The sequence below is a fragment of the Bacteroides faecis genome, from assembly GCF_020091505.1.
In the GTDB taxonomy this organism is placed as follows: Bacteria; Bacteroidota; Bacteroidia; order Bacteroidales; family Bacteroidaceae; genus Bacteroides; species Bacteroides faecis.
In genome coordinates this window covers 4,210,021-4,324,269 of sequence record NZ_CP081916.1, presented here as the reverse complement: position 1 = coordinate 4,324,269, position 114,249 = coordinate 4,210,021, and the positions used below count along the sequence as shown (strand labels likewise).

127 protein-coding genes and 3 tRNA genes (2 of these 130 cut by a window edge) are annotated in these 114,249 nt (G+C 40.1%); 67 read left to right on the top strand and 63 right to left on the bottom strand.

What is annotated here, in order from left to right:
• The 8 genes from K6V30_RS17100 to K6V30_RS17065 all read right to left on the bottom strand — a co-directional run.
• On the bottom strand, positions 1-180 hold the 5' end (the start) of the coding sequence (locus K6V30_RS17100) for an IS1182 family transposase (protein WP_224207173.1). The gene continues 1,482 nt to the left of window position 1, outside the view; only the first 180 of its 1,662 coding nucleotides appear in the window; the start codon lies at positions 178-180; its stop codon lies beyond the left edge, outside the window.
• A gap of 122 nt (positions 181-302) precedes the next feature.
• Positions 303-779: a PepSY-like domain-containing protein gene (locus K6V30_RS17095; protein ID WP_022301497.1), complete on the bottom strand. Its 477-nt coding sequence runs from the start codon at positions 777-779 to the stop codon at positions 303-305.
• A 149-nt stretch (positions 780-928) separates the two neighbouring features.
• Positions 929-2,626 carry an alpha-amylase family protein gene (locus tag K6V30_RS17090; RefSeq protein ID WP_010538119.1) on the bottom strand — a complete coding sequence of 566 codons (1,698 nt, stop codon included), beginning with the start codon at positions 2,624-2,626 and terminating at the stop codon, positions 929-931.
• 49 nt (positions 2,627-2,675) lie between these two features.
• Positions 2,676-3,482 carry a patatin-like phospholipase family protein gene (locus tag K6V30_RS17085; protein WP_010538118.1) on the bottom strand — a complete coding sequence of 269 codons (807 nt, stop codon included), beginning with the start codon at positions 3,480-3,482 and terminating at the stop codon, positions 2,676-2,678.
• 91 nt (positions 3,483-3,573) lie between these two features.
• A complete protein-coding gene (locus K6V30_RS17080; protein ID WP_055268753.1) occupies positions 3,574-5,142 on the bottom strand; it encodes a 4Fe-4S binding protein in 1,569 nt (522 codons plus the stop codon).
• A gap of 6 nt (positions 5,143-5,148) precedes the next feature.
• On the bottom strand, positions 5,149-6,084 hold the full coding sequence (locus tag K6V30_RS17075) for a DUF362 domain-containing protein (protein ID WP_010538116.1): 936 nt from the start codon (positions 6,082-6,084) through the stop codon (positions 5,149-5,151).
• Between the two features lie 14 nt (positions 6,085-6,098).
• The gene (locus tag K6V30_RS17070; RefSeq protein WP_055268903.1) at positions 6,099-6,614 is read right to left on the bottom strand and encodes a hypothetical protein; all 516 of its coding nucleotides are present in this window, start codon (positions 6,612-6,614) and stop codon (positions 6,099-6,101) included.
• 576 nt (positions 6,615-7,190) lie between these two features.
• A complete protein-coding gene (locus tag K6V30_RS17065; protein WP_055268754.1) occupies positions 7,191-8,078 on the bottom strand; it encodes a polyphosphate kinase 2 family protein in 888 nt (295 codons plus the stop codon).
• Positions 8,079-8,341: 263 nt separating this feature from the next.
• Here K6V30_RS17065 and K6V30_RS17060 point away from each other — a divergent pair, with 263 nt between their 5' ends.
• Positions 8,342-8,656: a hypothetical protein gene (locus K6V30_RS17060; RefSeq protein ID WP_010538113.1), complete on the top strand. Its 315-nt coding sequence runs from the start codon at positions 8,342-8,344 to the stop codon at positions 8,654-8,656.
• A gap of 182 nt (positions 8,657-8,838) precedes the next feature.
• Positions 8,839-9,009 (top strand): D-alanyl-alanine synthetase A, encoded by a 171-nt coding sequence (locus K6V30_RS17055; RefSeq protein ID WP_010538112.1) that lies wholly within the window; start codon positions 8,839-8,841, stop codon positions 9,007-9,009.
• Positions 9,010-9,260: 251 nt separating this feature from the next.
• Here K6V30_RS17055 and K6V30_RS17050 read toward each other — a convergent pair whose 3' ends face one another.
• Positions 9,261-9,767, bottom strand: coding sequence for a GNAT family N-acetyltransferase (locus K6V30_RS17050; protein WP_010538111.1), 507 nt, complete (start codon positions 9,765-9,767; stop codon positions 9,261-9,263).
• A 4-nt stretch (positions 9,768-9,771) separates the two neighbouring features.
• A complete protein-coding gene (locus K6V30_RS17045) occupies positions 9,772-10,494 on the bottom strand; it encodes a DUF169 domain-containing protein (protein ID WP_010538110.1) in 723 nt (240 codons plus the stop codon).
• Positions 10,495-10,693: 199 nt separating this feature from the next.
• On the opposite strand from K6V30_RS17045, the gene K6V30_RS17040 reads away from it, so the two are divergent.
• The 6 genes from K6V30_RS17040 to K6V30_RS17015 all read left to right on the top strand — a co-directional run bounded on the left by K6V30_RS17040 (position 10,694) and on the right by K6V30_RS17015 (position 16,704).
• A complete protein-coding gene (locus tag K6V30_RS17040) occupies positions 10,694-11,590 on the top strand; it encodes a DUF6268 family outer membrane beta-barrel protein (protein WP_055268755.1) in 897 nt (298 codons plus the stop codon).
• Between the two features lie 23 nt (positions 11,591-11,613).
• Positions 11,614-12,660 (top strand): sensor histidine kinase, encoded by a 1,047-nt coding sequence (locus tag K6V30_RS17035; RefSeq protein ID WP_029425556.1) that lies wholly within the window; start codon positions 11,614-11,616, stop codon positions 12,658-12,660.
• Positions 12,660-13,715 (top strand): sensor histidine kinase, encoded by a 1,056-nt coding sequence (locus K6V30_RS17030; protein WP_010538107.1) that lies wholly within the window; start codon positions 12,660-12,662, stop codon positions 13,713-13,715. Before K6V30_RS17035 ends, K6V30_RS17030 begins: the two co-directional genes overlap by 1 nt.
• Positions 13,712-14,431, top strand: coding sequence for a LytR/AlgR family response regulator transcription factor (locus tag K6V30_RS17025; RefSeq protein ID WP_010538106.1), 720 nt, complete (start codon positions 13,712-13,714; stop codon positions 14,429-14,431). The genes K6V30_RS17030 and K6V30_RS17025 overlap by 4 nt, the downstream gene beginning before the upstream one ends.
• Positions 14,432-14,707: 276 nt before the next feature.
• Entirely contained in the window at positions 14,708-14,953 is a 246-nt protein-coding gene (locus tag K6V30_RS17020) for an RNA recognition motif domain-containing protein (RefSeq protein WP_010538105.1), read from the top strand.
• Between the two features lie 248 nt (positions 14,954-15,201).
• The gene (locus tag K6V30_RS17015; RefSeq protein WP_055268757.1) at positions 15,202-16,704 is read left to right on the top strand and encodes a glutamine synthetase family protein; all 1,503 of its coding nucleotides are present in this window, start codon (positions 15,202-15,204) and stop codon (positions 16,702-16,704) included.
• A gap of 63 nt (positions 16,705-16,767) precedes the next feature.
• Here K6V30_RS17015 and K6V30_RS17010 read toward each other — a convergent pair whose 3' ends face one another.
• On the bottom strand, positions 16,768-16,941 hold the full coding sequence (locus K6V30_RS17010; protein ID WP_010538103.1) for a hypothetical protein: 174 nt from the start codon (positions 16,939-16,941) through the stop codon (positions 16,768-16,770).
• 137 nt (positions 16,942-17,078) lie between these two features.
• Here K6V30_RS17010 and K6V30_RS17005 point away from each other — a divergent pair, with 137 nt between their 5' ends.
• Positions 17,079-17,771, top strand: a complete 693-nt coding sequence (locus tag K6V30_RS17005; protein WP_022301486.1) for a DUF4396 domain-containing protein — start codon at positions 17,079-17,081, stop codon at positions 17,769-17,771.
• 165 nt (positions 17,772-17,936) lie between these two features.
• Here the strand turns inward: K6V30_RS17005 and sucD are convergent, their stop codons facing one another.
• The 4 genes from sucD to thiD all read right to left on the bottom strand — a co-directional run bounded on the left by sucD (position 17,937) and on the right by thiD (position 21,933).
• Positions 17,937-18,797 carry a succinate--CoA ligase subunit alpha gene (gene sucD / locus K6V30_RS17000; protein ID WP_055268758.1) on the bottom strand — a complete coding sequence of 287 codons (861 nt, stop codon included), beginning with the start codon at positions 18,795-18,797 and terminating at the stop codon, positions 17,937-17,939.
• Positions 18,798-18,827: 30 nt separating this feature from the next.
• The gene (gene sucC / locus K6V30_RS16995; RefSeq protein WP_055268759.1) at positions 18,828-19,958 is read right to left on the bottom strand and encodes an ADP-forming succinate--CoA ligase subunit beta; all 1,131 of its coding nucleotides are present in this window, start codon (positions 19,956-19,958) and stop codon (positions 18,828-18,830) included.
• Positions 19,959-20,157: 199 nt separating this feature from the next.
• Positions 20,158-21,045: an ACP S-malonyltransferase gene (gene fabD / locus K6V30_RS16990; protein WP_010538100.1), complete on the bottom strand. Its 888-nt coding sequence runs from the start codon at positions 21,043-21,045 to the stop codon at positions 20,158-20,160.
• Between the two features lie 51 nt (positions 21,046-21,096).
• A complete protein-coding gene (thiD, locus tag K6V30_RS16985) occupies positions 21,097-21,933 on the bottom strand; it encodes a bifunctional hydroxymethylpyrimidine kinase/phosphomethylpyrimidine kinase (protein ID WP_010538099.1) in 837 nt (278 codons plus the stop codon).
• Between the two features lie 340 nt (positions 21,934-22,273).
• Between thiD and K6V30_RS16980 the strand changes: the two genes are divergently transcribed.
• The 4 genes from K6V30_RS16980 (at position 22,274) to xylE (ending at position 27,484) form a co-directional block, all read left to right on the top strand.
• Positions 22,274-23,005, top strand: a complete 732-nt coding sequence (locus tag K6V30_RS16980; protein WP_055268904.1) for an NUDIX hydrolase — start codon at positions 22,274-22,276, stop codon at positions 23,003-23,005.
• Positions 23,006-23,052: 47 nt separating this feature from the next.
• A complete protein-coding gene (locus K6V30_RS16975) occupies positions 23,053-24,549 on the top strand; it encodes a xylulokinase (protein ID WP_055268760.1) in 1,497 nt (498 codons plus the stop codon).
• 61 nt (positions 24,550-24,610) lie between these two features.
• Positions 24,611-25,927: a xylose isomerase gene (gene xylA, locus K6V30_RS16970; RefSeq protein WP_010538096.1), complete on the top strand. Its 1,317-nt coding sequence runs from the start codon at positions 24,611-24,613 to the stop codon at positions 25,925-25,927.
• Positions 25,928-26,029: 102 nt separating this feature from the next.
• Entirely contained in the window at positions 26,030-27,484 is a 1,455-nt protein-coding gene (gene xylE, locus K6V30_RS16965; RefSeq protein ID WP_010538095.1) for a D-xylose transporter XylE, read from the top strand.
• 141 nt (positions 27,485-27,625) lie between these two features.
• On the opposite strand, the gene K6V30_RS16960 is transcribed toward xylE, so the two are convergent.
• Positions 27,626-28,246: an HU family DNA-binding protein gene (locus K6V30_RS16960; RefSeq protein ID WP_055268761.1), complete on the bottom strand. Its 621-nt coding sequence runs from the start codon at positions 28,244-28,246 to the stop codon at positions 27,626-27,628.
• Between the two features lie 337 nt (positions 28,247-28,583).
• Between K6V30_RS16960 and K6V30_RS16955 the strand changes: the two genes are divergently transcribed.
• The 10 genes from K6V30_RS16955 (at position 28,584) to K6V30_RS16910 (ending at position 37,148) form a co-directional block, all read left to right on the top strand.
• Positions 28,584-29,918: a DUF3874 domain-containing protein gene (locus tag K6V30_RS16955; RefSeq protein ID WP_029425555.1), complete on the top strand. Its 1,335-nt coding sequence runs from the start codon at positions 28,584-28,586 to the stop codon at positions 29,916-29,918.
• Positions 29,919-30,066: 148 nt separating this feature from the next.
• Positions 30,067-30,393, top strand: coding sequence for an ArsR/SmtB family transcription factor (locus K6V30_RS16950; RefSeq protein ID WP_010538092.1), 327 nt, complete (start codon positions 30,067-30,069; stop codon positions 30,391-30,393).
• Between the two features lie 77 nt (positions 30,394-30,470).
• Positions 30,471-30,704, top strand: coding sequence for a thioredoxin family protein (locus tag K6V30_RS16945; protein WP_010538091.1), 234 nt, complete (start codon positions 30,471-30,473; stop codon positions 30,702-30,704).
• 10 nt (positions 30,705-30,714) lie between these two features.
• Entirely contained in the window at positions 30,715-31,158 is a 444-nt protein-coding gene (locus K6V30_RS16940; protein WP_010538090.1) for a nitrophenyl compound nitroreductase subunit ArsF family protein, read from the top strand.
• A 1-nt stretch (position 31,159) separates the two neighbouring features.
• On the top strand, positions 31,160-31,867 hold the full coding sequence (locus tag K6V30_RS16935) for an aromatic aminobenezylarsenical efflux permease ArsG family transporter (RefSeq protein WP_010538089.1): 708 nt from the start codon (positions 31,160-31,162) through the stop codon (positions 31,865-31,867).
• A gap of 26 nt (positions 31,868-31,893) precedes the next feature.
• Positions 31,894-32,220 (top strand): arsenite efflux transporter metallochaperone ArsD, encoded by a 327-nt coding sequence (gene arsD, locus K6V30_RS16930; protein WP_010538088.1) that lies wholly within the window; start codon positions 31,894-31,896, stop codon positions 32,218-32,220.
• A 29-nt stretch (positions 32,221-32,249) separates the two neighbouring features.
• Entirely contained in the window at positions 32,250-33,962 is a 1,713-nt protein-coding gene (gene arsA / locus K6V30_RS16925) for an arsenical pump-driving ATPase (protein ID WP_010538087.1), read from the top strand.
• Positions 33,963-33,966: 4 nt separating this feature from the next.
• Positions 33,967-34,395 (top strand): arsenate reductase ArsC, encoded by a 429-nt coding sequence (locus K6V30_RS16920; RefSeq protein WP_010538086.1) that lies wholly within the window; start codon positions 33,967-33,969, stop codon positions 34,393-34,395.
• Between the two features lie 12 nt (positions 34,396-34,407).
• Complete coding sequence (arsB, locus tag K6V30_RS16915) at positions 34,408-35,466, top strand: ACR3 family arsenite efflux transporter (RefSeq protein ID WP_010538085.1); 1,059 nt, start codon at positions 34,408-34,410, stop codon at positions 35,464-35,466.
• Positions 35,467-35,609: 143 nt separating this feature from the next.
• Positions 35,610-37,148 (top strand): carbon-nitrogen hydrolase family protein, encoded by a 1,539-nt coding sequence (locus K6V30_RS16910; RefSeq protein WP_010538084.1) that lies wholly within the window; start codon positions 35,610-35,612, stop codon positions 37,146-37,148.
• A 111-nt stretch (positions 37,149-37,259) separates the two neighbouring features.
• On the opposite strand, the gene K6V30_RS16905 is transcribed toward K6V30_RS16910, so the two are convergent.
• Entirely contained in the window at positions 37,260-38,312 is a 1,053-nt protein-coding gene (locus K6V30_RS16905) for a DUF2776 domain-containing protein (RefSeq protein ID WP_010538083.1), read from the bottom strand.
• A 211-nt stretch (positions 38,313-38,523) separates the two neighbouring features.
• On the opposite strand from K6V30_RS16905, the gene ileS reads away from it, so the two are divergent.
• From ileS to K6V30_RS16880, 5 genes are all read left to right on the top strand, one after another.
• The gene (ileS, locus tag K6V30_RS16900; protein ID WP_055268762.1) at positions 38,524-42,012 is read left to right on the top strand and encodes an isoleucine--tRNA ligase; all 3,489 of its coding nucleotides are present in this window, start codon (positions 38,524-38,526) and stop codon (positions 42,010-42,012) included.
• A 36-nt stretch (positions 42,013-42,048) separates the two neighbouring features.
• Entirely contained in the window at positions 42,049-42,429 is a 381-nt protein-coding gene (locus K6V30_RS16895) for a TraR/DksA family transcriptional regulator (RefSeq protein WP_010538081.1), read from the top strand.
• A gap of 97 nt (positions 42,430-42,526) precedes the next feature.
• Complete coding sequence (locus K6V30_RS16890) at positions 42,527-43,183, top strand: lipoprotein signal peptidase (protein WP_022300772.1); 657 nt, start codon at positions 42,527-42,529, stop codon at positions 43,181-43,183.
• Positions 43,173-44,252: a DUF4296 domain-containing protein gene (locus K6V30_RS16885; RefSeq protein WP_022300773.1), complete on the top strand. Its 1,080-nt coding sequence runs from the start codon at positions 43,173-43,175 to the stop codon at positions 44,250-44,252. The genes K6V30_RS16890 and K6V30_RS16885 overlap by 11 nt, the downstream gene beginning before the upstream one ends.
• 4 nt (positions 44,253-44,256) lie before the next feature.
• Complete coding sequence (locus tag K6V30_RS16880; protein ID WP_022300774.1) at positions 44,257-44,634, top strand: hypothetical protein; 378 nt, start codon at positions 44,257-44,259, stop codon at positions 44,632-44,634.
• Here the strand turns inward: K6V30_RS16880 and K6V30_RS16875 are convergent.
• Positions 44,585-45,343 carry a TrmH family RNA methyltransferase gene (locus tag K6V30_RS16875; protein ID WP_055268763.1) on the bottom strand — a complete coding sequence of 253 codons (759 nt, stop codon included), beginning with the start codon at positions 45,341-45,343 and terminating at the stop codon, positions 44,585-44,587. The two genes, K6V30_RS16880 and K6V30_RS16875, sit on opposite strands and share 50 nt — an antisense overlap.
• Before the next feature lie 191 nt (positions 45,344-45,534).
• Between K6V30_RS16875 and K6V30_RS16870 the strand changes: the two genes are divergently transcribed.
• From K6V30_RS16870 to tamL, 4 genes are all read left to right on the top strand, one after another.
• On the top strand, positions 45,535-45,897 hold the full coding sequence (locus K6V30_RS16870) for a BlaI/MecI/CopY family transcriptional regulator (RefSeq protein WP_010538077.1): 363 nt from the start codon (positions 45,535-45,537) through the stop codon (positions 45,895-45,897).
• A 12-nt stretch (positions 45,898-45,909) separates the two neighbouring features.
• Positions 45,910-46,701, top strand: coding sequence for a M56 family metallopeptidase (locus K6V30_RS16865; RefSeq protein ID WP_010538076.1), 792 nt, complete (start codon positions 45,910-45,912; stop codon positions 46,699-46,701).
• Between the two features lie 2 nt (positions 46,702-46,703).
• Positions 46,704-47,234 carry an energy transducer TonB gene (locus K6V30_RS16860; RefSeq protein WP_070101293.1) on the top strand — a complete coding sequence of 177 codons (531 nt, stop codon included), beginning with the start codon at positions 46,704-46,706 and terminating at the stop codon, positions 47,232-47,234.
• 213 nt (positions 47,235-47,447) lie between these two features.
• Entirely contained in the window at positions 47,448-49,766 is a 2,319-nt protein-coding gene (gene tamL / locus K6V30_RS16855) for a translocation and assembly module lipoprotein TamL (protein WP_022300776.1), read from the top strand.
• Positions 49,767-49,847: 81 nt separating this feature from the next.
• On the opposite strand, the gene K6V30_RS16850 is transcribed toward tamL, so the two are convergent.
• The 3 genes from K6V30_RS16850 to K6V30_RS16840 all read right to left on the bottom strand — a co-directional run bounded on the left by K6V30_RS16850 (position 49,848) and on the right by K6V30_RS16840 (position 51,544).
• On the bottom strand, positions 49,848-50,399 hold the full coding sequence (locus K6V30_RS16850; RefSeq protein ID WP_010538073.1) for a DUF3332 domain-containing protein: 552 nt from the start codon (positions 50,397-50,399) through the stop codon (positions 49,848-49,850).
• A 106-nt stretch (positions 50,400-50,505) separates the two neighbouring features.
• The gene (locus K6V30_RS16845) at positions 50,506-50,943 is read right to left on the bottom strand and encodes a DoxX family protein (protein ID WP_010538072.1); all 438 of its coding nucleotides are present in this window, start codon (positions 50,941-50,943) and stop codon (positions 50,506-50,508) included.
• A gap of 166 nt (positions 50,944-51,109) precedes the next feature.
• A complete protein-coding gene (locus tag K6V30_RS16840; RefSeq protein ID WP_010538071.1) occupies positions 51,110-51,544 on the bottom strand; it encodes a copper resistance protein NlpE in 435 nt (144 codons plus the stop codon).
• Between the two features lie 239 nt (positions 51,545-51,783).
• Here K6V30_RS16840 and K6V30_RS16835 point away from each other — a divergent pair, with 239 nt between their 5' ends.
• Positions 51,784-52,032: a DUF6965 family protein gene (locus K6V30_RS16835; RefSeq protein ID WP_010538070.1), complete on the top strand. Its 249-nt coding sequence runs from the start codon at positions 51,784-51,786 to the stop codon at positions 52,030-52,032.
• A 114-nt stretch (positions 52,033-52,146) separates the two neighbouring features.
• On the opposite strand, the gene K6V30_RS16830 is transcribed toward K6V30_RS16835, so the two are convergent.
• Entirely contained in the window at positions 52,147-52,566 is a 420-nt protein-coding gene (locus K6V30_RS16830; protein ID WP_010538069.1) for a BT0820 family HAD-type phosphatase, read from the bottom strand.
• Positions 52,567-52,670: 104 nt separating this feature from the next.
• Between K6V30_RS16830 and K6V30_RS16825 the strand changes: the two genes are divergently transcribed.
• The 4 genes from K6V30_RS16825 to K6V30_RS16810 all read left to right on the top strand — a co-directional run bounded on the left by K6V30_RS16825 (position 52,671) and on the right by K6V30_RS16810 (position 55,212).
• The gene (locus K6V30_RS16825) at positions 52,671-54,059 is read left to right on the top strand and encodes a peptide MFS transporter (RefSeq protein WP_055268764.1); all 1,389 of its coding nucleotides are present in this window, start codon (positions 52,671-52,673) and stop codon (positions 54,057-54,059) included.
• A gap of 83 nt (positions 54,060-54,142) precedes the next feature.
• A complete protein-coding gene (locus K6V30_RS16820; protein WP_010538067.1) occupies positions 54,143-54,946 on the top strand; it encodes an MBL fold metallo-hydrolase in 804 nt (267 codons plus the stop codon).
• 89 nt (positions 54,947-55,035) lie between these two features.
• A tRNA-Lys gene (locus K6V30_RS16815) sits at positions 55,036-55,108 on the top strand.
• A gap of 31 nt (positions 55,109-55,139) precedes the next feature.
• Positions 55,140-55,212, top strand: a tRNA-Lys gene (locus K6V30_RS16810).
• Between the two features lie 1,030 nt (positions 55,213-56,242).
• Here K6V30_RS16810 and uxaC read toward each other — a convergent pair.
• Entirely contained in the window at positions 56,243-57,649 is a 1,407-nt protein-coding gene (gene uxaC / locus K6V30_RS16805; protein WP_010538066.1) for a glucuronate isomerase, read from the bottom strand.
• A 199-nt stretch (positions 57,650-57,848) separates the two neighbouring features.
• Here uxaC and K6V30_RS16800 point away from each other — a divergent pair, with 199 nt between their 5' ends.
• Both K6V30_RS16800 and K6V30_RS16795 read left to right on the top strand, forming a co-directional pair.
• A complete protein-coding gene (locus K6V30_RS16800; RefSeq protein ID WP_055268822.1) occupies positions 57,849-58,916 on the top strand; it encodes a LacI family DNA-binding transcriptional regulator in 1,068 nt (355 codons plus the stop codon).
• A gap of 26 nt (positions 58,917-58,942) precedes the next feature.
• A complete protein-coding gene (locus K6V30_RS16795) occupies positions 58,943-60,382 on the top strand; it encodes a tagaturonate reductase (RefSeq protein ID WP_055268823.1) in 1,440 nt (479 codons plus the stop codon).
• 80 nt (positions 60,383-60,462) lie between these two features.
• Here the strand turns inward: K6V30_RS16795 and K6V30_RS16790 are convergent, their stop codons facing one another.
• On the bottom strand, positions 60,463-60,996 hold the full coding sequence (locus K6V30_RS16790; RefSeq protein ID WP_008765683.1) for an FHA domain-containing protein: 534 nt from the start codon (positions 60,994-60,996) through the stop codon (positions 60,463-60,465).
• Positions 60,997-61,011: 15 nt separating this feature from the next.
• Positions 61,012-62,088 carry an HU domain-containing protein gene (locus K6V30_RS16785; protein ID WP_010538063.1) on the bottom strand — a complete coding sequence of 359 codons (1,077 nt, stop codon included), beginning with the start codon at positions 62,086-62,088 and terminating at the stop codon, positions 61,012-61,014.
• A gap of 89 nt (positions 62,089-62,177) precedes the next feature.
• On the opposite strand from K6V30_RS16785, the gene rfbC reads away from it, so the two are divergent.
• From rfbC to K6V30_RS16770, 3 genes are read left to right on the top strand one after another with little or no spacing between them, the layout of a single operon-like run.
• Positions 62,178-62,726, top strand: coding sequence for a dTDP-4-dehydrorhamnose 3,5-epimerase (rfbC, locus tag K6V30_RS16780; RefSeq protein WP_010538062.1), 549 nt, complete (start codon positions 62,178-62,180; stop codon positions 62,724-62,726).
• Positions 62,727-62,745: 19 nt separating this feature from the next.
• Positions 62,746-64,059, top strand: a complete 1,314-nt coding sequence (locus K6V30_RS16775; protein ID WP_010538061.1) for a UDP-glucose dehydrogenase family protein — start codon at positions 62,746-62,748, stop codon at positions 64,057-64,059.
• Positions 64,060-64,096: 37 nt separating this feature from the next.
• On the top strand, positions 64,097-64,894 hold the full coding sequence (locus tag K6V30_RS16770) for a DUF4738 domain-containing protein (protein ID WP_022300906.1): 798 nt from the start codon (positions 64,097-64,099) through the stop codon (positions 64,892-64,894).
• Positions 64,895-64,906: 12 nt separating this feature from the next.
• On the opposite strand, the gene K6V30_RS16765 is transcribed toward K6V30_RS16770, so the two are convergent.
• A complete protein-coding gene (locus K6V30_RS16765) occupies positions 64,907-66,175 on the bottom strand; it encodes a DEAD/DEAH box helicase (protein WP_010538059.1) in 1,269 nt (422 codons plus the stop codon).
• Between the two features lie 47 nt (positions 66,176-66,222).
• Complete coding sequence (gene serB, locus K6V30_RS16760) at positions 66,223-67,452, bottom strand: phosphoserine phosphatase SerB (RefSeq protein ID WP_010538058.1); 1,230 nt, start codon at positions 67,450-67,452, stop codon at positions 66,223-66,225.
• Positions 67,453-67,720: 268 nt separating this feature from the next.
• Here serB and K6V30_RS16755 point away from each other — a divergent pair, with 268 nt between their 5' ends.
• Positions 67,721-68,227 carry a redoxin domain-containing protein gene (locus K6V30_RS16755; protein WP_055268824.1) on the top strand — a complete coding sequence of 169 codons (507 nt, stop codon included), beginning with the start codon at positions 67,721-67,723 and terminating at the stop codon, positions 68,225-68,227.
• Positions 68,228-68,407: 180 nt separating this feature from the next.
• Here the strand turns inward: K6V30_RS16755 and K6V30_RS16750 are convergent, their stop codons facing one another.
• From K6V30_RS16750 to lon, 3 genes are read right to left on the bottom strand one after another with little or no spacing between them, the layout of a single operon-like run.
• Complete coding sequence (locus tag K6V30_RS16750) at positions 68,408-69,505, bottom strand: LptF/LptG family permease (RefSeq protein WP_010538056.1); 1,098 nt, start codon at positions 69,503-69,505, stop codon at positions 68,408-68,410.
• A 3-nt stretch (positions 69,506-69,508) separates the two neighbouring features.
• A complete protein-coding gene (gene tgt, locus K6V30_RS16745; RefSeq protein ID WP_022300734.1) occupies positions 69,509-70,639 on the bottom strand; it encodes a tRNA guanosine(34) transglycosylase Tgt in 1,131 nt (376 codons plus the stop codon).
• Complete coding sequence (lon, locus tag K6V30_RS16740) at positions 70,636-73,101, bottom strand: endopeptidase La (protein WP_010538054.1); 2,466 nt, start codon at positions 73,099-73,101, stop codon at positions 70,636-70,638. The genes tgt and lon overlap by 4 nt, the downstream gene beginning before the upstream one ends.
• A 214-nt stretch (positions 73,102-73,315) precedes the next feature.
• On the opposite strand from lon, the gene K6V30_RS16735 reads away from it, so the two are divergent.
• Entirely contained in the window at positions 73,316-74,029 is a 714-nt protein-coding gene (locus tag K6V30_RS16735) for a tRNA1(Val) (adenine(37)-N6)-methyltransferase (RefSeq protein WP_055268907.1), read from the top strand.
• 41 nt (positions 74,030-74,070) lie between these two features.
• Here K6V30_RS16735 and K6V30_RS16730 read toward each other — a convergent pair whose 3' ends face one another.
• From K6V30_RS16730 to K6V30_RS16715, 4 genes are all read right to left on the bottom strand, one after another.
• Positions 74,071-74,823, bottom strand: a complete 753-nt coding sequence (locus K6V30_RS16730; RefSeq protein ID WP_055268825.1) for a class I SAM-dependent methyltransferase — start codon at positions 74,821-74,823, stop codon at positions 74,071-74,073.
• Positions 74,824-74,832: 9 nt separating this feature from the next.
• A complete protein-coding gene (locus K6V30_RS16725) occupies positions 74,833-75,030 on the bottom strand; it encodes a hypothetical protein (protein WP_231946717.1) in 198 nt (65 codons plus the stop codon).
• Positions 75,031-75,498: 468 nt separating this feature from the next.
• Positions 75,499-75,636: a hypothetical protein gene (locus tag K6V30_RS16720; RefSeq protein WP_004303143.1), complete on the bottom strand. Its 138-nt coding sequence runs from the start codon at positions 75,634-75,636 to the stop codon at positions 75,499-75,501.
• A gap of 9 nt (positions 75,637-75,645) precedes the next feature.
• On the bottom strand, positions 75,646-76,167 hold the full coding sequence (locus tag K6V30_RS16715; protein ID WP_055268827.1) for a hypothetical protein: 522 nt from the start codon (positions 76,165-76,167) through the stop codon (positions 75,646-75,648).
• A 32-nt stretch (positions 76,168-76,199) separates the two neighbouring features.
• Here K6V30_RS16715 and K6V30_RS16710 point away from each other — a divergent pair, with 32 nt between their 5' ends.
• On the top strand, positions 76,200-76,532 hold the full coding sequence (locus tag K6V30_RS16710; protein WP_055268828.1) for a hypothetical protein: 333 nt from the start codon (positions 76,200-76,202) through the stop codon (positions 76,530-76,532).
• On the opposite strand, the gene K6V30_RS16705 is transcribed toward K6V30_RS16710, so the two are convergent.
• The 4 genes from K6V30_RS16705 to K6V30_RS16690 form a co-directional block, all read right to left on the bottom strand.
• A complete protein-coding gene (locus K6V30_RS16705) occupies positions 76,525-76,782 on the bottom strand; it encodes a hypothetical protein (RefSeq protein WP_055268829.1) in 258 nt (85 codons plus the stop codon). The genes K6V30_RS16710 and K6V30_RS16705 overlap by 8 nt on opposite strands.
• 44 nt (positions 76,783-76,826) lie before the next feature.
• The gene (locus tag K6V30_RS16700; RefSeq protein WP_224207172.1) at positions 76,827-77,336 is read right to left on the bottom strand and encodes a hypothetical protein; all 510 of its coding nucleotides are present in this window, start codon (positions 77,334-77,336) and stop codon (positions 76,827-76,829) included.
• 47 nt (positions 77,337-77,383) lie between these two features.
• Positions 77,384-77,743, bottom strand: a complete 360-nt coding sequence (locus K6V30_RS16695; RefSeq protein ID WP_055268830.1) for a DUF5640 domain-containing protein — start codon at positions 77,741-77,743, stop codon at positions 77,384-77,386.
• Positions 77,744-77,837: 94 nt separating this feature from the next.
• Complete coding sequence (locus tag K6V30_RS16690) at positions 77,838-78,251, bottom strand: helix-turn-helix domain-containing protein (protein ID WP_055268831.1); 414 nt, start codon at positions 78,249-78,251, stop codon at positions 77,838-77,840.
• A gap of 113 nt (positions 78,252-78,364) precedes the next feature.
• Here K6V30_RS16690 and K6V30_RS16685 point away from each other — a divergent pair, with 113 nt between their 5' ends.
• Positions 78,365-78,685 (top strand): hypothetical protein, encoded by a 321-nt coding sequence (locus K6V30_RS16685; protein WP_055268832.1) that lies wholly within the window; start codon positions 78,365-78,367, stop codon positions 78,683-78,685.
• Here the strand turns inward: K6V30_RS16685 and K6V30_RS16680 are convergent.
• Entirely contained in the window at positions 78,682-78,900 is a 219-nt protein-coding gene (locus K6V30_RS16680) for a hypothetical protein (protein ID WP_011107487.1), read from the bottom strand. The two genes, K6V30_RS16685 and K6V30_RS16680, sit on opposite strands and share 4 nt — an antisense overlap.
• Before the next feature lie 116 nt (positions 78,901-79,016).
• Here K6V30_RS16680 and K6V30_RS16675 point away from each other — a divergent pair, with 116 nt between their 5' ends.
• From K6V30_RS16675 to K6V30_RS16615, 13 genes are all read left to right on the top strand, one after another.
• On the top strand, positions 79,017-79,307 hold the full coding sequence (locus K6V30_RS16675; RefSeq protein WP_011107488.1) for a hypothetical protein: 291 nt from the start codon (positions 79,017-79,019) through the stop codon (positions 79,305-79,307).
• Positions 79,308-79,309: 2 nt separating this feature from the next.
• Positions 79,310-79,858, top strand: coding sequence for a helix-turn-helix domain-containing protein (locus K6V30_RS16670; protein ID WP_055228938.1), 549 nt, complete (start codon positions 79,310-79,312; stop codon positions 79,856-79,858).
• Between the two features lie 119 nt (positions 79,859-79,977).
• On the top strand, positions 79,978-80,280 hold the full coding sequence (locus K6V30_RS16665; RefSeq protein ID WP_055228767.1) for a hypothetical protein: 303 nt from the start codon (positions 79,978-79,980) through the stop codon (positions 80,278-80,280).
• On the top strand, positions 80,277-80,492 hold the full coding sequence (locus K6V30_RS16660; RefSeq protein ID WP_055268833.1) for a hypothetical protein: 216 nt from the start codon (positions 80,277-80,279) through the stop codon (positions 80,490-80,492). Before K6V30_RS16665 ends, K6V30_RS16660 begins: the two co-directional genes overlap by 4 nt.
• 24 nt (positions 80,493-80,516) lie before the next feature.
• Positions 80,517-81,449, top strand: coding sequence for a recombinase RecT (locus K6V30_RS16655; RefSeq protein ID WP_055268834.1), 933 nt, complete (start codon positions 80,517-80,519; stop codon positions 81,447-81,449).
• 30 nt (positions 81,450-81,479) lie between these two features.
• Positions 81,480-82,679: a hypothetical protein gene (locus tag K6V30_RS16650; RefSeq protein ID WP_055268835.1), complete on the top strand. Its 1,200-nt coding sequence runs from the start codon at positions 81,480-81,482 to the stop codon at positions 82,677-82,679.
• A gap of 2 nt (positions 82,680-82,681) precedes the next feature.
• Positions 82,682-83,341 carry a hypothetical protein gene (locus K6V30_RS16645; RefSeq protein ID WP_055268836.1) on the top strand — a complete coding sequence of 220 codons (660 nt, stop codon included), beginning with the start codon at positions 82,682-82,684 and terminating at the stop codon, positions 83,339-83,341.
• A 23-nt stretch (positions 83,342-83,364) separates the two neighbouring features.
• Positions 83,365-83,790, top strand: coding sequence for a hypothetical protein (locus K6V30_RS16640; RefSeq protein ID WP_055268837.1), 426 nt, complete (start codon positions 83,365-83,367; stop codon positions 83,788-83,790).
• Complete coding sequence (locus K6V30_RS16635) at positions 83,787-83,972, top strand: hypothetical protein (RefSeq protein ID WP_055228773.1); 186 nt, start codon at positions 83,787-83,789, stop codon at positions 83,970-83,972. The genes K6V30_RS16640 and K6V30_RS16635 overlap by 4 nt, the downstream gene beginning before the upstream one ends.
• Positions 83,953-84,555 carry a hypothetical protein gene (locus K6V30_RS16630; protein WP_055268838.1) on the top strand — a complete coding sequence of 201 codons (603 nt, stop codon included), beginning with the start codon at positions 83,953-83,955 and terminating at the stop codon, positions 84,553-84,555. The genes K6V30_RS16635 and K6V30_RS16630 overlap by 20 nt, the downstream gene beginning before the upstream one ends.
• 47 nt (positions 84,556-84,602) lie before the next feature.
• Positions 84,603-86,276, top strand: coding sequence for a DEAD/DEAH box helicase (locus K6V30_RS16625; protein ID WP_055268839.1), 1,674 nt, complete (start codon positions 84,603-84,605; stop codon positions 86,274-86,276).
• Positions 86,277-86,432: 156 nt separating this feature from the next.
• Positions 86,433-87,080 (top strand): DUF3560 domain-containing protein, encoded by a 648-nt coding sequence (locus K6V30_RS16620; RefSeq protein WP_008998693.1) that lies wholly within the window; start codon positions 86,433-86,435, stop codon positions 87,078-87,080.
• Between the two features lie 42 nt (positions 87,081-87,122).
• Positions 87,123-87,440: a DUF551 domain-containing protein gene (locus K6V30_RS16615; protein WP_070101295.1), complete on the top strand. Its 318-nt coding sequence runs from the start codon at positions 87,123-87,125 to the stop codon at positions 87,438-87,440.
• Positions 87,441-87,528: 88 nt separating this feature from the next.
• On the opposite strand, the gene K6V30_RS16610 is transcribed toward K6V30_RS16615, so the two are convergent.
• Entirely contained in the window at positions 87,529-87,744 is a 216-nt protein-coding gene (locus tag K6V30_RS16610) for a hypothetical protein (protein WP_155520372.1), read from the bottom strand.
• 58 nt (positions 87,745-87,802) lie between these two features.
• Between K6V30_RS16610 and K6V30_RS16605 the strand changes: the two genes are divergently transcribed.
• From K6V30_RS16605 to K6V30_RS16580, 6 genes are all read left to right on the top strand, one after another.
• A complete protein-coding gene (locus tag K6V30_RS16605; RefSeq protein WP_055268841.1) occupies positions 87,803-88,594 on the top strand; it encodes a hypothetical protein in 792 nt (263 codons plus the stop codon).
• A 22-nt stretch (positions 88,595-88,616) separates the two neighbouring features.
• Positions 88,617-88,982, top strand: a complete 366-nt coding sequence (locus tag K6V30_RS16600) for a hypothetical protein (protein WP_055268842.1) — start codon at positions 88,617-88,619, stop codon at positions 88,980-88,982.
• An 18-nt stretch (positions 88,983-89,000) separates the two neighbouring features.
• Positions 89,001-89,288 carry a hypothetical protein gene (locus K6V30_RS16595; RefSeq protein WP_055268843.1) on the top strand — a complete coding sequence of 96 codons (288 nt, stop codon included), beginning with the start codon at positions 89,001-89,003 and terminating at the stop codon, positions 89,286-89,288.
• A 10-nt stretch (positions 89,289-89,298) separates the two neighbouring features.
• Positions 89,299-89,580, top strand: a complete 282-nt coding sequence (locus tag K6V30_RS16590; protein ID WP_055268844.1) for a hypothetical protein — start codon at positions 89,299-89,301, stop codon at positions 89,578-89,580.
• 329 nt (positions 89,581-89,909) lie between these two features.
• A complete protein-coding gene (locus tag K6V30_RS16585; protein WP_055268908.1) occupies positions 89,910-90,314 on the top strand; it encodes a VRR-NUC domain-containing protein in 405 nt (134 codons plus the stop codon).
• Between the two features lie 104 nt (positions 90,315-90,418).
• Positions 90,419-90,712, top strand: a complete 294-nt coding sequence (locus tag K6V30_RS16580) for a hypothetical protein (protein ID WP_055268845.1) — start codon at positions 90,419-90,421, stop codon at positions 90,710-90,712.
• Positions 90,713-90,760: 48 nt separating this feature from the next.
• Here the strand turns inward: K6V30_RS16580 and K6V30_RS16575 are convergent, their stop codons facing one another.
• From K6V30_RS16575 to K6V30_RS16525, 11 genes are all read right to left on the bottom strand, one after another.
• Positions 90,761-91,138, bottom strand: a complete 378-nt coding sequence (locus K6V30_RS16575; protein ID WP_055268846.1) for a hypothetical protein — start codon at positions 91,136-91,138, stop codon at positions 90,761-90,763.
• 375 nt (positions 91,139-91,513) lie between these two features.
• On the bottom strand, positions 91,514-91,777 hold the full coding sequence (locus K6V30_RS16570; protein ID WP_055268847.1) for a hypothetical protein: 264 nt from the start codon (positions 91,775-91,777) through the stop codon (positions 91,514-91,516).
• Between the two features lie 29 nt (positions 91,778-91,806).
• On the bottom strand, positions 91,807-92,868 hold the full coding sequence (locus tag K6V30_RS16565; protein ID WP_055268848.1) for a helix-turn-helix domain-containing protein: 1,062 nt from the start codon (positions 92,866-92,868) through the stop codon (positions 91,807-91,809).
• Positions 92,869-92,922: 54 nt separating this feature from the next.
• Positions 92,923-93,537 (bottom strand): hypothetical protein, encoded by a 615-nt coding sequence (locus K6V30_RS16560; protein ID WP_055268849.1) that lies wholly within the window; start codon positions 93,535-93,537, stop codon positions 92,923-92,925.
• Positions 93,538-93,694: 157 nt separating this feature from the next.
• Positions 93,695-94,201: a hypothetical protein gene (locus K6V30_RS16555; protein ID WP_055268850.1), complete on the bottom strand. Its 507-nt coding sequence runs from the start codon at positions 94,199-94,201 to the stop codon at positions 93,695-93,697.
• Positions 94,198-94,692: an N-acetylmuramoyl-L-alanine amidase gene (locus tag K6V30_RS16550; RefSeq protein ID WP_055268851.1), complete on the bottom strand. Its 495-nt coding sequence runs from the start codon at positions 94,690-94,692 to the stop codon at positions 94,198-94,200. The genes K6V30_RS16555 and K6V30_RS16550 overlap by 4 nt, the downstream gene beginning before the upstream one ends.
• A 127-nt stretch (positions 94,693-94,819) precedes the next feature.
• Positions 94,820-95,284, bottom strand: coding sequence for a phage holin family protein (locus K6V30_RS16545; protein WP_070101296.1), 465 nt, complete (start codon positions 95,282-95,284; stop codon positions 94,820-94,822).
• 20 nt (positions 95,285-95,304) lie between these two features.
• Positions 95,305-95,571, bottom strand: coding sequence for a hypothetical protein (locus tag K6V30_RS16540; RefSeq protein ID WP_055268852.1), 267 nt, complete (start codon positions 95,569-95,571; stop codon positions 95,305-95,307).
• Positions 95,568-95,891 carry a hypothetical protein gene (locus K6V30_RS16535; RefSeq protein ID WP_055268853.1) on the bottom strand — a complete coding sequence of 108 codons (324 nt, stop codon included), beginning with the start codon at positions 95,889-95,891 and terminating at the stop codon, positions 95,568-95,570. The genes K6V30_RS16540 and K6V30_RS16535 overlap by 4 nt, the downstream gene beginning before the upstream one ends.
• A gap of 16 nt (positions 95,892-95,907) precedes the next feature.
• Positions 95,908-100,335, bottom strand: coding sequence for a hypothetical protein (locus K6V30_RS16530; protein WP_224207171.1), 4,428 nt, complete (start codon positions 100,333-100,335; stop codon positions 95,908-95,910).
• A 59-nt stretch (positions 100,336-100,394) separates the two neighbouring features.
• Complete coding sequence (locus K6V30_RS16525; RefSeq protein WP_055268854.1) at positions 100,395-100,922, bottom strand: DUF4376 domain-containing protein; 528 nt, start codon at positions 100,920-100,922, stop codon at positions 100,395-100,397.
• 5 nt (positions 100,923-100,927) lie between these two features.
• On the opposite strand from K6V30_RS16525, the gene K6V30_RS25395 reads away from it, so the two are divergent.
• Positions 100,928-101,308 carry a gp53-like domain-containing protein gene (locus K6V30_RS25395; RefSeq protein WP_420869452.1) on the top strand — a complete coding sequence of 127 codons (381 nt, stop codon included), beginning with the start codon at positions 100,928-100,930 and terminating at the stop codon, positions 101,306-101,308.
• A 2-nt stretch (positions 101,309-101,310) separates the two neighbouring features.
• Here K6V30_RS25395 and K6V30_RS16515 read toward each other — a convergent pair whose 3' ends face one another.
• The 3 genes from K6V30_RS16515 to K6V30_RS16505 are packed head-to-tail and all read right to left on the bottom strand — an operon-like array spanning position 101,311 to position 109,848.
• Entirely contained in the window at positions 101,311-104,133 is a 2,823-nt protein-coding gene (locus tag K6V30_RS16515; protein WP_055268856.1) for a gp53-like domain-containing protein, read from the bottom strand.
• Positions 104,123-105,094, bottom strand: coding sequence for a hypothetical protein (locus K6V30_RS16510; RefSeq protein WP_055268857.1), 972 nt, complete (start codon positions 105,092-105,094; stop codon positions 104,123-104,125). Before K6V30_RS16510 ends, K6V30_RS16515 begins: the two co-directional genes overlap by 11 nt.
• The gene (locus K6V30_RS16505) at positions 105,091-109,848 is read right to left on the bottom strand and encodes a phage tail tape measure protein (RefSeq protein ID WP_224207170.1); all 4,758 of its coding nucleotides are present in this window, start codon (positions 109,846-109,848) and stop codon (positions 105,091-105,093) included. The genes K6V30_RS16510 and K6V30_RS16505 overlap by 4 nt, the downstream gene beginning before the upstream one ends.
• A gap of 179 nt (positions 109,849-110,027) precedes the next feature.
• Between K6V30_RS16505 and K6V30_RS16500 the strand changes: the two genes are divergently transcribed.
• Positions 110,028-110,249: a hypothetical protein gene (locus tag K6V30_RS16500; protein WP_055268858.1), complete on the top strand. Its 222-nt coding sequence runs from the start codon at positions 110,028-110,030 to the stop codon at positions 110,247-110,249.
• 101 nt (positions 110,250-110,350) lie between these two features.
• On the opposite strand, the gene K6V30_RS16495 is transcribed toward K6V30_RS16500, so the two are convergent.
• The 9 genes from K6V30_RS16495 to K6V30_RS16455 all read right to left on the bottom strand — a co-directional run.
• Complete coding sequence (locus K6V30_RS16495; RefSeq protein ID WP_224207169.1) at positions 110,351-110,593, bottom strand: hypothetical protein; 243 nt, start codon at positions 110,591-110,593, stop codon at positions 110,351-110,353.
• Positions 110,593-111,120: a hypothetical protein gene (locus K6V30_RS16490; protein ID WP_055228795.1), complete on the bottom strand. Its 528-nt coding sequence runs from the start codon at positions 111,118-111,120 to the stop codon at positions 110,593-110,595. The genes K6V30_RS16495 and K6V30_RS16490 overlap by 1 nt, the downstream gene beginning before the upstream one ends.
• Positions 111,121-111,219: 99 nt before the next feature.
• Positions 111,220-111,293, bottom strand: a tRNA-Ile gene (locus K6V30_RS16485).
• Positions 111,294-111,300: 7 nt separating this feature from the next.
• On the bottom strand, positions 111,301-111,915 hold the full coding sequence (locus tag K6V30_RS16480) for a hypothetical protein (RefSeq protein WP_055268859.1): 615 nt from the start codon (positions 111,913-111,915) through the stop codon (positions 111,301-111,303).
• 2 nt (positions 111,916-111,917) lie between these two features.
• Positions 111,918-112,301, bottom strand: coding sequence for a hypothetical protein (locus K6V30_RS16475; RefSeq protein WP_055268860.1), 384 nt, complete (start codon positions 112,299-112,301; stop codon positions 111,918-111,920).
• 2 nt (positions 112,302-112,303) lie between these two features.
• A complete protein-coding gene (locus tag K6V30_RS16470; RefSeq protein ID WP_022302157.1) occupies positions 112,304-112,759 on the bottom strand; it encodes an HK97 gp10 family phage protein in 456 nt (151 codons plus the stop codon).
• Complete coding sequence (locus K6V30_RS16465) at positions 112,756-113,067, bottom strand: hypothetical protein (RefSeq protein ID WP_055228798.1); 312 nt, start codon at positions 113,065-113,067, stop codon at positions 112,756-112,758. Before K6V30_RS16465 ends, K6V30_RS16470 begins: the two co-directional genes overlap by 4 nt.
• Entirely contained in the window at positions 113,061-113,393 is a 333-nt protein-coding gene (locus tag K6V30_RS16460) for a hypothetical protein (RefSeq protein ID WP_022302155.1), read from the bottom strand. The genes K6V30_RS16465 and K6V30_RS16460 overlap by 7 nt, the downstream gene beginning before the upstream one ends.
• Before the next feature lie 6 nt (positions 113,394-113,399).
• Positions 113,400-114,249, bottom strand: the 3' portion of a protein-coding gene (locus K6V30_RS16455; protein ID WP_022302154.1) for a major capsid protein. Its footprint extends 326 nt past the window's final position; the window shows 850 of its 1,176 coding nt (coding positions 327-1,176); the start codon falls outside the window, past its right edge; it ends in the stop codon at positions 113,400-113,402.

Sequence of the window (114,249 nt, the reverse complement as noted above, 5' to 3'; positions counted from 1 at the left end):
AGGATGATAGGCTGAGCGCCCAGTTTCTTTATAAAGCTTCTTGAAATTATCAAGATTGAGATTATCAACAACTGCATTGACGATGCGGACAGGGTCGTTCGCAGCTATGTTTTCATCAATTCTTTGTGGAAAAAGAACGGTTTGGTTGGGAATGTAAGGACGAAAATGTAACTTTGCCATAACGAAAATGTAATGCCTAAAGTTACAAAAAAATTAGGTAATAACAAAGCCCGGGCTTGGGAAAGTCTGGGCTTTGCGCATAAAAAAAAGTTGTGCCAGCATTTTGACACAACCTCTTTACTTTATAAAAATGTTCCCGGTCCGAGAATGTCGTACATGTAACTGACATTGCGGGTTTTCAGCAACCTTCCTTGTGGAGAATAGAAAAGCTGATATTTGATATCTACGTTATCTTGTCCTACTTTGATGACAATGATTGCCTGCCATTTAGGAAACTCCACCATGGTTACATCATCTACTACCCAACTGGCGTAAGGACCGGATACAAATGCATTGTATACAGTAGGTGTCACCCGGTCGAGACTGACAAGGTCGGTCTGTGTCATTTGCCATTGGGCTTGAGCATTGAACCAGACGCTTTTAGTAAATCCATTCATTACGAAGTTTGCACAATAGTATCCATCGTCTTGCGACCAGGCTACACCGTTGGCTTTGGGGTACATCTTTTTGAAGTTAGTCTGTACATTGCCGGGTGGTAAGATTGCGAAGGCAGATACGGATAATAACCATATGACTGCCAAAAAACTAATTCTTTTCATAAGGAGCTGTTGAGGTAATTATTTATCTAACTAAACAGCCTTCGAGAATTTTTGTTTTCAGCGGGGAAATATAAAATGAAGAATGATGAATGAAGAATTACTTTGCAGTGTGATAGCGCAGCCAATTCTTCATTCATCATTCTTCATTATCAGAAAGTAATTTTTAGAATCTTTCCATTATAAGCGCCTACAGAAATTTCAGTGGCTTTATAAGGTAATAAACAGATTTCCTCTTTGGCACCGGTCAATAAGTCTGTGGCCTGATACTTCTCCATTTGTGGTATCTGAAGGAAATCAAACGCATGAGAAGGTATATTGATTGCGATATCAACCAGTTGGCTGTCGAAATTGACAATAATGAACAATAACTCATTCTTATACTTTCGCATAAAAGTATATTGCTTATGTTCATCAAAACGCCATCCGTTTTTATTGGCGTACATCAGGTCGAAGAATACTCCTTTTGCGATAGCTGTCTCTTCATTGCACAGAGTCAGCACTTTCTGATAAATGCTGTGCAAACGTTTATGCTCTTCGGTCAGCATTTTACCATCAAACTTACCGCCATTGCGCCAGCGACGGATCGTATCCACACTCCAGTAATCAAATATCGTAGTTCGTCCGTCTCTTCCGCTGAAACCTTCGCTATCCATTCCCAGTTCTCCGAACTCCTGACCGAAATAGATCATCATAGGATTGGTATTCATGCAGGCGGAAACTATCAGAGCAGGGATTCCTTTACGCGGATCTCCGGCGAAGAAATCAGAAGCGATACGTTGCTCGTCATGATTTTCCAGAAAGTTCAGCATTTGCTTTTCTATTCCGTTCAGACTTTGCCAACAGTGAGTGATAGAAGCTGCAGATTCATAACCGCAAGCTACATTACGAAGTGTGTCATATAGGCCGACCTTATCATATAGATAATCAAATTTTCCACGAAACAGATAATTACGGTATTCGTTGGGATTGTAAACCTCTGCGATAAAAATAATTTCCGGATATGCTTCTTTCACTTGTGGAATAGCCCATTCCCAAAATTCTACAGGAACCATTTCCGCCATATCACAACGGAAACCGTCAATACCTTTTGAGGCCCAGAATAAGAGAATGTCCAGCATCTTTATCCACGTATCCGGAGTTGGCGAGAAGTGGCATGTACCACCATTCAGATAATCCACCCCATAGTTCAGCTTGATGGTTTCGTACCAGTCGTTAATATTCGGAGTAGCGTCAAAACGATTGTTTCCTGTTGCTTTGGCCGGATATTCGTGGTAGGGTTCTGCTGCACCCTCTTTCATGTCAAACTGGGCACGCAATTCGGCCTGCGGTATGTAGTAGAAATTATTGTATGGGCTGAAGGAGTAATTTGGATCATCGTTTGCTCCCAGTTCGGTAGTGCCGTCCGGTTGTGCATCCGAGTGATATTGGCGTGCTACATGGTTGGGCACAAAATCTATAATGACTTTCAGTCCTGAACGGTGTGTCCGATGTACCAGATTCTCAAATTCCTTCATTCGCCCTGGAACATCGTTTGCTAAATCCGGATCTACGTCATAATAATCTTTGATAGCGTAGGGAGACCCCGCTTTACCTTTTACAATAGCAGGGTGGTCGGGACTTATGTTGTAGCGGCGGTAGTCTGTTTGTGTAGCATGTTCGATAATGCCTGTATACCAAATATGGGTAGCACCCAACTTTTTGATTTCTCCAAGTGCTTTGAGCGTGAAATCAGCCATTTTGCCACATCCGTTGGCGGTAATGTCTCCATTGTAGACACAATGATTGTTATTGTTTCCAAACAGGCGTGTAAACACCTGATAGATAATCATTTTGTTTTCGTTGTTCATATAGAGTAGATTTTATTTCATATCATAAATGTTTTCTAGAAAAAGGTAGTTATTTCCATATCTTCCCTTTTTCCGCCAGCGTCTGGTCGATCAGATCATTGGCTATTTTGTACCCTTGCTCAAAGATTTCCTCGGCTTTTTCCAACTCTGTATTGCTATATCCATAGAGATTGTAGGGTTCGATCAGCAAGTCACATTTTTCTCTTTCGGGGAAAGTATTGGCACGAAACATGAAATGGAATGAACGCATGGCAATGCTTACAATATTCATTTTATAGTCTTGTGCCATGATGGGACTTACATTGACAGCTACAACCTTGTCGCATATTCTGCGAAGGGTGGAAACCGGAAGATTCATCATTAATCCGCCATCTACGTAATTTGTCCCGTCGATGTTGACGGGAGCAAACATGACAGGCATACAGCAGGAGGCGGCAACACGTTCGGCTATAGAGCCACGGTGAAAATGAACCATACGTCCGTGGTCAAGATCGGTAGCCGTGATTATCATAGGAAGTTGTAACTCTTCCAGATTCTTGGCTTTCAGGTTAGTATGGAGGAAATCAATAAATTCACAGAGATCGAATAATCCCTTCTTGGGAATGACTAGCTTTGTCAAGTCCTGAAACTTATGACCGGAGAAGTAATCAAGCACTTTGTGAGGTTCATTTCCGTCGGCATAAAAAACTCCGGCAAGTGCACCGGCACTTACACCGGAGATAATATCCGGTTTGATGTCATGCTCCAGCAGAGCCTGCATCACCCCCAAATGTGCAAATCCTTTAATAAATCCTCCGCTTAAAGCATAGCCTATCTGATATTTATGACTATTCCAGTTATTAGTGAATACCTCCATGAATTACTTTCTTTTTTTAGTTCGCCACGAATTTAGTGAATTTATTGAAAGTAGGAGGAATATAATGGATAGTTTTTTGGGTAAGACACGGCTAGAATCCGAAATCGTCAATCTCGACTTTATGTTCTTCTGATTCTTTGAAAGGTTTTGCTTCTTTCTGTACAGGATTGCCTTCAATGTATACAGCGCGGAACGGACGGGCAGGACAGACGTATTCGCAGCCACCGCATCCGACACAGATCTCTGTATTGATATGAGGGATGGTCAATCCGTCTTTGTATGGTACCATAGCAATGGCTTGCGTAGGACAATGCTCGGAACATGCTCCACAACTGGTTCCGTCTGTAAGGACAATGCAATTTTCTTCTATAAAGACAACGTATCCCATCTGAGTGAGATGTTTTTGCTCTACCGTTAATGGAGGAATAGCACCGTTAGGACAAACATCACCACATACGGTACAGTCGAAGTTACAGAATCCTTTTTCGAAACTGACAGTCGGTTGCATTATGCCTCCTAGTCCGTATTCCATGAAAGCGGGCTTCAATACATGCGACGGGCATTTGCTGACACAAAGATGGCAGGATGTACAATGTTGCTGAAAACGTTTCTGGCTGACAGATCCCGGAGGCGTAATCGGATTTTCTTTTTTGTATGCTGTTTTGCCTTCCATAGTCGCAATGGATTCCTGTACTTTCGAAAGAAGCTTGGGAGCTGCTCCGGCAGTGGCTAATCCGGCAAGCAGGAAACGGCGTTTGGAAGAGTCTGCTGTAGCTGAAGATTGCTCTGCTGTTGTCGAAGTTGGATTTTCTACAGCAGATGATAACTGTTGTTTCTTTAAAGCAGGGGCATAAACCAACGCTTTCTGTTTACAAGCTTCGAGGCAGTCGAAACAATCTACGCAACGGCTGTAGTCAATCGTATGCTCTTTATTATGAATACAGGCTGCCTTGCATTTGGTAGCACAGAGCCCGCAACCATTACATTTCGCAGTATCAATGCGGACTTTAAACAAAGAATAACGGCTCAGCAGTCCCAATACTGTACCTACCGGACAGATGGTGTTGCACCACGTACGTCCGTGTTTCCATGCCAATATCATAATGACTGCAAAGGTCATTATCGCTATGAGAAGGGAAGAAAGACTTACTATCGAGGTATCTACCTGATAAAATGTGTAATTATCGAATCTGGAAAATATAGACTCCAGCAGATTGTTTCCCAGCATGTATACGGGTTTAAAGATATGTACAATGATACGTCCATAAGCACTATACGGGTCCAGTAGTCCCAATACTGCTACAAATCCGCATACGGAAGCAATAACTGTCACTCCGAGTACTGTCCATCTCAGTATATTTTTTGCAGGACTGTATTTATATCTTTTTTTCTTTTTTCCTGTAGACTTTGAAATACGTGCTATGACATCCTGCAATATTCCCATCGGACAGATGGTGGAACAATAGATACGTCCGAATAACAGGGTTAACGCAATCAGTACAATCAGTATGCCTATGCTGAGAGATAGCACGGCAGGGACAAACTGTATATGTGCCAACCGATGAAAGCTATTCGGCAAAATGTCCGCAAAATCGAGAAAATAAAAAGTAATCAGTGCAAAAAGGACCACTGACATTCCGATACGTATCTTTCTTAACATGGTGGCTTACATCTTAATTCGCTTGACATTCAATTGGTCGATGTTCATTGTTCCTATTTTCAGTGCTTCTCCTTTGGCGAGGTGTCCTACGGTATCCAGCGGCATTTCGCGTACTTGGTTAAAGAATTTGGCTGCGGCTGTATCTACGGCAACAATATCGGGTGAGATAAACAGTCCTTTCGCCAACACCACGTCCGATTCTGAACGTCCCCGTGGCCCATTTGTTTTCATGATGCGGTAGGCGTCTACGACATTAAGTACAGCTTTCTTTTCCAGTGTACAGATATCTGCGATACATTGCTGCAAGTCGTTTTGATGGAAAAATCCCCGGTCCCAGACGATACCCATGTGATTTTTCATGGAGATAGTCAGGTTGGCACCTCCATGATTTTTCAGGATGGGGACATTAATCCACACATCACAATTCAAGATGGCTTCATGTACCTTCGCTTTCTTCATTTTTTGTCCTTTTGGCAAATCAATAGGTTTGTAGTAAGATTCCAGATGAGCCGGCATCACTTTGGCTCCGGCTTCTTTTGCCGCAGCTTCGATACCACTGTTTTTATAGCATTTTTGCCAGTCGTCGCAGGTATGGTCGAATACGGTGACCTCTTTGGCTCCGGCAGCAAAGCATTGCTTGATGATTTCCGTGATTAGTTTAGGATTGGTGTTTCCCGCCAGTTCGGGCACTTTATCCCATCCGATATTAGGCTTCACTACTACTTTCTGCCCAGGCTTGATGAATTGTTTCATGCCACCCAGTTCGCTGATGGCACGACGGAACATAACTTCCGGTTCACCGCCCATAACGGCTACCAGATCCGGCTTGTCACCATTGGCTTTATTAATTGTCTGAGTCAGTATTTCCATCGCCTCTGAACGCTGTATAGTCATGGCGGCACCAGTAATAGCTACTGTTTTAAAAAAATCCCTTCTGTCCATCTTTCTTTTTTAGTTTAGAGTTTTGCAATTGCTTTTAGCAGGGCGTAGCCGCCAAACCATTGAATAAGTATGCCCGGAATGCCGATACGAAAGTCTTGTACTGCGATATGGAAATCTCCTTCAATCATCCACTCAAAGGCTGTTCCGATCAGTTGATAAGAAAGCACTACTCCAAGAATAGCTAATAAAGATACAGATTTTACACGGTGTGCTGCAAGGGCGGAGGCACCGGCAAGTAAAGTTGATTTTATCAGTATAATTGGGAGAACGGCTTCGGATGGCATGTCAAACAATAAATGATTAATGACGGGCGAAAGGATGGCTGTCAGTAAGCCTACCCGAAAGCCATATTTATAAGCGGCGATTAGGGTAAAGAAGTAAATCGGTAATAAAGTCGGTCCACCATAAGGTACGAGGTGGCACAGTTGTGGAAGTGCGATGTTGCCTGCTACAAATAACAGGGTGAACAGATAAGTTTTCACATTGCTGTAATTCAGCGAATAGAGTTTGGCTTTGGCAGATGTTTCCATTTTCATTGATGACTTTAATGTTTAGATGATAATATCTTAAAGATTAGACTATTCTATTTCGGAAAAGTTTAATCTGCATTAGATGATTTTGTAATTCATAGTCCCACCGGGAGTTTTGATGTTTACAAAAATAATGTTATTTTTTGATGATACGTACAATTTTATTATTTTTTGTTTTTTATGTTTGGAAAAATGGATGAGAACATAGTAAACTTCTTTCTGGCTTTATGAAAAAAATGTATGTTTTATGAATAAACGATGATTGCGTTTATAATAAATTCCGTGATAGTTTATTATAAACGGTATCCAAGTTTATTATAAACTCTATTTTCCTGTTTTTGGCTATTTAAACGACTTTTTTACAACAAAAAAGGCTGCAACTTCACATGGAAGCTGTAGCCTTTATTTTATAGGTTGATAGTATTTAGCTCGATTTATATCCGCAAATGGAGCTGTTTTGTTGTCATATTATACTTGTTTTGGTTAAGAGTTCATTGCTTCTGCTTACAAATATACAACATTAAAAGGCGTTTGTCAAGTCCCGGAAAAACTGGAAAAGACAGTGCATGATGCGATCTAGAAATTAATATCGGATACACTCTTTTTGCATTCTTCAAGTTTTTCTAATTCTTCTTTAGATAACTGCGGATAATGTAAATCGAGTGCTTCCATACGTGTACAGATAATGCGCCCGACTGCATATCGCATGAACCACTTATTATCGGCAGGGATTACATACCATGGAGCGATTTCTGTAGATGTTTCCGTTAGTACATCCGAATAAGCTTTCATATAGTGATTCCAGTATTGTCGTTCTTTGATATCGGCAGAGGAAAACTTCCAGTTTTTCGATTCATCGTTCAGTCTTTCCAGAAATCTTTTTTTCTGTTCTTCTTTTGAAACGTTGAGGAAGAATTTGATAATGACTGTTCCGTTTTCTGTCAGATAGCGTTCGAAATTATTAATTTGTCGGTAACGGTGTTGCCAGAAGTCAGAATCAATGTCTTCTGTTTTTGTGATATTAGGCAGCTTATTGGATAATACGATTTCGGGATGTACTTTGGCTATTAGTACATCTTCATAATGCGAACGATTAAAAATTCCGATTCGTCCCCGTTCGGGTAATGAACGGTTGATTCTCCAAAGATAATCGTGGTCCAGTTCCTCGGCAGAAGGTTGTTTGAAGGAATATACCTGGCATCCCTGTGGATTAATCCCGGACATTACATGTTTAATTGTACCATCTTTGCCGGCAGCATCCATCGCCTGAAAAATGACCAAAATAGAGTAGCAGTCTTGCGCATATAGCATACTCTGCAATTCAGATAGTCTTTCGATATCTTTGCCCAATTGCTCTTTGGCATCTTGTTTAGACATATCAGTTGTAAAGGAGGGATTGAAATCAGAGACGTGATGCTCTTTGCCCGGCTTAGCTATAAGCTCTTTTAAAATTTCCTTTTTCATTGTTATAAAATTAGGTATTTATTTATATAACACTGTGATAAGGAAATCAGTTCTTGTAAAATTGTGGTTATTGATTCACTTTTCCACAATATGTATCATCAAATTCTACATAATTCCACACTATTGTTGATGATAAAGATTTCTATATGCCTGAATATCAGTTGTATATCATTTTGTGCATTTCTGGCATCCGCTTTGCAACTTATTGAGTATAAGAGAGAATAAAACAATAACTCAATTATTCACACTAAAAAATTACGATTATGAAAAAGGTATTAGTAGCAGTAGCATTGGTAATGGGATTAGGTAGCTCTGTAGCATTTGCACAGGAAGTAAGTAACACTCCGGTTGTGGAGAATCAGACTCAGGCTCCACAAGATGAATACACAAAAGTTGAAGTGAAAGACTTGCCGGAAGCAGTGGCGCAAGCAATAGCTAAGAGCTATGAAGGTGCTACCATCAAGGAAGCGTATGTTGCCGAAAAAGAGACTGGCAAGGTTTATAAAGTAATTCTTACTACAAAAGACGCCCAGGAAGTAACCGTACTTCTGAATGAAAAAGGCGAAGAAGTGAAGTAATTAAGTAAGACTTCGAAAGTAATAACTCATGGAGATATCCCGGTTCGTGATGAATCGGGATATCTCGTTTATGTAAGATGTATAAACATAAGTATGCACAAAAAAGAGAGAAAACAACGAGTATTGAGAGGAGTCAATCCTTTTTGTTTTACCTTTGCTGTCCATCATTAAACACATAATTTATGAAACTAAAAGTTGCCGTTATATTTGGAGGAAAATCCGCTGAACATGAAGTCTCGTTGAGGTCAGCTACTAACATCTTTAATGCTGTCGACAGAGCCAGACTTATTCCTTTACTCATTGGAGTCGATAAAAATGGTGTCTGGCATTATATCCGAAGCTTTGGGAAGTAAGTGGAATTTCCTATAAAGACCTGATCACAGAACTTATTACTTTGTCTTTACTGAGAGATAATCGGGATTCGGAACTATTGACCGAAGGTTAATAGGAAAATGAAACAGGTAATGCAAGGCTGATCGAAAGGTCCGGGGAGTCATTCTTCTCTTTGTCACATCGTTGTCAGAAGGAGAATAACCGGAAAGGCACTTTTTGATCAGCCTTGACTTATTTATATGTGGTTAGTGGCCGATAACAAGACAAAGGGTTACGATTTGTTTTTCAGTAGTTCATAATAATGTGCATTAATGAACTGCCCATTTTTGAAACATGCCTTACGATGTACTCCTGTTTTCTGAAATCCGGCTTTCTCCAGCACGCGCATTGATGCGGTGTTGTATTCGTACACCGTAGCATAGATACGTATTACATCTGTATACCGGAAATAATGCTCTATTGCTTCTTTCAAAGCAGCTGTCATAATGCCTTTGTTCCAGTATGTTTCTGAAATCCAGTAGCCGGCTTCTGCATTGAAGCGTTCGACGTCAGTCCCACGAACAAATCCGATATTACCGACCGCCTCATGATTTACTTCGATACAAAATTCATTTTGTTCCACTTGTTCCGAAGCATATTTAATGAAAGCGTCAGCAGCTGTTTCTGTATATGGAAAAGGTAATCCGTCCCTACAGTTATCCCATATCTTTTTATTATTCAGATGTATCGTCAGATCTTTGGCGTCAGATTCTAGCCAAGGCCGAAGTATAAAATCCATCTTTTTATTCTTTGTGGTTATTATTGTTTCTTTCCCGGATTTTTCCCCATGCATGAGTATCAAACAGACAACTGCTGCGCATTGTCTCATACATCACTTTAAATCTCGACATTGGAATGGTATAGCTCAGTATATCAGCTTCAAAATAGGGGCGTACAGAAGGATCAAAAAAACCGATAAATGTTCTGTAGCCCCCTTTACGATTCTCTAAAATTGTCTGTGTGACCACCGAACTGCAACCGGACCCGAAGGTGGAAATGACTGTATCTTCCTTATTATTGTCGAAGAAAGCCCAGGTAGTCAGCCCGGACAATATATCCGGATTTGCCAGAAAAAGGATTCCTTCTGCTTTATCGAAGTTTTCAACTTTATCGATACGGGCAAAGTGCAGATATTGTTTTTCTGCCCGTGGCACTCCCAGTTGTTCAATAAAGCTCTTCACCATTTCCGGTGTCTGCTTATATCTCTCTTTCAGAGATACAAATGTCGGGACACGTTCGGGCATGTCAGTGAATCCGGTATAAAACTTACCGCCACCGCAACCAATTGTTTCCGCATTCAGGCTGATGGTATTACCTTCCCTGACTTTATCCATGCTTTTAAAGAAGCATCCGTTCACTTTCTCCGTTTCATTTTCAAGAATGTCCGAGTACCAGAACAGGATAGGCAATTCAGCATATTCGCCAAAGGCTTCCCGATAGTTTTCGATAAATTTTTTTATTTCCATAATTAGTCATTTATTAAATTTCAAATTCAGCCTGCATCTCAAGGGATGTACGGACAAAGTTAAAATAAAAAAGCAAAGAATGAAGAATAAAGTCAGAAAATACGTGTTTTGTATACGGGATGATAAAGTTGGTCTACTATTTCTTATGTTCGTGATATAAAGATCTATTTTTGTTTCATTCAAATTAAAATGAGAAAGAATGAAGTATGTTATAGTAAGTATGTTTACTTTACTCATGTGGATGCCGGAAGCTATGAGGGCACAAGTGATTGTCAAAACCGGATATATCTCATCTTCTTCTTACAAGGATGAGAACGGACAGGAGACAGGAGGAAAGGGAGATCTGAAATTTGTAGAAGGGAGTGTGAATGTTCCTGTATCACAGAAACTGAATGAAAGGAAGCAGCCTACTGTCTGGATAGTCTCGGCCGGAGGAGGTTATACTTCCATGAATAACAAGAATCTGCAATCTTATATAGACATCGATCAGACTATAAATTTACAATTGGGAGTAACCAACATCCGTCCGGTCAGTAAGAAATGGATGTTGCTGACTACAGTTGGTGTAGGCGTTTATACAGCTTCCGATATAAGAATGAAGAATGTTTTGGGACAGGGAGGAGCTGTCTTTATCCGGCAGTTGAAACCGAATCTGTCTCTTGGGGCCGGACTGGCGATCAATAATACGTTTGGCTATCCCATGATTTTTCCGGCCATATACTTTGATTGGAGTACGGAAGGGCGTTATGAGATCAAAGTTTCCATGATGAATGCAATGGAAGTATCGGCAGGGATGCACCTAAATAAATATCTGAAAGTTAGTTTGATGGCAGAGATGAACGGCGCGTTGGCATTAGTAGAAAGAGAAGGAAAAGATGTTATGTTCTCCCAGCAATACATCATTGTAGGATTACAGCCGGAACTGAATTTGGGGTCTTCTCTTGCTATAACTGCTACCGGTGGATTATCGTGCAGCCGGATTGCTTATTATACAACACGTACATTAAAAGCTTTTTTCAAGGATATGTCCAAAGATATCGATCCTTATTTTAAGCCGGCTATGTATGTTTCGATGGGAATGAAGTATAAGTTCTGAAAAAGTAGTAACTTTATCGCCTTATGTCAGTGAAACGAATATTATATTCAGCATTAAAAGTCATAGGGGTATTTTTAATCATATCCTTTATGGTGTTCAGGGGAAATCTCGTCAGGGAGGTTGGCTTCGGATTTAATTTGTCGACAGGCATAAATTTACTGATGATCCTGACGTTTTCGGGATTAATCTATTTGAATACTAATGTGTTGATTCCTAGATATCTGTTTAAGGGACGATACAAGGCTTATGCCGGCTATATGGGGTATCTTATTGTATTTATGGCACTGTTTATGATGGGCGGTCTATATATTCTGAAGCAGTATTATAAGATTCCTGATCAGATCGTAACGATCAATCCTATTTTTTTTCTTTTCCTTTTGATTAATGTGATAGCATTTGTTTTGTATTTCCTGACTTTCTCTTTTACTCTATTTTTCCGTCGCTGGGTGAACGATCAACAATTGCTGAATAAATTGGAGAACGATAATCTTCAGACTGAATTGACTCGTCTGAAAGAACAGATTCAGCCGGACTTTCTTTCGAAAATGTTAAATGAGGCGCAACTGCTGGCAAAGAAAGATGCGGATAAAGCTTCGGCACTCATTTTTAAGCTGGGCAGCCTGCTCCGATATCAGCTTTATGAAAGTGTACACGAAAAAGTATTTTTAAGTGATGAAATCCATTTTGTTACAGATTATCTGGAATTAGAGAAAATGTACAATGAACGGCTTGAATATAAGATTCAAGTGGAGAATGAAGTACGATATATTCAAATTCCTCCTTTATTGTTTATGCCTCTTATAGAATATGCTGTCCGGGAAAGTGCGGATAATGAAGATGGAGCGGAGAATCAGATAGCAATTGGCTTTCAGGCAAAAGAAGAAGGATTGCTTTTTACTTGCACATATCATTGTTCGGATATGAATACATTGCAGCATATGCCTCAGGCTTCGTTACCAGCATTCGGGCAACTTCAGAAGCGACTGGATTTATTATATCCCGGACATTATTTATTGGAGAATCAATATGATCATCAGTCGTCATGTACCACCAATCTAAAATTGATGTAATGAAAGATACGGAAAATATATATTATTTGGGAAGGGTTTTGGTCGACCGTCCATACAGGATGATTCGTCATTTATTACTGATGTCGCTGATTTGTTTTCTGGCTTTTCAGAACGTGTATGGCAGTTTTAATAAAGAAGGTTTCCTGTATGCATATCTGGTGAGTGTGTTTATCTTTTCTTTCCCCATCTATATGAATATTTATCAGTTGCTCCCTCGTTTTTTGGGCAAACGCCAATTCATTTTTTATTGGGCATCCTTTCTGGGGGTTATTGTTTTTAGTGCATTATTGGGGCTGGTTTGTTTTTATCCACTTCACCGGCAATACGGTATCAGTGAATTCAGTTTGCAGGACGGGCAGTCTTTTTCATTCTGGAGTATCATTCACTCCATACTTGTACTAACTTTGATAGCAGGGAGCAGTACCAGCTTTGAGATGTTCCGGCGTTGGATTATTTCCGGCAGAAAAATATCGGAACTGGAGAATACGACGATGCAGACGGAGCTTCAGCAATTAAAGAATCAGATAAATCCGCACTTCCTTTTCAATATGTTGAACAATGCCAATATATTAGTAAAAGAAGACCCTGATGAAGCCTCTCAGATATTGGGGAAATTGAATGATCTGCTTCGTTACCAATTTAATGACAGTACCCGTAAGGAGGTTTCACTGAATGCGGATATTCAGTTTCTGACCAGCTTCCTTGAATTGGAAAAGGTACGTCGGGATCATTTTGAGTATTTGGTGTCGAAAGAGGGAGATATGAATCATGTTTGTGTACCGCCGTTGCTGTTTATTCCTTTTGTGGAAAATGCGGTAAAACATAATCCGGATAGTGATAACTTGTCTTATGTACATATCTATTTTACGTTGCATGATCATGAACTGTCATTCCGTTGTGAAAACTCAAAACCTTCTGTTCCGGTGAAACGGGAAGGAGGGATCGGATTGGCAAACGTGCGGCGAAGACTGGAGTTGTTATATGGCTCAGGATATACGTTAGAGATAAAAGATTTAGCAACAACCTATAGTGTCAATTTACGTTTAAGCTTATGAACTGTATTATTGTAGATGATGAACCCGTAGCCCGGAAAGGCATGAAATCTCTGATAGAGCAGGTTCCCCAATTAGAGTTGGCGGGTAGCTTTAATAACGCTGTGGCTGCATCCGCCTTTATGAGTGGGCACACAGTCGATTTGATTTTCCTTGATATTCAGATGCCCGGTATCACCGGTATGGAGTTTGCTCAAAGTATTCCGGAGAATACACTGGTCATCTTCACCACTGCATACGCTGAATATGCCCTTGATAGCTATGAAGTGAATGCTGTAGATTATTTGATAAAGCCGATTGAACTGAGTCGTTTTCTGAAGGCAGTCAATAAAGCGGTCGCTTATCATAAGTTATTGGTGTCGGCAGAACCAGAAAAGGTAGAAAATATTCGGGAAGACTATCTTTTTATTAAGTCGGAACGGCGGTATTTCAAAATTAACTTCAGTAGTATCCTTTTTATTGAAGGGCTAAAGGATTATTCTATTCTTCAGCTGGAAGATCAGCGTATTATAACTAAAATGAACCTGAAAAATATCCACGAACAATTGCCGGATAAATTGTTCCTTCGGGTGAATAAATCTTATATCGTCAATACTTCACACATTGACTCGTTCGATACGAATGACGTATATATAAAGACTTATGAGATAGCACTTGGCGGGAGCTATAAACGTTCGTTCTTTGAAGAATTTATGCCTAAGTATCAGCAAAAGGAGTAAATGCAACCTCTGACTTGTTTACAGAGCATAACTGAAACATCATGCGTTAAGTTTTGGCCTTATTTCATAAAAAAGGATATTTTACTAAAGAAAAAAGGGTAAACATAGTGTGTTATTCCCACGAAATGCCGTTATTTGTACTCATTAAACAATAAAAGGTATTTTGATTTGATTATTTCACATGAATCTTCTCATTTATTGAGCATATCCATCTCTGATTAAGAACTTCCAAAGAACTTTGTTATTGAAATTATTAATTTTTTATATTTGTATTTTATGAATTTGTACATTGGAAATCTTAACTATAATGTTAAGGAATCAGACTTGAGAAACGTAATGGAAGAGTATGGAGCAGTTGCTTCAGTTAAATTAATCACAGATCGTGAAACAAGAAGATCAAAGGGCTTTGCTTTTATTGAAATGCCGGATGATGCAGAAGCTGCTAATGCTATTAAAGAATTGAACGGTGCTGAATATGTAGGCCGTCCGATGGTAGTTAAAGAAGCTTTGCCGAAGAACTAATTGACTGAATAACAATCAGTATATAAAAAGAAGGTGTATTGGGATGACCAATGCACCTTCTTTCGTTTTTATAAAATCCGGTCGGCTTATTTTTTTAGTCAGAAGAATTTATTTCTGTTTTTATTGTCAGCGGTAGTTTTTTTCTTACCTTTGGTTCACTATCTGTTTGCGTGGATGGTGTAATTGAAAAACTAATGATATGAAATAAACATCTTAAATTTACCATATTAACAACAAACCGATAAAAGATGAATCAAGAACTTTTAATGAATCCCAACTGCTTGGTGGCTGCTTTGGAAAAGCCTGCTGCCGAGTTTACTAAAGCGGATATTATTTCTTTTATTCAGAAGAATAATATCCGTATGGTTAATTTTATGTATCCTGCTGCTGACGGGCGACTGAAAACGTTGAATTTTGTGATTAATAATGCAGCTTATCTGGATGCTATTCTTACTTGTGGAGAGCGCGTAGATGGTTCCAGTCTGTTTCCTTTCATAGAGGCGGGGAGTAGCGACCTGTATGTAGTGCCTCGTTTCCGCACTGCTTTTGTTGATCCTTTTGCTGAAATACCGACACTCTCGATGCTCTGTTCTTTCTTCAATAAAGACGGTGAACCATTGGAAAGTTCGCCGGAACATACTTTGCATAAGGCATGTAAGGCATTTACTGATGTCACAGGTATGGAGTTTCAGGCAATGGGAGAACTGGAATATTATGTTATTTCACCGGATACAGGAATGTTTCAGGCTACGGATCAGCGTGGTTATCATGAATCTGCTCCGTATGCTAAGTTTAATGATTTCCGTACGCAGTGTATGTCATATATAGCTCAGACCGGTGGACAAATAAAATATGGTCATTCCGAGGTGGGCAATTTTACATTGGATGGCATGATTTATGAACAGAACGAAATTGAGTTCCTGCCAGTTCGTGCCGAAGATGCGGCAGACCAATTAATGATTGCCAAATGGGTAATTCGTAGTCTGGGATACAGATATGGGTACAATGTGACATTTGCGCCTAAGATTACGGCAGGAAAAGCCGGTTCTGGTCTGCATGTTCACATGCGTATTGTAAAAGACGGACAAAATCAGATGCTGAAAGATGGAGTATTGTCGGAAACAGCTCGTAAAGCAATTGCCGGAATGATGGAACTTGCTCCTTCCATTACAGCTTTCGGAAATACGAATCCTACTTCTTATTTCCGTTTAGTTCCTCATCAGGAAGCACCTACGAATGTTTGCTGGGGAGATCGTAATCGTTCTGTATTGGTACGTGTACCTTTGGGGTGGGCCGCCAAAACTGATATGTGTACTTTGGCAAACCCATTGGAAAACGAAAGCCATTTTGATACCAGTCAGAAGCAAACGGTGGAAATGCGCTCTCCGGATGGCTCGGCAGATTTGTATCAACTGCTTGCAGGATTGGCTGTTGCCTGTCGTCATGGTTTTGAGATAGAGAATGCGTTGGATATTGCAAAGAGAACGTATGTAAATGTGAACATCCATCAGAAAGAGAATGAAGATAAACTGAAAGCTTTAGCTCAATTACCGGATAGTTGCGCAGCCTCTGCCGAATGCTTGCAAAAGCAACGTGCCGTCTTTGAACAATATCATGTATTTAGTCCGGCTATGATTGACGGTATTATATGTAAGCTTCGTAGCTATGAGGATAAAACATTGCGTGCTGACTTGGATGGCAAACCGGAAGAAATGCTGGAATTGGTACATAAGTATTTTCACTGTGGATAAAAAAGTCACGGTATTTTGCTAATGCTATAACTAAAAGAGGGTGTTATGAACGCCCTCTTTTAATTAATCCTCATTATTATCTTCTTCATCATCTACCAGATTATTGAGTTCAAGTTCCAGATCTACAAGTTCTTGCTCCCATAACTTTATGATATCTTTCGGTGTATCTTTAGCTGCTTTCTTGACTCTTTCCTGAGCAACAGATACTTCATGCTCTAATTGACTACGTCTGCTCATACAATTCAATATTTAATTAGTAAAATTATAACAAACTGCTTGAAAAATAGTTCGATAAAGCGGATTTTAAAATAGATGGGATGAACTATTTATAAATAAGGGCTGTTGTAGTCTAAAATCTTTTTAAATATACAATTATGCTCAATTTATTAGCTGTATTTTTAGTCTGTTCAGGTATTGGAATTGCTGTTCACATAGCAATCGACCTGACACATCGCCCACAATCAATGAAGATAATGAATGCAGTATGGATTTTAACTGCATTGTGGGGAAGTTATTTAGCTTTATGGGCTTATAATAAATTCGGAAAAAGTGTTCCGATGAAGATGGGAGAGGATGAGATGAAAATGGATATGTCAATGGGAAATATGCCTATGGAGTATCCTCATTGGCAGTCCGTGGCTTTATCTGCTTTACACTGTGGAGCAGGCTGCACATTGGCTGATATAATAGGAGAGTGGGTTACCAATTATATTCCGGTAACCGTTGCAGGAAGCCAGCTTATAGGAAACTGGGTATTTGATTTTATTTTAGCATTGATTATCGGGGTTTATTTTCAATTTTACGCTATTCGGGAAATGGAGAGAATTTCAGTTGGAAATGCATTATCCCGTGCTTTCAAAGCAGATTTCTTTTCTCTGTTGTCTTGGCAAATAGGAATGTATGGCTGGATGGCAATCGTTTATTTTATTTTGTTCGTCAATGAACCTTTGCCTAAAGATACGTGGATGTTTTGGTTTATGATGCAGTTAGCTATGCTCGTCGGCTTCTTCTGTGCATATCCGATGAATGCTTTATTAATAAAGTTGGGAGTGAAAAAGGGGATGTAGTACTCGTGTACCACTCTGTTATTACCGATGATATAAGTATGTATATAAAATAGAACCACACGGAAAAATGAAAGGTGCATAAGTCCTGTCAATCCGTGTGGTTCTATCTTTTAGCTTACAGCATTTCTGCCGTTGCCTCTATTTAATTTCTCCTTTGAGAGAAGATTATCTTTTCAATAACTTCGGAATATCCGAAGGCTCTTGTGCGACACGTATACCAGCAGCTTCCAAAGCTTCTATTTTGTCTTTTGCTGAGCCGGAACTTCCCGAGATGATAGCTCCTGCATGCCCCATCTGTTTTCCCGGAGGTGCGGATTGTCCGGCAATAAATGCTACGACAGGTTTGTCTACATGATTGCGAATGTATTCAGCAGCCTGTTCTTCTGCATTGCCTCCGATTTCTCCGATTAAAACAATAGCTTCAGTTTCAGGGTCATTTTGAAACATCTCCAATAGTTGACGGAAATGCAATCCTACTACAGGATCTCCTCCGATACCAATTGCAGTAGACTGTCCCATACCGTTAGCTGTTAAATGATACACAATTTCATAAGTAAGCGTTCCGCTACGGCTGATGACACCGACATTTCCCTTCTGAAAGACTTGTCCCGGAAGAATCCCTACCATACTTTTTCCGGGAGAAATGAGCCCCGGACAGTTGGGACCAACCAACAGTGCGCCTCTTTGTTCTGCAAAGCGATGCGCCTTGATGACATCCAGGGTCGGAATGCCTTCTGCAATACAGACTATCAACAAGATGCCTGCGTCTGCAGCTTCCATGATAGCATCCGCTGCAAAACGTGCTGGGACAAAAATAATCGAAGTATTCGCCTGTGTCTGTTCTACGGCTTCATACATCGTATTGAAAACCGGAATACCGTCTACATTCATGCCTCCTTTACCCGGAGAAGTTCCACCAACGACATTCGTTCCGTATTCTTTCATCTTTTTAGCATGAAAAAGCCCGTCTCTACCGGTGATACCTTGTACGACCAGACGAGTGGATTTATCTATTAATATACTCATTGTTCTTTCATTTTTATATGTGATTTCATCTTAAGACCTGAGAGCCATTAATACGGCTTCCTGCATCGTTGTAGCAATTTGAAAACGGTCATGGTTGCGTAAAAGGTCACGTCCGATATGCTCATTTGTTCCTGTGAGCCGGACGATGACCGGAATATCACTCTTAATCTGGTCGAATGCCTGAATAAGTCCGATTGCTACATCATCACAGCGAGTGATTCCTCCAAAAATATTAATCAGAACAACTTTTACTTTTTCGTCCTGTAATAGAAGCTTCATGGCTTCAACCACTTTGACGGGGTTTGAACTGCCGCCAATGTCAAGGAAGTTGGCAGGATTCCCTCCATGAAGTTTTATCATATCCATTGTTGCCATGGCAAGTCCGGCTCCATTTACCATACAGCCTATATTGCCATCCATATGAACATAGCTGAATCCTTTATTTTTGGCATCCGCTTCCACTTTTTCTTCTTCTGTAGGGTCAAAAAAACTTAGTATGTCCGGATGACGGTGGAGAGCGTTATCATCAAAAACAATTTTGGCATCAATAGCCATTAATATGCCTTTGGTGGTAAGAGCTAATGGGTTTATTTCAACCAGAGATGCATCATTCTCCATGAAAATTTTGTAGAGTTCCTGTAGAATGGCAGCCATTCTGTCAGCTTGTTCCAACTGAGGGAAGAGAGAGAATGCGAAACGGCGTGCAAGGTAGTCAGGCAAACCGATGAATGGATCAATGGCATAGCGAATGATTTTATCCGGTGACTGGCGGGCTACTTCTTCGATGTCCATACCACCGGATGCACTCATCATGAGGATTACAGCGCGTGTATTTCTGTCGATAGTAAAACTGACATAATATTCAGCAGCAATATCGACCGCTTCGCTGACCAGTATTTGATTGACAGGAAGTCCTTTAATACTCATGCTTAGGATATTCTTAGCTTCCTGATAGGCATCTTCTGTATTATCAACCAATTTAACACCTCCGGCTTTTCCCCGTCCGCCGGTTAGCACTTGTGCTTTAATAACCCCTCTGTCCGATCCCATTCTCCGGTAAGCAGCAACTGCACCGGCAGCTGTACGACATAGAGTATGCCTTTCAACAGGGATTCCATACTTGGAGAAGATTTCTTTTGCTTGATATTCATGTATTTTCATGATCCACGAATTTGAATAAATGATTCCTATAATACAAACAAAAGAAAGATCAGGAAAGTTTGCTGACAGAGAGAACTATTGATGTGTTATACAGCATGTTAATTGTTTTATATTTCACTAACGAGCATAAAAAAACGTGTTGGCAAACTTTGTCAACACGCTCTATAATGAAAGGAATTGGTAAATCTACTGCAGATGCTTATGCAATGCCGTGAGCACTTACCGTACCGTCTATTTTCTTGATCAAGCCTTGCAATACTGCACCCGGTCCGCATTCTGTGAAATCAGTAGCACCATCAGCAACCATATTCTTAACAGATTGTGTCCAGCGTACAGAGGCAGTTAGCTGAGCAACCAGATTCTTCTTAATCTCAGCAGGATCAGTGTGAGGAAGTGCATCTACATTCTGATATACCGGACATTTGGGAGCATGGATTTCTGTTGCGTTGATAGCAGCCTCCAACTCAATTTTAGCCGGGTCCATCAATGGTGAGTGGAAAGCACCGCCTACCTTCAGCGGAAGAGCACGTTTTGCTCCGGCAGCTTTCATCAGTTCACAAGCTTTTTCGATACCTGGTACAGAACCTGAAATTACGATTTGTCCCGGACAGTTGTAATTGGCAGGTACGCAAACTTCACCTTCTGCATTGACAGAAGCACAGATTTCTTCCACCTTTTCATCTGGCAATGCAATGATGGCAGCCATAGTAGAAGGAGTGGCTTCGCAAGCTTTCTGCATAGCCATTGCACGAGCATAAACCAGTTTCAGTCCGTCTTCAAAACTCAGTGCACCAGCAGCTACCAATGCAGAGAATTCGCCAAGTGAGTGTCCGGCTGTCATTTCCGGTTTGAAATCATCACCCATGCAAAGAGCAGAGATAACAGAGTGAAGGAATACGGCAGGCTGAGTAACCTTTGTCTGACGAAGATCTTCGTCTGTACCATTGAACATGATATCTGTAATGCGATATCCGAGGATATCATTTGCTTTTTCAAACAATTCTTTTGCTAAAGCTGAGTTTTCATACAGGTCTTTACCCATTCCTACGAATTGAGCACCTTGACCGGGAAATACAAATGCTTTCATATCTTTAATTATTTAATTGATTTTTAAATGCGGGTGCAAAGTTACAGATTTTTATGACACGACCGCACAAAATGTACATATTTGTGCAACGGAGTCAGGAAAATGCCACAGAGGTCCGTTGCCATGCCCGATATTTAAGTTTTTGCCTGCAATGATGGCGTGGGTGATATATTCTTTGGCATGACGGATGGATTCTTTCATCGAATATCCTTTTGCCTGGTAGCTTGCAATAGCAGAAGAGAGAGTACATCCTGTCCCATGTAAGTTTTTGGTTTCTATCTTTTTTTCTTCATATATATAATAGGTATGATCCGGAGAATATAAAAGATCACACATTTTATCACCTTCCAAGTGTCCGCCTTTGATCAGGATATGGGTTTGATAATCGATAGAGAGTTGTTTGGCAGCTGCCAGCATGTCCTGTGTATTTTGGATGCTGTTACCTGTCAGTACCATTGCTTCATCGATGTTGGGAGTGATTAATGTAACAAGTGGTAAAAGTTCATTCTTAATCTCTTCAATGGCTTCGTCCGTCATCAGCTTTCGTCCGCTGGTAGATACCATTACCGGATCGTAAATGATATGTTCCGGTGAATATTTCCGCAAACACTCAGCGATGACATGAACGATCTGAATATCGTTGACCATGCCTATTTTCACAGAGGCAGGCTGCAAATCCTCCATCACCGCTTCGATTTGTCCGCAAACAATTTCGGGGGGTATCGCATGGACTGCACGTACCCCTAAAGTGTTTTGTACGGTAACGGCAGTGATGGCAGATGCCGCATAGCCTCCTAATGCCGAGATTGTTTTGATATCTGCCTGAATGCCCGCTCCTCCCGAACAATCGGAACCGGCGATGGATAAAATGACGGGATGACGTTCCATTTTAGATTTTTTAATATTTATCCGGCAAAGATAAAATAAAAACAGCAAGATACAAAATGAGATATCGTCTAAAATACAATAAGTACATTGTCGGGGATGAGGAAGAATGGATATGAAAAGTACTGATAATAAAGAACCATTACTCTTTTCGTACTTTGTACAATTACTCGCTACCGGAATGGCTAAAATACATATTGTAATTCAGAAGATAACACTAAGTAGTCATATTGTATGTTGTATGATATGTATATCCATGAAAAACAATGTTTTATAGCATGTTATTTATTGTTGTTTGAATTGAATGTCACCCCTATATTTGCATCGTATTAAAGAAATGGATATGCAGAACATACAGAAAAAAGCACCTTTGGCAAACAATCACATATCAGTAGACTGTGTGGTGATTGGTTTTGACGGAGAACAACTGAAAGTGTTACTTGTAAAACGTGCGGGTGAAGATAATGGTGAAGTGTATCACGATATGAAACTTCCCGGAAGTCTTATTTATATGGATGAAGACTTGGACGAAGCAGCGCAACGCGTACTGTATGAATTGACAGGGCTCAAAAATGTGAACCTGATGCAGTTTAAGGCATTCGGTTCTAAAAACAGAACCAGCAATCCCAAAGATGTACGCTGGCTGGAACGGGCAATGCAGTCAAAGGTTGAACGTATCGTGACGATCGCTTATTTATCGATGGTGAAAATAGATCGGACATTGGACAAGAATCTGGATGATCATCAGGCTTGTTGGATTGCTTTGAAGGATGTGATGACATTGGCTTTCGACCACAATCTGATAATCAAAGAGGCCATGACCTATATTCGTCAGTTTGCAGAGTTCAATCCTTCCATGTTATTTGAGCTGCTTCCGCGTAAGTTTACTGCTGCTCAGTTAAGGACCCTTTTTGAGTTGGTATATGACAAGACTGTGGATGTACGCAACTTCCATAAGAAAATAGCGATGATGGAATATGTAGTTCCTTTGGAAGAAAAACAGCAAGGGGTGGCCCATCGTGCAGCACGTTATTATAAATTTGATAAGAAGATATATAATAAGGTAAGAAGGTAAGCTTATTCAAATATTAAATAGTAAATCGTTAAATCGTAAATATTATCATGTTTTTATTAGGTTATGACATAGGTAGCTCGTCTGTTAAAGCGAGTCTGGTAAATGCTGAAACAGGTAAATGTGTATCGTCAGCGTTTTTCCCGAAAACAGAAGCGAAAATTATCGCAGTAAATCCCGGGTGGGCAGAACAAGACCCTGAAAGTTGGTGGGAAAACTTGAAGTTGTCCACACAGGTTATTATGGCAGAATCAGGAGTTGGTGCTGCCGAAATTAAAGCTATCGGTATTTCCTATCAAATGCACGGACTGGTATGTGTAGATAAGAACCAGCATGTATTGCGTCCCGCTATAATCTGGTGTGATTCTCGTGCAGTGCCTTATGGACAGAAAGCATTTGAAATGATCGGAGAGGAGAAGTGTCTTTCTCATTTACTGAATTCGCCAGGTAATTTTACAGCTTCAAAGTTGGCTTGGATCAAACAGAACGAACCGGCTGTCTACGAGCAGATATATAAAATAATGCTTCCCGGTGATTATATTGCCATGAAGTTGAGTGGAGATATATGTACAACTGTTTCCGGTCTTTCAGAAGGAATGTTCTGGGACTTTAAAAATAATCGCGTAGCCGATTTCCTGATGGATTATTACGGGTTTGATGCTTCGCTCATTGCAGATATCAAACCGACCTTTGCGGAACAAGGACGTGTAAATGCCGTTGCTGCGAAAGAATTAGGATTGAAAGAAGGAACACCGATTACTTATCGTGCTGGTGACCAGCCGAATAATGCACTTTCACTGAATGTGTTCAATCCGGGTGAAATCGCTTCTACGGCAGGAACGTCAGGAGTTGTATACGGTGTGAATGGCGAAGTGAATTATGATTTACAGTCGCGTGTCAATACCTTTGCGCATGTGAATCATACAGCTGAGCAAACTCGTTTGGGAGTATTGCTCTGCATCAACGGAACGGGTATTCTCAACTCATGGGTAAAAAGAAATATAGCTCCCGAGGGTATTTCGTACAACGAAATGAATGTATTGGCTTCCAAAGCACCGATCGGGAGTGCAGGTATCAGCATCCTGCCTTTTGGTAATGGTGCGGAACGCATGCTGAATAATAAAGAAATAGGCTGTAGCATTCGTGGTGTTGATTTTAATGCACATGGCAAGCACCATATTATTCGTGCTGCACAAGAAGGAATTGTATTTTCTTTTAAGTATGGCATTGACATCATGGAACAAATGGGGATTCCGGTCAAAATGATTCACGCCGGACATGCAAATATGTTCCTTAGTTCCATCTTCCGTGATACACTGGCAGGAGTAACCGGAGCTACTATCGAACTTTATGATACGGATGGTTCTGTAGGAGCCGCCAAGGGGGCAGGTATCGGTGCGGGCATTTATAAAGATAATAATGAGGCATTTGAAACCCTTGACAAACTGGATGTGATTGAACCGAATATAGCTAAACGACAGGAATACGCCGATGCATATGCCAGATGGAAGCATCGTCTTGAGAAATCAATGGGCGGCAACGTATAGACTTGGACTTTCAACTCAGATAATAAATAATAATATAATAACTTTTTAAATAACAAGAATTATGGCAACAAAAGAATTTTTTCCGGGAATTGAAAAGATTAAATTTGAAGGTAAAGATAGTAAGAACCCGATGGCATTCCGTTATTATGATGCAGAGAAGGTAATTAATGGTAAAAAAATGAAGGATTGGCTGAGATTCGCTATGGCATGGTGGCACACATTGTGTGCTGAAGGTGGCGACCAGTTTGGTGGCGGAACGAAGCAATTCCCATGGAACTGCAATGCAGATGCTATACAGGCTGCAAAAGACAAGATGGACGCAGGGTTTGAATTCATGCAGAAAATGGGTATCGAATACTATTGTTTTCATGACGTAGACTTGGTTTCAGAAGGTGCCAGTGTGGAAGAATATGAAGCAAATCTGAAAGAAATCGTAGCTTATGCAAAACAGAAACAGGCAGAAACAGGCATCAAACTGCTATGGGGTACTGCTAATGTATTCGGTCACGCCCGTTATATGAACGGTGCCGCTACTAATCCCGATTTCGATGTAGTAGCCCGTGCTGCTATTCAAATTAAGAATGCGATTGATGCGACGATTGAACTTGGTGGAGAAAATTATGTATTCTGGGGTGGTCGTGAAGGATATATGTCTCTTCTGAACACAGACCAGAAACGTGAAAAAGAACACCTTGCACAGATGTTGACAATTGCCCGTGACTATGCCCGCGCACGCGGCTTCAAAGGTACTTTCCTGATTGAACCGAAACCGATGGAGCCGACTAAGCATCAGTATGATGTAGATACGGAAACAGTTATCGGCTTCTTGAAAGCTCACGGTCTGGATAAAGATTTCAAAGTAAATATCGAAGTGAATCATGCAACGTTGGCAGGTCATACTTTTGAGCACGAACTGGCTGTAGCTGTAGATAATGGTATGCTGGGCTCTATTGATGCTAATCGTGGTGACTATCAGAATGGCTGGGATACGGATCAATTCCCAATTGATAATTATGAACTGACTCAGGCTATGATGCAGATTATCCGTAACGGTGGTCTTGGTACCGGTGGTACAAACTTCGATGCTAAAACCCGTCGTAACTCTACAGATCTGGAAGATATCTTTATTGCTCACATTGCTGGTATGGATGCCATGGCTCGCGCGCTCGAAAGTGCAGCAGCTTTGTTGAACGAATCTCCATACAAGAAGATGCTGGCTGACCGTTATGCTTCTTTCGATGGCGGAAAAGGCAAAGAATTTGAAGATGGCAAGCTGACTCTGGAAGATGTGGTTGCTTATGCAAAAACAAAAGGAGAGCCGAAACAGACTAGCGGCAAGCAGGAACTTTATGAAGCAATTCTGAATATGTATTGCTAATTAATATTTAAAACAGGCGGTAAAGCAGCGGTAGGGCTACTACTTTATCGCCTGACTTTTTCTAATCCAACTACTACACTACTTTATCCACTTTTTAAAACTATGAATAATACAACGAACGAAGGAAGTAAACTCTACTTGTATTCGATTACTTCTGTCGCTATTTTGGGCGGTTTGCTCTTTGGTTATGACACGGCGGTTATTTCCGGCGCGGAAAAAGGGCTGGAAGCTTTCTTCTTATCCGCTTCCGATTTCCAGTATAATAAGGTAATGCACGGCATTACTTCTTCCAGTGCATTGATAGGTTGCGTGCTGGGCGGTGCTTTATCCGGTATTTTTGCTTCTCGTCTGGGACGTCGTAACTCATTACGGCTTGCAGCAGTATTATTTTTCCTCTCGGCATTAGGCTCTTATTATCCGGAAGTCCTTTTCTTCGAATATGGAAAACCGAATATGGACTTATTGATAGCATTCAATCTGTATCGCGTTCTGGGTGGTATCGGAGTGGGACTGGCTTCAGCGGTATGTCCGATGTATATTGCTGAGATTGCTCCTTCCAATATTCGTGGAACCCTTGTTTCGTGCAACCAGTTTGCCATTATTTTTGGTATGTTGGTTGTCTACTTTGTGAATTATCTGATTATGGGCGACCATCAGAATCCGATTATTCTGAAAGATGCTGCTGGTGTGTTGTCAGTAAGTACAGAATCCGATATGTGGACAGTTCAGGAAGGATGGCGTTATATGTTCGGTTCGGAAGCTTTTCCGGCTGCTTTGTTTGGCATGCTCTTGTTCTTTGTTCCGAAGACTCCTCGTTATTTGGTTCTTGTACAACAGGAAGAAAAGGCTTACTCTATTCTGGAGAAAATTAATGGTAAGGCTAAAGCTCGGGAAATTCTTAATGATATTAAAGCTACAGCTCAGGAAAAGACAGAGAAAATCTTTACTTATGGAGTGACGGTAATCGTAATTGGCATTCTACTTTCTGTATTCCAACAGGCGATTGGTATTAATGCCGTACTTTATTATGCTCCGCGTATTTTCGAGAATGCCGGTGCAGAAGGTGGCGGTATGATGCAAACTGTGATTATGGGGGTTGTCAATATCATCTTTACACTGGTTGCTATCTTTACGGTAGACCGCTTTGGACGCAAACCTTTGCTGATTATCGGATCTATTGGTATGGCTGTGGGTGCATTTGCTGTGGCAATGTGTGATAGCATGGCAATCAAGGGTGTTCTTCCGGTACTTTCCATTATTGTATATGCAGCTTTCTTCATGATGTCATGGGGACCGATTTGCTGGGTGCTGATTTCAGAAATCTTCCCGAATACTATTCGTGGCAAAGCAGTCGCTATCGCTGTGGCTTTCCAATGGATATTCAACTATATCGTATCATCCACTTTCCCGGCATTATATGACTTTAGTCCGATGTTTGCATATAGCTTATATGGAATTATCTGTGTTGCTGCCGCTATCTTTGTCTGGCGATGGGTACCCGAAACTAAAGGAAAGACACTGGAAGATATGAGTAAACTCTGGAAGAAAAACAAATAAATTAGGTTAGTGTTTTTTATCATGTCATCAGGATTTTAGTGTGATGACAGGATTCTATCAAGATTATGACATCATACCAATGGTATGGTGTCATAATCATTTTTATGAGCATTTCATTGTAAATCAAGACCTAATTTTGCATTATCTATTTTTGGATACTCCGAACCATCCCGGCACAGGAAAATAAAAAGGAGAACGGATATAGCCCGGGTGAGTCAGTTTTCCTTCATCCACCCGCTTTTGTAATCTGCGGAGTGCAGTGGCTTTTCGAAGTCCACATAATGAACAAAGCTGCTGTGTAGTAATACAAGGGTTATCTTTGAAAAATTCAGCTAATCTCCCGTCTATTTCTATATCGCTCAACTCCTGTGACCTGCGGGTCTCACTAACCTTTTCAAAAGTCGTAGCCTTTAATTCGCGAAGCAAATCTTTTTCCGGAGTAAAAACGATTCCGCTGCAATGAATATTTTCGGCACGGATTTCTTTGGGAGAACGTACTTCGGGTGATTCCGCTTTGATACGGAATGAACCGATTCCCGGAATGTGAATGCTATTCCCGTTGGATAATTCTTGTTTGAAGACATTGGCGAACTCTATAAAAGATCCTATTACGTCACTTTGTCTTAAACTACTTCTGGACTCAATCGTTTCGGCTATATCTTCCAGTGTGATGGTGTCCCGTACAACCAGTCGGGCATGATATCTCGTTTTATTGGAATCTTTAGGTTGGGGAGTCAGGAAGAAATCATAAAGTGCATTCATTGCTTTAGTTGTTTTGTGCGTATCAATTAGCAGACTTACGCAGTCATTTTATTTATTTTGTACCTTTCTATTGATTGGCTCACATTATGTGCAACAGCTAACTCACATATTGTGTAACAACTGTCGCTCATTATGTGCGATAGCTATCGCACGACTGGTGCTACGCCTAATATGATGCGTCAAAATTACTAATAATTCTAATCAAAAACAACACTTCAAAGGCTTATTTTTGTTAGATCATTTTTCAAAAAAGAATGAGTCAACTTATTTGCAAATCCGGTATTCAGTACTATACTTTTGTGTCTCAAATCTCATAATAACTAAAAAAACAGTAAGTATGAAAACAATAATTAGAGAAATGGTAGAGACAATAAAACAATTGTTTGCACAGAAACAGCAAATGCAGGAGCCGATAGTTGCCAATTGTAAGATACCCGGAGTCGTGGCACAAAAGACACTGAAGAAGAAGGAGGAGCCTGAGAAGACAGGTGAAAAAACGGGCAAATCTAATAAATGGAGTCAATCGTTGACTTTGCAATTAAAGGAGTATTTGAATGACAATTTTGATTTCCGTTATAACAATCTGACAGGAGCTACAGAATATAGGGAGAAGAGTGGAAAGAACTGTTTCCGGCCTATTGATGAACGCGAAATGAATGGAATGATTGTGGATGCCCGCCTGGAGGGAATACCTTGTTGGAGAGGGGATGTGCCTACCATGATTCTTTCAAATAAAGTGGAGTCTTATAATCCTTTCCATCTTTATGTAAAGGAATTGCCGGGTTGGGATGGAGTAGATCGTGTAACACCTTTATTACTACGTGTTTCAGATAATGAGATATGGCTGAGAGGAGGACATTGCTGGTTACGGGCAATGCTTTCACAGTGGAGTGGGGAAGAACGTCTGCACGCCAATGTACTTACTCCCGTTTTAATAAGTGGGAAGCAGGGATTGAGTAAAAGTACTTTTTGCCGATTGCTGATGCCCGACTCATTGCGGCATTATTTTGTTGATAACCTGAATTTGGCAGCTGGCAGTTCGCCGGAGAAGAAGCTCGTGAAAAACGGATTGATTAATTTAGATGAATTCGATAAGATTAAAGAGAGTCAACAGGCTACATTAAAGAATCTTCTTCAAATGGTGAATGTTCCCGTTTTTCGTGGCAAGCGACTGGGATGGGTGAATGAGTCCCGTCTTGCTTCTTTTATAGCCACAACAAATGTCTATCAGGTATTGATTGACTCCACAGGAAGCCGTCGCTTTCTGTGTGTGGAGGTGTTAAAACCTATTTCGGAAGAACCTTTGGAGCATAAGCAAATATATGCGCAGCTGAAAGAAGAACTGAAATCCGGTGCACCGGATTATTTAAACAAAGAAGAAGAAAAGGCTTTGCAGAAACATAATAAGGCATATTATCGCCAATCCTTACTAGAAGATGTGTTTCATTGTTGTTTCCGTCATCCTTTGGAAACGGAAAAAGGTATCTGGCTGACAACAGCTGAAATATTTCAAGTGATGCGTAAATTCAATTCTGCAGCTTTGAAAGAGGTCTCTGCACGTCAATTGGGCTTGAAACTTTCAGCCATGGGATATATGGCAAAGCATACGTCTTTCGGAAATCGGTATTATGTGTTTAATCTTTTGGCCGAGAAAAAAGAAGTGTCATTATAATACGTTATTATACAGGTGGTTATTGTAAAAAGTGATTTGCTGATGTATACATTTTATGCTTACTCCTTGAAAAAATAGCTAATTAATTTTGCAGATTAAAAACATTGTTCGTAGTTTTGCGAACAATAAATAAGAAGGAGATATTGAAGTGAAAGAAAAGCAGTATACAGCAGAGCAGGAGCAGATAGCTCGTTTTGCTAAAGCTATGGGACATCCGGCACGAATGGCTATTCTTAGTTTCTTGACTAAACAGGAAAGTTGTTTCTTTGGAGATATTCACGAAGAATTGCCTATTGCCAAAGCAACCGTTTCACAGCACTTGAAAGAGCTGAAAGATGCAGGATTAATTCAGGGAGAAATAGAAACGCCCAAGGTGCGATATTGTATTAACAAGGAAAATTGGGAACTTGCCCGCAAATTATTTGCTGCATTTTGGGAAGATTGTAAATGTACAGGAACATCGTGCTGTGGATAACAGCACTTTTTTTTGAGAATATTGTTCGTAGTTCTACGAATTACGATTTAAAAATAAACTTTAATATAGAATAGAAAATGGAAATCAAAGTATTGGGAACCGGGTGTGCAGGTTGTAGGGCATTGTATGAAACAACTAAACAAGCAATTACTGAATTGGGTTGCGATGTCGTATTAATTAAAGAGGAAGATTTATTAAAAATCATGGAGTATAATGTTTTAAGTCTTCCGGCTTTAGTCGTTGACGGAAAAGTCGTATCTGCCGGAAAAAGATTATCACTTGCAGAAGTAAAAGAATTGATACCTCAATAATAAGATAGTTATGAAGAAACTCTTTTATTTACTATTCTCAACCATTATCTTAATATCTTGTGGTAATGGTGCAAAAGCAAAAACGGAGGCACAGAGTACGGAAGAAAAGCAGCCTGATCATATCGAAGTGCTTTATTTTCATGGAGCGCAGCGCTGTATCACCTGTCGGGCAATAGAAGCTAATACGGTAGCCCTTTTGGATAGCCTTTATTCCAAAGAGCAGGCAGGCGATAGGATTATCTATAAGGTTATAGATATTTCAAAAAAGGAAAACGAGCAAATTGCGGACAAGTACGAGGTTACTTGGTCGTCATTGTTTGTGAATGGTTGGAAAGATGGAAAAGAGAATGTAAACAACATGACGGAGTTCAGTTTTTCCAATGCAAGAAAATCACCGGACAAATTTAAAGAGGGAATTAAAAATAAAGTTGATGAATTGCTAAAACAGTTATAGGATGGATTTTCTTCAATCACTATTAGACAATAGTTCTGTTCCTGTTATAACAGCCTTTATCTTAGGAATTTTAACGGCAATCAGCCCGTGTCCTTTGGCTACTAATATAACGGCAATAGGTTTTATTGGTAAGGATATAGAAAACCGTCACCGTATATTCATAAATGGGTTACTTTATACATTTGGCAGGATAGTGACTTATACAGTACTTGGAGGTATTCTTATTCCGGTTCTTCGTGAGGGTGCAAGTATGTATATGGTTCAAAAGGCAGTAAGCAAATACGGTGAGATGTTGATTGCTCCGGTATTAATTCTTGTAGGGATATTCATGCTCGATATTATAAAGCTAAATATACCAAAAATTAATATTGGCGGAGAGGGGCTAAAGAAGAAAACAAAAGGTAGTTGGGGAGTTTTGTTATTGGGTATTTTGTTTGCTCTTGCCTTTTGCCCCACCAGTGGAGTTTTCTATTTCGGTATACTTATGCCCTTGGCAGCAGTAGAAACGGGCGGGTATTTTTTACCCGTAATATATGCTATCGCTACAGGGTTACCTGTAATCCTTGTTGCTTGGATATTGGCGTATAGTGTTGCCGGATTAGGTAGGTTTTATAACAGTGTACAAATCTTTGAAAAATGGTTCCGCAAAATTGTTGCTATACTCTTTATAGTCATAGGAATCTATTATGCGGTCGTTTTTTATCTATGAACAATTTAATTAAAATAAAAGACAGTATGAAAAAGATAGAAATTTTTGATCCGGCAATGTGTTGCCCTACGGGTTTGTGTGGAACAAATATCAATCCTGAATTGATGAGGGTTGCAGTTGTTGTCGAAACATTGAAAAGACAGGGTGTTATTGTTACCCGTCACAATTTACGGGATGAACCACAGGTGTATGTGAGCAATAAAACAGTAAATGAATATCTTCAAAAGAATGGTGCAGAAGCTTTACCTATTACTTTGGTAGATGGTGAAATTGCAGTCTCTAAAGTTTATCCTACCACTAAACAAATGAGTGAATGGACGGGAGTGAATTTAGATTTAATGCCCGCTAAATAAGTGTATACCAGATTAGTATTAAAAAAGAAATGAAAGCATTTAATTTATCCGATATAGAACTAACTAAATACCTGTTTTTTACTGGTAAAGGTGGAGTAGGAAAGACTTCTATTGCTTGTGCCACGGCGGTTGGTTTGGCCGATAAGGGAAAGAAAATACTTCTTATCAGTACAGATCCGGCTTCTAACTTACAAGATGTTTTCGATCAACCCTTAAACGGACATGGCACAGCTATTTCAGAAGTGCCGGGGCTGACTGTTGTAAATCTTGACCCTGAACAGGCAGCAGCAGAATACAGGGAAAGTGTAATCGCACCTTTCAGGGGAAAATTACCCGAAAGCGTTATTCAGAATATGGAAGAACAGCTTTCAGGTTCCTGCACAGTAGAAATCGCTGCTTTTAATGAGTTCTCGGACTTTATTACCGATGTTAATGAAGCAAAGGAGTATGATCATATTATTTTTGATACAGCACCTACCGGACACACATTGCGAATGTTGCAGCTTCCATCTGCATGGAGTACATTCATTAGTGAAAGTACACATGGTGCATCCTGTTTAGGGCAGTTATCAGGCTTGGAGGAACGGAAAGGAATTTATAAACAGGCGGTGGATACATTGTCTGATACAAGCGCAACCCGGTTAGTATTGGTAAGCCGTCCTGAAATAGCACCGTTGAAAGAGGCTGCCCGTTCTTCGCATGAATTACAACTATTGGGAATTAAAAATCAGCTATTGGTGATAAATGGTGTTTTACGGCAATTAGATGAAGCAGACAATGTTTCACAACAACTGCATGACAGGCAGCAAAAGGCGTTACAAAGTATGCCTATTGCATTATCTGAATATCCCATGTATAGCATTCCTTTGCGTTCTTACAATTTATCCAATATTGCCAATATCCGCCGTATGCTATACAGTGATAGTATTACGAATGAAATTAGTTATCAGCCGATAACTGATAGCAAAAGTATAGATGAATTGGTTAATGACCTCTATACTTCCGGCAAACGAGTAGTGTTTACAATGGGAAAGGGGGGCGTAGGGAAAACGACCTTAGCCACAGAAATAGCCTTGAAATTAACAAAGCTCGGTACAAAGGTTCATCTTACCACTACTGACCCGGCAAATCACCTGAACTATGATTTTGCCATCAAATCAGGTATTACAGTAAGCCATATAGACGAAGCGGAAGTATTGGAAAAATACAAGAATGAAGTTCGTAGCAAAGCTGCTGAAACCATGACTGCCGAAGATATGGAATATATAGAGGAAGATTTACGTTCACCATGTACGCAAGAAATCGCCGTATTCAAGGCTTTTGCTGAAATTGTAGACAAAGCGGAGAATGAAATCGTAGTGATTGATACTGCACCAACAGGACATACTTTGTTGCTTTTGGATGCTACCCAAAGCTATCACAAAGAAGTAGAACGTACACAGGGAGAAGTAACCGGAGCAGTAGCCAATTTATTACCCCGTTTGCGTAATCCACAGGAAACGGAAGTAGTAATTGTCACTTTACCCGAAGCAACACCTGTATTTGAAGCAGAACGCCTACAAATGGATTTACAACGTGCCGGGATTAACAATAAATGGTGGGTAGTAAATGCCTGTTTGTCATTGACAAATACAGAAAATTCTTTTTTGCAAGCAAAAGCACAAAGTGAATTGACTTGGATTAAGAAAGTAGAAGAATTGTCAAAGGGCAATACTGTCCTGATTGAATGGAAAAACTTATAAGAATATGAAGATTTTAATCCTTTGCACTGGTAACAGTTGCCGTAGCCAAATGGCACACGGTTTCTTACAGTCATTCGATAAAAACATGGATGTCTTTTCAGCAGGGACAAAACCTGCTGAAAAGGTTAATCCGATGGTGGTAAAAGTTATGTCTGAAACAGGAATAGACCTTACTAACCATACCCCTAAAAACGTAAGCCTGTATTTAGAGCACGAATGGGACTATGTGATAACGGTATGTGGTGGCGCAAATAAAAGCTGCCCTATGTTTACAGGCAAGGTAAAAAACAGATTGCATATTGGATTTGACGACCCATCAGAAGTGACCGGGACACCGGAGTTTATAAATAGTGAATTTCTTCGGGTACGGGATGAAATAAGAATGCGTTTCTATGATTTTTACCTGCAAGAGTTAAAACCGCAATTAAAATAAAAGGCAGTCATTATGGAAAAGAAACAAGGAATTGGATTTTTTGAAAGATACCTGACTATTTGGGTAGCCTTGTGTATCGTTATCGGGATGGCCATCGGACAATATCTTCCGGCAATACCGCAAACATTGAGCAAATTTGAATATGCCAACGTGTCTATACCCGTGGCCATCCTGATTTGGTTAATGATATATCCCATGATGCTGAAAGTAGATTTTCAGAGTATTAAAAATGTTGGTAAGCGTCCGAAAGGAATTATCATCACTTGTATTACAAATTGGCTTATAAAGCCTTTTACAATGTTTGGAATAGCTTATCTATTCTTCTACGTTGTTTTCAAGTCTCTAATATCTGCCGAATTGGCCGAAGAATATTTAGCTGGGGCAGTCTTATTAGGTGCTGCACCTTGTACAGCAATGGTATTTGTATGGAGTTATCTGACCAAAGGAGATGCTGCCTATACATTGGTACAGGTTGCAGTAAATGATTTGATCATATTGGTTGCTTTCGCTCCTATTGTTGCTTTTTTATTGGACGTAGGTGGCGTTACGATTCCGTGGGATACATTATTGCTTTCAGTCGTATTGTTTGTTGTCATTCCTCTTTCTGCCGGAATAATGACCCGTATACTGGTTATTCGGCGAAAAGGGATAGAATATTTTAATACTGTATTTATTCGTAAGTTTGATAATTATACGATTGGCGGGTTACTATTAACACTTATCATTCTGTTCTCATTTCAAGGAGAAACCATATTGAACAATCCGTTGCACATTGTATTGATTGCCGTTCCGCTTGTGTTGCAAACAGTTCTGATATTCTTTGTAGCCTATGGCTGGGCGAAGTGGTGGAAATTGCCTCACAATATAGCTGCACCTGCCGGAATGATTGGTGCAAGCAATTTTTTTGAATTATCGGTGGCCGTGGCTATATCGCTTTTCGGTTTACAATCCGGTGCTGCACTGGTTACAGTGGTAGGGGTATTGGTTGAAGTTCCGGTCATGCTGATGTTAGTGAGAGTTGCAAATAATACATGCAGTTGGTTTACAATGAAATCAAGTATGAGTAAATAGAATACTCCGGACTGTACGTACAAGAAATGAAGGCATCGAATAGGAAACTTTGAATTAAGAATGATAAATATTCATTGGTTTAAAAACACTATTAAAGTATTAGCTGTACCTTTGCACTGTCTTTTTTTAAAACATGTATTGTTATGGAACAACATCCGATTAAAATTAATAAAGTACAGATACGTAATCTTCAAATTGAAGACTATGCACAGTTATCCCAATCGTTTACCCGTGTTTATTCTGACGGTAGCGATGTATTTTGGACTCATGCCCAGATAAAGAAATTAATAAGTATTTTTCCGGAAGGGCAGATCGTTACAGTAGTTGACGACAAGATCGTAGGCTGTGCTCTTTCTATTATCGTTGACTATGACAAGGTAAAGAACGACCATACGTATGCACAAGTTACGGGTAAGGAAACATTCAATACTCATAATCCGGAAGGAAATATCCTGTATGGCATTGAGGTGTTTATTCATCCGGGATACCGCGGTTTGCGCCTGGCTCGTCGTATGTATGAATATCGCAAGGAACTCTGCGAAACATTGAATTTGAAAGCTATCATGTTCGGTGGCCGTATTCCGAATTATCATAAATATGCCGATAAGATGCGCCCGAAAGAATATATCGCACGGGTACGCCAGCGTGAAATTTATGATCCGGTTCTTACCTTTCAATTATCGAATGATTTTCATGTTCGCAAGGTAATGACCAATTACCTGCCGAATGATGAAGAATCCAAGCATTACGCTTGTCTGTTGCAATGGGATAATATTTATTATCAGCCGCCTACACAGGAATATATCAACCCGAAAACAACTGTTCGTGTGGGCTTGGTGCAATGGCAGATGCGTAGTTATAAGACATTGGACGACCTTTTTGAACAAGTGGAATTCTTCGTCGATGCCGTATCCGATTATAAGAGTGACTTTGTCCTTTTTCCGGAATATTTCAATGCACCTTTGATGTCGAAGTTTAATGATAAAGGAGAATCACAGGCTATTCGCGGATTAGCAAAATATACCGATGAAATCAGAGACCGTTTTATAAATCTGGCTATCAGTTACAATATCAATATAATTACCGGAAGTATGCCATACGTGAAAGAGGATGGATTGCTATATAATGTAGGTTTCCTTTGCCGGCGTGACGGAACGTATGAAATGTATGAGAAAATGCATGTAACTCCGGATGAAATCAAGAGCTGGGGACTGAGTGGCGGTAGACTGTTACAGACTTTCGATACGGATTGCGCAAAGATTGGAGTGCTGATTTGTTATGATGTGGAATTTCCGGAACTTTCCCGTTTGATGGCGGATCAGGGGATGCAGATATTATTCGTGCCTTTCCTGACGGATACGCAGAATGCCTATTCACGTGTACGTGTCTGTGCCCAGGCGCGTGCGATTGAGAATGAATGTTTTGTAGTTATTGCAGGTAGTGTAGGAAATCTTCCCCGTGTACATAATATGGATATCCAGTATGCACAGTCAGGAGTATTCACCCCATGCGATTTTGCTTTTCCAACGGATGGAAAACGGGCGGAAGCGACTCCGAATACGGAAATGATTTTGGTTTCGGATGTAGATCTGGATTTATTGAATGCACTCCATACCTATGGTAGCGTGCGTAATCTGAAGGATCGTAGAAATGATGTATATGAAGTGCGGTTGAAGAAGTAAAAAGAGGCAGTTCGGTTGGTTTTAAACCAAGACCCCGTTGGTTTAAAACCAACGATGCGTTTCTTTTAAACCAAGAGGTCTTTGGCTTAAAACCAATAAAGGGGATGTTTCTCAACCCTTTCCGGAAGTACCGCTTTCAAGGATGCTGACGATAGAAAACAGCGTGAAGCAAATAGCTCCCAGCCCTACTAAAACCCGTGCCGGAATAAAGTAATCGGCATGTACGGTAGCAAGTTCGAACACGAAGGCTGCCAGAAACAGACATGCCAATGCCGTCAATACCGGAATCATAGGGATTCGGTTGGCCAGTTTGAATTCCCGTCTCCATATCTTGGCGAGCAGAATCACTTTGCTGGAAATACTGTAACATACCAGACCCAGCCCGAGCATGATGTATCCGGTCGTACCGTTTGCGCTTCCCGAGTCAGCCAAAATGACAAATATGCCCCACACAAAAGAGATCGATCCCATTAATAAAACCAGTTTCGGCCATTTGTTACGTTCTTTTTCCGAATAATCATTTCTAACTTGACGGGCTATGGTTGCTACCAATGCAATCAGACTGGTACAAATACATGCGAGTCCCACCATTACATGTCCTGCTACAAAATAAGCGGGATGAGAGTGACTGTTACTTAACAAGACAAATGCCCATATCCATGCAATACAAGAAATGACGATCGCGAGAATGACCAGTGCCCGTCTCTGACCAATAGAAAAAGCTCCCTCAGGAACTTCGTTTCCGGTCGCTTTTGCATTTGCCGGGATCAAAGAAAATCGAGTGGAAGAAGTAGCGGCAGTAGCTACACATGCTGTGATAAAACCTACACCGGTGATAACATGGCCTGCAACGAAAGATGAAGTAGTGGTAGCACCATTGAAAATGCAGATACCTCCGATAATCGTTATGACAGCTGCCAGATATCCCACAACTGGCAATACGTATTTGGTAGCTTCATTATAGGTGTGTATGATTTGCCGGATAATAGTAGCAGCCGTACAAAACAGCGCAATACATATCATACCTAGTGAAAAAACGACAGGGCCCGCTACCAAACGGTTCCCCGCATCACCATAACCATAAATGAATGCTCCGTATCCGAAGCAAAAGACCGCCATCGCCAAAGGGATTGCTCTGAATAAAATACTAATACCGTAATTCATAACTTAAGTGCTTTTTATTTTCCCACTAAAACAAGGAGGTATCCGTTTTGTTTAGGTTAATAGCCATTTATAATCGCTAACTTCACATGATTCCGATTAAAAGTCTTTGCTTTTTGCTCAACTAAACAAATGTTTTTGTAAATTTGCACCCTTAAAAACGGGGATACCCCTCAAATTGTAAATTGTAAATAGTAAAATCGTAGATATAGCTATGGGTAAGAGATTTACTGAATATTCGCAGTTTGACCTTTCACAGGTGAACAAAGATGTACTGAAGAAGTGGGACGAAAACCAGGTTTTCGCCAAGAGTATGACAGAACGTGATGGCTGTCCTTCGTTTGTGTTTTTCGAAGGACCTCCCTCGGCTAATGGTATGCCGGGTATTCACCATGTAATGGCACGTACTATTAAGGACATTTTTTGCCGTTACAAAACAATGAAAGGTTATCAGGTAAAGCGTAAAGCCGGATGGGATACGCACGGATTGCCTGTGGAGCTAAGTGTAGAGAAAGCATTGGGTATAACAAAAGAGGATATTGGTAAAAAAATCTCTGTGGCAGATTACAACGCTGCTTGCCGTAAGGATGTGATGAAGTATACCAAAGAATGGGAAGACTTGACTCACCAGATGGGATATTGGGTGGACATGAAGCATCCTTATATCACCTATGATAATCGTTATATTGAAACATTGTGGTGGTTGCTGAAGCAGCTGCACAAAAAAGGCTTGCTATATAAAGGATATACCATTCAGCCATATTCACCGGCTGCCGGAACTGGTTTGAGCTCTCATGAGCTGAATCAGCCGGGGTGCTATCGTGACGTAAAAGATACGACGATGGTAGCCCAGTTTAAGATGAAGAACCCGAAACCGGAAATGACAGAGTGGGGGACTCCTTACTTTCTTGCGTGGACAACTACTCCGTGGACATTACCTTCAAACACTGCGCTTTGTGTAGGTCCGAAGATTGACTATGTTGCCGTGCAGTCTTATAATGCTTATACCGGAGAGCCTATCACGGTTGTGCTGGCAAAAGCATTGTTGAATACTCATTTCAATGCGAAAGCTGCTGATCTGAAATTAGAAGATTATAAGCCCGGAGATAAGCTTGTTCCGTATAAAGTAATAGCCGAATACAAAGGTCCGGACCTGGTAGGTATGGAATATGAGCAACTGATTCCTTGGGTGAAACCGGTTGAAGTGACGGAAAGCGGTGACTGGAAAGCAAGTGATAAAGCTTTCCGTGTGATATTGGGTGACTATGTTACGACAGAAGATGGTACAGGTATCGTTCACATCGCACCGACCTTTGGTGCAGACGATGCGAATGTGGCACGTGCGGCAGGAATCCCGTCCTTATTCATGATCAATAAGAAAGGTGAAACCCGTCCGATGGTAGACCTTACAGGTAAGTTCTATCTGTTGGATGAACTGGATGAAACCTTTGTGAAGGAATGTGTAGACGTAGACAAGTATAAAGAATACCAGGGTGCATGGGTGAAAAATGCCTATGATCCGCAGTTTATGGTGGATGGCAAGTTTGACGAGAAAGCTGCGCAGGCCGCCGAGTCTCTGGATATTGCTCTTTGTATGATGATGAAAGCAAACAATCAGGCTTTCAAAATCGAAAAGCATGTGCACAACTATCCTCATTGTTGGCGTACAGACAAACCGGTACTTTATTACCCGTTGGACAGCTGGTTTATCCGTTCTACAGCTTGTAAAGAGCGTATGATGGAACTGAACAAGACGATCAACTGGAAACCGGAATCTACCGGAACAGGACGTTTCGGCAAATGGCTGGAAAATCTGAATGACTGGAACTTAAGCCGTTCCCGTTATTGGGGGACTCCACTGCCTATCTGGCGTACGGAAGATGGGACGGGTGAAATATGTATCGAATCTGTAGAAGAACTTTATAATGAAATAGAGAAATCGGTAGCTGCCGGGTTTATGAAATCTAATCCGTACAAGGATAAAGGTTTTGTACCGGGTGAATATACCGAAGGAAATTATGATAAGATAGACCTCCATCGTCCGTATGTAGATGATATCATTCTGGTATCGGAAGACGGTAAACCGATGAAGCGTGAATCAGACTTGATTGACGTTTGGTTTGATTCCGGTGCTATGCCTTATGCACAGATTCATTATCCGTTCGAGAACAAAGATATCCTGGATAATCGTGAAGTATATCCGGCGGACTTCATCGCGGAAGGAGTAGACCAGACACGCGGATGGTTCTTTACCTTGCACGCTATCGCTACGATGATATTTGATAGTGTGTCATACAAAGCTGTGATCTCCAATGGTCTGGTGCTTGACAAGAATGGTAATAAGATGTCTAAGCGTCTTAACAATGCTGTCGATCCGTTCACTACGATTGAGAAGTATGGTTCCGACCCGTTGCGTTGGTATATGATTACTAACTCATCTCCATGGGATAATCTGAAATTCGATATTGACGGAATCGAAGAAGTTCGTCGCAAGTTCTTCGGTACTTTATATAATACATATTCGTTCTTTGCACTGTATGCCAATGTAGACGGATTTGAATATAAAGAAGCAGATGTTCCGATGGAGGAGCGTCCGGAAATCGACCGTTGGATTTTGTCTGTATTGAACACATTAATAAAAGAAGTAGATACATGCTATAATGAGTACGAACCGACTAAAGCAGGACGTTTGATCTCCGACTTTGTCAATGATAATCTGTCCAACTGGTATGTTCGTCTGAACCGTAAACGCTTCTGGGGTGGTGAATTTACTCAGGATAAGTTGTCTGCTTATCAGACATTGTATACCTGCCTTGAAACAGTTGCGAAGCTGATGGCTCCTATTTCTCCATTCTATGCTGATCGTCTGTATACGGATTTGATCACTGCTACAGGACGTGACAATGTAGTCTCTGTCCACTTGGCTGAATTCCCGAAGTATCAGGAAGAAATGATCGATAAGGAACTGGAAGCCCGTATGCAAATGGCACAGGACGTAACTTCAATGGTGTTGGCGCTACGTCGTAAAGTGAACATCAAGGTTCGTCAGCCACTGCAGTGTATCATGATTCCGGTAGCGGATGAAGAACAGAAGGCTCATATCGAAGCTGTGAAAGCATTGATCATGAACGAGGTGAATGTAAAAGACATCAAGTTTGTAGATGGAGCTGCCGGCGTATTGGTGAAGAAGGTAAAATGTGACTTTAAGAAATTAGGCCCGAAATTCGGCAAGCAGATGAAGGCTGTGGCCGCTGCTGTGGCAGAAATGACTCAGGAAGCGATAGCTGAACTCGAAAAGAACGGAAAGTACACATTGAATCTGGATGGAGCAGAGGCTGTGATTGAAACTTCGGATGTCGAAATCATCAGTGAGGATATTCCGGGATGGCTGGTTGCCAATGAAGGAAAACTGACTGTAGCTCTTGAAGTTACTGTGACCGAGGAGTTGCGTCGTGAGGGTATTGCCCGTGAATTGGTGAATCGTATTCAGAATATACGTAAGTCCAGCGGTTTCGAGATAACGGACAAAATAAAGATCACAATCTCCAAAAATACGCAAACAGATGATGCGGTGAATGAATATAATACTTATATTTGTAACCAAGTTTTAGGAACATCCCTTGATTTGGCAGATGAAGTGAAAGACGGTACAGAACTTAATTTTGACGATTTCTCATTATTTGTCAGTGTGATAAAAGACTAATACTAATATTGATTAACCTTTTAAACTAGTAAAGTTATGGCAGAAAAGACTAGATATTCGGATGCGGAACTCGAGGAATTCCGTGCCATTATTATGGAGAAGCTGGAGTTGGCTCAACGTGATTACGAGCAGTTGAAGATGAGCCTGATGGGCTTGGATGGTAATGATACCGACGACACATCTCCTACATATAAAGTGTTGGAAGAAGGAGCCAATACGCTTTCTAAGGAGGAAACAACCCGTCTGGCACAACGTCAGCTGAAGTTTATCCAGGGATTGCAGGCAGCTTTGGTACGTATTGAGAATAAAACGTATGGCATTTGCCGTGAGACTGGAAAGTTGATTCCGGCAGAACGCCTGCGTGCTGTTCCTCATGCTACTTTGAGCATTGAGGCTAAGAACAGTGGTAAAAAATAATAGATAGCTACAAGCTACGGATGACGAGCTACAAGTAGCTGCGCAATGTTTACGCACGGCAACTTGTAGCTCGTTATGTTTAATTTATGATGAACAAATGAAGAAACTATTCACGAAGGGTAGAATTGCCCTGCTTGTTATCTTTTCCGTACTGATTATTGACCAGATCATTAAAATCTGGATTAAGACTCATATGTATTGGCACGAAAGTATACGTGTGACAGACTGGTTTTATATCTATTTCACCGAAAACAATGGTATGGCTTTCGGTATGGAAATTTTCGGAAAGCTATTTCTGACAACTTTCCGTATTGTAGCAGTAGGGCTGATAGGCTACTATCTCTATAAGATTATAAAGAAAGGTTTCAAAACCGGATATATCGTCTGCGTGGCCCTTATCCTGACCGGCGCTTTGGGTAATATTATAGACAGTGTATTCTATGGTGTTTTTTTCAATGAAAGTACTCATTCGCAGATTGCCAGCTTTATGCCCGAAGGAGGTGGATATTCTACCTGGTTCTATGGTAAGGTGGTGGATATGTTTTATTTTCCGATAATTGACACAAACTGGCCGACATGGATGCCTTTCGTAGGTGGAGAACATTTTATATTCTTCAGTCCGATTTTTAATTTTGCGGACGCTGCCATCAGTTGCGGTATTATCGCATTGCTACTTTTCTATAGTAAATATCTGAACGAATCTTACCATTCACTAGATAAAAATAAAAAGGAAAGCGTTAATCATGAAGAGTAGGTTTCGGTTTCATCTGTGTTGTATTTGCATGTTCGCGCTTGCAGTAGCAGGTTGTAAAGTCAAAAGACCTGACGATGTAATCTCAGAATCGAAGATGGAGAATTTGCTGTATGATTATCATCTGGCAAAGTCGATGGGAGATAATCTGCCTTATAATGAGAATTATAAGAAAGCTTTGTATCTCGATGCCGTTTTCAAGAAATATGGTACAACGGAAGCCGTATTCGATTCGTCTTTGGTGTGGTACACACGCAACACGGAAGTATTATCGAAAATTTATGAAAGAGTAAGCAAACGTCTGAAAGCCCAGCAGAATGAAATAAATCATCTGATAGCTTTGCGTGACAATAAACCGAAGATGTCAGATCCGGGCGACAGCATTGATGTCTGGCCTTGGAAGCGTTTCGTGCGTCTGACAGGTGAGGTGATGAATGATCAATATGCGTTTGTGCTGCCTGCCGATACTAACTATAAAGATCGTGATACATTGGTTTGGGAAGTTCGTTATCGTTTCCTTGAGCCGATGCTTGCAGATTCTCTGAGAACTGTCACGATGGCTATGCAGGTTATTTATGAAAAAGATACATTAAATCGTCTGGAAACAGTCACCGATCCGGGTGTGCATCAGATACGTTTGTTTGCAGATACATTGGGTGCGATGAAGGAAATAAAGGGTTTTATCTATTATCCCGTACAAGGAGAGAAAGCCGGAGCATTGTTGGCTGACCGCTTTATATTAACCCGCTATCATTGTGCGGACTCACTTTCTGTAGCCGAACGTGACTCGATTAATCAGCTGGAAGCTTTGAAAACAGATTCTTTGAAAAAGATTTCTGCCCAAAAAGATACTGAGATTTCGAAAGACTCTTTGAAGAAAGTCGATGAACTGAAAGATAGTCAACGTATCTCTCCGGAAGAAATGAACCGCCGTCGTACGGTGACTCCTGAAAAGAAACCGGAACAAATTGAAGTAGAGCAACATATCCAGCAGGAAAAGATTGAGCAAAGAAGGGAACGGCAAATGAATCAGCGTAAAAATCAGCAAAGACGTCAATCATCTCCCCGCTAATCTTATGAAACGTTTTGCTGCTCATTATTTACTTTTGCCTGAAGTTGGCTTTATCAGACAGCAGGTGGTTGAGATTGCTGATGACGGACGTGTCTGCCATATTTTCCCGTTGACGGAAGAAATCGAGTCTGTTGAATGGATGCCCGGACTGATCGCATTGTTCCCTGGAAGTGAAATAAAAAACACTGGGATGTTTGAAAAAAACATCCCAGTGTTTCAATTTAATCTTCCTGTAGTTTCGGATCAAACTTCCTCATGTCCTAAAGAGTTCCTTGCAGTGTCTGAAGAGAGGGGAGAAGTTCTGTTTCCTTATTTATTTTATCCTTTTGATTTTACTTCCATGCAGCCTGTCGCCGGAACTCGGCACAGATTATTGCGGTAGCGATGGCTACATTGAGAGACTCCGAAGTTTCTTTTCCTTGTGGATAATTGGGAATATAGAGTTTCCGATTGATGAGCGCTTCCACTTCTTTTCCTATTCCGTTACCTTCATTTCCCATTACAATCAGCCCGTTGGCGGACAATGGCTGTTCGTACATGTTCTTTCCATCCAGAAAAGTACCGAATACGGGAGTATCTCCGAGTGAACGAATAAACTCGGGGAGAGAAGTATAATGAACCTTCACACGGGCGATTCCTCCCATGGTGGCTTGTATCGTTTTAGGGTTGTACACGTCTACCGTATTCTGCGAACAAATAATATGCTCAATGCCAAACCAGTCTGCCAACCGGATAATTGTACCCAGATTCCCCGGGTCCTGAACATCATCCAGTGCCAGACAAAGAGACTGGCGGACAAATTCCGGATTTAAAGTATATTGTGGTTGCTCCAAAATGGCAAGTACCTGCTGTGGTGTTTTCAGCAAACTGGCACGTGATAGTTCTTCTTGAGAGACTTCTGCTATTTCACTTGCCTGAATACCGGGGTGCTCTTGTAACCAGAAAGAAGTGGCAGCCAGAAAACGGCAGGGAAAATGCCCCAGTAAATCGCCTACTAATTTAGGACCTTCGGCAAGGAATACCTGTTCTTCTTTACGTGTCTTCTTTTGTTCCAGCGAATGGATATACTTTATTTTATTTTTGCTCAGCATTATTCTTTTACTTCTTTATTTACCGCAAAGCTATAAATATATTTCTAATTAATCGGCTGTTGAATGAGTTTTTTGAAAATAAATCTTTTCCATATTAACAATATTTGTGTGAATAAAAACTGATACTCTACTTAATTTTAGTAGATTTGCTTAAAATTAGTAGATTGATAATCAATATAAAAGAAAGTAAGATGGAAAGATTGACACAACAAGAGGAAGAAGTGATGATTTACTTTTGGAAAATGGGACCGAGTTTTATCCGTGAGATACTGAATGAAATGCCGGAACCCAAGCCGCCATACACAAGCGTTGCCTCTGTGGTCCGTAACTTGGAGAAGAAGAAGTTTTTATCTCCTTTTAAGTTAGGAAACTCTATTCAGTATCATGTATTGGTGAAAGAAAGTGATTACAAACGTAGCTTCATGAATGGAGTAGTGAGCAACTATTTTACGGGTTCGTATAAAGAAATGGTTTCCTTTTTTGTCCGTGACCGTAAAATCAGTAAAAAAGAACTCGAGGATTTGATCAACATTATTGAAGATGAAGAATCATAAATCAAGATAGGTATGGAACCTTCAATTTATCTGATTAAAGTAAATGTAGCTTTGATCGTATTATATGCATTCTATAAATTCTCTTTCAGCAAAGATACGTTTTTTAGGTTGAGACGGGGTATGCTGTTGCTGATATGTGCCACTTCGCTGATTTATCCATTCATTGATTTTTCGGAGTGGGCGGGGTGGAACGAACATGCATTGGGAGAAGCGATTACGACCGTTTACAACAAACTATTGCCCGAAGTGCTGGTCACTGCTACTTTACCTGCTGCTTCAACAGAAGTTGGAGCGGCAAACTGGCAGGCCGGTACATGGCTGTGGATTATTTATGGACTGGGATTTGCCATGTTGTTACTGCGCAGTTTGTTTGAAGTCTGTAAAATATGCCGTTCTGTAGCTCGTTCTCAGCGCTGTTCTCTAAAAGGAGTCTCTGTTTGTCGGTCGGACGAGATAGGAGAGCCCTGTTCTTTTTTCCATTGGATATTTATAGGTGCGATACAATACCCGGACAAAGAGCTAAATGAGATATTGATACATGAACAGACACATGTTCGCGAGTTTCATTCATTGGATATTATACTGGCCCAACTGATTATCTTATTATGTTGGTTTAATCCGTTCTCTTGGCTGATACGCAGCGAGATACGTATGAACCATGAATATCTGGCGGACAAACAAGTGGTGATGTCCGGCTATGATAAGAAATCATATCAATATCATTTGTTGGGAATTAAACATACTTCATTGGCTGCAGCAAATTTCTATAACAACTTTAGTGTATTACCTTTAAAAAACGAATAAAAATGTTAAACAGAAAAAGAACTCATAACATCATGGTAGGTAAGTATCTGATGTTTATACCAGTGGTTGCATTACTGTTATTATTCAGTAATTGTGCAAATAAGAAAACGGATAAGGCCCAGTCTGATACAGAAAAAGCAGATACGGTAGTGGCAGTGGAACCGGAAAAAAAGGCGGAACCTCAAGCGGAAGCTACATTACCTCAGGAGAAAACCGACTCTATTTATAGCGTAGTGGAAACAATGCCGGATTATCCCGGAGGGCAGAAAGAATTGTTAAGTTTCTTAAGTCGTAATATAAAGTATCCGACTAAGGCGGAAGAGAATAAAATTCAAGGTCGTGTTGTTATACAGTTTGTAGTCAACAAGGACGGTAGTGTTTCTGATGCGAAAGTTGTGCGCAGTGTTGATCCGGAGTTGGATAAAGAAGCTCTCCGTGTAGTTAATTCGATGCCTCAATGGAAACCGGGAATGCAGAAGGGTGAGGCTGTATCTGTCAAGTATACAATTCCTATAGCATTCAGACTTCCATAAAGACAAAGGTTCTGTTCACCACGATTTATAGAAGCAACTGCAAGGATTACGATTGAGAATGTAGGTATTAGTAAAACGGACCTTGCAAATTTCTGTAATTCGTGGTGAAAAGAACTTTTATCGCATTAATTATTGTTTTGATAATTTCCTCGAACGAAAAATATGCTCTATCTTTGTCCCTATATATTGCTTCCGCTTTTATAGAGATACCGTATGAGGAAAGGATTTCTTTATTTACTTACTTTTGTCATTACCCTTCTGTCGTTCGCTTCGTGCACTGCCACTAAGTATGTGCCGGATGGTTCTTATTTGTTGGATGAAGTCAAGATTCATACAGATCAGAAAAATGTCCGTCCCTCTTCCTTACGAATGTATGTGCGTCAAAATCCTAATGCGAAATGGTTCAGTCTGATCAAGACGCAGCTCTATGTTTACAACCTTTCGGGACGGGATTCTACCAAATGGGGAAATAAGTTTCTGAGAAGAATAGGGGATGCTCCTGTGATATACAGTGAGACTGAAGCGCAGCGTTCGCAGGATGAAATCACGAAGGCAATGCGCAATATGGGCTATATGGCTGCTACCGTGAAGCGTTCGACTAAGATAAAAAAGAAGAAGATCAAGTTATACTATGAGGTGACGGCAAGAGATCCTTATATTGTCAGTTCGTTGAAGTATGACATTCATGACCCTAAGATTGCAGAGTTTCTGAAACAGGATTCCGCCAAAAGTCTGCTGAAAGAAGGGATGATATTTGATGTGAATGTGCTGGATGCAGAGCGTCAGCGAATTACCGACAAGCTGCTCCGTAATGGTTATTATAAATTCAATAAGGATTATGTCGGTTATACGGCAGATACGGTTCGGGGTACTTATCAGGTAGACCTGACCTTGCATTTACATGCGTACAGAGCTCATGTGAACGATTCGGTGAAAGCACATCAGCAATATTGGATAGATAAGATTAACTTTATTACGGATTATGATGTACTGCAGTCTTCAGCGTTGAACAGCATGGACATCAATGACTCTCTTCATTTTAAAGGCTACCCTATCTACTATAAAGATAAACTCTACCTGCGTCCGAAGATGCTTACTGATAATCTGCGTTTTGCTTCTGGTGATTTATTCAATGAACAGGATGTACAGCAGACCTATTCCAATTTCGGGCGTCTGTCTGCCTTGAAGTATACCAATATTCGTTTTATAGAAAATCAGGTAGGAGATACGGCGAAGCTTGACTGCTATGTGATGCTGACTAAGAGTAAACACAAATCGGTAGCTTTCGAGTTGGAAGGTACCAACTCTGCCGGTGACCTGGGGGCAGCAGCTTCTGTTTCTTTTCAAAACAGGAACTTGTTTCGCGGTTCGGAGACTTTCATGATAAAGTTTCGTGGTGCTTACGAGGTAATCTCGGGACTTCAGGCAGGCTATTCCAATAATAATTATACAGAATACGGAGTGGAGACAAGTATCAATTTCCCTAATTTTCTGTTTCCTTTCCTCTCTTCGGACTATAAGCGGAAGATCAGAGCTACTACGGAGTTCGGATTGCAATATAATTATCAGATGCGTCCCGAATTCCTGCGTACGATGGCGTCGGCTTCATGGAGCTACAAATGGACTCAACGCCAGAAGATACAACATCGCATTGATCTGATTAATATTGGTTTCCTTTATTTGCCGAGAATATCGGAGAAGTTTAAGGAAGACTTTATCAATAAAGGTCAGAGCCATATTCTTCAGTATAATTATCAGGACCGGTTGATTATTAATATGGGATATAGCTACCATTATAATAGTATAGGTGGTGCTATCGTCAATAATACGATTGCTTCTAATTCATATTCTATCCGTTTTAATTTCGAATCGGCAGGAAATATTATGTATGCTTTGTCCAAGGCAACCAATATCCGTAAGAATAATGATGGGGAGTATGCTATTCTGGGAATTCCTTATGCGCAGTATGTGAAGGGAGAATTTGACTTCTCCAAAAATATACGAATCGATCATCGCAATTCATTTGCTTTTCATGTCGGTTTGGGAATCGCTGTTCCTTACGGGAATGCGAAGACTATTCCGTTTGAGAAACAATACTTTTCCGGTGGTGCTAACAGTGTTCGCGGATGGACGGTACGTGATTTGGGACCGGGCTCTTTTGTAAGAACCAAAAATACCAATTTGCTGGATCAGTCCGGTGATATCAAACTGGATGCCAGCATTGAATACCGAAGCAAATTATTCTGGAAGTTCCAGGGAGCTATCTTTGTGGACGCCGGTAATATATGGACGATCCGTGATTATGACAATCAGCCAGGGGGAGTCTTTAAGTTTGATAAATTCTATAAGCAAATAGCAGTGGCATACGGATTAGGACTCCGTCTTGATCTGGACTTTTTCATTCTCCGCTTTGACGGAGGTATGAAAGCCCTTAATCCGGTGTATGAGAGTGGTAAAGACCGTTATCCGATTATTCATCCTAAGTTCAGCCGTGATTTTGCTTTCCATTTTGCAGTAGGATATCCTTTCTGATCTGGGAGGAGACAAACGAAAAAAGGAGATGAAACCTGTATGACCAGTTTCATCTCCTTTCGTTTTTATCTTGTTATGCTTTTAGCGAGCTGCAAACATCAGGTTGCTCATAGTAGCCTGACGGGCAGCCATCATGCCCTGAGCGTCTAATGTAACGTTCATTTTTTCACCGTTCGGCAAGAACAGGTCAGCAGTACCGTCATTGTTCATCTTTATCAGTTCAGAACTTTCACCGTTTGCAACCACATTCCATGTGTTAGCTTCTTTGTTGTAAATCAAGTCCATAGAAGCTGTTTCGCCTTCTTTTGTGATTGAGTAACCATTTTCAAGCGTTTTAACCATGTAGTTACCGTTCTCTCCTTTTACCTTCTTTACGTCACCCACATTGGCCATCGGGTTGGAACCGCTCCAGAATTCAATAGAGTTGATTACTAAAGCATCAGCCAGATATGCTACGCCATAAACCGGAACGATGTTGAAAGCTAAAAATACGAGTTCATTTACAAATTTGGTTCCGACTCCCTGATTCCAGGAACTTAAGCGGTTGAATAAGCCGAATGATCCAACACAGGAACTGAATAATAAGCTACCACTAAGTATAGCTGCTACTAATGTCAGTTTGCCTTTTTTCATGTTTACTTTACTTTTTGATTAATAAAAATATTGATAAATTCTCTTTCTAATGAATGCAAATATAATATTTTTAAATTAATCAAGGTTATTATTTCTTGTTTTTATGTTATTTACGTTTGTTGTGTGCCAACTTGCTTCCGATGAAATAATCTATGGAAAATTTACCGGGCCCGGCAATGTACATTAATACAAATACTACTAAGTAAATGAAAGCCAATTCTTTCACTGCAAATACATCATTGGCATGAATGACAAAAAAGGCCACTACCATAGTAAAGATCATCGGGATCATTGCCAGCCGATATAGAAAACCAAAGATGAAGCCCATCGAACATACCAGTTCTCCAAAGATGGCTAATCCGAGAGATATGGAACTGCCCAGACCGATTGGGTCGGGAAAGGCCGTTGACAGCTCTTGAAAATTGCTCCATTTCTGTATACCGTGGTTCATTAATAATATTCCGAATATAATGCGGACTGCCAATAAAAACAAAGATACCTTGGTCGTATTCGGCTTTGTGGGGAATAAAAAATTATAAATCATAAGTCGTTCTTTTTATAAGTTTGTTTTTATTTATATAAACATAAAAAATATTGAAATTGTTCTCTGAAAACGATAAAACTTAGGAACAAAAAAAGATACCGGAAATAAAAAGGCAGATTTACCACTTTATTTCCGGTAGTCAGATTGGCTGTTGCAGGATTCTTGCTTATTCTTTGTTTAGTATGTAATGTTCGGCAAGTGCTCCTGTTATTTCTTGTTTGTCATCATTTAGTAGACGAACTTTGTTTTCTTCCACTTTATAATAAGATGTTTCTCCACCTTCTTCTTTTAAAGTCAAGATGTTGCCTTCCAGTGTATAAGTGCCTTTCTCGTCAAATGAGCTGTCCCGGTCGATGTATACGGAATGAAGGGCAAATGTCTTGTCGGCATTTAGTGTCAGAGTTGTTTCGATGCCTGGGCAGTCGGCGGCAGGGAAGACTCCTTTATACGTTCCTTCATAATCAAGAGATGTTTCGGCATTATGTATATCGACTGTTTGGGTTGCTGTACTGTCTGCACTTGTACTCTTGTTTGTTTTTGCACTGTTTCCGCACGCTGCCAGAAGAAAGCAGGAACATGCCAGAATGATAATTTTCTTCATGATTGTTACTTTTTATAGTTCATCTAATTGAATTTAGAGTCAACAAAGATATAAATAATAAGTAATAAAAAGAATTGGGCTGCTTAATTTTATGAGCGGAAAAACTATTTTTTCCCCGGTGAACTTGGATAAAACTTGCGATTGTTGGTTACCTTATATAAGGTGGAATTCTAAAAGTGCCTGCCCGACTCTGTATTTTCTCGGTTTTTATCTTTATCTTTGTGGGAAAATATAGAAATATGGCACAACATACTTATGATGAAGAATCGGTCCAGGAACTGTTGGGCTGGGCGAAAAAGATGCTTGAAACTAAAAGTTACCCGACAGAAAAGTATCAGTTGAACAGTTGTACTTCAATCATTGATGGCAAACTTTATTTGGAATCTTTGATTTCGATGATTTCCAGAAACTGGGAAAATCCGACCTTTCATCCCACCATTGAGCAACTGTGGGAATACAGAGAAAAGTGGGAAGGTAAAGAGGAATAATGAATGTGAATTCCGGGCTCCCTTTGATAAAAGAAATGCACTCCGATCGCGATTGTTCAGAGTGCATTATGAATATTATAAGTTAGAGGTAAGTCCGATGTCTGGTGCCGGAGCTTAAAACGGCAACCATTTCCTCTTTTTCTTCTGACTGCTATTTTCTTCTCTCTGCTGGCTGTATATATCGGCAAAAGTCTTTTTCTCCTTTATCATTTCATAGATAATTCCCCAGTCGGGAATGCCGCCGACATTCCGGTCGTCAATGAACAAGTCGGCTTTCAGTTTTCGGGAAAAACCCTGATGATCCCTTTCTTCTTCGGGATAGTCTTTATTGGCTGCATAAAATTCCAGTCCCCGTGCCCTGCACCATTCTACGGCTTCCTCCAGGAGTTCTCCTTCGCGTACACTCCACAAGATTAAACGGTGTTTTTCTTGTTGTAACAATTTCAGCGTTTCAACAGCAAATGGAATTTCTTCACCAATACGTGGATAACGATGCTCTACAATCGTTCCGTCAAAATCAACAGCTATAGTCATATGATATATTTAGAATACGTAATTTAGGACAAAGATACGGACTGTAAGCTAAAAAAACGTATCTTTGCGTCGAATTAACATTTTAATAAAAAAAAACAGATTACATGAACAATTCCCCTCAGCGTGCTGCCAAAGGCTTTACAAGAGCATTTTGGGTAAGCAACACAGTCGAACTGTTTGAACGTATGGCATATTATGCTGTTTTTATCGTTCTCACTATTTATCTATCCAGTATTTTAGGTTTTAATGATTTCGAAGCAAGTATGATTTCCGGCCTTTTCTCCGGAGGATTGTATCTGCTTCCTATATTTTCGGGCGCTTATGCAGATAAGATCGGTTTTCGGAAATCGATGATTATTGCTTTTTCTCTGTTGTCTATTGGCTATTTGGGGTTGGGTGTATTCCCCACATTGCTGGAGGCGGCAGGATTGGTGAGCTATGGCGTCACGACCCAGTTCAACGGTTTGCCGGATAGCTCTTCCCGGTGGATCATTGTTCCTATCTTGTTTATTCTGATGATAGGAGGTTCTTTTATCAAGTCAATAATTTCTGCATCCGTAGCTAAGGAGACAACGGAAGCGACCCGTGCCCGCGGTTATTCTATTTTTTATATGATGGTCAATGTGGGAGCTTTTACGGGCAAGACAATTATCGACCCTTTGAGAAATGTGATCGGCGAACAAGCCTATATTTACATTAATTATTTCTCCGGAGCGATGACGGTGATTGCCCTGCTGGCAGTTATCCTGCTTTATAAATCGACCCATACGGCAGGTGAAGGAAAAAGTCTGCGTGAGATAGGACAGGGCTTCATGCGGATTGTGACCAACTGGCGTTTGTTAGTCCTTATTTTAATAGTGACAGGTTTCTGGATGGTGCAGCAGCAACTTTATGCTACTATGCCGAAGTACGTCATCCGTCTGGCCGGCGAGACTGCCAAACCGGGCTGGATTGCCAATGTGAACCCTTTTGTAGTGGTGTGCTGTGTCAGTTTTATCACCCGTTTGATGGCAAAGCGCAGCGCTATTACTTCGATGAATGTGGGTATGTTTCTGATTCCTGTTTCTGCCTTGTTGATGGCTTGCGGAAACATACTGGGAAATGATATAATCTCGGGAATGAGCAATATTACTTTGATGATGGTAGCCGGTATCGTTGTGCAGGCCCTTGCCGAGTGTTTTATTTCGCCGCGATACTTGGAATATTTTTCTTTGCAGGCTCCCAGAGGGGAGGAAGGAATGTATTTAGGGTTCAGTCATCTGCACTCGTTTCTTTCTTCCATATTCGGTTTCGGGCTGGCCGGTATTCTGCTGACCAAATATTGTCCGGACCCTGCCTTGTTTGAAACTCGTGCCGCATGGGAGGCAGCCAGTGCGAATGCGCATTATATCTGGTATTATTTTGCTGCTATCGGGTTGATTGCTGCTGTAGCTTTGCTATTATTCGCAAAAATCACCGAATCCATCGACAAAAAGACCAAATCTTCTCGCTAATTATCTTCTTTTTTATGTATATTTGCCGTCACTTTGCTGTAAAAGTTGACGGCATTTTGCATTTTAATAAAGAAAGATAAAACATGAAAGTAAGATTTATAAGCCTGGCGAGTGGCAGCAGTGGGAACTGCTATTATCTGGGTACTGATACCTATGGAATACTAATAGATGCCGGTATTGGCATCCGTACCATCAAGAAAACACTGAAAGATTTCAATATTCTGATGGAAAGTGTACGTGCTGTATTTGTAACACACGATCATGCAGACCATATCAAGGCAGTAGGGCATTTAGGGGAAAAGATGAATATACCTGTTTATACCACAGCCCGTATTCATGAGGGAATTAATCGTAGTTACTGTATGACGGAAAAGCTCAGCACATCGGTTCGTTATCTGGAGAAGCAAGTGCCTATGATGCTCGAGGACTTCCGCATCGAATCTTTTGAGGTTCCTCACGACGGGACGGACAACGTAGGGTATTGCATAGAAATAGACGGCAAAGTCTTTTCTTTTTTAACTGACCTTGGGGAGATCACTCCGACAGCGGCAAATTATATCAGTAAAGCGAATTATCTGATTCTGGAAGCGAATTATGATGAAGAGATGCTTAAAATGGGACCTTACCCTCAATATCTGAAAGAACGGATTATGAGTAGAACCGGGCATATGAGCAATTCTGCCACTGCTGAGTTTCTGGCAGAAAATATCACTGAACATTTACGTTATATCTGGTTGTGCCATCTAAGCAAAGACAATAATCATCCGGAGTTGGCCTATAAAACGGTAGAATGGAAATTAAAGAACAAAGGAGTAATTGTAGGTAAAGATGTGCAACTGCTTGCTTTAAAGCGAAATACGCCTTCAGAGCTTTATGTGTTCGAATAACCATGAAAAAAAGATAGTAAAAAAGCTGCATTATTGTTTGGACAAATGAAATAAAAGACCTACTTTTGCAACCGCAAACGAGGAAATAAGCACTCTTAGCTCAGTTGGTAGAGCAACTGACTCTTAATCAGTGGGTCCAGGGTTCGAATCCCTGAGGGTGTACAAGTCCGAAGTTGCAATGTGAAAAAAGTTTGCACTCTTAGCTCAGTTGGTAGAGCAACTGACTCTTAATCAGTGGGTCCAGGGTTCGAATCCCTGAGGGTGTACAAAAGCATAGAAGGAGAATCTTAAAAAGGTTCTCCTTTTTTTATTATAATTCGACTTGTCACTTGTATGGGGGAGAGAATGGGTCAGTCCGAAAACCCTGTTTGAGCTCCATACTATACCGGAATGAATAAATCTCATAAATCGATAGTAACTCAAATTCCCCTCCTTCCCGAAGGAGGAGATTTAAGATACTAACGACTTTTTAGTCGGCCCCAATAAAGATACTGCCTACTTTTAATTTGGCTTATTTCCGTACAAAAAAATAATCTGAAAACAACCGGGGTTTTGAACTGACCCGGAATCACCAGCCGGCCTTATAAGAATCACCTGCTTGATTTAATAATCAATGTTCCGTTTATTAATCTCTTCTGTACGTTAGATTAATGCCTTTTAATAGTAATAAAGACAGGTTTCATGTACATGGTCCCATCGGCTTACATACGTGAACCGACGGGATCATGTACGTAGTCCGAATGCTTCACGTACGTGAGACGAAAGCATATATCTGACAGAATTGATTAATCGGGCTTTGTCAGTGCATTAAATATACTGGCTTTAGCTGTAATACCTGCTATCTTAATATGTTTCGACGGGCGTCGGAGGATTACTTTAAAGGGCTCATGGGAAAAAATCCCTTGCTAATCGCAAAAGAAGAGGGTGATTAGTGGGGATTATGGAGAATAAAACGATGCAAAAAGCAATTATTAGGTCGGGAATGGTGTTTTTTGTGTTGGGGAAACAAATGAGTCTGTTCTCTGCTTATGTGCTGATAATCAATATGGTAAAAGATTAATGGCCATAATACAACGTGATAAATGAATTTGTATAAATCCTATTATCACCTTATTATCACCACTTATTGTCACTTCAATCTTATTGATTTATAGTTGATTGACCGTAGAAAGTGATAAGTGACAATAGAATAGTGTGTTTGAAACGATAAGAGAGAAAAATGGAGATCAAACAAAAATACCGCTGTCCGGAGTATTAAACTTGGGCAGCGGTATTTGTTATTAAGTGATTCTTATGTTAGAACTTGAAGAAGTTCTTAGCATTGTTATAACTGATATCTTCAATCATCTGATTTACGCGGTCCATCTCAGATACCGGAATTTCTCCGTTCTCTACATCACGTCCTACCAAATTACACAAGGTACGGCGGAAGTATTCGTGACGTGGGTAAGAAAGGAATGAGCGGGAATCGGTTAGCATACCTACGAAACGGCTCAAAAGCCCTAGTACGGATAAAGCGTTCATTTGTTTTTCCATACCGTCCTTTTGATCGAGGAACCACCATCCGGAACCGAACTGAATCTTGCCGGCTATCGAACCATCCTGGAAGTTGCCCAACATAGTGGCAATCACTTCGTTGGCGCAAGGATTCAGGTTGTAGAGGATTGTCTTAGTCAACTTACCGTTAACGTTCAGACGGTCGAGGAATTTAGACATCGCTTTGGCTGTTGTAAATTCGCCGATAGAGTCGAAGCCTGTATCAGGGCCCAGCAATTTGAACATCTTCGTATTGTTATTGCGGATAGCACCGTAGTGGAATTGCTGAGTCCATCCTTTTTCCCAGTCCATTTCTCCGAAGATCACCAGCATCGCAGACTTGAATTTCAGAATTTCTTCTTTGGTCAATTCAGTTCCGCCATATACCTTATTAAATATGGCTTTGATTTCTGCATCGGTATAATCTTCTGCATAGAATTCTTCAATACCGTGGTCGGACAAGCGGCAACCTTGTTCGGCAAAGAAGTCGTGACGCTTGCGAAGGGCGGCAATCATATCATCAAAATTGGAGATTGTCACACCACTCACTGCTGATAGCTTTTCTACATAAGCACGGAAGTCGGCAGGAACTTCTACCGCCATTGCCTTGTCAGGACGCCAGGTTGGCAACATCTTGATTTCAAAACCGCTTTCGCGTGTCTGTATATGATATTCCAGAGAATCAATCGGGTCGTCAGTAGTACATACTACCTCTACGTGATAGCGACGCATCATTCCGCGGGCCGAATATTCCGGTTGGGCCAGCTTCTCGTTGCATTCGTCATAAATCTCGCGTGCAGTTTTCGGGCTTAAAATCTTGTCGATGCCGAAAGCTGTCTTCAATTCCAGATGTGTCCAATGATACAATGGGTTGCGGAAAGTATAAGGAACTGTTTCAGCCCATTTTTCGAACTTTTCCCAGTCTGTGGTATCTTTTCCTGTACAGTAGCGTTCGTCTACGCCATTGGTACGCATCGCACGCCATTTGTAATGGTCGCCGCCCAGCCAGATTTCAGTCAGTGACTTAAACTTGTAGTCGTCAGCTACCATTTGAGGAATTAAATGACAGTGGTAGTCAATAATCGGCATTTTAGCCGCATGCTCGTGATACAACTTCTGCGCAGTTTCTGTCTGCAGCAAGAAGTTTTCATCCATGAAGTTCTTCATTGTTACTGTGTTTTTAGTATATAAAATTATTACTTTCTGCATTTATACCTATATAGTATTGATTTTAAAGCTAATAGGTGTAAATCTTCGTTTTAGTTTTATTAACCGTTATCGAACACAAAAGTAGAAAATTTACTTGGAGTAACAAAATAATTCGTATATTTGCAGCGATTATTTATAATATTTAAGTTTTAGCACTATGGAGGACCAGAACTATACCATCAAAGACATTGCCCGTATGGCGGGTGTTTCCGCTGGCACGGTTGACAGAGTGCTGCACAATCGCGGCGACGTATCTCCCCAAAGCAAAGCTAAAGTACAAAAGGTATTGGACGAAATCCATTACCAGCCTAATGTATTTGCTATCGGACTGGCTGCCAAGAAGAAATATTCCTTTATCTGCCTGATACCTTATTATATAGAACATGACTACTGGCATTCGGTAGTGAGTGGCATCGAGCGGGCACGTCAGGAGTTGCGTCCTTTTAATGTGAGCGTGGATTATCTTTGTTACCGTCAAGGTGATAAGGAGAGTTATCAGGAAGTGTGCCGCAGGGTTGAAGAAAGCAATGTCGATGCCGTACTGATCGCTCCCAATTTCAGAACTGAAACACTGGCTTTGACGGACTATCTGCAAACTAAGAAAATAGCTTATGCCTTTGTTGACTTTAATATGGAGGAAGCGAATGCGCTGACTTATATCGGGCAAGATTCCTACAAAAGCGGATACATTGCCGCGAAGATATTGATGCGCAACTACCAGGCCGGAGAAGGACAGGAGCTGGTTTTGTTCTTGAGTAATAATAAGAATAGTCCGGCAGAAATACAGATGCAACGGCGTTTGGCAGGATTTATGAGCTATATCACCGAAGAGTATGAAAAGCTGGTGATCCATGAAGTTGTGCTGAACAAGTCCAATCAGGAAAACAACCGGAAGACATTGGATGAATTTTTCCGGCTGCATCCGAAAGCTACGCTTGGGGTGGTATTCAATTCCAGAGTGTACCAGTTAGGCGAATATCTCCGCACTTCGGGACGAAGCATGAAGGGGCTGATAGGGTATGACCTTTTGAAAGCGAATGTGGAACTGCTGAAATCCGGTGATGTGCATTATCTGATCGGGCAACGTCCGGGACTGCAAGGATATTGTGGAGTGAAAGCTCTGTGCGATCACGTCGTTTTTAAGAAGTCTGTCGATCCGGTGAAATACATGCCTATCGACATTATGATCAAAGAAAATATTGATTTTTATTTCGAATTTGTATAATATCAACTTTATAAATTACAACTAACATGAAAGCATTAAACAAAGAAACAGCTCCTAAAGTACAGCGTCCGGAGCGTATTATCCAATTTGGTGAAGGTAACTTTTTACGCGCATTCGTAGATTGGATTATTTATAACATGAACGAGAAGACTGACTTCAACAGCAGTGTGGTAGTGGTTCAACCCATTGATAAAGGAATGGTCGATATGCTGAACGCACAGGATGATCTGTATCATGTCAACCTTCAAGGACTGGATAAAGGAGAAGTGGTTAACAGCCTGACAATGATTGATGTAATCAGTCGTGCATTGAACCCTTATACGCAGAATGACGAATTCATGAAGCTGGCTGAGCAACCGGAAATGCGCTTTGTTATTTCGAATACTACAGAAGCCGGAATTGCTTTTGATCCGTCTTGTAAACTTGATGATGCTCCTGCTTCATCTTATCCCGGCAAACTGACTCAGCTGTTGTATCACCGTTTCAAAACGTTTAATGGCGACAAGACCAAGGGATTGATAATCTTCCCTTGCGAACTTATTTTCCTGAATGGTCACAAGCTGAAGGAAACGATCTATCAGTATATCGACCTGTGGAATCTTGGCAATGAATTCAAAACTTGGTTTGAAGAAGCTTGCGGAGTATATGCAACGCTGGTAGACCGTATCGTTCCGGGATTCCCCCGCAAGGATATCGATGCTATCAAAGAAAAGATACAGTATGACGATAACCTTGTTGTACAGGCTGAAATCTTCCATTTGTGGGTAATTGAAGCTCCGCAGGAAGTGGCTAAAGAATTCCCGGCTGATAAGGCAGGACTGAATGTATTGTTCGTACCGTCGGAAGCTCCTTATCACGAACGCAAAGTAACATTGCTCAATGGCCCTCATACTGTTCTTTCTCCGGTAGCGTACTTGTCGGGTGTGAATATTGTACGTGATGCTTGTCAGCATGAAGTAATCGGCAAGTACATCCACAAAGTGATGTTTGATGAACTGATGGAAACATTGAATCTTCCGAAAGATGAAGTGAAGAAGTTTGCAGAGGATGTATTGGAACGTTTCAACAATCCATTCGTCGATCATGCGGTAACAAGCATTATGCTGAACTCATTCCCGAAATATGAGACTCGTGATCTTCCGGGATTGAAGACTTATCTGGAACGCAAAGGCGAACTTCCGAAAGGATTGGTACTTGGATTGGCTGCTATTATCACTTATTATAAAGGTGGTGTGCGTGCGGATGGTGCTGAAATTGTGCCGAATGATGCTCCTGAAATCATGAACCTGTTGAAGGAACTCTGGGCTACCGCTTGCACGAAGAAGGTTGCGGAAGGTGTGCTGGCTGCAGAGTTTATCTGGGGTGAAGATCTGAATCAGGTTCCGGGACTGACAGAAGCTGTGAAGGCTGATCTGGACTCTATTCAGGAAAAAGGTATGCTTGAAACAGTAAAGGGGATTCTTTAATTAGTCATATCATATAATAATAGCGTCACTGTTGCTTGAACGGTGACGCTATTTTATTTTATCGGGGTGAGATAGCTTAATTATTCGGCTTCAGCAGTGTGAAGAATAAATGTAGTGGCTCCGATGGTTACGATTGCTCCGTCTTCCATACGGACACGGTCTTTATCTCCCAGAATTTCGTTCATAAGAAAGGTACCTGTAAGGCTGGGGGCATCCCGTAAGGTGTAGACAAGCTTTCCTTGCTTGTTGCGCTTTACATTGATGATGCAGTGTCTTCTGTCCATACTCATATCGCCGCTTTCAATCGGTGTATTGATAACGGTGCCTACGCAACGGCGGCCTATTACATTGTCGCCTTCTTGCAGCGGAAGCACTTGCTTGAAACCAAACACGTTTTCAATCACCGTAATATATCCGAATTCTTCTTTATGAGCTTCAGCTTCTTCTTCCAGATTCTCTTCCTTTCTCAGGGCTTTTACTTTACTCTTTCCCAGGCGGATGCTGAATTGTTTGCCGCAATGTTCGCATTCGAATACAAGCGATTGGCCTTCGCTGTATTTAGTTTCATCAAAAAAAAGGTAATTCTCACATTTAGGACAAAGAACTCGTTTCATGCTTTAAAAGGGGATTTATTTTGCCAGTAACCAGGCATTCTTATAAGTTTCGTTTTTTCTAAGTTCCAGCAATTGTCTGGTAGCTTCTTCGCGATTTTCAAAGGAACGGATGCTGACACGTATCTTGCCGTCACTGTTTAAGGCTTTCGCTTCGGCAAATCCTTTTGCCTTTAATTGTTCTGCCATTGCTTCAGCATCTTTCAAACCAATTCCCCCTGCTACAATAATATGGAAGGGATGGCTGGCTTGCGGTTGAACCGAAGGTGTTGCCGGAGTTGCCACTGCCGGTGTAGCCGGTGCTGTTTCCTGTTTAGCAACCTTGATTTCTTTTACGGCGATAGGTTTTGAAGTTCTAGGTTTATCTACGCTAACTTTCTTCGTCTGAGAAGTTGCTGCATTTTGGGGATTATGCTTGGCCACTACGGAGACAGGGGTTACTGCGACCGATTGTTTTTCGATTTGCTCAAAAAGCTCACCGGGTAACAGTTGGGCATAATTGTTTTTTTCTACATACGTGTTCTCTACAGGAGTCGAGAAAGCAAAGAACATAACGATAACGGCAATCATTGCCGCAGCATTACGAAGAAGGGTACGGCTGATGCTGATCTCGTATGTTTTCTTTTCTTTCGTCAGATTGGCTGGTACTAATACTCTTTCTTTCCGTTGTAGTGTAGAGAGCTCCCGCATTTCAAAAGAATCCAGTCCATATAAAGAAGGAGTGGTTATCTTATGGTCATAAGGAGTGAATTCGTAATTCCCGTAAATGTTATAGTGAATTTCACCCACATTTTCCAGATGGGCTTTTCCTTCTTCGTGAAGAAGCCCGATCAATGCGTCCACTTCTTTTTCTACCATGCGGGTGGCATCGGCAAAGCTGGTATCATGCGCAGACATATAGGACTGTACCAACACACCGTCGTTCAGTTTTAATTGAGAATTGAAACCGATGATACGTGTGGGAGGTAAAAAAAGATTTTCTTCTTTTACATAGGTTGCAGGAGCGTAGTGAGCTACGAATCCGCCAAAATTAGGAACGATTACGCAATCGTTCTCTAACAACAGAGCCTCTATGTGTTGTGCTAATTCAATCATAGTGCAAAATTAAGAGATTAATTGAATATATCCCAGAAAACTTCGAAAAAATCACTACTTTTGCACTGTTTTACTTATTACTACTAGCGATGAACTATATACAGACAGAAATAGATGGGGTGTGGCTGATAGAACCCAACGTTTATTCTGATGAGCGGGGCTACTTTATGGAAGCCTTTAAGAAAGATGAGTTTGAGGCGGAAATCGGTCCGGTAAACTTTGTGCAGGATAATGAATCAAAATCGTCTTTTGGTGTGTTGAGAGGACTGCACTATCAGAAAGGAGAATACAGTCAGGCTAAGCTGGTCCGTGTTCTGAAAGGAGAGGTGCTGGATGTGGCAGTCGATTTGCGCCGGTCGTCACCGACTTTTGGAAAACATGTCAGCGCGTTGCTCAGTGAAGAAAATAAAAGGCAGTTTTTTATTCCCCGTGGTTTTGCTCATGGCTTTGTGGTGTTGAGCGAAGAAGCTGTGTTTATGTATAAGGTAGACAATAAATATGCTCCGCAAGCGGAAGCGTCTATATTATATAATGATGAAACGTTGGCTATCGACTGGATGCTTGGGGAATCGCAACTGCTTTTGTCGCCCAAGGATAAAGAGGGGATGGCTTTCAGAGATGCTGTATATTTTGAATAAACTCTAACAAACGATAGATATGAAAATAGCGATTGTCGGAACCGGTTATGTTGGTTTGGTTACCGGAACATGTTTTGCTGAAATTGGTGTAAACGTAACTTGTGTAGATACGAATAGCGAAAAAATAGAATCTTTGCAGAAGGGAGTGATTCCAATCTATGAGAATGGACTGGAAGAAATGGTGCTTCGCAATGTAAAGGCAAAAAGACTGAAATTTACGACTTCACTGGAGAGTTGTCTCAATGATGTGGAAGTCATATTCAGTGCTGTCGGTACACCTCCGGACGAAGATGGTAGTGCTGATTTGAGCTATGTACTGGAAGTTGCCCGTACAATCGGTCGTCATATGAATCAGTATAAGTTGGTGGTGACGAAAAGCACGGTTCCTGTGGGTACTGCGCGCAGAGTTCGTGCTGCCATCCAGGAAGAACTGGATAAAAGAGGGGTTACCATTGAATTTGATGTGGCTTCCAATCCTGAATTTCTGAAAGAAGGAAATGCCATCAGTGACTTTATGAGTCCGGACCGTGTGGTAGTGGGAGTAGAGTCTGCCCGTGCGGAGAAGTTGATGTCGAAACTGTATAAGCCGTTTTTATTGAACAACTTCCGTGTTATTTTCATGGATATTCCATCAGCTGAGATGACGAAATATGCAGCTAACTCAATGTTGGCTACCCGTATCAGTTTTATGAATGACATCGCAAACTTGTGCGAATTGGTAGGTGCCGATGTGAATATGGTGCGTAGCGGTATTGGTTCTGATACCCGTATCGGACGTAAGTTTTTGTATCCGGGTATCGGATATGGCGGTTCCTGCTTCCCTAAAGACGTGAAGGCGCTGATAAAGACTGCCGAGCAAAATGGATATACGATGCGTGTACTTCGTGCAGTGGAAGAAGTAAATGAGGCGCAGAAAAGCGTGTTGTTTGATAAGTTGATGAAGCAGTTTAATGGTGAACTGAAAGGTAAGACCATTGCTTTGTGGGGATTGGCATTTAAGCCGGAAACGGATGATATGCGTGAGGCCCCGGGATTGGTCTTAATTGATAAACTTCTGAAGGCAGGCTGTCAGGTACGTGCATACGATCCTGCTGCAATGGATGAATGTAAACGCCGTATCGGTGATGTTATATATTACGCCCGTGATATGTATGATGCAGTGCTTGATGCCGATGTTTTGATGCTAATCACCGAATGGAAGGAATTTCGTCTGCCTTCTTGGGCTGTGGTCAAAAAGACTATGAATCAGCAGATTGTGTTGGACGGACGCAATATCTATGATAAAAAAGAAATGGAAGAGCTCGGATTTATTTATTCATGTATTGGTAAATAAGATAATTAGAGTATCTTTATACACAAAATTTAGACGAATGACAAAATTTGTAGCGATATCGTTAGTAGCGATCTTGCTCGCAGCATGCAATAGTAGTAAGAACCCGCACTCTTCCTCCAGGCAAGAGGAGGATTTGAGTGCGAAAGAACTGCTGCAAGGAATCTGGCTGGATGATGAGACTGAGAGCCCGTTGATGCGTATAGAAGGGGACACTATCTATTATGCAGATGCACAGAGCGCTCCTATTACATTTAAAATCATACGGGATACTCTTTATACTTATGGCAATGATACTACTTATTATAAGATTGATAAGCAGGGGGAACATATTTTCTGGTTTCACTCGATTACAGATAATATGATCAGATTGCATAAGTCGGAAGATCCTAATGATTCGCTGGCATTTGTCGGTCAGGAAATGATTATCCCTACATATACGGAGGTGACGAAACGTGATAGTGTTGTAAACTATAATGGCAACCGTTATCGTGCTTATGTGTATATCAATCCTTCTAAAATGAGGGTTGTCAAAACTATATATACCGAAGATGGCATTAGCATGGATAATGTGTACTACGATAATGTGATGCACATTTGCGTATATGAAGGTAAGAAAAGCTTGTTTGCCAGTGATATAACCAAACAGATGTTTGAAAGTGTAGTTCCTGCGGATTTTCTGATGCAGGCAATTTTGTCAGATACTAAGTTTGTAAAGGTAGACCGGAATGGTTTCCTTTATCAGGCTGTTTTATCCATTCCGGAAAGTTCTATTTACAGTATAGCAAATTTAACCGTCAGTTTTAGTGGTGAACTGGCTATTACACCGACTAAATAAAACGAGTGTTTTTTAGCTTCTTACGGGAGAAGAGGGACGGTTATTGTTTTTTCTTCCATTGTTGTTATTCCTTTTTCCTCCGAAGTTTCTTCTTTTAGAGTTATCACCTCTCTTATTATTGTAGGAACGGGGTTTATATTCCGGAGCTTCTCCTAATTCGGCAGGAACGGGAATTTTATATATTTCTTTTTCAAGGAAGTTCTCGATGGATTTGAAGTTACTTTGTTCTTTCTCACTGACAAAAGTAAGGGCTACTCCGTCATTATTGGCACGTGCCGTACGTCCGATGCGGTGTACATAGTCTTCGCTGTCATGCGGTACATCAAAATTGATAACCAGACGGATGTCGTCGATGTCGATACCACGGGCAACAATATCCGTAGCTACCAGAATATTGATTCTTCCTGCCTTGAATTCGTGCATGACAACCTCGCGTTGCGCTTGTTCAAGATCGGAATGCATTTCTCCTACATTCAGCTTCATCATTTTCAAGGCCTTTGTTACTTCTTTGACTTTGATTTTGGAGGAAGCGAAGATAATAACACGTTCGGGCACTTCGTCAGTGAAGAGACTGCGTATGATACCCAATTTCTGGTTCTCGTAACATACGTAGGCTGCCTGAATGATTTTGTCTGCCGGCCTTGAAACGGCAAGTTTGATTTCTGCCGGATTGTTCAGGATGGTTTTTGCCAGTTGCTGTATTTTGGCAGGCATAGTTGCCGAGAACATGATTGTCTGTCGTTCTTTCGGCAAGTATTTTACGATTTGCATGATATCTTCATAAAATCCCATATCAAGCATACGGTCTGCTTCGTCCAATATAAAATAAGAAACCTTGGAGAGGTCTACATATCCAAGGCTTAAATGGGCTATCAGTCGTCCGGGAGTAGCAATTACTACATCTGCGCCAAGTGTAAGTCCTTTTTTCTGTTGTTCGAAAAGAATGCCGTCATTTCCGCCGTATACGGCAACGCTCGATGCGGGCATAAAGTAGGAGAAGCCTTCCATCTGCTGGTCAATTTGCTGCGCCAATTCACGGGTAGGAGACATGATGACACAGTTGATAGCATCTTCAGGATGTCCTCCTTCAGATAATTTATTCAATATAGGCAGCAGGAATGCCGCTGTTTTACCAGTGCCTGTCTGTGCAACTGCTATCAAATCTTTACCCTCTAGTATGATTGGAATTGCTTGCTCCTGTATAGGCGTGCACTCGTCAAATCGCATGGCGTCAAGTGCATCAAGCACATTTGCATTTAGTTCTAGTTCGGAAAACTTCATCACTTCTTTTTATTTGTCGACAAAGATAAAATAATTTTTGGTCTCAATTACATATTCAAATAAGAATCTTTGAATCCCAGGAAATAGAGCACTCCGTCAAGGCCGATCGTATTGATGGATTGTTTGGCATTTGCCACTACTTTGGGCTTGGCATGGAATGCAATTCCCAGTCCGGCGATTCCCAGCATAGGGAGGTCATTGGCACCATCTCCAACGGCTATCGTCTGGGCTATATCTACTTTTTCTACCTGAGCAATCAGACGGAGGAGTTCGGCTTTCCGTTTGCCATCCACTACATCTCCCAAATAACGTCCGGTTAATTTGCCGTCTATTATTTCCAGTTCGTTTGCATATACGTAGTCTATGCCGTATTTCTTTTGCAGGTACTGACCGAAATAAGTAAAACCTCCGGAGAGGATAGCAATTTTGTATCCATACTTTTTCAGTACATACATCAGGCGGTCTACGCCTTCCGTAATAGGAAGGCTTTCAGCTATTTCCTGCATGACAGATTCGTCCAGTCCCTTTAATAGGGCGACACGACGGGTGAAACTTTCGGTAAAATCTATTTCTCCACGCATAGCGCTTTCTGTGATTGCTTTTACTTCATCACCTACGCCTGCCCGGATAGCCAGCTCGTCAATTACTTCTGTTTCAATCAGAGTGGAGTCCATATCGAAGCAGATCAGACGGCGCATACGCCGGTACATATTATCCTGTTGGAAAGAAAAGTCCATTTCCTGTTCGCTTGCCAGTTGCATGAGCCGTTCCTGCATAGCGATACGGTCTTTGGGAGTACCGCGTACGGAGAACTCGATGCAAGCACGGGTCCGGGTATCTGTTTTATCTTCATCCAAAGGGATACGGCCCGTCAGACGCTTGATAGCATCAATGTTCAAGCCTTGTTCTGCTAATACGCGGGTGGCAGCAGAAATCTGGCGGGCAGAAAGTTTACGGCCCAATACCGTCAGGATATAGCGGTTTTTCCCCTGCATTCCTACCCAGTTCTCATACTGATCGGTACCTATTGGTTCGAAACGAATGGTAACTCCCAATGAAGATGCTTTAAACAGCAACTCTTTCATAATGAACCCGGAATGTCTTTCTTCGCTTCTGAAGAGAATACCTAATGATAATGTATTATGAATGTCTGCCTGCCCGATATCGAGGATAGTAGCGTCGTACTTGGCAAGTATTTCAGTCACGGAAGCGGTAAGTCCCGGACGATCTTCGCCGGTGACTCGAATCAGAATCAATTCAGTATTTGATGGTTGCATAAGAAAATAGACTTTAACGCTGCAAAAGTAGGGAAAAAAGTTCGTTTTTATGCTAAATAACATAAAAAGTTACACCCAAAAAGTAAGAAAATTGCTTGTTTTTTTGGAAGTTAGTTTAATAATTACTTACCTTTGCACCCGGTTTCAAAATTAAAGGCACTGATAATCAGCGGATTCCTCTTCGCCTGATGCCTGAAAAGACAACGTTTCGGGAAGAAACCACTGTTTAAAGGACAGTCCCGGATAGTATTAACTAAAACCGAATTACATGAATTCTTATGTAAAATGGATTTTTGTTGTATTACTGATTTGTTCCTTGACCGCTTTCGTTGAGAAAGACAAACCTACCGGAGGTTTGAGTGAGGGTGACGTAGCCCCTGATTTTAAAATCGAATCTGCGTCGAATGAGCAACCGGCTTTTAAGTTGGGTGATTTGAAAGGTAAATATGTGTTGCTTAGTTTTTGGGCAAGTTATGACGCGCAATCCCGGATGCAAAACGTAAGTTTGAGCAATGTGCTTCGTTCTTCCCGTAATGTGGAAATGGTTTCAGTTTCGTTTGACGAATACCAGTCAATCTTTAAAGAAACCATTCGTAAGGACCAAATAGTTACGCCCACTTGTTTCGTGGAAACAGAAGGCGAGGACTCCGGATTATTTAAAAAGTACCGTTTGAATCGGGGGTTCACAAACTATTTATTGGATGGAAATGGTGTGATTATAGCCAAAAACATCTCTGCTGCAGATCTTTCTGCTTATGTAAGTGAGATTGGTTGACAGTCTCGAAAAAAGTAAGGAGAAAGAGGGATTTTCCGGATCACCGTTTGGTGACTAAAATGGAGAATAGACAAAAGAGGAAATGGATACAACAAAAAAGTTCCGCTTGCACTTGCCTTTGGCAAGGATAGGCGGAACTTCTATTTTATATCTATTGTGTAATCTCTGAATGCTATTTCTTTATTTAGGTGCTTTCTGGTACAGATAGAATGCGATGCCCGCATAGAGAATATTCGGAATCCAGACTGCGATTGCAGGAGGTACATTACCGTTGATGGCAAAGGTTGAAGTGATCGTCTGGAAAAGGATATAGGAGAAACTTAGTCCTAAACCGATGCCCAGATGAAGCCCCATGCCGCCCTTGGTTTTTCGCGACGAAAGGGAAACACCGATGATTGTCAGAATGAACGATGCGAATGACATTGCAATTCGTTTGTGATATTCTATCTCAAACTCTTTGATATTGGCAAATCCCCGCCGTTTCTGTTTTTCAATGTATTCGCTCAATTCCGGACTGGTCAGCATTTCCTGCTGGTTCTTCATAATCAGGAAGTCTGACGGGTCCATATTTATAATAGAATCAATTCGGTCTCCTTTAGTGATTTTCTCTTTTAGTCCGTCCAGTTCGCGTACCATATAGTCATGAATAGTCCATTTATTGACCGTTGTTGTATCGTAAGTGATTCGACGCGCCGTTAAATGGGAAACAAGTTTTTTGTCAACAAACTTATCCAATGAAAAACGATTGCCGGTTTTCATCCCGTCATTGTAATTATCTATATAGGCTATGACGCCACTGTCCACTTCCAGCTGTACATTTCGGACTGAGTTTACTTTCTTCGGCTTGATGTATTTATCCTCAAAATTCAGGCGGGTAACACTGCCTTTGGGAATGACGAATGAGCTCATCATGAACGTCGCTACAGCAATGATGGCGGCAGAGATCATATAAGGGCGCATCATTCTTTTAAAACTCATACCGGTGGAGAACATGGCTATAATTTCAGAGTTCTCTGCCAGCTTGGAGGTGAAAAAGATTACGGCGATGAATACGAACAGCGGACTGAACAGATTGGAGAAGTAGGGGATGAAGTTCATGTAGTATTCAAAGATGATCTTGTCCCAAGGAGCTTCATGCTCCATTAGCTTGTCCATCTTCTCGTTGAAGTCGAATACCACCGCAATTGAAATAATCAATGCGATGGCAAATACGTATGTCCCCAAGAACTTCTTGATGATATACCAATCCAGCCGTTTTATAAATCGATTGCTTTTCATTCTTTATAATCTTGTTGACACTCTTTTCACCATCATCGGCTTCCAGGTAGAGAAATCTCCGGCAATGATATGCTTCCGGGCTTCTCCTGCCAGCCACAGGTAAAATGCCAGATTGTGTATGGAAGCAATTTGCATTGCCAGCAGCTCTTGTGCATGGAAAAGGTGACGTAAATATGCTTTGCTATATAGTGTGTCTACAGCGGAAGCTCCGTCTGCTTCGATAGGAGAGAAGTCTGTTTCCCATTTTTTGTTTCGCATGTTAATAATGCCGTCTTTGGTAAACAACATGCCATTTCGTCCGTTTCGGGTAGGCATCACACAATCGAACATATCCACTCCGCGCTCAATACCTTCAAGGATATTGACAGGAGTACCGACTCCCATCAGATACCGGGGCTTGTCTTTAGGAAGAATTTCGTTGACAACCTCTATCATTTCGTACATTTTATCTACCGGTTCGCCTACGGCTAAGCCACCGATTGCATTTCCATCCGCTCCTTTGGAGGCGACAAACTCTGCGGATTGTTTGCGCAGATCTTGATAAACACATCCTTGCACGATAGGGAAGAGAGACTGGTGATAGCCATATTTCGGTTCGGTTTCGTTGAAACGCTGTATACAACGATCGAGCCATCTGTGTGTCAGTCCTAATGACTTTTTGGCATAGGCATAGTCCGAATCTCCCGGAGGACATTCGTCAAAAGCCATCATGATATCAGCACCAATCGTACGTTCTATATCCATCACCTTTTCCGGAGTAAAGATGTGCTTGCTTCCGTCAATGTGTGAACGAAATTCAGCTCCTTCTTCCCGAAGTTTTCGTATTCCTGCCAATGAGAATACCTGAAATCCTCCACTGTCGGTCAACATCGGACGATCGAAGCCATTGAAGCGATGCAGGCCACCTGCTTTTTCAATTACGTCCAATCCCGGACGCAAGTATAAATGATAGGTGTTGCCCAGAATGATCTGTGCCTGAATATCTTCTTTCAGTTCTGTGAGATGAACTCCTTTCACAGTGCCCAATGTTCCCACAGGCATGAAAATAGGTGTTTGTATCTGCCCGTGGTCCGTTGTTATCAGACCGGCACGGGCATTACTTTTAGTGTCTGTATATTGTAACTCAAATGTCATTCCTGGCTGGGTTTCTTTACAGATAAATCAATGGCATCCGCAACTTTTTCGTCTGTCAGTGCGATTGCGAATACTTCTTTTATGTCATTAACATAGTGGAATTGCAATCCTTTTAAATAAATGTCTTGAATCTCATCTATGTTCTTTTTATTTTCGGCACTCATGATGATTTCCTTGATTCCGGCACGTTTAGCGGCAAGAATCTTCTCTTTAATACCACCAACAGGGAGTACTTTGCCACGGAGAGTAATTTCTCCAGTCATGGCGAGATTAGCTTTCACTTTTCGCTGGGTCAAGGCAGAAGCTAAAGAAGTAGCCATCGTAATACCTGCTGACGGTCCGTCTTTGGGGATAGCACCTTCGGGCACATGGATATGTATATTCCAGTTGTCGAAGATATCTTCGTTCAAATTGAGGATAGAAGCATGTGCCTTAATGTATTCAAGTGCCAGCATGGCTGATTCCTTCATCACATCTCCCAAATTACCTGTTAATGTAAGTCGGGCACCTTTACCCCGGCTCAGACTCGTTTCTACAAAGAGTATTTCACCGCCAACAGCAGTCCATGCCAATCCGGTTACTACACCTGCGTACTCATTCCCCTGATATTTGTCGCGGGTATATTCCGGTGCTCCCAGAAATTCATACAAATCAGCCGGTTTAATTTCTGTTTTTGCAAAATAACCGTCTGTTGCATATTGGCGGGCTGATTTACGAAGGATCTTGCCGATTTTCTTTTCCAGTTCACGAACACCGCTTTCACGGGTATATGATTCAATAATTGCTTCCAAGGTATCTTTCGGAATCTTGATATCGGTCTTTTTAAGGCCGTTTGCTTCCAGCTCTTTTGGTAACAGGTGCTTACGGGCAATTTCTACTTTTTCTTCCGTGATATATCCGCTGACTTCAATCAACTCCATACGGTCGAGCAATGGTCCGGGAATTGTATTCAGATTGTTGGCCGTTGCAATAAACAGTACTTTGGAAAGATCATAATCTACATCCAGAAAGTTGTCGTGGAATGAAGTATTCTGTTCCGGGTCAAGCACTTCCAATAAAGCTGACGACGGATCGCCTTGACGGTCAGCACTGACCTTGTCAATCTCGTCTAATATGAACACAGGGTTAGAGGCTCCTGCTTTAATCAGGCTCTTGATGATTCGTCCGGGCATAGCACCGATATAAGTTTTGCGGTGACCGCGAATTTCTGCTTCATCGTGTACGCCACCCAAAGACATACGAACATATTTCCGTTTCAGTGCCGATGCGATAGATTTTCCGAGGGATGTTTTACCGACTCCCGGAGGGCCATACAAACAGATGATTGGTGACTTCATATCACCTTTCAGTTTTAAGACAGCAAGGTGTTCCAAAATACGTTCTTTTACTTTTTCCAGTCCATAGTGGTCTTTATTCAACGTCTTTTCTGCATTCTTCAAATTCAGATTGTCTGTTGTATAAACTCCCCATGGCAGATTAAGCATGGTTTGCAGATAGTTAAGCTGTACGCTGAAGTCCGGTGATTGCGGATGTGTACGTTCCAGTTTAGCCAATTCTTTCAGGAAAGTCTCTCTGACTTCTGCATTCCAGTGCATCTTGACAGCTTTTAGACGCATCTCCTCTATTTCCTGTTCCTGACCGCTGCCGCCCAGTTCGTCCTGAATCGTTTTAATCTGTTGCTGGAGGAAATATTCGCGCTGTTGCTGATCGATATCCTCACGGGCACGCATTTGGATAGATGCCTTAATTTCTGCCAACTGTACTTCACGATTCAAGATTTCCAATAGATGATAAGTACGTTCTCTGAGTGAGTTGATACTTAATAAATCCATTTTTTCGTCTTTCTTGAATGGCAGGTTGGCGCAAATAAAATTAATGAGGAACATCGGATTGCTGATGTTCTTTATGGCAAATGACGAGTCCTGATGCATTTCTGATGATTTGATATAGCGCATCGTCAAGTCCTTGCATGTTTCTACCAGGGCTTGAAACTCTTTGTCGTCTTTGTTTGGGATATCTTCTTCCAGAAGTTCTACCTCACCCTTCAGATAAGGATGTGTATCTACGATCTCTTTCAAGCGCAGACGTTTCATTCCCTGAAGGATGACTGTTGTCGTTTGATCAGGCATTTCCAATACCCGTACAATTCGTCCAACAGTTCCGATGTTGTGTAAATCTTCCAGTTTAGGGTCTTCTGTGTGTGCCGATCTTTGGCAAATCACTGCAATATCTTTGTGTTTCTTTTCAGCTTCGCGAACGAGCTTCAATGAGGCTTTTCTACCTACCGTGATAGGTAAGAATACTCCGGGAAACAACACCATATTACGAAGGGGGAGAACCGGAAGGATATCACCGGATTTTATATTCACATCAAACGCATGTTCGTCATTGCCATCATAGTCAGTAATTAGCGAGAAGCCGTTCTCACCAACTTCTTCCTCCAATAAGTATCTTTCTTTCATCTTTTCGTTTTAATTTAGTTTATGTCATACATAATATGCATAAATCGTTTGCAAAGTTAATTGATTCTCTCTAATAATAAAGCACAGTGTGGAATAAAAACACAAAAACAATGCCAAATTTTCGGGCAGTAATGGATTTATTCCATAATAATTATTTATTTTTGACGGTTTTCAGCAAAGATCAGTAAAAAATAGGTTTTAGATGGCTAATAAAATGGCGAATCCTTTCTTTCAGTTTAAGCAGTTTACAGTGTGGCATGACAAATGTGCCATGAAGGTCGGTACGGATGGGGTGCTTTTAGGTGCATGGGCTTCTGTTCAGGATGCACATCGAATTCTGGATATCGGTACTGGAACAGGATTGGTTGCTTTGATGCTAGCGCAACGTAGTTTGCCGGATGCGAAAGTTATTGCGCTGGAAATAGATGAAGCCGCTGCCCGACAGGCTAAAGAAAATGTGACCCGCTCTCTTTGGAAGGATAGGATAGAGGTGGTGAAGCAAGATTTTTTGTCCTATCAATCTTTGGACAAGTTTGATGTTGTAGTTTCCAATCCTCCTTACTTTGTGGATTCTCTCAGTTGTCCGGATCAGCAACGAAATATGGCGAGGCATAATAATTCCTTAACCTATGAGAAGTTATTGGAAAGAGTAGCTGATTTGTTGGCGGAAGAAGGTCTTTTTACAGTTGTAATACCCACAGATGTAGCTGATAGAGTAAGAACGATAGCGTCTGCACATAGTTTGCATGCAGTTCGTTCGCTTAATGTGATAACTAAACCGGGAGGTGCTCCCAAACGAACGCTAATTACTTTTTCTTTTCATGATCAAGAGTGCGTTGTTGAAGAATTATTAACGGAAGTTGCTCGTCATCAATATAGTGAAGAGTATATAGCACTGACTCGGGAATACTATTTAAATATGAAATGAAATCTTCAAATAGGAAGTGCTATTCCATATTAATTAATAGTTTATTGACACACAAATATCTGCTTTTCCGAACTGTCATAAAATGCTTCTTCTTCAAAACTTCCAAACTTATGAATAATTTTAAAACCATTCCAATCTAAGTATGTATCTAATTCTTGAGGGAAGAATAGTCTCATATCCAGATTTTGAATTGAATCAAATTTACCATTAATAAAATAATGCCATTCTATTCGATTGATCTGAGTTTTTCTTTCATATCGCATTAGCTGCTTTATCAATATCTCCCTTCCGTCCTTAGTTGTATATGCAGCAACTTCTATTTGCTTTTTTTCATGTTCAACGATATATTGAATGTTGGGATTAAAGCAATCTAGTAGAAACCGGCCTCCTGTTTTGAGATGTTTTTTAACGGTATTAAATGCCTTAAACAGATCTTCATTTAGATATAAATGATGGATTGAGTTAAAGGGAATAAATATGAGATCATATTTATTCTGCAAATCCAAAGTTCTGATATCAGCTTCAATAAACTCAATCTTTAATCCTGCTTCGGAAGCTTTCGCTTTCGCTTGTTCAAGCATAGAAAAAGTGTAATCTACTCCACTAATATTATATCCGTCTTCTGCTATTGGAATAGTAAGTCTGCCTGTACCACAGCAAAGCTCAAGTATACGGGCATCTTTATTTTGGGGCATCCACCGCTTGTAAAATTGCAAATCATCTATGTGAGTATTCATTCCATCATAAATATTCGCATCATAAATTAGATCCCCAACTTTATAATTGCTGTTCATTTTATTATTTTAATTACGTACCGGGTTGATTATTAATATTCTCTTAATCTTGCAAAGATAGTCATTCATTTGGATATACGCATTTATTTCGTACTCTATCATTTCGCCGTTTGTTACGTTTGGCGGGATCCGTTTGGAGTCATCCATGTTTTCGGGCTGGATATAGTAGCTGGTGGCTATATACTGGGATTCTCTATTATGATAGATTCTAATTTTTATATTGGATGTTCCATCTTGTTTTATATGTCTTCCAGTTTGGAAAACGATCGCTTTAAATGTTGTCGTACTGTTTTGATGTTTTTTAAAGGTTTAAAATCGCATTAAACAACTTGAATCGGTCTGAATTGATAGAAAATTGTCTTATTTTCCCTTAAATGGATGAAAATAGAGATATAATTAAAAAAACAGTTCAAAGATATTTCAAAGAATTACCCTCTTTATTTGCCCCAAAACGAGGTCTAATTACACCTATTTACACAAACGAAAAAAGCCGATACAAACTGTATCAGCTCAACACTATTCAATTTTTCTTGACTTTGTTTTTTCGTCGGGGTAGCGGGATTCGAACCCACGACCCCCTGCTCCCAAAGCAGAATGATAGAGAAAGCTATTTAGTTACATATCAATTAATTGTAATGATGCGAGCTAACCATTTCAAAGATAGTTCAAAGAACGCTATTTTGAGGGCTTTATTTTGCCCCTTTCTAACTCATAATTCAAAAGAGCAATTTCTTGCTTTTGAGCACTGTTTTCTCGCAGTACTTTCCGAAGTTGCTCTCTAAGTGATACGATTATTTTGTCTTTTTCTTCCATATGGTTTATTTATTGAAATATTACATCTTGTTCTTGAAAACGTTCTTTCCCAGATTCATCTTCCCATGTGAATCTTATCTTGTGCATTGGCTGATGACTGGTAAATAAAATAATGGAAAGTTCTACTGAACCTTGCGGTAATAAACTAGGGAGAGGGAACATCTCAAGTCCATCTGTAATGATTATGCCTTGATCATTACTTAATGTTTCCGATTTAAAGTTGATATTAGAACCTTTTGTTTTACCTTTATTATATACTTTCATTCTCCAGATAGGATTTCCTTTTCTATCGGAGGTCTTGTATACATTAGCTTCGATTAAAGCTTGTTTTTTCTCTAATATCTCCTCTTTACTTTTTTGAAGTTGATATTCGTTTAGTAATTCTTGTTGTTTGTTTAATAGCTTTTGTTGATCATTAAGCTTGACTTGTTGCTGATTTAATCTTCGAGTATGGTTTATATACATATAAATCCCCCCTAAAAAAGTAAAAGCAGTTATTAGCCAATCTATATTTTCTATGATATTCTTCATTACAATTTATATTTTAAAATAAACTTTTTACTATGGTTATTACAGAGTATAACATTACCAAATCATTTGATAAAAAGACTGGTAAAATCCGGCATATAATTACCAAAGATAGAGAAATCGTATATGATATGACATTTAAGTTATCTAAAAATAGAAACACTCCTTTTAGTCCAATTGATTTTTTAGAAGCAGCTCTAGATGGTGAACAAGTTATTATCAATCCTCAATACTATAGAGAACTTCAAAATATAGCTTTCGAACTCCATTTGCTGAATGTTTGTAAAGCGGATAATGAAAAAGGAGAAATATCATTTACAAACAAGATCAAAGGTCAAATAAAAAAAATGGTTTCTCTTTTTACTTAATCTTGAAAAAATTGTTGCCTTTAAATGCATCTTCCAAAGACTTTTTGATGTAAGCCTCTGCATCGGCTTCTATTTGCCCTTTTACTTCTTCAATCGTCTCTTGATTGTATGAAAGTAGTTCATCATATCCGCCAAAATATTCTCTATTACATTTAACACATTTGATATATGATTTGTCATCATTAAATTCAAAAGATTCAGTGTCACCACATGTCGCACATCTTAACTTTCCTGTATATCTTTCTTTCATATTATTACTTTTTAGTTACACAATCAATTAACTAGACTCCTTATTTATTTGTTTTGTATATGCTTAACTTTAAATTCTTTCATGGACTTTTCTATCTTTTGAAAAAGGTCTGTCGTTTTTGTTGAGTATGTAGATAAAGACCCTCTAGGATCATCTGCAAATCTGAATAATTCATCTGCATCCGCATATATTGATACTAACTCATTATAAGCATCCTTGCAATTTGAAGGATAATCATTTAGTAGTGGCATTATAGTCTCGATTGAATCTCTCTTTTGTTTTAACCTTTTATACGTATCTGTTGTGATTATGAACTCATTAAGCTTAGCTAAGGCTTCATTGAAATCGGTGCAATACTCCCCATTGTATTCATGATCATAAATTACTTTTCTCCAAGTATCACAATAGGTAAGAACTATAGCTTCACTTAAATTAGCTTCTTTCTCAATCATGGAAGCAGCATTAGAGAGTTTTTCTTTATACTTCTTTTCTGAATTACATGAAACCAAAACTATGGTTAGTATTGCAGTTAAATAAAAAAACTTTTTCATCATATTGTTTTTTGTGTTATATAATCAATTAATTGGGCTCCTAAATTCTTTTATTTTTGCTTCTTATAGGTTCCAGCTTCACTTCCGGTTTCGACTTTAAGAGTCGTGCCTGATATCTTACAATCTAAATAATATGGAGTCTTTTCTTCTGGATATACATCATAAATATAGATTCTACCTTCCTCGATTTTATAATCGAACATTTGAAAGGAAATTGGAGTAGCATTGCTGTAAATTCCAAAAGAGCCAGTACCATCCTCATCGAAACTTAATAATTTGTGAGTACCTTCGATTCCTGTCGACCAATAACCTATAATGTTATTGCTGTTAAGTTCAGTCCAATCTTCTTTATCTTTGCTGCAGCTAGTTAAGATGAGAATAGCAAAAAGTGTGAATAAAATGTTTTTCATAATGCTAAAGTTTTATAAGTTGTTTTGTTTTAGTTTATTGAGGCGTTCTTGTCATTCTATAGTATCCTTTTCATATATTATAAGGAACTATATATTACTTATTCATTAATACATTAATCAATCGTTCCTTTTCCTCGAGAAGTTTATCCTTGCCTTCAAGACGTTTGTCCTTCTCATTAATAATGTTCTTTAGATATTGAATTTCACGCATTGCTGCTTCTAATTCATCTTGGCATTTAGATACTTCAAGTTTATTATGTTCTCCTGAAACGACGGAGTTGCCGTTTCCATTAACTGAAGCAGAGTTGTTTTTATTGCAAATATTAGGATAAAAGAACGATATATCTTGTCCTATGGCAGTTGCAATGTTTTCAAGTAAACCTGTTTTTATATCATCAACCTTGAGATATGCATTAAAAGTCTGAGGACTTACACCTAATTTCACAGCAATTTCACTTTGGGTAAAGCCACATCTTTTTAATTTTTCTTTTATTTCTAAACCTGTCATAATCAAGATATTATAAATTTATAAAACAAATGGCTGAAAATAATCAGTGTTTTATTTGATAAAATAAGTATTATGCTTTATATTTGCGGCGTAATCATTAAAACATTAAAGTTATGACAACACTTTTATTGACCTCTATCATCCTTGTATTCCTCCTTATAATATTAGGAATTACATTTCGGAAACCTATTATTCGTCTAATTCACAATCACCAGGATACTAAACTACGTAAATGGTGTGTACAACAAGCAACTATTAGTAAAACCTTTGATTCTTACGATCACTATACTGAAACCTATTACGCTTCATCTAACGCAGTAGCAGCTTCAGCCGAGAGGATCTATCTATTCATCAAAGAGTATATTACTTACTTATCAGATGAAGAGAAAGAAGCCATCTTTCCGGAGAAGTACAAGAAAAAGGATGATTCTTAACCTCGTCCTGTCTTACGTGTAGACGGTTTTGTTTCAGATGGTAATTTAAGAAGCTTACGACTTAATTCTTCATAAGAGTCTTTGACGTAAATACAATCATCTTTGCTGAATCGGATAATAGTGTAATCTTCATCTTTATATAAAGATTGGATAAAATCAATGTTGATAACCTTTTCAATATCATAGGCATCAATCACCTTGATAAAATTTTTCATAACAGTTTCATTTAGTAAAGAAACGGAAGCCCTGCATCCGGCCTGAGAAACTTGATTCAGAGCTCCGTGTCTTTCGATTAAACATTTTAAAACGTAATCTTTAAAACATTACAAATATGAGCAAAAAAAATGGTTCAGACAATAATATTGTCCCAAATCTCAAAAAATTACCCCTAGCAGAGTATTTTGCAGCCTTACCAAAGGCAGAACGTCGTCCAGTTATCATATCAGCTCCTAAAGAAGATGTTATTACAGCTATTGTAGAAGCGACACAACGTAATCGTCATACAGTTCGTTGCTGGATGTATGGATATACCCAACCTAACAGTATGGTTGAAAAAAAGATTGTGGCTGAGATCTTACAATCAGATGTCGCAACCTTATTTCCTGAAAGAAAGGAGGAATGATTATGACTGGAATGGAATTTTATTTCACTCCTAAAGGTGAAGTTATGATTACCGATGAATGTGGTACGCGTCAATTGGAACAGTCAAATCGGGAGTTTATTTCCGAAATCATAACTCGAATGGGAATATTTTGGCCAGAAGCACTGGAGAAAGCATCATTGGAATATACAGACCGACGATATAATATCCCTTGGTTTGAATTTTCAATAGTACGTCGTTTTCTTAAATGTAATTTTGGTGAGTTCGATTCAACAATGGATATTGATCAGATGGGAAACTTTCACTTTGAGGAGGTCAAATGTCCGTTAAAGGGTGAATGCAAATATGAAGGAATAATCTGTAAACCAAAATTTAATAGTACACTGTCGGAACGTGAGTTAAGCGTTATGCGATCATTTTATGAAGGGATGGAAGAAAATGCAATAGCAGATAAGTATTGCATTTCATTGGAAACTGTACGTACACATAAACGGAATGCCTTTAGGCGTATAGATGTCCATTCCTTGGCAGAGTTCTTTCAGTATGCTAGGAAAAACAATCTATTTCAATAACAAGTAAACTCTAAAATCAATATTAATCAGGCAGCATAGCATAGAGATGCAGATGTGTTTCAGTAAATCAGCTCAACACCATTCAAAAGTTAAACAAAGAAACAGCCTATTAAGAGATTATGGAAAATTGCTTCGAAATGATGGTAGCCCGATGTATTAAAATTGGGACTGTTCAAACGCTAACGATGCTGGGCCTACTCCCCGAAGTAGTAACAATATCCCAAGCGGAAGATATATACGGAAAACGCCTGATTACAGAATGGCGCGAAAAAGCTTGGATCAAGTTTTATCCGGCAAATAATAAGGAACGAGGGAAATATTATGTGAAGCGTTCAGAACTGGAAACAGCCAGCGCAATGATGGACCTGCATAATAAAGTACCGGACAACATTATCAAACAACTAATGCAACTAGCCGTATGACCTACATACCGAAGTCATCAGAGATGCTAAAGGCTCTACAGGAAAGCATTGGTAAGCAGCTTGATGCAAGAGAAGAACAGAAAAGGAAATGTAGCTCTGAACCAACTTCTACAGAGGTGGCACCTTGTAAGATGGATATAACCAAACAACCTACTGCGGAAGACATACTCCTAATGGAAGAGTATAGCCGTGGAGTATACCAAGGAGATTAATAAATAACTAATATTTAGATAATTATGAGTAATAGTATTCAAATTAGAGTGGAGGAGCTAAACGCACTTCCAGCAACGAAAATTGTCGAAAACGAGAAAGTGGAACAGAAGTTCATCGGTATGTATAACGCTATTTGGGGTACAGATATGGGTGAACAGATTTATAATCGCGAGAAGTTTCATTTCAATAAATTATTGACTGAAACGCCAGCTTTACAGGAATGTACAAAACTGTCCCTCTTTGGTTGTTTCCTTGATATGGCAGTGAATGGTCTTTCTCTTGACCAATCAGGCAGACCGCAGTGCTATTTAATTCCTCGTAGTGCTAAAGTGAAAACTGCTAATGGTGATATGTGGGAAAAACGTGCCGGGCTCACGGTTTCAGCTTATGGTGAAGTATATATGCGCCAGCGTGCCGGACAAGTTCGCTATGTAGATAATCCAGTAGTAGTATTTGAAGGTGACAAATTCCGCCCTATTATCGGAGTAAATGGTGCTAAATCTATAGAGTACGAAGGAGCTTTCCCTAGAAAGTCAAACAAGCCGGTTGCCGTGTTTATACGTATTGTACGTAATGACGGGTCAGTTGATTACTCTTGGATGATGGAATCAGATTGGAAACGTTTATCTACTTTTTCAGCCAAGCAAAACAAAGGAACGGCAAACTCTCTGTATACCTCCAACGGTGGACATATTGATACAGGATTCCTTGAAAACAAAATGATTAAACACGCTTTCGATGCATACCCCAAAGTACGAACAGGCAATTATACATCTATGGAGACACAACAGGAAGAACCTGTTATTGATTACGGGCTAGTAGATGAAGAAAAAATTAATGAACCTGTTCAAACGGTAGATGACATTAATGCTCCTTTCGGAGAAGAAAAGCAATTAGATGCTCCGGAACCTGTACAGGTAACAGTGTCTGAAGATGATGCAAACGGAGGCTTCTAAGTATTTACTAACCAATTTAAGAAAACAATTATGGCAACAGAATTAATCAAAATAGATGAGGTAAAAAACATCCTTTCATCCTTTCCGGACATCATCGGAAGAAATACTAACTCTGTCAAGAAATGCAATGAAGCTGGTCAAACTCTCCTTGATACAATCGAAGGAGAAGGTATGAATGAAACGATAGATCAAGCTGCATCCGACTACTTGAGGAAGGTAAATAATACACTCAAAAATATGGATGAACGTCGTAAACCTATTACGCAGATATTTGATAGAATACGTTCCTTTTTCACCTCCCAAGAAAAACAAATTGATCCTAAGGATCCTTCAACAATTCCCGGAAAGCTTGTAGCAAAGCGCAATGAGTATGCTAAGTTCAAATATGAAGAAGAGCAGAAGAGAAAGAAAGAAGCAGAGCAAAGAGCTAGGATTGAGACAGAGAAAGCAAATTATCAACAGACAATAGAGAACAGCCTTCTTTCTTATTTCAACCAGTATCTTTCAAGTAAAGTTTCTGAATTACAGGGCATCTTCTCTAATTTGACACATGAGAATTTCGATCGCGAAGTTATAGGAATCACAGTCTTTCAGACCGATTATCCCAAATCTCATTTTGATAAGTTTAGTGCGGATTCAGCGACTTACTATATCAGTCAAGAAACAAAAAAGGAGATTCGCCGAAATATCTTAGAAGGTAAATATGAACAATATGCTCAACAGTATAAGGCTAAGTTATTAAACGTTAAGCAAGATCTTACCGACCGTATTCCGTCTAAACGTAAAGAACTAGCAGAGTTGGAGCTGCTTCGTCTTGCTAATGCAGAGGCAGCCGCCAAAGCGGAAGAAGTACGCAAACAACGTGAAGCTGCAGAAACGGCTAAACAGATGGAAGAAATAAAAAAAGCGGAAGAAGCAGCTAAACAAGAAGCTGCAATGAAAGCGCAGCAAAGTTCAATCGGTAGTCTTTTTGCAGGTGCTGCTGCATCTGTTGCCCCTCCACCGATAAACGCTAATGTGAAAGAAAAGATTGTTGTTTTGCATCAGCAAGGATATTTGGAGATATTTCAGATGTGGTGGCTAAATGAAGGACAGAGTCTGCCAGTTGAAGAACTAGAGAAAATCTTTAAGAAGATGATTACCTATTGCGAGAAACAGGCAAACAGCAAAGATCAAAAGCATATCGAATCACAATTCATCAGCTACGAGGCAGATGTAAAAGCTAAATAGTTATGTCAAATCCCGATTCATATTATTCGCGTACAGAAGTAAGTAACTCTGATCTGACAGAACTTAAAAATTATCTCTATCCCCGTGCTCAATACGGGGATAAAGAAAAGGCATTCAAGTTCGGTACTCTTGTAGACGCTCTTATCACAGAGAATGACCGTGTTCGGTATGACAAGCTGATGGTAGATGATTATGTGTACACGACAGAAGAATTTGAATTAGGACTTGAGATGCGTAAGGCTCTCCGGAAGGAAGCGGAGAAAGACCAGTTTCTTGCTGTTGTGCTAGCGCAGTCTGATACACAGAAGTTCATGGTAAATAAGCAGCAGGAGTTCCATTATGGGAACTTTGCCTATCACCTCGATACTCGCTGTAAATGGGACTGGTGGTTATCTGCTTACGGTTTTGGTGGCGATTTGAAAACGACCTTTGCAGAGTCTCAGGCACAATTCGATGAAGCGATAGATTTCTTTGACTGGGACCGATCCCGTGCCTGGTATATGGATATCGCAGGAAGTAAACAGGATTTCATTTATGCAATCTCGAAAAAGAACTGCAAGATATTCAAGCATTTTATCACCGACCGTAATCATCCTACATATACCAAGGGAAAAGAAAAGTACGAAGACCTGGCTTTCAAATGGTGGCAATTGATGGTCTGATTATATTTTATCATAAAAACAATATGAACTTACTTATCACACCTAAATATCAAATATTGGATGAATTAACTAATATAGATTCATTTCTCAATATAACCATGAGCGAAGATGCGACAGAAGCGGTACAACGTGGCAATGACTTGGCTGTATATGTTGCCCGTTCCGGCAAATTACTTGCAGACTCAAAATACTGGCTCAATGAGGCGATGAAATCCGAGGTCATGCAGACGCTTGTTGATACAGCTAAGAATGCGAAAGCAACAGCGACGGCCATAAATGCTCTAGTTAACTCTTTGTGTAGGGAAGAACGATATTTGGTCGACTGGTGCGAACGCTGCAATCGGACGGCGACGCATCAACTATCATGGTGTGTAACTGTGATAAGTAAAGCAAAAGAAGAAATGAAAATGTCCGGAATGTATAATAACAATAAAAAGCAATCATCATGAAAAACTTAAAAAGAATCACAATCGGGCTAGCCGTTATCGGTCTGTTTACGGCATTGTCTTTCTCTCAAAGAGAAGATGCAACGACTAGAGAAATAACTACGGCTGCCGTCATGGGAGTTGTATCAGCATTTAGTATTATCACTTTATCAACTAAAGAAGATTATGGAACAAGTAAAAAATGAGATCAAGAAGGCGGTTATCAAAAAAGACCGCTTGAATGTAGTGTACAATGAGCGTTTCTCGGAAGCGAACTACACGAATGTAATTAACAAGAGCTGCGATCAGATCATCCACAGCGATTTAAGAGAAGCGTTTAGCCGGCTTAAATTACATCTCGTTGTATTGTGTGAGCAGCCAGAGGCATCTAATATCAACAAAGATAGCTTTACTTCCCCGGGCTATGCAGAGACTCTGGAAAATTATATCATTACGGGCTATGCAAATGACAGCGTCGATGGTGTTTCTGGAATTACCATTATGGGAGCTAAACTTCTCCAGTCCGGCAAAGTTGTTGACTTGAAAATCTTCGTTCCTCTCCTTGATGCAGATTACCCTTACTATGAAGAATTGAGCATTGATGCTGCAGCTTGTGATGCGGAAGTTGAAAGTTATCTGTTTGAAGAGAAATGGGGAGTCAGACAAGAGCGGCTTGATTTCGAAACGGATGAACCGGAAGAAGCTGTTGTACTGGAAGAAGAGAAGCCTAAAAAAAGAGGACGTAAAAAACAAATAGAGGCGCCTGCACCTCTTGACGCAACCGCATAATCAATCATCACAGGGGGGATAATTCCCCCTGCTAAATACTCTGAATCATGAATATTGAATTAAAAGGAGATAATTTCGAATTATCATTCAAATATAAGACTTCAATAATAGATCGGGTCAGACAGATTCCCGGTAGACGTTTTGATGGTGCTAAAAAAGTTTGGATTGTCCCGACAAGGAGTAGGGTAGAGCTTGAAAGGATGATTTATCAAATACAGCAGTTTGAGAATATAAATTGGGTAAACGGTACAGAAAAAAAGGAGGAAGATATCGCTTATGATATTCCGGAACTGCCGGACCTAACCGTTCCGCACAATTTAAAGATTCAGCCTTATCCTTATCAGCTTAAAGGTATTGCACGGGGATTGGAACTAAAACGGTTTATGAATTGCGATGAACCGGGACTCGGTAAGACATTGCAGAGTATTGCAACAATAAATCTTGCTGATGCTTTTCCTTGTCTTGTCATTTGTCCATCTTCACTCAAAATAAATTGGTTACGTGAATGGGAGAAATTTACAGATAAAAAAGCGATGATCCTAACCGACAAGGTGCGTGATACGTGGACTTTTTTCTTCCAGACAGGAATGCACCAGGTGTTTATTGTTAACTATGAATCATTAAAGAAATACTTCGTACAACGCATAAAGAAAGCCGAAGGCTGGACGTTGAGAGATGTAGAATTTAGAAACTCAATCAATTTATTCAAGTCAGTTATTATTGATGAAAGTCACCGTTGCAAATCAGCATCAACCCAGCAAGCTAAATTCTGTAAAGGGATATGCACCGGTAAAGAATGGGTGATAGAACTTACTGGAACCCCAGTTGTCAACAGGCCAAAAGACCTGATTCCACAACTGGCAATTCTAAACCGTATGGAGGATTTTGGTGGCTATAAACCATTTGTTAACCGATACTGCTCCGGACAAAGAGAGGCTTCTAATTTGAAAGAACTGAATTTCAACCTTTGGCAATATTGCATGTTTCGTCGTGAAAAGTCTCTTGTTCTTACAGACCTTCCGGATAAGATACGTCAGGTTAATACTTGCGAAATTACAAATCGCAAAGAGTATATGGATGCAGAACGCGACCTTATTATGTATCTACAGAAATACAAGGATGCTGACGATGATAAGATAGAAAAGGCTCTACGTGGTGAAGTGATGGTACGTATCAATATTCTCCGGCAAATTTCTGCTCGTGGCAAAGTACGCGATGTTATTGAATTTGTGAAAGACTTCCGGGAGAATGGAAAGAAAATAATCCTCTTTTGTTCGCTTCATGAAGTTGTAGATCAATTGAAACGTTACTTCCCCACGGCTGTATCTGTAACAGGTAGAGAATCACCGGACATGAAGCAAAGAGCGGTTGACGCCTTTCAAAATAATCCTAAAGTGGATATTATTATTTGCTCAATAAAAGCAGCCGGAGTCGGTTTGACGCTTACCGCATCAAGTAATGTCGCCTTTGTTGAGTTCCCTTGGACGTACGCCGATTGCTGTCAATGCGAAGACCGGGCACACCGTATCGGGCAAAAGGACTCTGTTACCTGTTACTACTTTCTTGGTCGGCGAACTATTGATGAAAAAGTTTATCGCATAATTCAAGAGAAGAAAAATATCGCTAATGCAGTAACCGGGTCTACGGAAGACATTGAGGAAAATATCGTCGATATGGTTGCACGAATATTTGATACAGATTATGACGATGAGGGGTTTTAAAATGGAGCCACAACAGAAAATAGACCGGTTAAAGAAAGCGGGCTACCAAGTTCAAGAGAAAGGTAACAAGATTCGTGTTACCAAAGGATCATTAATAATCAATGGAACAATTAACCAAGTACACAAAGAAGTTTTTAATCAATAATTATAGGCACTATGAATACGTATAGTAAATATGTACCAAATGTTTTTCTTGCAAAATGTAGTGAAAAACATGAAAAAGGAGAAGTAATCGAGGTTACAACCAAGTATGGAAAAGAAAATGAATGCATTGTTTTCAACCTCATTTACGAACGTGATGGATTCTATTATTACTCGATCGTACGGGCTGATGGCTTTAATGTGCAAGAGTGGGCTAAACAAAGGGCTGAACGTCGTCATGAATGGGCTACATCTGCTGTACAGAAAAGCAGTGAATACTACAACAAGTCCAATAAAGATAAGGATTTTCTTTCTCTAGGTGAACCTATCAAAGTGGGACATCATAGCGAGAAGCGACACAGAAAAGCGATAGATGATGCGTGGAACAATATGGGTAAAAGTGTTCAGTTTGACGAAAAAGCAGCCGAGCACGAAAGGATAGCTAAATATTGGGAACAACGTGCAAATACAATCAATTTATCCATGCCGGAAAGTATCGATTTCTACGAGCATAAGCTTGAAGTTGCTCAAAAATATCACGAAGCCGTTAAATCGGGAAAGTGCCCGCGTAGTCATTCTTATGCTCTTACTTATGCAAAGAAAGAAGTAAATGAATTACAAAAGAAATACGAACTCGCAAAGACACTGTGGGGAGATGTTTAATCTAGTAGCCTTCGGGCTACTATAATTCAAGCCAAAATAGATATGAATTTTAAATCATTGGTAGCTCAATTAGCAAATCGCATCAATCAGCCGCATGTGATTGAAACATATATGCGTAAAGTATTTGCGTCTGGCGTTGAGTGGCAGAAAAAGCAATCTCCTTGGATAAGTGTAAAAGATAAGTTACCAGAACCAGAGCAAGAAGTTTTTCTTTATGATAGAGATTCTGTTAAGCACTATGCAATAGGGTGGCTTCGAAAGAAAAAAGGATATTGCAAAAGTAAATGGTTTGTAACAAATGGTTATGTCACCGATGAAAGTATTACCCACTGGATGTCAATACCGAAGTTTAACGTATAACAAGATAGAAAGGAGCAAAATACAGGATGTGTATTATATTAAAAATCAAAAAAGAGGTTATGATATAATAACCTCTTCTCCTAAAACACTAAACTTCATATCTGAAAGCAACAGTCTTTGGATTTATTGGTCCATCAAGTGAAAATTCTTCCATGTACGTTTTAATAAGCTGAAATGCAGATTCTTCTACAATTTCGTAATCTACTTTATTTGCCTCATGCAGCTCTTTCGATGGATAAGATGATTCACCTGAGAAAGAATGGGTTTTTCCTTTTAATTCAAAAGAAACATAAATTATTGCCATACATTTAAAATTTAAGGGTTTAACAATATTGCAAAGATACATATATTTTTATACAAAAATGATAATAGCATGGTTTTCTTGCGGAGTAACATCCGCAGTCGCTTGTAAAATAGCATTGAGCCTGTACGAAGATGTTCAGCTCTACTACATAGAGACTGGCTCCTGTCACCCGGACAATGCTCGTTTTCTATCTGATTGCGAAAGATGGTACGATCAGCCTATTCACATTATCCGAAGCGACAAATACACCTGTGTTGCTGATGTATTGCGGAAAGGATGGATAAACGGACCACATGGCGCAGCTTGTACGCTCAAACTGAAGAAGGAAGTCCGGTACAAATTAGAGAAGGAACTTGGAAGTTGGGACGGTCAAGTATGGGGCTTCGACTTCGACCCAAAGGAAATAAACCGAGCCATCCGATTCAAGCAGCAGTACCCAGACACAAAGCCGCTGTTTCCGCTTATTGAGCGGGAAATTACCAAGTCTGATGCAATGGGCATACTATGGAAAGCAGGTATTGAAATCCCTGCCATGTACAAGATGGGTTATAACAATAATAACTGTATCGGTTGTGTCAAAGGTGGTATGGGATATTGGAACAAGATACGAAAAGATTTCCCGGATGTATTCGATGAGGTAGCACAGATTGAACGTGATGTTGGAGCAACATGCCTAAAGGATAAAGACGGTCGTATTTTCCTTGATGAACTACCAATATGGCGAGGTGACCCAGTGGAAGAGATTATACCGGATTGTTCTCTTATCTGCCAAATTGAATTTCAAGAGATAATCGACAGACAGGTAGAGCGAGTTTTGAAAGGAGAAATTAGTATTAATGATGTAGCCTAATTAGGCTCAAAACAAGATAGATATGAGCAAAAGAGTAGCATATTTTGGAACTCAAGGAGGCGGTATTCCTGGACATAGTTTTACTGCTATTATCGGAGAATTTAGTTATGAAGAAGAACGTGAAGTAATCAGATTAGATTGTGATACCACATTTAAGGTTTTTGATGGTAAGAGACAATTCAAGTTCTTCAATTACGGGAAATATATGTGTCTTGCTTTTCCTGCAAGTCCTGATGACAAAAGAGGTGGAAGCATAACAATCGTATTAATCGAGGGGAAAGATACAAGTAGAAAAGAAATATTAGGAGCTATTGAAACATCTTCTTTCCTTAAAAAACAATTCAATAGGTTATGTGAATTATATGGCGTCCATATGCCACAAGTTTAATTCTTTACTAAATCAAGCATGAACAGAAATGAAGTAGATGAATTTATTGAAGACAATTTCGGTCCTCATGATAAATTAGCCATATTGGAATTGGTAGACGAGGTTAAGAAAGATGCAGTACATGCATTCGCAATATCATGTCCGCTCTTTGAAGAGAAAGATGGCCTTATGGTATGTCATAAGGAAGAATCTCCATACACTGAATGCCTTCACCGATATTTCAATATACGTAACAAGAAAGATATGCCACAAGGGATTAAACCTTGTAAGTATATAGAGAATTTTATCAAAGAAATCAATTTATAATAAGAAAAATATGAGCAAATATACAGCAAGGCAAATAGCTGAATCTGACGAACTATTTGAAAAGCAAATACATAAAGTCAGAAAGTTCTATTTGAGCCGTAATCCCGATAAAATGATGATGCTTGAAGAAAGAAAAGCGGTCGTCAAAGAACGGAATAGAGGTCTTTCCCCAGAATATGATAAAGAATACTATTGTGGAACTTGTGGAGCTAAAGACGGTGCGGAACATCCTAAAAGCGGATATTGCTTTCACTGTGATACTGATAACTGGATTTCAAAGAATAACGAATAACAAGATAGAATTGAATGAAACGTCCACAGAGTAATGGATTATTCGAAGTTGCAGGAGGTCAAGAGAAAGAACGTGGCTTCTGCTGCATGAAACTGATAACTTTCCTCTCTGCTAATAATGTAACAGATTGGGATGAATGGCATGGAGCGCATCTTTCTGCTATGTCAGGGAGATGTCCCTATGCTTCGCAGTGCCCAATTCATGAGAGAACGATAGCAGTAGTAGGTAGAAGACCAATACAATTTAGCTTATTTTGAATAATGACTAAAGAAAAGTGCATTTTATGCGGAAAAGAAACGGTATCGGTTATTAAAACCGGTACCGACTTTATGTGTTATAATTGTTATGCAGATCAGCGTAATCCTACGCGCTCTAAAGAAGTACATAATAACGAGGAAGCTCGCATACAAACAGAGTTCTTTAAACTTATTCCTCTATATTTCCCTAATATACCTGACAAACTTATATTTGCCGTTCCGAACGGTGGAAGCCGTCATATACGTGAAGCTGCTAACCTGAAACGTCAAGGCGTAAAGCCTGGTGTTTCTGATGTGATCGTACTTATTCCCAAAAAGGGTTTTGCTTCTCTCTGCATAGAGTTTAAAACGAGGGTAGGGAAACAGTCAGAAGAACAGAAAGAGTTTCAAAAACAAGCGGAATCATGCCGTAATAAGTATGTGGTAGTCCGAAGTGCATCACAGGCAATCGAAGAAGTACGAAAATATCTTTCTTAATAGAATTGAAATTTGTAATACTGAAATTCCACAGATTGAAATAGCTTTTATATGATAGGGGAGAGGGCATCTATTTTTTATATCTTTGCTCTAAAAATACAAGTATGACATTTGAAGAAGCTATTTCGCTAGTTGATAGAATAAAATATCAGATTATAGGTAAACCAGTTAAAGGCCACATAATTGAATATCTGCTTATAGGGCCTACCAACTGGGAGGAGATGAGCGACTTTATGAATTTACGTATTCAAAAAGGAGAAGAAACAGCGCAAATTGAATTCTCTCATAAGGGTAAGAGCCTTTCTGTATATGGCGTGGCTATTACCAAAATAGAACCTGATATCCCAAAATGGGAAATGATAATCCTTGACGACTGGGAAAAGATAATATACAATTAGAGAGGTAGCTTATTCAGCTACCTCTACTCCAATTTTTTTATTCAATCATCATTTTAATGCAAATTTACGCTTCACAAACAGCTTACTGCGTGCAAAGTCATGAAAATCAATTAGCATTGCTAGTTTCTTTATTTCCTGTTCATTTCTCAACACCTTTATTGCACTTGTAAAGTCTGAATACGTAAATCGTAACCAGTGACAATAAAATTCACCATCAATTATCCAAGGAACATCTGAATTAGCCAGATTACCACTCCTGTAGCAGCCATACATCTGTTTAATAATATTTTGCTCAAAATCCCACCGGTATTGCCATTCTAACTGTTCTGTGGTAATTACCTCCATTTCACGAAAATACTCAAAAACGTCTTTAACAGAAACAAATATTACTCCATCCTTTTCAATATACCCAATCTTCTTTGCCATAATGTTTAATTTTAAAGTTGCACAAACTTACTCATATCTTCGAGAATAGTACTTTTTAAAACACATAAATAAGTTAAATTAAACTGTGGATACATATTTTATACATGCAAATGTAAGAAGATAAACACAAAATAAAAAAGCCCCGACTACACTTAGTCGAGGCTCATTCTTAATGGAATAAATAACGTATTGTCTCCCGCTTTCGAAAATTAGCAACTTTTCCGTAGAGAGATGATACAACAGACATCCACGTCTGTATACAAATATAATAATTATAAATGAGATAAGCAAAAGAAGAGCCCCGAATCAGAGAGACGGGACAATATAAAAAGGATTTATCATTAATAGAACACAACTTATCTCTAAAATAACAAATCAATAATGATTGTTTGGTACAATTACTTTAGAATCTTTCATCATACTAATATATGCTTTCAAAAATGCTTCAGCAGTATCAAGATTAGACTCAACATTAGAAGGATTATATATTCCTATTCCATCTGCATCTTGCGGTTTTGTCAAATGACTTGTATACCAGTAATACAAACCACCTTCCTTTTCAATTCTTGCATACACAGTTACCATATTATCATATTTATCTTTCACCGCATAAGTGAATTTTTTTATTGTTTTAGCCATATGATGATTATATTTATAAGATATACAGATTATATACTCAATCTTAATTTCAAATTAGTTTTTGTAGGACAGCAAAATCTAGTAAGAACATCAATAGGCAAACTAAATGCAGTTGCCATTTCCTCATTTGAGTATTCCAATTCATTCTTATGAAGTTTATAAGCCTCATTGTACATATTCGGCATATCAATATATACACTCACAGGTTCGCTTTTTCTATATCCTCTTCTACTTAGTTCAATACTAAAATATTTATATTTTTCGTTAGTAATACATTTCAAATCTTTTGCCCTACGTACAATAGATGCCATGGAGGTTAACCAATATCTTTTTAATTCCACCAAATACTGCAGTTTTAGTCCACGTAAAGAATTTGATATAGCATCAGAAGGCATAAGGAATTCTGAAGCAAATTTATTTGCTTCATCTTCTTTATCCCTATATTCAGAGATTAGAAACTCATTTGAGGTATGCATGATCAAATGTCCCAGTTCATGTGCTAAAGTGAATCTTTTATGGTCATTACTGAAATTCTTATTAATAATAATCACATAATATCCACCATCTGTCAAAAAAGAAACCCCATCAAATAGATCCACATCATAATCCAATTCTATGATTATAATCCCATTTCTTTCCAGCAAAGAGAATATATTCCGAACCGGTTCATCTTTTAAGCCTAAATACTTCCTGGTGTACTGAGCCACGGTTTCGGGTGTATATCCATCTTCAAGGTCAATCATTCGAAATGACATATCTGGAAATTCCACAGACTCCCCCATTTGGTCTACAATATAACCTAATAACTTGTTTGAAAGGTCTATTTGGGAACGTTCATTTTTAGTCATTCCTTTCTTCCTTCGGTAATGCGCATTTTCTGCAATATTTGAGATTTTCTTCTCATAAAAGTCAGTTGGAAATCCCAGAAAATCTATTATGCGATTAAGCACATCGGTAGATAAAGGCCCAATACCCTTCTCATACTTAGATAAATTAGATTGTGACAATCCAACAATCTTAGAAGCAAGCTCGGTTTGTGAGTAACCTCGATATTCACGAGCAAATATTATCTGCTTATAGTTGATTTCCATTTTTGCTATCAGTATTGTTGTTTTCTAAAATAAATTCGGTGATGTATCATATTATTAATTATTTGTTCCTTCTTTCTTTTTGATATTTTTGCGTACAGAGAGAGAAGCGGCAGCTGGCTGAACATCCATTGTTCTATTAACTGTAGAAATATCATTTTCAGAAATAGTCCATCTCACTTTATTTTCATCGATATAAACCAATTTGGGATTTATAATCTCCCCAAAACGACTTTTATTATATCCAAAAAATAAAATAGGTTCTGTCCCGTTATCATACATATCAAACAAATAACCTTGCTCTTGGTTCTGAATAGATGATGAAAAACGAGTTGGAACATTCATTGGCATATTTTTACTATTTAATTTCTTAAAAAGCATAATATATCCATTAACTCTAAGCATAAACCTTTTGTACTTTCCAAATGTCCAGTCATCTTTAAAAACAGACTGAACACTTTGAATTATTTTTGAGTTTAAGAGGGAGGCTTCAAATCCTCGACAACGAGCTGTAAACGGGGTTTGTATTACCTCTTTTTCATAATTACGTACAGCATTCCAAAAAGCATCAAATAGCTTTTCTAACGACTCACGAAGTTCGTATTCACATTCTTTAGCGTTTATTATACGCTTCCTTTTGGCTGTTTCAGCCACATTCTTTAATTTTGCCATAAAATAAAATTTTATATTTTTACATCACCGAATTTTAAGTTTATCTCTGCGCCAACAGAGATATTCTTTTGCTGCAAAGATATATATTATTTCCCAAATATTGTATTTTCTCACATATAATTTCGCCAAAAAATTGTATTTTCAATAAAAGAAAGACTTATTTTTTGAATTTATACACCAACCATCCCGCAAGAATCAAGCCTATGACATAGCGATAAACTTTATCTTTATGCAAATCCCACCAAGATAATTCGACTGCCTTCTCTCTTTGATTTAGTAAAGCATTCACCTTGTTACTTATAGTATCAAGTCGATTCGAGAACTGCTGCAAAGTAATGGATAATGTTTCATCAACTTCAGTCTGTTCTTGCTCCTGTTTAGAAGCGGTGGTAATACTTTCTTTGACTGGATACTGTTTTCCAGCTGAATCTGGAAGAGACAAGTAAACTGTTTTATTCTCAATTTTCAGCTCACTCAACTTTTCAGTAGTAACTTTCGTTTGCTTATTCACATCCAGCCGTAGTGATTCAATTAAGTTTCGCAAATACAAGAAATCCCCTGAATAGTCAATCTGCTTTTGCGTCTCAATGTTATGAGACGTTTTGCAGGAAGTAAACCATATTCCTGACATCAGGAATATGGTTATATAAATTAGCGTTTTCATGGCCGGATCACTGTATTACGAAGAAAATTAGAAAACTCGGAACGAACATCAAAGCAGGGACAAGCCTTGATGTATTCTGCCGGTTCCACTTCGCTGCTGTCGTCTAGGTCTGGAGATGTATCACGATGTCCGAGAACCTCGACAATATCATACTCCTTACATAACTTTGCTACCAGCTCACGCAAACTAGCTTTTTGAGCCGGAGTACGTGTATCAGCAGGCTTTCCAGATGCGTCCAAGCCTCCGATATAACAGATGCCAACACTATGCTTATTATACGAAGACTTTGAAAATCCTTTGGTATTACAATGCGCTCCGTCAATGCTTAACGGTCGCCCATTCTCAACCATTCCGTCAAGGTCAATAATGAAGTTATAACCGATTTGATTGAATCCCCGAGCCCGGTGCATCCGGTCAATATCTTTGGCTCGTAAATCCTGTCCGGCACGCGTGGCCGAACAATGGATGATAATTGCATCAATTTCCTTCATTTCTTCTCCTCCTTATTCTTTGTTATTGGGCCAATCTTTACCAAATTGACACGGAAAATGATAGCTATCAAAATGGCTGTTCCTAACCAATGCCAAGAATCTTGAAAAATAAACTCCAAAACTTCAATCATTTTGCACCTCCTTTTTGTAAGTAGTTCGTTAGATAAGGGATATTCTTTATAAACTCGACACTTAATACATAGTGCAAGAAAGCTACTACTTTGTAACCATTGCTAGAGCTAGGGAGAATTTCTTTGATATTCCTCAGAATATTTACCCCGTAGAAATAGAAAACGCTATACGTAATAAATGAGACACATTGAAGTGCACCTTCCGGATTTCCTTTGTGTTCACCAATAAAATAGATACAACTAACTAAGGTAAAGAAAATAGTTGCTTCTACGATGCATCTCCAAGCCTTTTTAAAAGAAAAGCTTTCATGATTGATTAGTAGGGCAGTAAGAAGCCCACAAATGAAGTTGAGGGCAAATACAGCAATAAGGCTTTTGATCTCCCCTGAGATAGGATTAAGATAAGCAGCTATACCGGTAATCAATCCAATAAGTAAGTTTTTGAAATAATCCATAATCATTTATCTAAAATATTAATACTTCATTTCAATACCTCACTACAATCATCAATAGCAGTCTGGAATACCTGTTTCACTTCCTCGGGAGTCAGCCCGTGATCCTCGTGTAGAGAAAAACCAGTCACCCCGTTTTTCGATATATTAAAGAATCCGACAACTGTTTCATCATTAGAAATTTCAGCTGTAACATCTTTTACCGCCTCAGTGCCGCGAGTTGACATCCTGTACTTGATCTTGATATCTGCAGTAACCTTTGATACTGCTGTACTGTTAGTTGCTTTAATATTCATTCTTTACCTCCTTTTTCTATTAAGTCATAAATCTGTCCATAAACGCCAGCGGTGAAAAACTCTGCACAAATCTCCTTTAGGAGAGTAGCATCGTCTGTTTCAATATCAAGCACACCTCGATTGTTAATAATCTGCTGCAGCATTTTATAAGCACGTAATTTTTTAGCCATATCCATACCTAGTTGAGCATTCATGCCGGTAGCATACAAGGCTTCTGAGATCATATCACGAAGAGATTTCTTCCTCTCCTTACCATCGACTAATTCAACTGCTTCCTGACCTTTGTGATCAAGTAAGTTCCGGTTTAAATTTACTTTCATAATTATACTTTCAAAATTAATATTGTGAACACTCTACAATCATTCCTTTTATAATGTGAATCTTCATGTTTTTAGAAGCAATACCTTCTAACTGATTATTTTTAAGTCCATAAAGCCATGCATCAGATACGACTGAAACAGAATTTCCACTATTGTCTTGAGGAAAAAAGCCCCTGGCGGAAACATCACCTAATACAGTAACATTACCATCGAAAAAACCTGCGTAAACGTAGTTTGATGGATAAGTCGGATTTGTCTTTGATGAACCATATATCGCTGCACTACCACCTGCATTTGCTCCGATTGCTGCTACTCCAAAGCGCCCATCTGTGGCAGGATTGAAGGTCACATTAACAACACCCTCCTTAGATGTTCCGGACCCTAATTTTAAGCTACGTGACGTCCCACCGAAATAATCGGAACGTGTCCAAATAAGACGTCCTTTTTCAATAGTAAATCCACCGACAAATCCAACCTCAGCATCAATTCGTCGTACTTTAATCAAGTCAGTATTAAGATAACCTCCTATGATAATAGTACTACCGAGCTGCGCAGCTTCAACGGCATCTTTAAAAGCCAATCCGCCTAAACCGTCTCTGTCTACTTTAGAATTAATCACCGTCTGCAGATCACTATGAAGCGCAGTAATAGTAACAGCACCTTCCAGATTGATCTTAGATGAATGGATTGTTGTTGCTTCGCCCGCCTGGTTGATATAAGATATAAGCGTATTACCATTTTCCAGCTCTTTAGAAGCGTATATCTTGTTACCGTCTGCCGTGGTAATCCATCCGGCTGTATCAATACGTTGTGTAATGCTATCTACACGTGTTACTTGTGCGGATATTCTATCGCTCAGTATATCTAATTCTGCTTTATTATTGTCGGCGAACTGTTTGAGCGCATCCTGTATTGATTGATTAGCTGCTTCGACGGCTGTATTGAAACTGGCTAAAGTTGAGTTAAAGAGAGCGAATTTATCATCAACGTTTTTTTTCTCCGCAGTAGTGGTCTGCCCGTCAGCAATAGCAACGTTGATTGCTGCGAGGAGATTGTCGATAGCGCCAAAGAGAGAGATTTTAGCATTGAGTAGGTTAGTCTTAGCAACGCCAACTAAGTATGTATTCACGTACAGCTTATTATATGTAGCTTCTACAGAGGCTTTCGTATTTTTGACTGTATTGATATATTTTTCAATAGCTTTAGTTTCTGCTTCTGATATAATACCGTCGGCAAACGCACCGTCTACATATTTATGTAAATCACTAATATCATCGTTTACTTTTTCTGCGGCTTTTGTGGCATCTGCCGCATCCTTTAACGCTTCCAGTGCTTTTTTCATTGCATCATCGGCGAAAGACTTTAACTTGTCCTGTATGGACTTATTAGCTTCTTCGACAGCAGTATTAAAGTCAGCATAAGCACTGTTGAAGCCTGCAAACTGTGTATCAACAGCCTGTTTTTCATCTGGAGTAGTAAGTTTGTCTGCAATGGCAGTATTTATTGCATTTATCAATCTTTCTATGGCCCCCATCAGCGTAATCTTTGCATTAAGCAGGTTTGTTTTTGCGACTCCGGTTAAGTATGTATTTGCATATAGTTTGTTGTATGTCGCTTCTACGGCTGCTTTCGCATTGTTAACTGTGTTGATGTACTTTTCGATAGCACTAGCTTCCGCCTCGGATATTACACCGTCAGAGAATGCACCATCTACATAATTATTTAGATTGGATACTGCATTGTTTGCTTCGCTGGCACTCTTGGCTGCCGCATTGGCTGCTTCCATAGCAACAGCGGCCTCTCTTAATGCTTCTTCTGAATAACCTTTCAAGGCATCGTGTATCGCTTTATTGGCTGTTTCTACGGCAGTGGTGAAGTCGGCATACGCAGAATTAAACAGGACATACTTATCATCAACGTCTTTCTTTTCTGCTACGGTTGTCTGCCCGTCGGCAATGGCGGTATTGATAGACTTGATAAGGTTCTCAATGCTTCCCATCAGCGTAACCTTTGCATTGAGCAACCCGGTTTTGGCCGTTCCTGAGAGATAAGGATTTACATACAGTTTATTGTATGTTGCTTCTACAGCTGCTTTCGCATTATTTACAGTGTTGATATACTTTTCGATAGCTTTAGCTTCCGCCTCAGTGATAATGCCGTCAGCAAATGCACCGTCGATATAGTCATGCAGACCTCCCACAGCATCGTTTGCATCAGCTGCAGACTTCTGAATAGAATCAATCAGATCACTAACTTCAAGCCATTCCTCCAAATTTTCTAATCCGGAGGATCCTGCCTTAATTTGAATATTTCCACCTATTTCACTTTTAACTAGGTCAAAGTAAGTTTTTCCATCCGGAGAGATGATTCGTTCTGTTGTTACGCGGCCCGGCAGAACTTCTGTGAATCCATACAACTCAACGAAGCTGCGCTCACCTTCATACTCACTGTTTAGGATGCCGGTTAGTAGGTGATAATATCCTGCTATCTGTTCCATTTTGATAGCTGTTTCACTGAGAAGGAATGTGCCGGTCTGATTTTCCTTGCTGCATACAGCATACAGATAATATTTCTTCTCTGGGGCAATAAGCGCCGGAGAATTATATTCAGCCATATCCCAAAACTTGTATTCGCTAGCTTTGTGTTCAGACGACACAGTTTTTATCCCTAGCGTCATGTGTTGGATGATGCCGGCAGGCGAATGTAGCACCTTTGTATTGATATTGTAAGTAATGTTATGAGATACTTGTACCGGGACCGCTTTTGATCTGACAAAGCGGAACTGCAAACTTTCATCACCTACGAGTAACTGCATCGTCTGTATAGTGATGGGATTGATTGAGCCGGAGAAGTTCAATAAAGCATTTTCAAGCATGGACATAGTTTCCTTTGCATCACGAAAACGGCGCTTGGTAAATCGCAAAGAATCTTTATACTTGATATCTACGTCTACTTCATTTGTCTCGATCTTATCTAATTCGCTGGTTACGGAAGTACCAACTGGATCATTTGATAATTCTATTTCCGGAGAATAAGGGTTATTCACATAACGTTTAATTCCTATCATGCGAATAAGTGAACCTTCTGGATGAAACTGGGTATCGGAGAAATCTACATAACCACCCAGCACAATCTTGCCGCCTATTTCTAGCCAACGCTTCTTTGCCCAGATACCGTCCAATGTTCCGGTAAATACGAATGATTTATCTTCATGCTCAAAGAGGTATTTAGCAGCTTCCTTAAACACTTCCCAGCTAGCACCTGTCTGCTCTTCATCATTACAGATATATGAGTTCGGTAGCTGGATACCGAATACTGCGTAGGTATCGCCTGTCTTAGGATGCCAGACATCAGGTTCCGGCATAGTGATACCATCGATCTCCTGTGGAACTATTTCAAAACGTCTACCTGCTTTCTCTATTTCTCCATTCTCTTTAAGAATGGGCTCATGGATATACTTGACTTCAAACTCTTTGCCTGTAAGTGTACCTGTTTGGAAGATGACGGTCATGGTCTCTCCGGCTATCAGACATTTCTTAAAATCAAGATCGTTAGGTATATCGCTATCTACAAAATCATAGAAGTTAGTCTCCTTATTAACCTCGATAACAGAGCTAACAGTTCCAATACGAGAAGGATAGATTGCAGTGCAGTCTAGACTATCCTCTTTACCTGTAACTAAGCTTTTGTCAGCACGCATGACACTGGTTCCGTCTGCATCAGTTATATACCTTCTACCTTCATAATGAAGGGTCTTAGATTTGGGCAGTAACAGATATTTAGCTCCGTATGTCGAGTAGTTGATATTTCGATCAGAAGTTTCTACTAGGACAATTTCGGGCGGTATATCTCCGGATTCCCGACCAACACCAACCTTGAAACCATGGCCTTTACCATAAGACAGCTTCAAAGGATTATTCTTGTTATATTCAACTTTACGAAGGTGAACCGTCTTTCCAGTAATCTGCCATTCCGTTTCATACGTATCTGCAAGTTGATTAAGTGCATCAAGAATATATGTGTGATTATAGTTGATAACTTTATCCGTTCCTTCGATGCAATCACCGACTTTCCAGCCCATATCACGACGATTTAGGTTCTCGACGAGTAATCGTAGGTGCTCATGTGCTTTAGCTGTATATGCGAATTTGATACTGTTATCTGCAATGTGACGAACTTTCCACATCATAGCATCCGCTTTAGCAGTTTCAAGTATAAGCGTATATTCAAAGTTACGCTCACCTTTCTTTTTGAAATTACTATCTTTTTTGAGAGAATAACGCTTTCCGTAAAAGTCGCACCAAGTTCCGACCGGTATTTCTAAGTATCCCGGATAGGAAAAATACAAATTAAGTGTATCTTCCGCCATGATTGCTTCGTAAGAGTAACTTTCGTCCTTTACATCGAGCTTTATTTCCTTATTACCACTATATAAAATTATCATATCATCTGATTAGAATTATAATTATAATCTAAAATATAATCAGGTATGTGTTTTTAATGCTATTCAAATAATAGTTTTTCCGGATAACCTACTGTGTAATCATACTCTTCAATCTGCGACACGATATACATCTTTTTTATAGCTGCAAGATGCAGTTGTGTCACATTATAGCAGTCGAGGGCATATAATTCTAGAGAATTTAACATTGCTAATGCGTTAAGAATAGGAATAGTATACTTCACACCATCGAACCACAACACTGTTTCGGTCCTTCCCATGTCTTGTTCTATTGAAATGGAGTTCTTCAAACCAACTCGAGTATCCTTATCAAGCCACATTTCTTTCCCACTCAAAGTAAACGAATTAACCGCCTTTGACTTGTCATACAGCAAGATACGATTTACCTTCATTTCTTTTATTTCATCAATAGAATACTCATGCTCTACCAAAATGGGAACACCATTATCACCTTCGTAAATTTCTTTTCCTTCAGACTGACCTTCTAACAAATCATTGTAATAGTCGTCCTCAATTTCTACCGAACCCTCAATTGGTTCATCGTAAAATCCTTGTTTCCAGTATTTCATAATACATTCATTTAGTTATTTGTTTATATAAAATTAGTTCTCTTGGTACTACGTACGCAAAATCTGACTTTTCAAATGTTGGAACTAAGTCACTTGGACAAAACGGTTATTATAAGTTTCCTGACGGCCTAATGATTCAATGGGGAAAAAAGACGAGTGGCACTTACTCTGGAACAATATATTTCCCCTCTTCATTCTATGACACAAATTATTCTCTGCACTTGACTTGTAATAATGGAAATACAGGTAACGATTCATCATGGATATCCAATTACACCTCTGTTTCAACTAGTTATTTTGGATATAATAATAAATATCAGCAAGCTGCCAATGCAGGTTCTAATACAGCCTCTTTCTATTGGTTTGCTATTGGTCGCTGGAAGTAATCTTATTTCCAACGGCCTATAGCAAACCAATAGAAAGCTATACTAAACCCTCCAGCATCGGAATCATTATTATGGTAAACGGAATCCATAACAAAGTAAGAAGCATATTTGCTATATACATCGAAAGAATACATATAATTACTATGCACGAGCCGAGTTCCAGTTAGTTGAATAGTGTAATTACTATCATAAAAGGTCGTATTAAGATACACGGTTTTACCTATCCCGGAAGTACTTGAGTGCCCCCATTGAATAAGCAGACCATCATCATATTTACGATAACCGTTTTGTCCAAGTGATTTAACTCCAATATTAGAGAAATCTTTCAAAGCGTACGTAGTTCCAAGAGAACTTAGTGCGTTCTTTTCCGCATCCGTCATAAACTTCTTATTTGTCACTTCTGTTATGTCTGAAGCAGAATGTGAATGTGATGCAGCAGCATAACTTCCCTTAGGCTGATAAGTTGAGTCATGATTATGATTCCCTTCAGCTTTACCATTCCATGTACTTTTTTCCGTATCAGTAACAAAGCGGTGAGTAGCATCCGGAGTCACTTCAGTGGCAACATGGCTATGTGATGAAGGAGCATAGCTACCAACAGGTTGATATACTCCGGAATGATTGTGATTCCCTGCAGCCTTGCTATTCCATGTGCTTTTTTCAGAGTCAGATACGAATCTATGCGTTGAATCAGGCGTAATATCAGCTGCTGCATGAGTATGTGATGCGTCAGCATAATTACCGAGTGGCTGATAATCTGCATCGTGGTTATGATTAGAAGGAGAGGCTCCGACTTCGCTTGCCGTATAAGTAGGTTTCTTCGTGGCTTTCGCCCAAGCGGGCACGTCGCTTGCCGGCATTGAAGTTGGGAAATCGCTAATATCCGCTTTCTTATGTGAGTGAGCTAATGGAGTTCTTGCATTGCTTAAGCGGGCATCGTTACCTTCACACACGGTTCCGGCAGCCGTACCGAAATCTTTATTAAAAGCCGTTTTTTTAGTAAATACAGGTTCATAGGTACCCGCATGATTATGGTTCGACGGTGATGCACCAACTTCGCTTGCCGTATAGGACGGCTTATTCACTTCCTTCGCCCAAACGGGCACATCGCTAGCGGGCATTGAAGTAGGAAAATCACTGATCTCAGACTTCTTGTGAGTATGCGCTTTAGGTGTACGGGCGTCACTTAGTCGACTATCATTTCCTTGGCAAACAGTTCCGGAAGTTGTGCCAAAGTTCTTATTGAAAGCTGTATTTTTTGAGAATACAGGTTCGTATACTCCTGCATGGTTATGTGTATCCAAAGCTGCTTTCAAAACCTTCCCTTGTTCGGCAGAAAGGACCTTGCCAGTACCACCACTTGTTAGGTTGTTGACAATATCGGAAACGTTGATTTTCTTCCCTAACTCTGTTGCCATGGTAGCGGCGAAGTTCGGATCATTATTAAGGGCATTAGCCAATTCAATAAGCGTGTCGAGGGCTTCCGGTGCTCCAGCTACAAGTGCATCCACTGCAGCTTTTACTTTAGCATCAACTCCAGAAACTGCGTTATTGGCGGCCTGTGCTGCCGCATTTGCACTATCTGTGGCAGCTTTAGCAAGAGCTGTTTGCGCTACTGATGCGTTTTTGGCTGTATTAGCATCATCAGTAGCTTTTTTCGCTAAAGCTGTTTGGGCTTCCGATGCAACTTTGGCAGCGTTAGCCTCTTCTGTAGCTTGTTGGGTTTCTTCTTTGGCAGCATTAATACTTATAATTGCTGCGTTAGCGTCATTAGTAGCTTTCTTTGCAAGAGCTGTCTGTTCAACTGATGCGTTTTTGGCAGCATTTGCATCATTCGTAGCTTTTTTTACAAGTTCTAGTTGTGCGTTAGCATCTTCTGTAGCAGATGTCATTTCTTGTATAATACCGCTATACTCAGACTTACGTTGGGTTTCGGCTTCTACACGTTCTGTTTCAGCAGAAACACGCCTAGTCTCATTTGAGGAACGAGTATCTTCCGCAGCCTTGCGGCTATCTTCATCCTGCTTTCTTTTATTTTCTTCTGATACCCGGGACGTTTCGGCTGATTTACGGTCAATTTCAGCGGACTTTCTTTTGTTTTCTTCTGATACTCGGGCTGTCTCCGCTGATTTACGGTCTGTTTCAGCAGATACGCGTTCAGATTCGACAGTAACGCGATTATCTTCGGCTGTCATTCGTGCAGTTTCATTTGCTTCTCTCGTGGATTCGGCTTCTTTTCGTTCATCTTCGGCTGTTATGCGATCTGTTTCAGCTGTAGAACGTGTTGTTTCAGCTACTTTTCGTTTGTCTTCTTCCTTCACACGTTCCGATTCTGCAGAAGAACGTCCTGTTTCAGCGGTCTTACGTGCATCTTCATTACTTATACGTGCTTGTTCATCTGATACTCGTTTATTTTCTGTTTCAATGCGGCTAAGTTCTGCAGATACACGTTGCCCTTCAGCGGTCGCGCGAGCTGCTTCCTCTGCTTTACGGGTATTCTCATTTATGATACGTACAGATTCTGCAGCTGACCGGGCTTGTTCTTCACTTGAACGATTTCTTTCAGCGTTGATACGAGTAGCTTCATTGCGTTGTCGAGTATCTTCATTCACTTCTATTTGGGTTCGGGAATCATCAGCCGCCTTTGCTGCGTCATTGGCCTTCTTTGTTGCTGCAACTACGTCATCATAGGCTTTCTTTATGAATTCAAGACTAACTTTTACACTTGTTTGTACGCCATTCACCATTTTAACGCCAATAGTGTACAATCCTACCATGCTATCAGCAAGCGTTAATTCGCTGATTTTTTTCTTTTTAATTGGCATAATTTTTTAAGTCAATATAAAATATTCCATCTTCTGTTATGATAAATTCTTCTGCTTCGGAAGCAAGCAGGAAGTCTGTTTCTCCAATCCGGAAACTAGTAAATACAAGTTTCAAGGTAAATTCCCACCATACCCCATTATTAAGAAGAAAATTGTTTGTCTGGCAACTCTTATAATAGCAAGGGTAGCTTTCACTCCACTCATCACAATAAAATATACGTTCAGCATCAGAATACTCATATCCTTCATCATCGACCTTAGCAGACAGTTTTGTAAGATCATAGAGTAGGGTATCGCGATTTCGCCAGAACGCTTCAATCGTCCCGGCCCGCATCAGGCATTTGAGAGATACTTCTTTGGTTTGGAATTTCACAACTTCACCGTCATAGATTGCTCCATCTTGACGTTTGAAATTCTGCAGTAGGTTCTTTTTTACTGCCGGAGTTTTCAGTATTTCTGCTGTACTGCCTTTCAATACTACTACACCATAGTCGGTCAGATCTTTACCGTCAAGCTCATAGCCCTTTGGAAATGGGAGGTCACTATCGTTAATAGGTTCTTGATACTCATAGTTGGCTTCACGGGGAAAGTCATTTGTAAGAGTGAACTTAGAAATTTCAAGGCCCGTATTGATTACATAACTGTTTTGAGAAGACAAACGTAGGGTATATGTTCTGTCAATGAGTGGAAAACGAAATTCATGATAGCTCAGGTCCGAGAGCTTATCAATTAGTCCGCCAATACCCATACTGCCCATATATGCAAATTCAATGCTTATATCACTTGTGTTTAGGGCAATATTAGAAAGGTCAAATTCTTGTCCATCTTCTTCCGGCCAGTCGTTTTTTTCCAATTCTTTGATAGCAGGGAAGGCTACAAGATTATTGTAGCTTCCCTTTGTAACGCATATCCCTAAACTGGTATAGGCGTCTATTCCGTCTAAGTAAAATTGTCCTGTCATCGCTTCAATGTTATGCCTTTAGTGTTCAATGTGTCAATCCCCATTCTGATAGATTCTATAGCCTTCTCAATAGCTTCAAGGCGTGCCGTATGACTACTTATGTCTGACAGGTAAGTAATGACAAGATCGCTATGTTTTACCATTTCACCTATATTCTTGTCCATGTTGGATAGGTATACAAGCTTCTCAATGATCTTATCTGTACTCAATTGTATTTGCTTAACTCCTTCGTTTATTGAGTATGTGTGAGAAGTCATAACAGCAAATGCACCATCCAGTTTATCTGCAGAGTCCTGCGACATGGAGGCAAAACCTTTCTTTGATGCTTCACGTTCATCGTCATCTTTGTTCCAGCCATACATTTCAGCCAACGCATCCCGTTTGGCTTTCATGTCATCGGAAATCTGCTGACCTTCAGCTTTTAAAGCATTATATTCTTCTTCGGTTACTCCATCATCCATAGCTTTGTAAAACTTCTCTCTCCAAGCTGTTAGTCGGCTCATATAGTCCTCTTTGAGCATTGAGTTTAGAATAGCATTTCTCATGTATTCTTCAAAGTTATCTGCGAAATCAGCACTATCGGCATCCATATCTGTAAGCAGATCCTGAAAGTCTGAACGAAGTCCGTCTATATCAATGAGAGTAGCATCGGTGATCTTCTGCTCGACAACCTCTGCAACCTGGGTAACACCATCCACTATCTGATCCGCGAATTTTTGAGTGTCAGAGTCAAGTTGTGACCAGAAGATCCCAGCATTTTCTTGAAGTTTTGTAAGTTGTTCATCTGTCAAATCAAACAGACCGGCCATGCGTCCGCCCATTTTGTCTTTAAATTCATCGACGCTCATACCTAGCGTATCTGCCGCTTGCTTCCACCCCTCCATGGACATATCTTCCACTTCAGTATATCCCTTTGAATGTGACTTGCCGGATGCACCAGAGTTCAAGTATTGTTTACCTAAAACACGTGCATTCTCATTCTGTAGCCTTATCATTTCAAGGGCCTTATCATAAGCAGCATTCGCATTATCTCCTGTAAGAGTTTCAGCCAATTCCAGTTGCTTTTCTATCACTCTATCAAGAATGTTGATATAAGATTCATAAGCTTCTTTGGCTTTCTCATACTTTTCTGTTGTGTCGTCTTTGCCGAACAGGTCGAAGATTTTCATTGCTATCTGCATAGCTGCACCGATGATGGCGAGAATGACAGATGCTTTTTCAACCGCTTTGATTGCAGTTGATGCCGTTGTTGATGCCGTTTCTACGCCATTCATCGCTGTCATGGCGAAGGTGCCGATATTGCCAATGATACTTATAATTTCACCGGCTTGTCCGCCGATAGCTGAACCTAGATCTTTTAAAGCGTCACCGAGTTCTCCGATAACGCTTGCCACTTTCCTTTCAGCAGCTTGTACCTTTGCACTGGCTTTCGTCGTTTTGTCTTTTGCTTCATTGTAGTTATCCGTTTTCTCCTTCACCTTATCCAACGCCTGCGCCTCGGTTAGATAAGCTTTAGTTGAATCGATCTTTCCGGTCTTGGGATTATACTTAGAAGACTTGACACCGTTCTCAATCATAGCACCGCCTTTCACTGCTTCCGCCTGGGTCCGGGCATTCTCTAACTCAATTTGCGCTTTAGCTAGTTCTTCCTCCGCTTCTGCCAGTTCCTTCTTCTTGTCAGATAATGATTGAAACGGATTACGTGAATCCAGTTCATCCATGATTGATTGAATAGTGCTGGTATATTCACGAAGTTGGTCCGGAGATAATACCTTAGCTGCTGTCCCTTTTGCATTCTCTAGTTGAGAAAGAAGAGAATTAAGAGTTTCAGAAGATGTTTCTTTCAAATTCTCAAAGGCACGAACGTATTCCGGAGATTCTTTCAGCTTATTATAGTCCATATTCATAAGTTCCATACCCTTATCTTTTGTAGCTTGGGTGATGGAACGATCAATCTGTTCTACCTGTTCTGTATTTCCGTCCTTTTCTGCTTGTTTGCGCTGTTCTTGAAGAGTAGCAATATCTTCGTTGAACTTTCGTTCAATCGCAAGCCGTTGATCTGTATAGTCCTGATACTGATTCAACAAATCAGATAGATCATCTCCACGATTGTACTTTGTATCAGCAGTCGCAGCGGCTTCCTTTGCAACGTTGTCGAACATGGCAAACAGTTTCTTCGTTGACTCAGAATTGATGAAAGCACTTGTATTAAAAGTCTTCTTCTTGTTTTCCGGATTAGCTTCAAAAGCAGAACGAGCATCTTCAATCACTTTTAGTTTCTTGTCTTCTGCTTCACGCTCGATAGCCTGCAATTCTAGTTTGTGATTAAGCTCCCTTTGTCTGAGGACTTTTTCACTACTCTCTTTGAGTTTGTTTATTTCAAGTTGTTCGAGTTCATTTGCTGAATCTTCTTTTATTCGTTCCTGTTCAAACTTTTGTTTCTCTAACAGGAGTTTATATTTTTCTTGTTCTTCACGTAATTTTTGTGCCTTATCATCCTGTTTGGAAAATGAATCATAAACTTTTAATTCTTTCTCTGCTTCTTTTAGTTTTTTGATATTTTCTTTGTAAGCAGTAATGACAGTAGCATCAATCCCTTTGAAATTTCCAGCATCCATCAATTTTTTTTGTGCCGAAGCGATTGAATCTAGTGCTTTTGTAGCATCGTCTTTCTGCTTCGTCCAAAAAGCCTTATTCTGAATTTTGGCTTTCTCTTCTTCTTTCTTTTGTTCTTCTTTTGCTTTTCTTTGAATTTCATTTATTTTGTCTACTTCTTCTTTGGCAAGACGGGCAGACTCTGCTGCTTCATTCTTTTTTTTAGCTAATCGACCAATTCTAATACTTAATCCAGAATCTTCGATACCATTCTTTTGGTTTTCTTCAGCTTCATTTATTGCTTTTTGCCATTCAGTTGTAGCTGCATCAAGTTCCTCTTGTTTCATTACAGCTCTAACTTTTACTCCCATGATATATTGCTCATTTTTATCCTTGTTGAATAATTTTAGGATATCGTTGAGTTCCATTGTTTTGAGCTTTTCTAAATCAATGTTTTTCAAAACATTGGGCATTATAGCTTGAAGTTGTTTATATGCATCTAATTTATCAAATTGGCTAGCTGCTTCATCTTTAATAACATTGACAAGGCTTTCTGCTTTATTTTTCAAGTCATCAAAATGTTTCTTTTGTGCTTCCATAGCAGCATTATGTTTTCTCATAGCCTTCTCTGAGACGTTTTCCGCAGTTGCGCATCTGTAAATGGCATATCCAAGTCCTGCGAATGCAGCAGCTGCTAATACATAAGGATTAGTTAGCATAGCTGCAACATTTTTCAACTGTGCAATGGTTTGAGCTTTTATTGCTCCTGTTAATAAAATACGGGCAGATGTACTTTTAGCAATCATGGTAGCCTCAATGGCATACATACCTTTGGTTAATACAAGGTTGGCCGCCTCAATAGCACGCTGTCGATTTACAATTGCTGTTACCGTTGCATATACTTGTTTGGCAGTACTTACAGCAAGAATACTTCCTTTGTATCCTGCAAGGGCAGTCGTAACGACGACTATTAAGGCACCTATATCTTTCAATGCCTCTTGAACACTGCCATCTTTAAAGGCTTCGTTCATAGATTGTGCTGCGGCAGATATTTCTTTTAAGATTTCCTGTCCTAACGGGCGAAGGGTGGCCGTTATGTTATTCCCCAGTAGCTTCATTTGATTATCAGCAGAAGAAGCCATTTCTTTAAAAGCTGCTTCTGCTGCGCCTGTGGCATTTTGCATTTCTTCCAAATGTCCGGCAGCCTCTTTGACGTTAATTCCTGTCAATCCAAGAACTGCATTGACCGCCTCGATTTCTGGAACTAATCTACGAAGTTCTGCTTCCGAGCCTCCTGCCTGTCTAGCAACTTCTGCTAGCGCCTCTTGATAGGTCCTGTTATCAAATGCGCCATCACCAAGCACCTTGGATACTGCAATAATGGAAGCACGTATTTGAGTCATTGCTTGCGCTGTAGGCGTACCTTGTTTGGTTAGGGTAGCAACAGCGGCTAAGACCTGATCTACTTCCACACCATAGGCGGCAGCAACAGGCGCAACTTGCGCAATACTTTTGCCTAACTCTCCAAATGAGGTCTTACCCAGCCGGACGGTAGTAAATAGTTGATCTGATATTTTCTCAGCTTCTGAAACATCAAGCTTATAGGCATTCAATAGGGTAGTGATACCGTCTGCTGCCGTAGCCGTATCGGTAACTCCACCGATAGCAGCTTTAGCCGATACTTCCAGAACCTTCATACCATCCGCACCATCATGGCCGGCAGATACAATCTGATACAATGCTTTAGCCGCATCATTCGCAAGTACTGGAACCTCGCGGGTCAGTTCTACGACTTGATTCATATAATCGGTTAGACTGCCCTTTATTCCGCTTGAAAGGGTAGCAACTTCTTTCATACTTTGCTGGAACTGCTTTTCAAAGTCGTATGCACCTTTGGCGGCCTGGGCAAATGCAATGCCCGCACTAATACCAATCCCTCCGAAAACATCAAAAGAAGTGATCTCACCGGCCATCGCCTTGATGATCCCCATTGCCTCCTGACGTCCTGAATATAACCCCGAGTTATCTATTCCTGTAGCGAAATACAACGCTCCGTCTTTATTTTGAATACCCATAGCATTTATTCTTAAAATATAAAGAGAAGCTAAAATTTGGCTATTTCGAGAAGAATAAGCATCTTTGCAATGTTCTTCGACCAAGGAACAATTTTTATATTAACATGTTGGGGAGTTGATAAGCCTGCAAATCAAAAGATAGGCTATCAATTCCCTTTGCTACATAGTCCCAACATGTTGTGTAAAGATTATGTTCCTTGGTCGGAATAAAAGGGGAAAGATAGCCTTTTCTTATAATATATAAACCAAACATTCATTACACCATGACCAAGGAAAATGAACGAAAAAACGGAGTGAATAGCGTTCTCCGGAAGAAAGAACTACAGGAAGCTTTTCAAAGAGGCCTAAGCCTCGGACTCAAAAAAGGAAGAATTGAAGGGATGATCACTTACCAATCCCGTGTTATCCAAAATTTGGAAAGGGATAATGTCGAAATAACAAAGATGATGGATAGCGTAGATGCTGAGATAAAAAGGGGATATTAAAAAATCCCCTATATCTTCACAGATACAAGGGACCACAATACTCTAAACCAATTTAATAAAAAAACAGTTAACCTAATATATAAACACAACAGCAAATTACCTTAACCCTTGACCTTACCGGCTATATCGTTATACTTCTTTATCCTGATCGTCTTACTAGGATCATCAAAAGAGGGTAGTTCTACCCATTCATAATCTCTACCTTCAACTTTACCGTCTTCATCAGTAATCTTATTACGCTCTCTCATTACAAATGAGTACTCCTGCAGTAATGTCTCTATCAATCCATAGCTACTATCCAACGTCTGGTTAAACGTTAATCCTAGAGCTTCTTTTACAATCACTAGGAATCTGCTTTGGTTGCATCCTTCCAACTTTGCAAATTCTTCTGAGCGGCTATTATCTCCGTCTCTCGTAGCGGGCTCACGTTCCGAAGCATCGTGATAGAGGTGCAAAAAGGGTGATACCCTATGCGATATATAATTGCATTAAACAGGATCCGTATATCCTCCCATGTCGTATTGTCTGCGAGAGCGTTCTTGAACCATTCCGGAGGATCACTAGGCTTATTGTGAATCCCGAGGCAGACGATGTCAAAAAGCAATCCTCCGTATTTATTCATCAGTTCCGGAAAGTCTGCATTGAGTTCTCCGTCCTTCACAATCATCTTATCAAGATCTTCTTTCTCGACTTCAAGAAGGAAAGGGCGTATCCGAAACCATGTCCGAACGGTGACAGGCTTTATAACTATGCAATTGCCGGGGTCCTTTCCTTTAGGAATAGAATCCCGGTTAGTAAATTCGAATGGAATTTTGACAGCCTGATCCGTAACGGATTCAGACTCTTGCTGAAATAAATTCTTTATACTCATAATTTCATCAAGGAGCCTAGCCCGTTGTACTTCCGGGCAATACTTCCGGTTATTTGCAACTAACCTTCAATACTTTCAGCTCCATCCTTCAATAGTTTGTTCCTGTAGGCGGAATCGAACCGCCGGTCTCTACATAATCAATGTAGCGCTCTAACCAACTGAGCTATACAGAACCGTTATTTATTTTTTCGCACCACTTGGAGCAGCTTCTCCGCCTTCGACATTCGCAGCATTCGCTGGGGCTTCTCCGCCTCCGGCAATAGTAACTACTTCGCGCATGAAAGCAGTCTGTCTCTTACCGTCTGCAGTAACAGCAGCTTGCATATATACACGAACAAGCAACAACTCTGCTTGCTCTGATCCGGGAGCCTGTGAAATCTTTGAGGCGATCTTGCCATTTACGATGGTATAAACGACCTTCTTACCGTCTTTAGGTAATGTTTCACACTGGAACGTTTTAGAGATAGAAGGAGTACTAAGAGGCTTTTTCCAGATATTTTTTCCTCCTGTTGTATCCACTTCACCGCCTGCTAGTTCTTTAAGAACCTCATTTGATGGAGTAGGGATGGAGAACTCGACATAATCTGTCGTATCTTTCACCAGTTCAACATAAAAAGGTTCTTCACTACCTTCTACTTCAATCTTCACTTCCTTTGGATCTGCAAAGTTAAATGCAACACTTCCTTTGGTCGGAAGGGGATAATCTTTGAGATCTGCACCGGGAACGCCGTCACCGACTGTTCCAAATTTAATTCCACCTACGCCCATAGCGATAGGTCTAACTTCTCCTGACATAATTATTGATCTATTAAAATTTCTAATCTGATATTTGTACAAGCAAAGCCTTCTTTCAGGTCCGGCATTGGAACGTTCCAGAGGACTGTTACTTCTTTACATGTACCGTCATTGCTATTGATTGAATCAAGCGATTTCCTAACTTTACGCTTTAATTCTTTCATTCGTTGACGTTTTAACATACCATTTTCATCACTCCAAGGAACAAAGATGTTGATATTAACAGGCACTTTATTGATGAAGTCGAGCTCATTCAATTGCAGATGATTGATAACGATGTGTTCATTAGTAAAGCCGGCTTCCGACTTATCCTTGTAAATCATAACATCGGTGCCCGCAGCGGCCACAGCATCATAAACTATATCTACAGCGTCGAATTCATCCATAATCAAATCTTGCTAAAAATTGACTTCAATGTATCTCTTAGATACTTCTCACATTGTGTATTAGCTCCTGAAACAACCTCATACCCTTTAGCTTCCACGGCTGCCGCATACTCCATTCCTGCAACACCAACCAACACATAACCGCCAGTATATGATAGTGAGACTTCTTCTGCAAGCCTGCGACCTTTGTACTTACCGGTTGTCTTATCAGTCCCTTTGTCACCTTCCTTAAAGTTTTCTGTAACCACTTCTCCGTCTTTGGCTATTATATATCCAATAGAGCTTCGAAGATTGCCCGTTTGGTCTTTATATGAACCACTCCGGCGGGCTACTTCGATAAACTTTTCACCTCCTGCCTGCAGGAATACAAGCATCTTATCTTCTGCTTTACTTTGAAAGCGATCAAACCATTTTTCCAATTCATCATAAGTGAATAGGGGAGTCATACCGTTTCTCATACGTTGATAATTGAATGTGATTGATAAAGTTCCCAACAGATAACAGGTACATCAATACCCTTTGATTCGACTTTCAAACGCAAAAACTTACTACCGGCCGGTGGCTGCATTTTGGTATAGAAATAGCCATGTACTTGCGCTTCATCACCAGCCGAATTACGTTTGAGAACGATTCTTCCATCGCTTACTGGGTCATAACGTCCGGAGACAGATATTTCAACTGGTATTCCCGGAACCAATTCACCGTCAACAACCTGCCCTTTAGCAGACATAGTGACTATCGCTGTATGTGGGTATCGTTTTACCATCTGCTACCTGCCCTTCCTTTGATAATGATTCGCTTGCCAAGTTTAGCCGCCTTCTCCGGCTCCCCGTTTTCTATATACAGCTGCTTTGCAGTCTGAATATAGAAAGAACGGGGATGAGTGATAGAAAGCTTGTTTTCACTGAAATCCGGTGAGTTTACCATCATGGCATACATATCAGCGACACAAAGACCGACCAGCTTCATGCTTTCAGTAGTACATTCTGCTTCGGGGGTGATACCCCGCTTAATGAAGACTACCTTATCCAAGAAGCCTTCCATATCCTCAATAGATGGATATTCTAGTATTGTTTCTCTGATTGTTGCCATAACTGTTTACTCTTCGTCTTCTGCTTCTAAGTTTTCTTTCTCAACTTCCTGACCCAAGAATTTAGCGGGGATATTGTCTGTTCCTTCTGTAGCTTCATCGGCTGCCCATGCTTTACCGTCAGCTTTCAGAATGTACATCGCTTCCGGATCATTAACTACCGGCCATGCGTTTGCTTCTCCTTTGGTCCATTCTTTAAATGGTTCTTCGGTTGACCATTTGGTAATCAGAACAAAATCTTTCTTTACCATCAATGCTTTCTTTCTCAGACTCTCAGAATCTTCTGCTGCAATTGGTCCGTGTTGGATATCACCTACACGCAAATCCTCTAAGAAACAAATACGTTTGCGAACCCACGGACAGATAGTAGTACGTTTGTGGTTCTTATCTTCGATACGGAGCGCCGGATTGATTGTGATAATCTGACATGGGTTTTCTTGTTCTGCAAGATATTCATTAATCACTTTTTTTGTGATAACGACCTTGGACGTTTGATTGATCCAGCCTTTAATCTTATCAATAGTTGCTTTCTGCTTTTTCAGCAAAGAGAACTCAGTAGTAAGCATAATAATATAGCGAAGAGACACACCTTCCTTGGCTGCATCGGCCAGTACATTTTCAATATCTTGAAGACCATCAGCAGTAGAAGCGGTAGCCCAATCTACGGAGGATACTTTTTTGTTGGCAGCAGGCATACCCACGCCGACAAATTCCGTAGTTACGATGCCGTTGTTATTAGAGGATGTCAAGTTGGTTCCGCCACGTGACATGTATTGCATACTAGCCCATTCCATACGTCCACGGACACCATTATGCACAAAATCGGTATCTTTGAAACCAAGATTTAATAGTTCCAAT

Bases quoted from the DNA above. Each gene is read 5' to 3' on its own strand.
- K6V30_RS17095 (WP_022301497.1), bottom strand. From the start codon at position 779: ATGAAAAGAATTAGTTTTTTGGCAGTCATATGGTTATTATCCGTATCT.
- K6V30_RS17090 (WP_010538119.1), bottom strand. From the start codon at position 2,626: ATGAACAACGAAAACAAAATGATTATCTATCAGGTGTTTACACGCCTG.
- K6V30_RS17085 (WP_010538118.1), bottom strand. From the start codon at position 3,482: ATGGAGGTATTCACTAATAACTGGAATAGTCATAAATATCAGATAGGC.
- K6V30_RS17080 (WP_055268753.1), bottom strand. From the start codon at position 5,142: ATGTTAAGAAAGATACGTATCGGAATGTCAGTGGTCCTTTTTGCACTG.
- K6V30_RS17075 (WP_010538116.1), bottom strand. From the start codon at position 6,084: ATGGACAGAAGGGATTTTTTTAAAACAGTAGCTATTACTGGTGCCGCC.
- K6V30_RS17070 (WP_055268903.1), bottom strand. From the start codon at position 6,614: ATGGAAACATCTGCCAAAGCCAAACTCTATTCGCTGAATTACAGCAAT.
- K6V30_RS17065 (WP_055268754.1), bottom strand. From the start codon at position 8,078: ATGAAAAAGGAAATTTTAAAAGAGCTTATAGCTAAGCCGGGCAAAGAG.
- K6V30_RS17060 (WP_010538113.1), top strand. From the start codon at position 8,342: ATGAAAAAGGTATTAGTAGCAGTAGCATTGGTAATGGGATTAGGTAGC.
- K6V30_RS17055 (WP_010538112.1), top strand. From the start codon at position 8,839: ATGAAACTAAAAGTTGCCGTTATATTTGGAGGAAAATCCGCTGAACAT.
- K6V30_RS17050 (WP_010538111.1), bottom strand. From the start codon at position 9,767: ATGGATTTTATACTTCGGCCTTGGCTAGAATCTGACGCCAAAGATCTG.
- K6V30_RS17045 (WP_010538110.1), bottom strand. From the start codon at position 10,494: ATGGAAATAAAAAAATTTATCGAAAACTATCGGGAAGCCTTTGGCGAA.
- K6V30_RS17040 (WP_055268755.1), top strand. From the start codon at position 10,694: ATGAAGTATGTTATAGTAAGTATGTTTACTTTACTCATGTGGATGCCG.
- K6V30_RS17035 (WP_029425556.1), top strand. From the start codon at position 11,614: ATGTCAGTGAAACGAATATTATATTCAGCATTAAAAGTCATAGGGGTA.
- K6V30_RS17030 (WP_010538107.1), top strand. From the start codon at position 12,660: ATGAAAGATACGGAAAATATATATTATTTGGGAAGGGTTTTGGTCGAC.
- K6V30_RS17025 (WP_010538106.1), top strand. From the start codon at position 13,712: ATGAACTGTATTATTGTAGATGATGAACCCGTAGCCCGGAAAGGCATG.
- K6V30_RS17020 (WP_010538105.1), top strand. From the start codon at position 14,708: ATGAATTTGTACATTGGAAATCTTAACTATAATGTTAAGGAATCAGAC.
- K6V30_RS17015 (WP_055268757.1), top strand. From the start codon at position 15,202: ATGAATCAAGAACTTTTAATGAATCCCAACTGCTTGGTGGCTGCTTTG.
- K6V30_RS17010 (WP_010538103.1), bottom strand. From the start codon at position 16,941: ATGAGCAGACGTAGTCAATTAGAGCATGAAGTATCTGTTGCTCAGGAA.
- K6V30_RS17005 (WP_022301486.1), top strand. From the start codon at position 17,079: ATGCTCAATTTATTAGCTGTATTTTTAGTCTGTTCAGGTATTGGAATT.
- sucD (WP_055268758.1), bottom strand. From the start codon at position 18,797: ATGAGTATATTAATAGATAAATCCACTCGTCTGGTCGTACAAGGTATC.
- sucC (WP_055268759.1), bottom strand. From the start codon at position 19,958: ATGAAAATACATGAATATCAAGCAAAAGAAATCTTCTCCAAGTATGGA.
- fabD (WP_010538100.1), bottom strand. From the start codon at position 21,045: ATGAAAGCATTTGTATTTCCCGGTCAAGGTGCTCAATTCGTAGGAATG.
- thiD (WP_010538099.1), bottom strand. From the start codon at position 21,933: ATGGAACGTCATCCCGTCATTTTATCCATCGCCGGTTCCGATTGTTCG.
- K6V30_RS16980 (WP_055268904.1), top strand. From the start codon at position 22,274: ATGCAGAACATACAGAAAAAAGCACCTTTGGCAAACAATCACATATCA.
- K6V30_RS16975 (WP_055268760.1), top strand. From the start codon at position 23,053: ATGTTTTTATTAGGTTATGACATAGGTAGCTCGTCTGTTAAAGCGAGT.
- xylA (WP_010538096.1), top strand. From the start codon at position 24,611: ATGGCAACAAAAGAATTTTTTCCGGGAATTGAAAAGATTAAATTTGAA.
- xylE (WP_010538095.1), top strand. From the start codon at position 26,030: ATGAATAATACAACGAACGAAGGAAGTAAACTCTACTTGTATTCGATT.
- K6V30_RS16960 (WP_055268761.1), bottom strand. From the start codon at position 28,246: ATGAATGCACTTTATGATTTCTTCCTGACTCCCCAACCTAAAGATTCC.
- K6V30_RS16955 (WP_029425555.1), top strand. From the start codon at position 28,584: ATGAAAACAATAATTAGAGAAATGGTAGAGACAATAAAACAATTGTTT.
- K6V30_RS16945 (WP_010538091.1), top strand. From the start codon at position 30,471: ATGGAAATCAAAGTATTGGGAACCGGGTGTGCAGGTTGTAGGGCATTG.
- K6V30_RS16940 (WP_010538090.1), top strand. From the start codon at position 30,715: ATGAAGAAACTCTTTTATTTACTATTCTCAACCATTATCTTAATATCT.
- K6V30_RS16935 (WP_010538089.1), top strand. From the start codon at position 31,160: ATGGATTTTCTTCAATCACTATTAGACAATAGTTCTGTTCCTGTTATA.
- arsD (WP_010538088.1), top strand. From the start codon at position 31,894: ATGAAAAAGATAGAAATTTTTGATCCGGCAATGTGTTGCCCTACGGGT.
- arsA (WP_010538087.1), top strand. From the start codon at position 32,250: ATGAAAGCATTTAATTTATCCGATATAGAACTAACTAAATACCTGTTT.
- K6V30_RS16920 (WP_010538086.1), top strand. From the start codon at position 33,967: ATGAAGATTTTAATCCTTTGCACTGGTAACAGTTGCCGTAGCCAAATG.
- arsB (WP_010538085.1), top strand. From the start codon at position 34,408: ATGGAAAAGAAACAAGGAATTGGATTTTTTGAAAGATACCTGACTATT.
- K6V30_RS16910 (WP_010538084.1), top strand. From the start codon at position 35,610: ATGGAACAACATCCGATTAAAATTAATAAAGTACAGATACGTAATCTT.
- K6V30_RS16905 (WP_010538083.1), bottom strand. From the start codon at position 38,312: ATGAATTACGGTATTAGTATTTTATTCAGAGCAATCCCTTTGGCGATG.
- ileS (WP_055268762.1), top strand. From the start codon at position 38,524: ATGGGTAAGAGATTTACTGAATATTCGCAGTTTGACCTTTCACAGGTG.
- K6V30_RS16895 (WP_010538081.1), top strand. From the start codon at position 42,049: ATGGCAGAAAAGACTAGATATTCGGATGCGGAACTCGAGGAATTCCGT.
- K6V30_RS16890 (WP_022300772.1), top strand. From the start codon at position 42,527: ATGAAGAAACTATTCACGAAGGGTAGAATTGCCCTGCTTGTTATCTTT.
- K6V30_RS16885 (WP_022300773.1), top strand. From the start codon at position 43,173: ATGAAGAGTAGGTTTCGGTTTCATCTGTGTTGTATTTGCATGTTCGCG.
- K6V30_RS16880 (WP_022300774.1), top strand. From the start codon at position 44,257: ATGAAACGTTTTGCTGCTCATTATTTACTTTTGCCTGAAGTTGGCTTT.
- K6V30_RS16875 (WP_055268763.1), bottom strand. From the start codon at position 45,343: ATGCTGAGCAAAAATAAAATAAAGTATATCCATTCGCTGGAACAAAAG.
- K6V30_RS16870 (WP_010538077.1), top strand. From the start codon at position 45,535: ATGGAAAGATTGACACAACAAGAGGAAGAAGTGATGATTTACTTTTGG.
- K6V30_RS16865 (WP_010538076.1), top strand. From the start codon at position 45,910: ATGGAACCTTCAATTTATCTGATTAAAGTAAATGTAGCTTTGATCGTA.
- K6V30_RS16860 (WP_070101293.1), top strand. From the start codon at position 46,704: ATGTTAAACAGAAAAAGAACTCATAACATCATGGTAGGTAAGTATCTG.
- tamL (WP_022300776.1), top strand. From the start codon at position 47,448: ATGAGGAAAGGATTTCTTTATTTACTTACTTTTGTCATTACCCTTCTG.
- K6V30_RS16850 (WP_010538073.1), bottom strand. From the start codon at position 50,399: ATGAAAAAAGGCAAACTGACATTAGTAGCAGCTATACTTAGTGGTAGC.
- K6V30_RS16845 (WP_010538072.1), bottom strand. From the start codon at position 50,943: ATGATTTATAATTTTTTATTCCCCACAAAGCCGAATACGACCAAGGTA.
- K6V30_RS16840 (WP_010538071.1), bottom strand. From the start codon at position 51,544: ATGAAGAAAATTATCATTCTGGCATGTTCCTGCTTTCTTCTGGCAGCG.
- K6V30_RS16835 (WP_010538070.1), top strand. From the start codon at position 51,784: ATGGCACAACATACTTATGATGAAGAATCGGTCCAGGAACTGTTGGGC.
- K6V30_RS16830 (WP_010538069.1), bottom strand. From the start codon at position 52,566: ATGACTATAGCTGTTGATTTTGACGGAACGATTGTAGAGCATCGTTAT.
- K6V30_RS16825 (WP_055268764.1), top strand. From the start codon at position 52,671: ATGAACAATTCCCCTCAGCGTGCTGCCAAAGGCTTTACAAGAGCATTT.
- K6V30_RS16820 (WP_010538067.1), top strand. From the start codon at position 54,143: ATGAAAGTAAGATTTATAAGCCTGGCGAGTGGCAGCAGTGGGAACTGC.
- uxaC (WP_010538066.1), bottom strand. From the start codon at position 57,649: ATGAAGAACTTCATGGATGAAAACTTCTTGCTGCAGACAGAAACTGCG.
- K6V30_RS16800 (WP_055268822.1), top strand. From the start codon at position 57,849: ATGGAGGACCAGAACTATACCATCAAAGACATTGCCCGTATGGCGGGT.
- K6V30_RS16795 (WP_055268823.1), top strand. From the start codon at position 58,943: ATGAAAGCATTAAACAAAGAAACAGCTCCTAAAGTACAGCGTCCGGAG.
- K6V30_RS16790 (WP_008765683.1), bottom strand. From the start codon at position 60,996: ATGAAACGAGTTCTTTGTCCTAAATGTGAGAATTACCTTTTTTTTGAT.
- K6V30_RS16785 (WP_010538063.1), bottom strand. From the start codon at position 62,088: ATGATTGAATTAGCACAACACATAGAGGCTCTGTTGTTAGAGAACGAT.
- rfbC (WP_010538062.1), top strand. From the start codon at position 62,178: ATGAACTATATACAGACAGAAATAGATGGGGTGTGGCTGATAGAACCC.
- K6V30_RS16775 (WP_010538061.1), top strand. From the start codon at position 62,746: ATGAAAATAGCGATTGTCGGAACCGGTTATGTTGGTTTGGTTACCGGA.
- K6V30_RS16770 (WP_022300906.1), top strand. From the start codon at position 64,097: ATGACAAAATTTGTAGCGATATCGTTAGTAGCGATCTTGCTCGCAGCA.
- K6V30_RS16765 (WP_010538059.1), bottom strand. From the start codon at position 66,175: ATGAAGTTTTCCGAACTAGAACTAAATGCAAATGTGCTTGATGCACTT.
- serB (WP_010538058.1), bottom strand. From the start codon at position 67,452: ATGCAACCATCAAATACTGAATTGATTCTGATTCGAGTCACCGGCGAA.
- K6V30_RS16755 (WP_055268824.1), top strand. From the start codon at position 67,721: ATGAATTCTTATGTAAAATGGATTTTTGTTGTATTACTGATTTGTTCC.
- K6V30_RS16750 (WP_010538056.1), bottom strand. From the start codon at position 69,505: ATGAAAAGCAATCGATTTATAAAACGGCTGGATTGGTATATCATCAAG.
- tgt (WP_022300734.1), bottom strand. From the start codon at position 70,639: ATGACATTTGAGTTACAATATACAGACACTAAAAGTAATGCCCGTGCC.
- lon (WP_010538054.1), bottom strand. From the start codon at position 73,101: ATGAAAGAAAGATACTTATTGGAGGAAGAAGTTGGTGAGAACGGCTTC.
- K6V30_RS16735 (WP_055268907.1), top strand. From the start codon at position 73,316: ATGGCGAATCCTTTCTTTCAGTTTAAGCAGTTTACAGTGTGGCATGAC.
- K6V30_RS16730 (WP_055268825.1), bottom strand. From the start codon at position 74,823: ATGAACAGCAATTATAAAGTTGGGGATCTAATTTATGATGCGAATATT.
- K6V30_RS16720 (WP_004303143.1), bottom strand. From the start codon at position 75,636: ATGGAAGAAAAAGACAAAATAATCGTATCACTTAGAGAGCAACTTCGG.
- K6V30_RS16715 (WP_055268827.1), bottom strand. From the start codon at position 76,167: ATGAAGAATATCATAGAAAATATAGATTGGCTAATAACTGCTTTTACT.
- K6V30_RS16710 (WP_055268828.1), top strand. From the start codon at position 76,200: ATGGTTATTACAGAGTATAACATTACCAAATCATTTGATAAAAAGACT.
- K6V30_RS16705 (WP_055268829.1), bottom strand. From the start codon at position 76,782: ATGAAAGAAAGATATACAGGAAAGTTAAGATGTGCGACATGTGGTGAC.
- K6V30_RS16700 (WP_224207172.1), bottom strand. From the start codon at position 77,336: ATGATGAAAAAGTTTTTTTATTTAACTGCAATACTAACCATAGTTTTG.
- K6V30_RS16695 (WP_055268830.1), bottom strand. From the start codon at position 77,743: ATGAAAAACATTTTATTCACACTTTTTGCTATTCTCATCTTAACTAGC.
- K6V30_RS16690 (WP_055268831.1), bottom strand. From the start codon at position 78,251: ATGACAGGTTTAGAAATAAAAGAAAAATTAAAAAGATGTGGCTTTACC.
- K6V30_RS16685 (WP_055268832.1), top strand. From the start codon at position 78,365: ATGACAACACTTTTATTGACCTCTATCATCCTTGTATTCCTCCTTATA.
- K6V30_RS16680 (WP_011107487.1), bottom strand. From the start codon at position 78,900: ATGAAAAATTTTATCAAGGTGATTGATGCCTATGATATTGAAAAGGTT.
- K6V30_RS16675 (WP_011107488.1), top strand. From the start codon at position 79,017: ATGAGCAAAAAAAATGGTTCAGACAATAATATTGTCCCAAATCTCAAA.
- K6V30_RS16670 (WP_055228938.1), top strand. From the start codon at position 79,310: ATGACTGGAATGGAATTTTATTTCACTCCTAAAGGTGAAGTTATGATT.
- K6V30_RS16665 (WP_055228767.1), top strand. From the start codon at position 79,978: ATGGAAAATTGCTTCGAAATGATGGTAGCCCGATGTATTAAAATTGGG.
- K6V30_RS16660 (WP_055268833.1), top strand. From the start codon at position 80,277: ATGACCTACATACCGAAGTCATCAGAGATGCTAAAGGCTCTACAGGAA.
- K6V30_RS16655 (WP_055268834.1), top strand. From the start codon at position 80,517: ATGAGTAATAGTATTCAAATTAGAGTGGAGGAGCTAAACGCACTTCCA.
- K6V30_RS16650 (WP_055268835.1), top strand. From the start codon at position 81,480: ATGGCAACAGAATTAATCAAAATAGATGAGGTAAAAAACATCCTTTCA.
- K6V30_RS16645 (WP_055268836.1), top strand. From the start codon at position 82,682: ATGTCAAATCCCGATTCATATTATTCGCGTACAGAAGTAAGTAACTCT.
- K6V30_RS16640 (WP_055268837.1), top strand. From the start codon at position 83,365: ATGAACTTACTTATCACACCTAAATATCAAATATTGGATGAATTAACT.
- K6V30_RS16635 (WP_055228773.1), top strand. From the start codon at position 83,787: ATGAAAAACTTAAAAAGAATCACAATCGGGCTAGCCGTTATCGGTCTG.
- K6V30_RS16630 (WP_055268838.1), top strand. From the start codon at position 83,953: ATGGAACAAGTAAAAAATGAGATCAAGAAGGCGGTTATCAAAAAAGAC.
- K6V30_RS16625 (WP_055268839.1), top strand. From the start codon at position 84,603: ATGAATATTGAATTAAAAGGAGATAATTTCGAATTATCATTCAAATAT.
- K6V30_RS16620 (WP_008998693.1), top strand. From the start codon at position 86,433: ATGAATACGTATAGTAAATATGTACCAAATGTTTTTCTTGCAAAATGT.
- K6V30_RS16615 (WP_070101295.1), top strand. From the start codon at position 87,123: ATGAATTTTAAATCATTGGTAGCTCAATTAGCAAATCGCATCAATCAG.
- K6V30_RS16610 (WP_155520372.1), bottom strand. From the start codon at position 87,744: ATGGCAATAATTTATGTTTCTTTTGAATTAAAAGGAAAAACCCATTCT.
- K6V30_RS16605 (WP_055268841.1), top strand. From the start codon at position 87,803: ATGATAATAGCATGGTTTTCTTGCGGAGTAACATCCGCAGTCGCTTGT.
- K6V30_RS16600 (WP_055268842.1), top strand. From the start codon at position 88,617: ATGAGCAAAAGAGTAGCATATTTTGGAACTCAAGGAGGCGGTATTCCT.
- K6V30_RS16595 (WP_055268843.1), top strand. From the start codon at position 89,001: ATGAACAGAAATGAAGTAGATGAATTTATTGAAGACAATTTCGGTCCT.
- K6V30_RS16590 (WP_055268844.1), top strand. From the start codon at position 89,299: ATGAGCAAATATACAGCAAGGCAAATAGCTGAATCTGACGAACTATTT.
- K6V30_RS16585 (WP_055268908.1), top strand. From the start codon at position 89,910: ATGTGTTATAATTGTTATGCAGATCAGCGTAATCCTACGCGCTCTAAA.
- K6V30_RS16580 (WP_055268845.1), top strand. From the start codon at position 90,419: ATGACATTTGAAGAAGCTATTTCGCTAGTTGATAGAATAAAATATCAG.
- K6V30_RS16575 (WP_055268846.1), bottom strand. From the start codon at position 91,138: ATGGCAAAGAAGATTGGGTATATTGAAAAGGATGGAGTAATATTTGTT.
- K6V30_RS16570 (WP_055268847.1), bottom strand. From the start codon at position 91,777: ATGGCTAAAACAATAAAAAAATTCACTTATGCGGTGAAAGATAAATAT.
- K6V30_RS16565 (WP_055268848.1), bottom strand. From the start codon at position 92,868: ATGGAAATCAACTATAAGCAGATAATATTTGCTCGTGAATATCGAGGT.
- K6V30_RS16560 (WP_055268849.1), bottom strand. From the start codon at position 93,537: ATGGCAAAATTAAAGAATGTGGCTGAAACAGCCAAAAGGAAGCGTATA.
- K6V30_RS16555 (WP_055268850.1), bottom strand. From the start codon at position 94,201: ATGAAAACGCTAATTTATATAACCATATTCCTGATGTCAGGAATATGG.
- K6V30_RS16550 (WP_055268851.1), bottom strand. From the start codon at position 94,692: ATGAAGGAAATTGATGCAATTATCATCCATTGTTCGGCCACGCGTGCC.
- K6V30_RS16545 (WP_070101296.1), bottom strand. From the start codon at position 95,284: ATGATTATGGATTATTTCAAAAACTTACTTATTGGATTGATTACCGGT.
- K6V30_RS16540 (WP_055268852.1), bottom strand. From the start codon at position 95,571: ATGAATATTAAAGCAACTAACAGTACAGCAGTATCAAAGGTTACTGCA.
- K6V30_RS16535 (WP_055268853.1), bottom strand. From the start codon at position 95,891: ATGAAAGTAAATTTAAACCGGAACTTACTTGATCACAAAGGTCAGGAA.
- K6V30_RS16530 (WP_224207171.1), bottom strand. From the start codon at position 100,335: ATGATAATTTTATATAGTGGTAATAAGGAAATAAAGCTCGATGTAAAG.
- K6V30_RS16525 (WP_055268854.1), bottom strand. From the start codon at position 100,922: ATGAAATACTGGAAACAAGGATTTTACGATGAACCAATTGAGGGTTCG.
- K6V30_RS16515 (WP_055268856.1), bottom strand. From the start codon at position 104,133: ATGCCAATTAAAAAGAAAAAAATCAGCGAATTAACGCTTGCTGATAGC.
- K6V30_RS16510 (WP_055268857.1), bottom strand. From the start codon at position 105,094: ATGACAGGACAATTTTACTTAGACGGAATAGACGCCTATACCAGTTTA.
- K6V30_RS16500 (WP_055268858.1), top strand. From the start codon at position 110,028: ATGACCAAGGAAAATGAACGAAAAAACGGAGTGAATAGCGTTCTCCGG.
- K6V30_RS16490 (WP_055228795.1), bottom strand. From the start codon at position 111,120: ATGAGTATAAAGAATTTATTTCAGCAAGAGTCTGAATCCGTTACGGAT.
- K6V30_RS16480 (WP_055268859.1), bottom strand. From the start codon at position 111,915: ATGTCAGGAGAAGTTAGACCTATCGCTATGGGCGTAGGTGGAATTAAA.
- K6V30_RS16475 (WP_055268860.1), bottom strand. From the start codon at position 112,301: ATGGATGAATTCGACGCTGTAGATATAGTTTATGATGCTGTGGCCGCT.
- K6V30_RS16470 (WP_022302157.1), bottom strand. From the start codon at position 112,759: ATGAGAAACGGTATGACTCCCCTATTCACTTATGATGAATTGGAAAAA.
- K6V30_RS16465 (WP_055228798.1), bottom strand. From the start codon at position 113,067: ATGGTAAAACGATACCCACATACAGCGATAGTCACTATGTCTGCTAAA.
- K6V30_RS16460 (WP_022302155.1), bottom strand. From the start codon at position 113,393: ATGGCAACAATCAGAGAAACAATACTAGAATATCCATCTATTGAGGAT.